This window comes from Chryseobacterium sp. 14P4.3.2 (genome assembly GCF_057799275.1).
The window spans coordinates 115,343-230,685 of sequence record NZ_JBYOKO010000001.1 but is presented as its reverse complement, the minus strand read 5'-3'; the positions used below and the strand labels follow the sequence as shown (position 1 = coordinate 230,685).

Genomic DNA, 115,343 nt, shown 5'->3' with positions numbered 1-115,343 from the left:
GTTACCCCTCTCTTTACAATTCCCTTTACCATTTTCGGGTCTTCCAGCTGATCACAGATAGCCACTCTCATTCCTGCTCTTACCAGTTTTGGAAGATAAGAATCTATTGAATGGTGCGGAAACCCTGCAAGTTCCACACTTCCTTCTCCATTATTTCTCTTGGTAAGAACAATACCCAGGATTTGGGATGTTTTCACTGCATCCTGCCCAAAAGTTTCATAAAAGTCCCCTACTCTGAAAAGTAAAAGTGCATCCGGGTATTTACCCTTGATGGTATTGTACTGCGTCATTAACGGGGTTTCCTTCTTCGATTTTGCCATAGTAAAAAATGAACCCCAAATTTAAAAAAATAAATTCAGGGTTTTGAGATTTGTTTCTTGGTTAATATTATCCTCTTTTTGGTATCATTAATTAGTTGTATTTTCACCATAAAATCAAATATTAATATGGAATTTCCTGTTTTAGAGACCGAAAGGCTTATTTTACGGCAACTTACCCATAACGACACTGAAGATCTTTTTGAATATTTTTCTCTGAATGAGGTTATGGAATATTATGATCTGGCTCCCTTTCAAAATTTGGAAGATGCCCAACACATCATTAGGCACTTTAATGGTGAATTTGAGAAAGGGAAAGGATTCAGATGGGCACTGGAATTAAAATCTGAAAAGCAAGTTATTGGAACCTGCGGCTACCACAACTGGTACAGGGAGCATTTCCGGGCAGAGATAGGTTATGAACTTAACCCAAAATTCTGGCAGCAGTCCTATATGAAAGAAGCCATTCTTCCTATTCTTACCTTTGGTTTTGAAACAATGAGGTTACACAGGGTAGACGCCTTTATCGATCCTTCCAATATATCTTCTGAAAGGCTGCTGTCGTCTCTCAATTTCAGCAAAGAAGGTACTTTAAAAGACTTCTTTTTTGAAAAAGGAAAATTCGTAGATGCAACCATCTTCGGGTTAATAAATAAATAATCTTAATTTAAGAGCAAAACATAAAGTCAGTTATTTTGTTTTTCAGATTTCAGATGCACCTCCAATGCTTCTGAGCTTTTCTTATATGCCCATTGCTGCTTGTAATTCACCCATTTAGCTTTAAACAGTTTACGCATCAGTTTATCTGTATACCTCATCACGAAAACATGATACAGCATATTGGCAAAAGTCTTCGGTTTATTGGGAAGAGCTCGTAACGAAAGGGAAAATCCGGGTTCCAGATATCTGTTGAAATGCCAGAATGCCCCTGGAATAAAAAGGGCATCCCCATGTTCCATGAAAATCTCATATCCTTTCGCATATTGTAAAGCCGGAAACTTTTCATAATCAGGATTTTCATAGTCCAGATCATAAATTGTATGGACCGATAACGGAACTTTATACAGAAAAGGCGACTGTTTCTGATCAAACAGTAGAATTCTCTTTTTTCCTTCAAAATGGATATGCATAAAATCGCCCAAATCAACATCATAATGCATTAAAACATGAGCCTCACTGCCACCGAAAAACAAAGTAGGCAGTCTTTTAAAAAACTTTATCCCCAGATCCGGATAGGTAAAGTTTTTCAAGAGTTCGGGCAGTTTATCCGTAATAATATAGAAAAAGATACGCAGATCTGAAGGCTTGATTTTTATAGTATCAATATAATCCTTCATTTTCATACAGGCCACCGGAGCATCAGAACTTTTAGCAGCATCAGCGGGTTTATTATTATACAGCGGGACTTCCTGATCACCCGCTTGTTCACGGATATAAGACAGATTCCATTTGTCAAAAGCAGACCAGCGGCTTGCAAAATTCTTGATTAAAAGAGGTTTTTGCTTTTTAAAATAATTTTTCTGAAAATCTTCTTTACTGATATCATTGACGACATCTACGTTTTCGAGGATCATGTATTTTGTATTTTGGGGAAATAAAAATAGTGTTTTTTTGATACTCGAAAAAATTTTAAAAGAAAGGCTGACAATAAAAAAACAGAAAAACCATACAATCAAAATTTCTTTTATCTCAATTTTAACCAAAAAGAAGAATCTCTCTCAAATAAATGTAACAGCTTTCCGTCAGCCAATACTAAATGAAAAAAAATTATATTTGTGGTATTAAGTGAATTTATGAGAGTCTACAATACCAAGCATTTCCTTAAAATCCTTTTCAGCTTACACAAAAGTGATACCCTAAAAATTCTTTTTCCAAGCATGATCCTTGTAGGATTATATTCCTGGGGAATTCAATATCTGGAGGTGGAATATTTTCATCTTACTTCAAAATCAGGGATCAGCAATGTAGGAATGATTCATTCTTTACTGGGCTTTGTACTTTCTCTTCTGTTGGTTTTCAGAACAAATACTGCTTATGACAGATGGTGGGAGGGAAGAAAGCTTTGGGGAAAACTGGTGAATGATACCCGAAATTTTTCTATAAAAATCAATACTATTCTTGCAGACAATCGTCAGGATGCAGAACAGATTGCAAGATATTTAAAATTCTTTCCACACTTTTTAGCCAAACATCTTTCCAAAGAATCTACGAGACTTGCTTTGGATGAAGATTATTCTGAGATTGAAAAGTCATTGAAAAATCATGGCCCAAGTGAAATAATTATCCTTTTAACCCATAAGCTGAATCAGCTGAAAAAAGAAGGAAAGATTTCAGAAATTGAAATGCTGTATCTGGACACCCAGCTTTCCGGGTTCCTGGATGTATGTGGGGGTTGTGAGAGAATCAAAAATACTCCGATTCCCTATTCTTATTCGTCTTTTATTAAAAAGTTTATTATCCTGTATGTTTTTGCTTTGCCCATAGCCTACGTGATTAATATTGGACTTTTTATGATCCCCCTTACCGTTTTTGTATATTATGTTCTGATGAGCCTTGAGCTTATTGCCGAAGAGATTGAAGATCCGTTCAACAATGATGAAAATGACATCCCTATGGAAGTGCTGGCCCAGAATATTGAAAAAAACGTACATCAGATTATGAACAGAAAATAAGAAATAAAGCTTTTAAAGCTTGATTTCTTTTAATTCGCCGTCCTGTTTTATTTCTACAAATTTACTTTCTCTGTTGGCCGCAGAGTACCCGTAGAAAAATGTATTATATATAGGTGCGGAATACATATATCCACCCATTCCGTTATAAGTATCTGTAGTTCCTATCTGTTTCTGATAGCTTGCCGATGCTGTGAAATTGATAATAGTCTCAAGATAATACTTTCCCGGTTTCAGTTTTTCGAATTTAAATCTTCCATGGTCATCTGTTAAGGCTTCCACTCTATATTTAAAAGCATCTTCAGACATATATACTGTAGTTTTTTTGTTTTCATATTTTCTTCTCATATCATAAAACTCCTCAAAATAAGGAGTCACCGGAAAAAGCATAACTACAGTTCCCTGTTTCGCGTAATGTTTTTCTCCGAGAAGAGGCTTAATTCCCAAAGATGTTTTTTGTTTGGTAGAAGCAACTCCTTCAATGGTTGAATTTCCAAAACCAAGCATGTCTCTGGCCAGTTTTTTATCAAAAAACGCTTGAGGATAATAGGTGTTTTGAGCTTTTGAGTGCATAAAAGCAATCATAAGAATAAATAAAATGAATAATTTTTTCATAGTATATTTTGGAATCAAATATAAGTATTTTACTATTTTTGAAATAAAAACAGCCATGAAGTATATTTTTATATTATTTTTTTCTGCCTCTACCCTTATTTTTGCACAGAAACCTTGTGGATATAAAGACGGGCTTCAGGAAGGAAACTGCAAGGAGTTCTATGAAAACGGACAGGTGAAAAATAGTGTTGAATGGAGAAAAGGAAAGCTTGATGGCAATGCTGTTTTTTACCATGATAATGGAAAAATACAGTCAAAAGGAGAATACAAAAAAGGATTTAAGGTTCAAAAATGGGCTTATTATGATAAAAACGGAGTACTGACCTCTGAAGAAGTTTTCAGAAATGGCGAAAAAAACATTTATGACAACAGCCTTACTGCCACTTTTTACTCTCCTTCCGGTAAGGTTACTGAAATTTCCAATTATAAATTCAATAAATTGCAGGGGGAAAGCAGAACCTTCCATGAAGACGGAAAATCTGTGAAAGAAATTGGCCAGTATGACAACGGCCTTGCCACCGGAAAATGGAAAGTGCTTTATCCATCAGGAAAGATACAGCGTGAAACAGAATTTGCCAATGACAAAAGGAATGGCAACAGAGTTCATTACCGTGAAGACGGAAGCATTGAAAAAACAGAGGTCTATAAAGACGGAAAATTAATCTCAACAAAATAATACAATTGGTACAGAAACTAAAACTGGAGGAACTGAACAGAATAGATGTAGAAGCATTTAAGAAAGTTGAAAAAATTCCATTAGTCATCATTTTAGATAATATTAGAAGTATGCACAATGTAGGTGCAGCTTTCAGGACGGCAGATGCTTTTCTGATTGAAAAAATAATTCTCTGCGGAATTACGCCACAGCCCCCGCACCGCGAGATCCATAAAGCGGCATTAGGAGCTACGGAAAGCGTAGACTGGATTCATGAGGATGAAACCAACACCGCTATTGCCGATCTGAAAAGCAAAGGATACGAAATTATAGGAATTGAACAGACTACGGACAGCAAGCTTATTACTGATTTTACCATTGATCAATCCCAAAAATATGCTTTGATTTTAGGAAATGAAGTAGAAGGAATCAGTGATGAAGTATTACCTAATATTGATGTGTTTCTGGAAATTCCACAACTTGGAACTAAGCACTCTCTTAATGTAAGTGTATGTGCCGGAATTGTGATGTGGGAATTCTCAAAAGCCCTAAAATAAAAAAACTGCATATGTCGTTAGTAGACAGTGCAGTTTGAAATAAATCTAATAAAAAGTAAAAATGAAAGGCGACAAAGGTACTTTAATTTTCTTTACAAACAAATTTTGACGGCATTTTTTTTGCTTCATCTTAAAAAAAGTCGTGTTTTCAGAAAAAGTTTCATTTAATTTTTTATAAATTAGCACAATGTTTATCAAGGACTATATCTCAAAAGACTTCCCGTGTTTTAGTATGTCTGATTCAATAGAATCAGCCAGAAATATGCTGGAGGATTTCGGATATTCCCATATTTTCATCAAAAAATCCCAGCATTTTTACGGGGCTCTTGCGAAGGACTTTCTTTACGAAAAAGAGGAAGGGACTCTAAAGGAATTTGAGCATCAGATTGAGCGGTTTGCTATTTTGGAAGACAATAATATTATGGACAGTATCCGTCTGTTTCATACGTTCAGTTCCAATGTGATCCCGGTCATCAACAAAAATGAGAAATACCTGGGATATATTACCTGTGAAGATATTTTTCAGGACCTCTCCCGTTATCCGCTATTTTCGGAATCAGGAGCTATTCTTACCATAGAAACTCCTGCAAGGAAATATTCAATGACAGAGATTGCCAATATTGTGGAGAGTAACAACTCGAAATTTTATGGTGGATTCATAAGTTTCATGTCTGATGAAGTGGTTCATGTCACCATCAAAATCAGCAATGAAAATCTGGCTTCGATAGACTCTACATTTGACCGGTATGATTACAGGGTTGTTGAAAAATACTATTCTGATGAGAAATCCGATCTTTTTAAAGACCGTTTTGGTTTTTTCCAAAAATTCATAGAAATATAACATGAAGGCAGCCATATATTCTCAGAAAAAAGATCTTGATACTTTTTTATATTTAAGCAAGTTTATCTCTGAACTTGAAAGCAGAGGGGTAAAATCTGTTCTGTATGATGAAATGGCTGAAGCACTTCAGTTTTCAAAAATATTCGATACCTTCAACTGTAAACAGGATCTTCTGGATAAAGAGGTCGATCTGTTTTTCACTTTCGGTGGAGATGGAACGATTGTAAATTCTTTGACCTTCATTGAAGATCTTGAAATTCCCGTTGTGGGAGTTAATACAGGAAGACTTGGTTTTTTGGCTTTTTTCACTAAAGAAGAAGCTTTCAGAGAACTTGACTCTATTTTAAAGGGAGATATAAAAACAAGCCGACGTTCGGTAATTGAAGTTGTTTCTCCTAAACTAGAAGGATCATTCCCCTATGCATTAAATGATGTTACTGTTTCCAGAAAAGAAACGACCTCAATGATTACAGTAGACTCTTATATTAATGATGAGTTTCTGAATGTATTCTGGGGAGACGGAGTGATTATTTCAACTCCCACAGGTTCTACTGCTTACTCACTGAGCTGCGGCGGGCCAATCATTTCTCCAAACAACGAAAATTTCGTCATTACTCCTATTGCCCCTCACAATCTGAATGTGAGACCATTAGTGGTAAATGACAAAGTAGAAATAAAATTCAGGGTGGAAAGCCGTGTACCTCAATATTCTCTTTCTTTAGATTCCCGATTGATTCACATAGAAACGGATAAAGAAATCATCATTAAAAAGGCAAAATTCCAGCTTCTTCTGGTACAGCCAAACAGTTTGAGCTTCTATGAAACCATCCGCCAGAAGCTTCTTTGGGGAAGAGACAAAAGAAATTAACAATTTCTTAAAAATGATTACCTTTACACGAAATTAAAACACCTAATAAAATTTATAATAAAAAGTAAAACATGAGCAGAATTTTTCCGGCAGGAGTTGCCACAGGTCAGTTAGTTACTGATATCTTTCAGCATGCTAAAGAAAACAAATTTGCATTACCCGCAGTAAACGTAATTGGATCAAGCAACGTAAACGCTGTGATGGAAACTGCAGCGAAATTGAACTCTCCTGTAATTATACAGTTTTCAAATGGTGGAGCAGCTTTCAATGCAGGGAAAGGACTAAGCAATGACGGACAGAAGTCTGCTATCTTAGGAGCTATCGCAGGAGCAAAACATATTCATACCCTAGCGGAAGCTTATGGAGCAACTGTAATTTTACACACAGACCACTGTGCAAAGAAATTGCTTCCTTGGATTGACGGATTAATGGATGCTAACGAAGAATTCTTCAAGCAGACAGGAAAATCTCTTTACTCTTCTCACATGTTAGACCTTTCTGAAGAGTCTTTAGAAGAAAACATTGAAGTTTCTTCCAGATATTTCGAAAGAATGGCTAAACTTCAGATGACTCTTGAGGTAGAAATCGGGGTAACCGGAGGTGAGGAAGATGGTGTTGACAACTCAGATGTTGATAACTCAAAATTATATACTCAGCCTGAAGATGTAGCTTATACTTATGAAAAATTAAGAGCGATCTCTGATAACTTTACAATCGCTGCCGCTTTTGGTAACGTACACGGAGTTTACAAACCAGGAAACGTAGTTCTTACTCCAAAAATTCTTGACAATTCTCAGAAATATGTTCAGGAAAAATTCGGAACAGCTGCTAAGCCTGTTAACTTTGTATTCCACGGAGGTTCAGGATCTACTTTAGAAGAGATCAGAGAGGCAATTGACTATGGAGTGATCAAAATGAACATCGATACAGACCTTCAGTTTGCATACACAGAAGGTGTTAGAGACTATATGGTAAACAATATTGATTATTTAAGAGCTCAAATCGGGAATCCTGAAGGAGAAGAAAAACCTAACAAAAAATTCTATGACCCAAGAGTATGGGTAAGAAAAGGTGAGGAAACATTCTCTACAAGGTTGGTGAAAGCATTTGAAGATTTAAATAACGTAAATACTTTAAAATAAAATTTGTATAAAGTAAAATGTATAAAGTACAAAGTATTTTCCAATCTCTTTTTTTATACATTTTACACTATACACAGTACATTAATACTTATTAAAAATGGCATTCGACTGGTTTAAAAGAAAAGCAAAAAACATAACCACCTCTACTGATGAAAAAAAGGACGTTCCTAAAGGCCTTTGGCATCAGACTCCATCCGGAAAAGTTGTGGAACATGATGAACTAAAGAGAAATAACTATGTTTCTCCTGAAGATGGATTTCATGTAAGAATAGGAAGTGCAGAATTTTTTGACATCCTTTTTGACGGCGGTAAATTCACCGAACTGGATGCCAATGTGGAAAGTATTGATATCTTAAATTTCAAAGATACAAAACCTTACAAAGACCGTTTAAAAGAAGTAAGAGCGAAAACAAAACTTACAGATTCTATCAGAAATGCTGTAGGAACTGTAAAGGGAACTGAAATGGTAGTTTCTTGTATGGATTTTGCTTTTATCGGTGGATCTTTAGGTTCTGTAATGGGCGAAAAGATCAGAAGAGCTATAGACTACTGTATTACACACAAACTTCCTTATATGATTATCTGTCAGTCTGGAGGGGCAAGAATGCAGGAAGCTACTTATTCTCTGATGCAGCTGGCTAAAGTGCAGGCTAAGCTTGCTCAGCTTTCAGAAGCTGGGCTTTTATATATCGCTTACCTTTGTGATCCTACTTTTGGAGGTATCACAGCCTCTTTTGCAATGACAGCTGATATCATTATGGCTGAGCCGGGAGCTCTTATCGGTTTCGCGGGACCAAGAGTAATCCGCGAAACAATTGGTAGAGACTTACCGGAAGGATTCCAGACATCGGAATTCTTACAGGAGAAAGGATTTGTAGATTTCATCGTAAAAAGAACTGAAATTCAGGATACTGTTGCCAAAACGGTTAATTTATTAGCTGTAAAAGCATAGTATCTGTAACAAAAACAATACAATCTCTCTCTAATTGGGGAGAGATTTTTTATTTATGAGGACTTTTAAGATATTTTTCAACACCATCAGGAGTATGAGCTTTAAAAAGATAATCCGTCTTTTGTCGCTTGTTCTTCCCCATCCTCTTTTTGCTATATTAAGCTTTCATGCTACTATAAAGGCCTTCACTATAGCACAGGCAAAATTCCCAAAGACAGCCTCTACCAATGGTATAGGAAACGCTTTCCGACATGCCCTTTGGTGCTGTTTTATCATCATGTATTGCTCTAAGATCTCTTCACCCAAGAAAGCCCTTGATTTCTGTAAGAGAATGACTGACATGCATGAGGAGCTGTTTCCCAACAAACCGCTGGAAACCAAAATGGACCTCCACAACAACAAATTCGGAATGGATTATTTCATGGAGCTTCTTCCGGGAATACACCGTCAGTTTTTTGAAAAAAGCTTCTTTATAGACGGATTGATCAAAAAAATGGATGATGCAAAAGTTCTGAAAAACCTGGATGATGACTTTGAAGGGTACCTAGTTTACCTGGAAGAGTAACTTTATCTTTCTAACGTTAAAAAATACACAGAGCGAAAATAAAACCTACTGTTTATTTTTCATTCACAAGGTCATACCATTCAGCAATGTGTTTAAGCATAACCCCTTCTAAGTACCAGTACCTTTTCGAATGCTGCATTATATAAACCTGAAAACCGGCAGACTTCAATTACTTCTCTCAATAAACTGTAGAATAACAAAAGACATTAGTTATTTTTGTGGTTTAAAGTATTTTTGATAAGTTTAAACAATTAATTAAATCAGATGGTGCTCAGCAGAATTTGGTCGGCTTTTATTATCATTGCCATTACCATTGCCAGTATAAAATATATTTCATCAGAGAACTACAAAACCATTTTTAACGATATGGTAGTGGGAAAAGGCGGTGATACGGTGAAGATTACATCACAACCTATAGCAGTACTTTCTCCTGTGGTGAAAGATAATCTGATGAAAAAAAACGATTTTGCAGACAGCAGAATTCATTATAAAACAGATTCTTTAAAAACAAAGGTACAGGTTTACCGTGTTCAGGAAACTGATGGGGTTATTGGAACCTCAGAAACGGCAGTAAAAATCTGCCTTGGACTTATTGGAATCATGACCTTGTTTATGGGCTTTATGAGTATTGCTGAAAAAGCAGGAGGTATTAATCTGTTAAGCCGCCTGATCCAGCCATTTTTCTCCAAATTATTTCCGGAAATCCCAAAAAACCATCCTGCATTCGGGCATATGCTGATGAATTTCAGTGCGAACCTCCTTGGTTTGGATAATGCAGCTACTCCTTTTGGCTTAAAAGCTATGGAAAGTCTCCAGACTTTAAACCCTAATAAAGATACTGCCAGCAATTCACAGATTATGTTCCTCTGCCTTCATGCCGGAGGACTGACCCTTATACCCGTTTCTATCATTGCTATCAGAGCTTCTGCAGGTTCAAAAAACCCTACCGATATATTCCTCTACTGCATGATCGCCACATTTGCCGCTACTTTAGCGGCGATGATCATTGTTTCTTTATATCAGAAAATTAATTTACTAAAGCCAGCCGTTCTTATTTACATAGGCGGAGTTTCAATAATTATCGGCCTTCTTGTATGGTATCTTACAGGACTTAGTAAAAGTGAGCTGGATATTTTCAGCCAGGTTTTAAGTAATGGGCTGATTCTTTTTATTTTCCTGGCGATCGTGCTTGGAGCTCTTTATAAAAAAATCAACGTTTTTGACGCTTTTATTGAAGGGGCAAAAGAAGGTTTCACCACCTGTGTAAAGATCATCCCTTATCTCGTGGGAATGCTTATTGCTATTTCATTATTAAGAACTTCCGGTGTTTTTGATGTGGTTATTGACGGAATGAAATGGGTTGCCAATATTGCAAACCTTGACCCTCGATTTGTTGACGGACTTCCAACAGCCTTAATCAAACCTTTATCCGGTTCAGGAGCCAGAGGAATGATGGTGGATACGATGTCTACATTTGGCCCGGACAGCTTCCAGGGTAAATTGGCAGCGGTTCTTCAGGGCAGCTCAGATACGACATTCTACGTGATTGCCGTTTACTTTGGGGCCGTTGCTGTGAAGAACACCAGATATACTGTAGTTGCTATGCTTCTGGCCGATCTAGTGGGGGTTATTACTTCAATAGCACTTGCTTATTTATTTTTTGCTTAACTAAGTCCTGGTTGAGCAAATGCTGTTAACTTTATACATTCAACTCAAAACCCTAAATCTATTATGATTACAGATAAAGAATTTACCCTAAGACTCATCCGTCAGCTGACTCAGGCATTGGAAAAACTGATTCTTGACAAACCTGAAGAAAGTTTAATGCAAAAGGAGTTAGATTTTGATACTCTGATGAGAGATATTTTCAAGATGAGCTTCACCGATATTTCTTCTAAAACCAAAGAAGAAATAATTGAAATTGTGAACGAAAGACAGGAAAGAGACCACAAAGATTATTATGAAATGCTTGGGAACCTTTTCTATTTTAAGAGCAGAGAAAGTCAGAATAAAGATTTTCAGGATAAAGCCAAGACATTTTATGAGCTTTATCTTCAGACCAGCGGAATCTTTGCCCTTCCGATTATTAACAGAATTAATGAATTGAAAAAAGCACTTGAATAAAGTGCTTTTATATTTTTAGAATGTAATCTTATAAGTTCCGGTGGATGATGTATTGGCTTTCTCAGCCTTTACATATTTCTTGACCCAGGCGACAGATGTGGATGATACACAAGGATCTGAAACTCCTCCTAACCTTCTGGCAGAAACCACATTTCCAGCTTTATCTACTGTGTAAGCAATGGTAATAGATCCACTTTCGGTGCAGCTGTGAGATGGCTGTGCACCTCCTCTGCCCATTGTCCCGGGGATATATCCTACCAGCTTCCTGTCGATTCCTACCTTGCTGTCTCCATTTCCATCACCGCCTAAAGGATCTCCTGCATTTCCTATCCCATCACCAGTTCCCTGGCTTCCGGCTTTTGTACCTCTTCCTTTTATCAGGTTACCAATAGCGGCATTTCCTTTTCCGTCACCAGTTCCTGTTTTTGAATTAGCAGTAGCAGCTCCGGATTTCTTAGTATTTTTTGAAGCATTGGTACTCGTTGCTTCCTTTTTCTCAGCTTTTTTTGATTCCTCTTTTTTAGGAACTGTATTTTTTGAACTATTTCCTGTAATGATTTTTTCCTTAGCTTCAGTTTTCTTTGGCTCAGGAGCAGGCTCCGGCTTTACTACAGTTTTAGTTTCAGGCACAGGTGTTTCCGCAGGTTCCGGAATAACTTCTTCTGTAGCTGCGGCTAAACTTCCCGGTTGCTCAGCAGGCTCTTCAACACCGTTTCCGTTTCTGTTGTCTCCAAAGTTTACAAGCATTGTTGTCACTACTTCAGAGTCTTTATCCAGCTCAGGTTTTAATTTATATAAAAAAACAAAAAGCAAAACGGAAGCCCAGATAAGAATAGTAAGCAAAGCGCTCTTTATCCTATCTTTATTCTCTTCGTTTTTATTTGCTGTATAGCTTCTCATCTTTAAAAGTAATTCTTTCCGAGATTCGGATTTGTTATTTGTCTTTAACCGTTGCGATAGCAATATTAAATTTATATTTTTCAGCGATTTCCATAACGAAGACAACATCTTTATGCAGTGTATTTTCGTCTGCTCTTATCGTGAAAGATTTATTGGTCTGATTGGCCATTTTATCGGCAATAACCTGTTCCAATTCTCCTTTGTTCACTGGGTTATCATCAACAAAAAATGAACCATCCGGTTTGATGCTTACCGTAAGAGGATTGGGAATATTATCTTCAGTAGCTCCCGCCTTTGGCAGATTTACGTCTATAGCACTCTGATTGGCTGCAGAAGATGTTATCATAAAGAAGATCAGCATCAACAGGATAACGTCTGTCATCGCTGCTAAACTGAATTCCGGATTCGCTTTATTTCTTCTCTGAATTTTCATCTGTTTATTCTAATATTTTTAATGGTCAGATGGAATCGCTCTATTGTTAATTTTCTTAAAAAATTTCTGATAGTACGATTTCATAAGAAAGATTTATAAAGGTTTGTTGATAAGATCTAAAAATTCTCCAGACATATTCTGTGCCTTCAATACAAACCGGTCAATTCTTGTTAAAAGAATATTATAACAGAAATTGGCAGGAATAGCTACCGCCAAACCTACAGCAGTTTGCCCTAAAGCAGTATAAATACCTTCAGAAAGCGTTTTTGGAGAGAAAGATCCTGTTGCATGAGATAAATTAAAGAATGCAATAATCATCCCGATTACTGTTCCCAAAAGTCCCAACATTGGAGCAATACTAGGTACTACAGCCAAAAGATTTAAGTTCTTTTCCATATTGGCCACTTCTACCTGAGCCTGAGATTCCATAGCACTTACAATATCAGAAACAGGGCGTCCCAATCTTGAAATCCCTTTTTCTAAAATTCTTCCTTCCGGAGAATTCTGTGTTTTGCAATAATCTGCTGCAGCTTCTATTTTTCCTGCTTTGATAAAATCTTCAATATTATTCATGAAATTGGAATCTGTCTTTGAAGACAGCCTCTTGATAAAGAAAAATCTTTCAAAAAACAGATATAGGGAGAATATGCCCAACAGCAATACAGTTCCCATTACTATTTTAGCGAAGGCTCCTCCGTGGAACATGATCTTCCAAAATGAAAATTCTAAATTGTCTGTGGCAACTACAGGTGTAGCAATTTGCGCAAATAAAATCTGAGAAAGTTCCGTTAACAGCATTAAATGTGAATTTTATTAAAGTTTCAACGACAAATGTAGTGGAATATTATGAATTGATATCTTAAAAATTGCTTAAAAACCACTTAAATTTTGTTATGATTTATACAAATAGCAAATTTCTTTCCAAAAAGAAATTTTGAAAAGAAATTCGATATTAAAAAAGAGGAAAGACTCTGTTAGTCTTCTTCTACGTCAATATCATCCTGCCTGAATTCACATTTTAACCTAAAAGGAATCGGTGTATCTGATCCGGTATAGAAATCATCAATACTCCCCTTCCAGATTAGCTGAAGTTCACCTTCCTCGTTTCTTTCAAAAAGAAGCTCATTGTCATAGACATAAGCGTCTTCATCATCGAAGAGGTCTACCTCGGTATAGGTATCTTCATCAGAATCATTGATTTTAATGGTTTTGCCTTCTATCTCCCCAGAATCTATGGGGAAATCAAAAATTTCTAGTGAAAGCTGCGGAAAGTTGTACTGTAATGAATCATCATCTACGTGATCCAAGCTGTCATCCGTTATAATTTCAACCTCTAAAAAATGTTGCTGGTTGCTGTAGACGGCTTTACAATAAGTATTTCTGATATTGTATTTTAGCGTTTCGTCCGGATGGTAAATTTTTAAAATCCCTTTCATTTTTCCTTAAAAAAGAACTGTAATAATATGATTGTTAAACGTTTTAGACAAAGATAAAAAATTGATTCAAAGTTAAAAGGATTTTGAAAATTATTTTTTAAAATCAATTCAGACAATGGGTATGAATCTCCCAATAATACTTACTTTTGTTTCATAAAGATTCTGAAAATGAAAAACATTTTATCAAAAAGTATCCTGGGAATAGGATTGATGATAGGCCTTGCTTCGTGCAAAAAGACGGACTCACCACTTACAAAGGTGACTCCCAGCAATCTGGATTCTATTGCTGCCAACTATTATGAGCAGTACCTTAAACTATATCCTTTAGATGCTACAGCACAAGGAGATACAAGGTATAATGACCAGCTACCTATCAATATTGATAAAGATTTTATCTCAGGAGAGGTAGCGTTTTACAATTCGGTACAAAAGCAGCTGGATCATGTAGATTACAAAACACTGTCTGACGATGATAAAGTAGTGTATGACGTGCTGGATTATACTTTAAAAGATAAAATTGAGGCTTATGCCTATCACCCCGAATATATTCCTTTCACTCAGTTTGGAGGGCTTCCGCTTACTTTTCCTTTATATGGAAGCGGAGAGGGAAATCAACCTTTTAAAACAGAGAAAGACTACAGTGACTGGCTAAAAAGAATGGAAAAGTTCCCGGAATGGATGGATGCGGCAGCAGACAATTTCCGTGAAGGGATCAATAATAAAATCGTACTCCCTAAAAAACTGGTTTTCAAAATGATTCCTCAAATGAAGGCAGAGGAAATCATTACACCAGACATGGAAAAAAATATTTTCTATGGGCCGATTAGAAATTTCCCAAAAAACTTCTCTCAGGCTCAGAAAGATAAATTTTCGGGGCTTTATAAAGATGCGATTACTAAAAAAATTATTCCTGCCTATACCAAGATGGGAGCCTTTTTAGAAAAAGACTATCTGCCGAAAGCCAGAGATACTGATGGTTACAACAGTCTTCCCAATGGGAATGAAATTTATGGCTATTATGTAAAAAGCTGGACAACTACTAAGAAATCTCCAGACGAGATCAATAAAATCGGCCTACAGCAGGTGGCTATGCTTCGTGCAGAAATGGAAAAAGTAAAACAGCAGGTAGGTTTCTCCGGAACTCTGGAAGAATTCATCACCTTCGTGAAAACTGATCCCAAAGCAATGCCTTATAAAACATCTAAGGATGTTTTGAATGGGTTCAACAGCATCTTAACCAAAATTACTCCGAAGCTGAAGACCATGTTTAATGTGACCCCAAAAACAAAGTTTGAGATCAGACAGACTGAGAAATTCAGAGAGGCAAGTGCGAGTGCGGAATATATTCCGGGAACTCCGGATGGCAAAAGAGCGGGAATTTTCTATGTTCCTCTTCCTGACCCCACCAAATTCAATGTTACCTCAGGAATGGAATCTCTTTTCCTTCATGAGGCAATCCCGGGACATCACTATCAGGTTTCTCTTCAGCAGGAAAATACAAAACTTCCGAAATTCATGAGATTCGGATGGTTTGGAGCATATGGTGAAGGATGGGCACATTATTGTGAAACACTGGGCCCTGAGTTTGGATTATATACAGATCCTTACCAGAAAATGGGATACCTGAGTGATCAGATGCTGAGAGCGGTAAGACTTGTGGTAGACACAGGGATTCATACGGGAAAAATGTCACGGGAAGAAGCCATCAAATATTTCTTAAGCAATATTTCTTATGATGAAGGATCGGCTGTTGCAGAAGTGGAAAGATATATGGCAATGCCCGGACAGGCGCTAGGATATAAAATAGGTTCTTTAAGAATCCGCGAACTTAGAGAGAAGTATCAGAAAGAGCTTGGAAATAAGTTTAATCTGGCCAGCTTCCATGATGAAGTACTAAGCCAGGGATGCCTTCCTTTGGACGTTCTGAACAGAAAGATGGAGCTTTGGGCTAAAAAACAGAAATAAAATCTTTATTAACAAGAAAATACAAAGGGTACTGAAGAACAAACAGTGCCCTTTTTCGTCTCTTTTTTTCCATTTCGAAAATTTAAATAAATTTAAATATAAAAAATCATGATCACAGAAAGCCTGAAATCCCTATACAACAGAGATCTGAATAAACTAAAAACAGAGATAGAAGCCTATCAAAATGAAGAAAACCTTTGGAAAACCGATAAAAACATTGCCAATTCTGCCGGAAACCTCTGCCTTCATTTAGTGGGAAACCTCAATCATTTCATAGGCACACATCTTGGAAATACAGGTTATGTGAGACATCGCGAACTTGAATTTTCTTTAAAGGCTGTCCCAAGAAAGGAACTTATTGAAAAGATTCGGGCAACCGCCGTGGTAATAGAGACAGCACTCAGCCAATTATCTGAAGATGATCTGAAAAAAGAATACCCTCTTGTGGTTTTTGAGGATATTATGACCACAGATTATTTTCTGATTCACCTTATTTCCCATTTAGACTATCATCTGGGACAGATCAACTATCATAGAAGGTTACTGGACTATTAATGACCTTTTTATTAGTAAAAATTCCCTCTGAAGAAGAGGGAATTGTGTTTTTATATGATTACTGATATTATTTTTCAAACATCATATTGGTGATAAAATCTTTATCTCCTTTCCCTCTTGCAGGGGAATATTCTCTTCCGTAAAAGATAATCTGAAGGTGAAGTTTGTTCCATACCTCTTCCGGGAATAATTTTTTGGCATCACGCTCTGTTTCAACCACATTTTTCCCTGAGGTAAGTTTCCAAAGTGTCATCAGACGATGAATATGGGTATCTACCGGAAAAGCAGGAAAACCAAAGCCCTGACTCATCACCACTGAAGCCGTTTTGTGTCCTACTCCCGGAAGCGCTTCCAGTTCTTCGTAGGTCTGGGGAACGATGCCCTCATGTCTTTCCAATAAAAGTTCGGCCATCCTTTTCAGGTTTTTGGCTTTGGTATTGGACAGCCCTATTTCTTTGATCAGTTCTTTGATCTCAAATTCTTCCAATTTCGCCATTCTCTGCGGAGTTCCTGCTACGGCAAAAAGATCAGGAGTCACCTGATTCACTTTTTTATCTGTTGTCTGGGCAGAAAGCGCTACGGCAACCATTAATGTATAAGGATCAGTATGATCCAGCGGAATAGGTGTTGTAGGATATAATTTCTCCAGTTCTATCTGAACGAGCTCAGCTCTTTGCTTTTTTGTCATGTAACCCTTAAATTTGAACAAAATTAAATCATTATGCTGAAAGTTGGAGACAAATTACCTGAATTTGAAGGAATAAATCAGGACGGGGAAACAGTAACCTCATCAAAGTTGATAGGTCAAAAACTAGTTGTTTTCTTTTATCCTCAGGCCAGTACACCAACATGTACTGTGGAGGCGTGCAATCTGAGCGACAATTATTCGAAGCTTAAAGAAGAAGGATTTCAGTTATTGGGAGTGAGCGGTGACTCTGTAAAGAAACAGAAAAATTTCCACAGTAAGTTTGCTTTTCCTTATGATCTTATTGCGGATGAAAACCGTGATATCATTGAAAAATTCGGAGTCTGGAAGGAGAAAAAAACGTTTGGGAAAACCTATATGGGAATTGTAAGAACAACCTTTATATTTAATGAAAATGGAGTCTGCACCAGAGTTATTGAAAAAGTAACTTCAAAAACGGCAGCAGAACAGATTCTGGAAGAATAATGTTTCTTATACTAAAGCACAAATATTTTCATCTGCGAGACCCTTCTAAGGGAGGCTTTGAAAATATTTGTACTTTTTTATGTTGATCTTTATTCTGTCTCGTAATAGTTTAGCTCTTCATCTTCACCAGGAAGAGTAACACATTTTTGAAACTTCAGTCCCAGTTTTTCGATCAGATTCTGAGATGAAAGATTGTCTTTTGAGATGATGGCCGATATTTTTGACAGTCCGAAATTATCCATACCAATGGATTTTACCTTTTTGGCGGCCTCAATTGCATATCCTTTTCCTTCAAACTCTTCCAACAGAGAATATCCGATATCTACGACATCAAGTCCTTCTCTTTCAAAGATTCCCACAGCTCCTATTTTTTCGTTCCCTTCCTTGGTTAGCAAAAGATAGTTTCCGAATCCAAGTCTTTCAATTTGCGGCGCAAATCTGCTCAGGATATAATTCTCAGCATCCTCAATGGTATTAACGTTGCGGTTGCCGATATATTGGATAAACTTAGGTCTGTTATAAAGTTCAAAAATGAAATCTCTGTCTTCACGGGACATTGGCCGAAGTATTAACCTCTCAGTCTCGTAAACGTTATCTGCGTTTGGGTGTTTTGTTAAGCTCATCTTTCTTTGGTTCTTCCTTTTTTTCGATTTTTAAAAGTCTCGGGTTGTTAGCACATTTTTTATTGTAAAGCTCAATGTAGGTTCCGTTATCTTTTACCTGAGTAACAGCTCCTGTAGCTTTATTTACTGTCAAGGTATAATGTGTTTTCTGATAAGGGCATTCTTTTGAGGTCAGTTTTCCAAGATCTAAATAATAATTAGACTTGTCTTCGTGATAATTTCCTGCAAGATCTTTAAATTCTTCATCTACGATATAGCCGTCAGCAGATAATACTATTGCGGCTTCCTGAGCATTATCAACTTTTCCCACGAACTTTTTAAGCCCCTCTACATCAAGAACATAATTTACCTTTCCTCCTTCGGAATAGGCAATATAATAAAAACTGTCCTCACTGGGAAACAAATTGAATCCCGAAAACTGAGGAGTATAGCTTAGTTTACTCGCAGTCTTTATCTCCTCTCCTTTTCCGTAGCTGTTGTATACCAGCACCCAGGAGTCCACTTTATTATCAGGATTAATCTGCTGCAAAATACCCGAAATACTTGCAAATTTCTTTTTCTCCTGAGAATATCCTAAAATTCCCAAAAGTAAAAAAGAAAAAACAGTAAAGCGTGTTGCAGTTGTAATCATAATTTTAAAATCAATAGAAAGTATACCAAATATTACATGAATTTCTCTCCTTTCTTGAAACTTTTTAAATCGAGAACATAATCTTTTATCAGCTGATCATTTTCACGGGGGCAGATAAGAAGTGCCTTATCGGTATCTACAACGATATAATTTTCAAGACCGTCAATAATCACCGCTTTATTGTTGTTTTTTAGACGTACAATATTTCCTTTTGAGTTGTAGGCCAGTAAGTGCTTTAGTTTAAAAGCATTTCCGTCTTCATCTTTTTCTGTATTTTCATAAACAGAAGTCCATGTTCCAAGGTCACTCCATCCTAAATCTGATGGAATTACATATACATTTTTAGCTTTTTCTAAAATTCCATTGTCTATAGAAATCTTTTGAACCTTCGGATAAATGGTTTCAATACAGCTGTTTTCTTTGTCTGAATTGTATTCACACGCCATAAAATGCTGCATCATCTCAGGAAGATAGTTCTCAAAAGCATGGTGAATGCTTTTTACATTCCAAATAAATATCCCTGCATTCCAAAGGAAATCTCCACTTTCTAAAAAGCTTTGAGCAATTTCAAGAATCGGTTTTTCTGTAAATGTTTTTACTTTGAAATATTCCGATCCCGTTTTTTCTACAAACTGAATATATCCGTATCCGGTGTCAGGCCTTGTAGGAGTAATCCCAAGTGTTACCAGATAATCATGTTTTGAAGCGACTTCAAATGCCAGCTCCACTTTTTCCAAAAAAACATCCTCTTTAAGGATCAGATGGTCTGCCGGTAATACAATCATGGTTGCATCCGGATTAATTTCAGCGATTTTGTTAGCCATATAAAGGTTACATGCTGCTGTGTTCTTCATAAGAGGTTCCCCCACAACATTTTCTTCAGGAATTTCCGGAAGCTGCTGATGAGAAAGTGATACATACTCCTTATTCGTAATCACGAATATATGCTCTTTAGGAATTATCTTGCTGATTCTGTCATAAGTCTGCTGAATCATGGTACGTCCTGTTCCTAAAATATCCTGAAACTGTTTTGGAAATTTCTGCGTACTCATCGGCCAGAACCGGCTCCCGATTCCACCCGCCATGATAACGCAATATCTATCTGATTTTAACATTCTTAGCTACATTTTTCTACCCTGGCCAAAGGTTTGAAAGAATACTTTCTTCCGGTAGCCAGGTTCTGACAAAGATAGTTTTTTTTAACCAGACCTTCGAATAAATACTTTTCGTTGCGATAGATAAAAAACTCACCCTTCTGAAGTTCTTCAATAAACTGGAGCCTATCGTCTTGTTTTTCAGTATGAAAATACCGTACAAGATCCGGGCTTGCCATGAAATTTGCCTTTGGTGATTTTGAAAACTTTACGATGACTGGTTTCAAATCTTCGTCATAGACTTCAAGGCTTTCAAGAAGCATATTTTTATACGTTTCTTTCCACTCACTGCCATGAGGTGAAATTCTGCGTCCATATTTTTCAAAGGCAATCAAATGCGCCAGTTCATGGGTGAGCACAAAGAAAAAAAGCTGAGGAGTTAATGTAGAATTGACTGTAATTTCATGAGAATTGTCTGGGAGCTTTCTGTAATCTCCCAGTTTAGAATTTCTATTTCGTGTAACTTTTATATGAATATAGTAATCTGAAAACCATATCCTTAAGTATTTAAGTGTATTTTGAGGTAAATATTTTTCTAGTGATTGGATAGACATTTTACAAACTTAACGGAATTCCTGCATAGAAATTCAATAGTTTAAGACTAAAAAGGTAATTATATTTCGCCTGTGCTACTGATCCCTGTGCATTTGCATAATTATTTCTTGCGACATTTACATCATAAATAGTTGTTCTTCCCGCTGCATAGCTTTTATCTGCAAACTCAAGAGCAAGTTTTGAGCTTTTTTCCGCTTCTACCGCTGCCAGATAGCTTTCATAGTTAGCATCTGCATCAAACTGGGCCTTCTGTACATTTTGTCTTACAGTCTGTTTCTGTTGTTCCCATGTATTTTTGGCAATACTTTCATTTATTCTGGATTGCTCTACCTGGAGTTTTGTTATTCCTTTATTGAAAATAGGAATATTCACAGAAACACTGGCCTGCTGTCCAAAGTTGTCTTTATACTGCTGAAAGAATCCTTTTTCCTTTACGTAGATAAACTCATTTCCTATATTATCAGTATTCAAAAGGTTGTTATAGAAAGTTCCTACTCCTACACTAGCCGTTATAGTAGGCCAAAAAGCGGTTTTCGAAACTTCGGTCTGAGCTTCTGCCGAATTGATCCTGCTTACAGCAGCTTTTATTTGAGGTTGAGATTCATAGGCTATGGCTAAAACTTCATCCACAGATTTAAGTTCAGGAGCTAACTGATCTGAAACAGCGACATCTTCCACATCAAAATTCTTATAATCAGATAATTGTAAAAGCTGAACCAAAGCAAACAAACTTCTTCCCACGTTCACCTCAGCCGTTTTTAAATTCTGCTTCTCTCTTGCTAAGGCAGCTTCCGCTTCAGCGAGAACAGTTTGAGAGGTTGTTCCTACGTTTGTTGTAATTTTTGCTCTGTCGTATTGTTTTTGTGCATTTCCCACAGCACTTTCGGAGATCTTCACAATTTCTTTATTTAGAAGTGTGGTTAGATACTGCTGTGCTATCTGTAGAGAGATATCATTTTTAATGGTTTCTACATCATAAAGACTTGCCTCTAAATCAAACTGACTTTTTCTTACCGTCTTTTCCATTCTGCCATTATTGTACACCAAAACATCAGCTCCAACACTGGCATTATTACTGAACCTGTCATTTCTTAAACTTCCTGTTCCGAACGACGTCTGTCCAAAGCTGACCGTATTTCCTAAACTCCCTGAAACAGATGGTAAATAGCCTTTTTTAGCAATTTTAAGGCTTGCATCCTGCGATTGCTTGTTATATTTATTTTGGATAACCTGAAGATTATGCTCCACTGCATAGCTTACGCATTCTTCTAAGGACCATTTCTTCTGAGCGTTTAAACCCAGATAACCCAATCCGAAAACGATAATCCAAACTTTTTTCATATGTATATGTTTATTTGTTTTTTAATGGTCCTATGAAATCGCGTCTTCTTCATCAATATTGGTATCTCCAAATGAGAGCGATTCCCTATTAAGATTTTTCAATATTAGACGAATTAAATATAAAAAAGTTACAGATTGAAAAATTATATTTTATTTTAAAAAAACTTTTGAGAATTTTGTACCATGACAAATGAACAATATCAGGAAGCTATCGATTGGCTTTTCGTGCAGATGCCCAACTATCAGGTAGATGGGCAGAAGGCTTACAAACCGGGACTTGATAATATTACCAAGCTTTGTGCTTTCTTTGGAAATCCTCAGGAAAAGATACAGTGTATCCATATCGGAGGAACCAACGGAAAGGGCTCTTCAAGCAATATGCTGGCTTCAGTTCTTCAGGAAGCAGGTTATAAAGTGGGGCTTTACAATTCACCGCATCTTATCGACTTTACAGAGCGAATCAAGGTTAATGGGAAAAACTGCAATAAAGAATTTGTCTTTGATTTTATTCAGAAACTTAAAAGTATTCCGGAAGATATCCGTCCTTCTTTTTTTGAGTTCACTACAATCATGGCGTTTGAATATTTTTATCAGCAACAGGTAGATTTTGCCATTATTGAAGTGGGACTGGGGGGAAGACTGGATTCAACCAATGTTATTCAACCCCTGATTTCAGCCATTACGAACGTTCAGCTTGATCATCAGAATATTTTGGGTGATACTATTGAAGAGATTGCCGGAGAGAAGGCGGGAATTATAAAAAGCCACATCCCTATCATCTCCGGCGATGACAATGATGTGGTCAAAAATATTCTCAGAAAGAAAGCTCTTGAAGAAAATGCACCTTTTACAGATGCCACATTCATCCAGAGTGAGCTTACTTCTGATCTGAAAGGAAACTATCAGAAGAAGAACATTAAAGTGGTACTGGCTATAGTAGAAGAATTAAAGAAGTTAGAAATAAACATTACGAACGAAGATCTTGAAAAAGGACTGCTAAACGTTCATCAGAATACAGGTTTTATAGGCCGTTGGTTTGAATTCTCAAAAGATCCGCTTATCATTTGCGATACGGGACATAATCAGGCAGGTTTGGAGCACGTTTTTTCGCAACTTAATTCAATTGACAGGCACAAGCATGTCATTTTGGGGTTTGTAAATGATAAAAAAATAGATGAAGTGATGGATTTACTTCCTGAAAATTCTGAGTTTTATTTTGCAAAACCATCTGTCAACAGGGGAAGACACCCGGAAGATTATGAAAATCTACTTCAGGAGGCGAAAATTTTTTATAAAATTTTTAATTCTGTACAAGAAGCGTATCTAGCTGCAAAAGAACGATGTACAAAAGAAGAAATGATTTTTATCGGCGGAAGCAACTTTGTTGTTGGAGATTTTTTAGAAAAAAATTTGGAGATTACTGAATAAGTTGTATATTTGCACCACTCTAAACAAGGAAACAAGTATAGGGGCTCTTAGCTCAGTTGGTTCAGAGCATCTGGTTTACACCCAGAGGGTCGGGGGTTCGAATCCCTCAGGGCCCACTAAAAAGGATACTGAAGCCTTTCAAAAAATTTCAGGGCTCTTAGCTCAGTTGGTTCAGAGCATCTGGTTTACACCCAGAGGGTCGGGGGTTCGAATCCCTCAGGGCCCACAAAATCTCTCAGGAAACTGGGAGATTTTTTTGTTATATATAAACTAAAAAATCTATGAAAAAACTTTTTATACTTTCCTTATTTATTATAACTTCTATAAAAAGTCAGACTCTTGGAACTCAGGATATGACCTTTGGAAATAGTGGATCAACAGAATTCACATTTAGCCCACCTGTCAAAGGATTTCAGGCTTATAATATGAATCTTCTCCCAAACAATGATTTTCTTGTGGGAGGCGTGTCCAATTGGGGATGTAGCTCAACAAGCAATTACACAGGAATTCTTTCTAAATTTAACCAGGAGGGAACGTTAGATACTTCTTACAACCAGAACGGTGTTTTAGACAATTCAGCTATTGTCAACAGGATGAAACCATCAAGGGACGGCAATTATTTTATACTAAATCAATATTCTACTTTATCGAAAGTTGACGTTAATGGTAATCTTATTACTTCTTGGGGGGTGAATGGCTATATTACATTACCCTATCCCTATAACATCCGTGATTGGAAAGAATCTCTTAATAACGAAATTATCATTAATGCTGTTAAAGTAAATTTTGACAACAAAGTATACTCTGCTATTTTCAAATATCATCAAAATGGTACTTCAGACGTTTCCTTTGGTACTAGTGGTAAAATTGAATTTGCCAATCAGCCCAATCTCATTATAGCTAAAACTGATATAGACAATGAGGGTAATTATCTGTTTACGGGAAAAATTAGCACTAGCTTAGTATATAATGATGCCAATATCATTGTTTTTAAAACCAATCCAAATGGAAATCCAATTTCCAATTTTGGAACAAACGGGCTTTTAACAATAACTAATTATGTATCTAATACTACCAATGATACTTTTACCTTTGTCACTCCTGACAACGGCATTATCATTATCACCGATAGACTTTTAATGTTTAAAGTTTTATCTAACGCAACTCTAGATCCTTCCTTCAGTAATGGCTATAAGTTTCCTCAAAATGTTGCCGGTATTACCGATGTTCATTTTGTCAATAATAATTTTTATGTTTTTGCGGATAGAAATGCAACCACGTTTCTTCTGGGAAAGATAAATATCAATGGAAATATTGATACAACTTATAATGGAAATGGCTATATATTAATCAATAAACTAGCTGGTCCTCATGGTTCAACAAAGACGCTTATTCAAGGGAATCGATTAATTATTGCTGAAAATATGGAAAACTATTACTGTTCCCAACTCAACTGGAAACTTATAATGAGAAGATTCTATATTGGTGAAGTTCTTTCAACAATAGAAAATAAATACCCTGATTATACAATAATTTATCCCAACCCTGCAGAAGACAAAGTTTTTGTGAAAGGCCTTACTAATATAGAGCTTTTATCCATTGATGGTAGGAAAATTGAAATAAAAACTCAATTTAAAGACAAAGAACAAATTCTTGATATTAGCCAACTAAATAAAGGAATTTATTTTATTAAAGGCAAAAGGCATGATGACAAAGTAGTTTCTAAAAAAATAATAAAGAAATAATTTTATTGGCCGTCAATAAAAACTCGGAATTGATTTACAATCAATTCCGAGTTTTTTTTCTAAAAGCAACTTCAAAGTACAAAAATCAATACCTTTTATTTCATTTTCCGAATGAGAAGTCCCAGCTTATAAAGATCAAGGTAACGAAGGCTGCAATTTCCTTTTAAAAGCTGTTTTTTAAGATAAGTATCTTTTGTCCCAAAAATAAGGCCAAGAAAAGGCTTAAATGGAGTGGAATCAATCTGGTGATACAACTTCACCAGCTTAACTTCAGAAAGCCTTGAACGGAGGTCTTTGTCTTTAAGCATTTCAGCCAGACTTTCTACAGACTCTTCTACTTTTCCAAGATAGACTCTGTTTTCTTCTAAATCATTATTGAGAATAGGATCATCAATATGGTCAATCTTTATCTTTTCAGATTTTAAATCCATTGCAAACAGAAGGTCTTCATATCCATATTTCTGAAATTGGGGATTAAAGGCAATTTTTTCAAGCACAGCTTTTTGAATCACAAAATTATTAGTCTGGAAGCTCAAATAAGGTTTCTCCAGACGCAATGCCAGTGAAAGGTTTTCTCTTTCAACAGCAAATTTCCATCTTAGCAAATGATTTTGATCCGGAAAAGAATCCAGAACCTTCCTACCTCCATAAATAACCTGAGTACCTGGGTTATCCTGTATAAACTGAATGTATTTTTTTAAGAAATTCTCATTGACAATCTTTCCGTCACAATCCAGAAACAGAAGATATTCTCCTGTAGAATATTTAAGAAAAAGATTACGGATTTGAGATCTTCCTATGTTTTTTTCAAGAAATATAAATTTTTGTACACTATCGTGAACTTCTCTGTTCAATTCTTTGAAACTGTTTTTCGAAGCATCATCAATCAGAATGATCTCAGCATCTACCCCACTCTCTTCAACTTCATTTTTCAAAGTAAAAACAAGCTCACGAACATCAAAATTATAAACAGGAATACAGATTGATATCTTCATGTCATCTGATTTTATCAATGACTTTTTGGATCCTAAACTCCTCAAGACATGCCCAATCTCCTCTGTAGCACTCTTTATCTCCGAACACAGAACACGGCCTGCAGGTAAGATCTTTTACCTGAACCACATCTTCCTCACTTTGCCCGAATCCTAAAAATCCGGCATAAGGATGCGTTGCCCCCCAGATAGAGATGCATCTTGTTCCCATAAGACTTGCAAGGTGCATATTGGCGGAATCCATAGAAATCATTATTTCCAGTTCTGCAATTTTGTTGAGTTCTTCTTCAAGAGTTAATTTTCCGGAAAGACTTTTTGTATTAGGAATCTGCTGTTCCCATTTTTCAAGAGTTTCAGTTTCTTTTTTCCCCCCTCCGAAGAAATATATAGTATGTTTTTCTGATAAAATTTTAGCCAGCTCAAATGACTTCTCTAAAGGCAGCATTTTTCCTTTATGCTGAGCAAAAGGAGCAAAACCAATGCCCGATTTATGATTGGAAAGTGGTCTGAGTTTTTGGGAAAGCTCCACCCTGAATCCCATTTTTCTAAAAACATCAGCATAGCGTTCTACTGTTTTCTTCAGCTGTACTTTATCCAGATTCCATACGTCTGTAAGATGCTCCTTCTCTTCTTTCCCTTTATCTATTTTGAAAACCTTAAGTCCTTTTCTTCTGTAGATTTTATCCAGAACCTTTGTTCTGATTACATCATGAAGATTGGCAATACAATCGGGGTTAAATTCCCGGATCAGCTCATTACTTAACCTTCTCAATCCAAAGAATCCTTTATAGTTATCTACATCGATTCCTTTGAATATTACATTGGGAATTCCCGCAAAAAGAGCTTCAAAGTTTTTTCTTGAAACCATAACAATTTCCACATCGGGATTCTGTTCCAGAAATTCTCTGAAAACAGGCACTGTCATTGCAACATCTCCGAATGCCGAGAAACGATATGCTAAAATTCTGGTCACGGTTATGATTTCAGTTGGTAGGCTACTGCGTAAAATTTGATTTGTTTTGTCATTGCCATCAATCCATTGGCTCTGGATGGTGAGAGAAATTCTTGTAATCCTATTTCTGCTATAAACTCGAAATCGGAATCCAGAATCTCCTGAGTGGAGTGTCCACTATAAATACTCACTAAAAGAGAAACGATACCTTTTGGCAAAATCCCATCTGAATCTGCATTAAAGAAAAGTTTCCCTTCTTTAAATTCAGCATCAATCCAAACCTTACTCTGGCAGCCTTTAATAAGGTTTTCATCTGTCTTCCTTTCTTCCGGCAAGCCCTTCAGTTCTTTTCCAAGATCAATGATGTACTCATACTTTTGCTCCCAATCTTCAAGAAACGCAAATTCGTCGATTATTTCCTGCTGTTTTTCCTTAATGGTCATTTTAATCAAATTTCTTTATGCAAAGATAACCAATTTTGTAAAAATTATTTGCAGGATGCTTTTTCAAAAAGTTGCAGGATATTCCTTTCCTCATTTTCCCAGCAGAAGACTTCTGCAGCCTTATTAAGTTCGTTTTGGTAAAACAATCTTCCGTTGTTTAGAACTTTACTGATCGCGTTTTCAATGGTACCAGGCTGATGGTCTGTAATCATTTCGCCTACATTAAACTGATTTTTTATGCGCTGCATCTCAGGGAAGTCAATCATCACAAGAGGCACCCTGGACTGGATATAGTCGCAGACTTTATTAGGAAGAGAATAATAATAGCTCACGCCGTTATTTTCTTCAAGACTGAATCCTGCATCGACAGTTTTTGTAATTTCCCGAAGGTTTTCCGGTTTTAGCTTGCCGAGAAAAAACACTTTATCCTGAAGGTTTTCCTGTGCTACAAGGTCTTCATATTCTTTTTTCTTTGGTCCATCCCCTGCTATTTTCAGAACAGCACCTTTAATATGGTGCATTGCAACAATCATTTTTTCAATTCCTCTAGACTGGTTGATCGCTCCCTGATATAGGATTATCTTAGGGCTATTATCCGGAATCTCGGGTACAGAAAGAATCTTCCTCGGAATATTTCGTACCACAACAGGGTTTACATTGTATTTCTCATGAAACCATTCTGCATAGCTTTGGCTTTCTGTCATCATGAATTCCAATTTAGGAATCAGATTTCTTTCAAGCATCCTCCAGAATTTCTGTGACATCCTGTTTTGTATAGCAGGCATTTCCGTAAAAATTTCATGGCTGTCAAAGACTAATGGGATATTAAGTTTTTTTGCAATGAGATAATTTGGCAGAAGTGCATCTATATCATTAGCAAGAAGTATGGTGTCTTTGTCAGCTTTTTTCTTCAGTTCTTTATAAAGCTTCCAGTTGAATTCAAAATAAGCAGTCTTTAGACTTTTAGACTTTACCTCTATTCTCGAAAAAGAATATGGGCGTTCCATTTTTTCATTTCCACCCCAGTCATTTCCTATAAGGTCTATGGAATATCCGTTATCAAAAAGGGTTTTGCATACTTTTTCTATTCTTTGATCAGTATACAGATTGCTAAAAGCAGAAACTATTATTTTTTTCTTCATGAATCTTTCTTGTCTATTATTAGATAGTATATCTGAATGAAACTAATCAGCCCATTGGGAATAATAACCGGCCAAAGCATTCCATTAAAGATACCGTAAATAACAAAACAAATACAGCCAATCATATTGACAACTCTGATTTTTCTTACATCTTTCAATATGAAACTCAATACGATAAAAACCGAAGCTGAGTAACCGATATAAGTGGTAATTTCAGGATTCATGAGAAAATTTTAAGAATAACAAACTTAATCATTTTCAATAAGATAATAAAATTTTTTCTGCCATAAAGTCATTAATTGATTTTTGGTAAAATATTTGTAATTTAGATAATGAATAAAAGGTAATGTTGCCTTTGTTCTAATGAGATATATTATGGATTATAAGTTTTCACAAGGTTTGAGCCAAGTGTTCAAACAAAGCAAAAGCGAAGCTAAGAGGCTGAAAAGTGAATTTCTTAATACAGAACATCTACTTTTAGGTATTATAAAAACGGAAAACTCTGCAAAAGAAATCCTTCAAAACCTTAATGCGGATTTAACACAAATCAGAAGAAAAATTGAAACTTTAAATACAGCAAGTCTTAATCCCATTTCTGAGGAGGTTACCAATATTTCTTTCACCAAGATGGCTGATCATGCCATTAAACGTGCGGAGTTAGAATGTCGTCAATATAAAAGCAATGAAATTAATACCGTTCACCTGCTTTTAGGCATTCTTTATAAATATGAGGACCCTACTTCAAATATTCTGGGAGCTTACGATATCGACTATGAAGGAGTTTCAAGAGAATACCAGACCATGCTCAAAAACTCCGGGCAGTCACCACAAATGAGTGCTTACGATGATGATGATGAGAGAGAGGAATTTGAGCAAATGAGAAAGCCTACCGGAAACTTAGGTTCTGCGAAAAGTAAAACACCTACTTTGGATAACTTTGGTAGAGACCTTACTTCTTTGGCTAGAGATGGAAAACTGGATCCTGTGATCGGACGTGAAAAAGAAATCGAGAGAGTTTCTCAGATCTTATCACGTAGAAAGAAAAACAATCCGCTTCTTATCGGGGAGCCCGGAGTTGGTAAATCTGCGATCGCTGAAGGGCTTGCATTAAGAATTCAACAGAAAAAGGTTTCAAGAGTTCTTTACGGAAAACGAGTGATCACACTGGATCTTGCCAGTTTAGTAGCAGGAACCAAATACCGTGGTCAGTTCGAAGAAAGAATGAAGGCCATTATGACTGAACTGGAGAAAAACAGAGATGTCATCTTATTTATAGATGAGCTTCACACTATTGTAGGAGCAGGAAGTTCTACGGGAAGTTTAGATGCTTCCAATATGTTCAAACCTGCTTTAGCAAGAGGAGAAATTCAATGCATCGGAGCTACCACTCTGGATGAATACCGTCAGTATATTGAAAAGGATGGCGCTCTGGAAAGAAGATTCCAGAAAGTAATGGTGGAACCTACTTCTATAGATGAAACCATTCAAATCCTTAATCAGATCAAGGATAAGTATGAAGAACATCACAATGTGGTTTATACTCCTGAGGCGATCTTAGCGTGTGTCAATTTGACATCGAGATATATTACTGACCGTTTTTTACCAGACAAAGCAATTGATGCGATGGATGAAGCGGGTTCAAGAGTTTATATTAAAAACATGAAGGTTCCTACTGAGATCATTGATTTTGAAAAGAAAATCGAAGAGATCAAAGAACTGAAACAAAAAGCTGTAAAAGCCCAGGATTATCTTGAAGCAAGAAAGCTTAAAGATGAAGAGGAGCGTCTTCAGATGGAGCTGAACTCTGCTCAGGACAAATGGGATAAGGATGCAAAAGAGAAAAAAGAAACCGTAACTGAAGAAAATGTAGCGGAAGTGGTTTCTATGATGAGTGGTGTTCCTGTAACCAAAGTTGGCAAAAATGAGCTTGATAAACTAGCTCAGATGGATGAGAAACTGAACGGGAAAGTGATCGGACAGGCTGATGCTGTGAAGAAAGTTGTTAAGGCAATTCAAAGAAACAGAGCTGGTCTAAAAGATCCTAACCGCCCTATCGGTACATTTATCTTCCTTGGAACAACTGGTGTTGGTAAGACTGAGCTGGCCAAAGTAATGGCAAGAGAACTGTTTGAATCTGATGAATCTCTGATCCGTATTGACATGAGTGAATACATGGAAAAATTTGCGGTTTCAAGATTAGTAGGTGCGCCTCCGGGATATGTAGGATATGAAGAAGGTGGTCAGCTTACCGAGGCTGTAAGAAGAAAACCTTATGCTGTGGTTCTTTTAGATGAGATTGAAAAAGCTCACCCGGATGTATTCAATATTCTGTTACAGATTCTTGATGAAGGCCACGTTACTGACAGTTTAGGAAGAAAGATTGATTTTAGAAATACAATTATCATTCTTACATCCAATATCGGAACAAGAGATCTTAAAGATTTCGGAGACGGTGTAGGATTTGGAACTTCAGCTAAAAAGACAACTTCAGATTCAAGAGCGAGAAGCACGATTGAAAATGCACTTAAAAAAGCATTTGCTCCGGAATTCTTAAACAGAATTGATGATATTGTGATCTTTAACTCTCTTGTACAGGATGATATCAAGAAAATTATTGATATTGAACTGAACAAACTTTATGGCAGACTTGAAAAATTAGGATATAAAGTTGAACTGACTGAAGAGGCAAAAGACTTTATTTCTGAAAAAGGATGGGATAAAGATTTTGGAGCAAGACCATTGAAACGAGCTATCCAGAAATACATTGAGGACTTATTGGCAGAAATGCTTGTAAATAAGCAACTGAATGAAGGAGAAACTGTAGTTCTCGAGGTGAATGAGGCAAAAGACGGATTAGTCGGAAAATCTCAAAAAACGAAAAAAACGACCGAAAAGTCCCAATCGTAGTACAAGAAATAATTTAATAATAACAGAAGCACCGCAGCTAAAACTTGCGGTGCTTTTATTTGTAATTTAAAAATCAATTTCAGGAAAAATTAAAGTCCCACCACAAAACCGATATTAGGGACCAATCCATTTGAAAACACACTTGAATTCTGCTTCCAAAGTACATTATACATCAGCCCCAGCTGCATAAAAGAATGATTGCCGATTCGCTGCATATATCCACCGCCAAGATACAATGCTGTTTCTTCTCTATTGTATTTATAATCGTAGTATTTATCTTTATAATCGATAAAATAATGCTGCATATTAGCTCCCAGATAGAAAGATCTTGCAAAATAATAGTTTAAAAACGGGCCAACTCCAAACATGGTGGACCTGTAAAAATCTGAAGTCTGCCATGACACACTTCCCACCACTCCCCCTTCAAGGTCATCGGTAAGTCTATAACCTACTCTTGGAGAAGCCTGCAGGTAAAATGAACTGTTGCTTCCAAATCCCAGACCTATTCCTCCCCCGAAAGTCCATCTGTTGTTATCCTGCGCTGCAGTGCCTACAGAAACCTGAGAAAATACTGATCCTGAAGCCATTAACATCAGGGAAATAATAATTTTTTTCATATATAGATATTTTATTTTCATAATATTCTATGCTTTCACCACGTGCTATTGGTGTAATGTGATGGTGATTATGATAATATCGTTTTTATCAATGTTTAAAATTATGGTTTTTTTACGAATTTATTTAGTTGTATTTTTGCTGCATCAAACTAAGAACTCCCGTTAAGAGTTTCGTAAAATTGAAATACAATGAAAATAGTAGTAGGCCTCTCAGGAGGTGTAGATTCCAGTGTTACAGCACATTTATTGCAACAGCAAGGTCATGAAGTTGTGGCATTGTTTATGAGAAACTGGAATGATGCTTCGGTAACATTAGAGGATGAATGTCCATGGATCGAAGATAGTAATGACGCTCTGATGGTAGCCCAAAAGCTGGGGATCCCGTTTCAGGTGATTGACATGAGCGAGCTTTACAAGGAAAGAATCGTTGATTATATGTTCGATGAATATCAGAAAGGAAGAACTCCGAATCCTGATGTTTTATGCAACAGAGAGGTAAAATTTGACGTTTTTATGAAAACGGCTATGTCTTTGGGGGCTGATAAAGTGGCAACAGGACATTATGCAAGGGTTGACTCAACCATTGATGAAAATGGAAAAGAAATTTTCCATCTTTTAGCAGGAAAGGACAACAATAAAGATCAGTCTTACTTCCTATGTCAATTGAGCCAGGATCAGCTGTCAAAATCTTTATTCCCTATCGGAGAGCTTACAAAGCCTCAGGTAAGAGAAATTGCAAAAGAAATCGGTCTGGTAACGGCTGATAAAAAGGATTCTCAGGGATTATGTTTTATCGGTAAAGTAAGCCTTCCACAATTCCTGCAGCAGCAGCTGAAACCTAATGAAGGAGAAATTGTAGAGATTTTCAAAGATTCACCATTATTTTCAGAAGAAAAGAAAGAGTTTTCATCTAAAGAAGAAGAACTTGAATTTTTATCAAGAAAGATCAATTATAAAAAAGCTGACGGTAAGGTGATTGGAAAACATCAGGGAGCTCAATTTTTCACCATCGGACAAAGCAGAGGTCTTGGAATAGGCGGTCATAAAGAAAGCTGTTTTATTGTCTCCAGAGATATGGAAAACAATATTCTCTTTGTAGGAGAAGGAAGCCATTTCCCGGGTCTTTACAAAAAAGCTTTAAAAATTGATAACTCTGAACTACACTGGGTACGTGAAGACCTGAGACTTCAAAATGGAGAATCTATGAAAGTAATGTCAAGATTCAGATACAGACAGTCTTTGCAGGAGGCAACGATCTATCAGTTTGAAAATGCTTTTTATATTGAATTTAATGAGCCTCAGTCTGCTATTGCTGAAGGACAGTTTGCTTCATGGTATATTGAAGACGAACTTATCGGCAGCGGAGTGATTTCGTAAATACTATATCAGGTTAGGATCTCAGAATAAGAGATCAGCATCTGAATTATTAAAAAATTAAATATTAACAATCGATATAAGCCCGGAACAGTTTTGTTTCGGGTTTGTTTTTTATGGGTTTATTACTTTATGTTTTCCTTTAAATAGTATTTAATAACCAACACTTCTGCAAAGCCTTCCGCTATCAATATCATGATCAAAAATCCTACAGGTTTTCCCAGCAGTACTCCTCTCACCAGTTTTATTAATCCCAAAAGGAAAATAAGAATCATAAAGGAAAGTGTGGTTTTTGAAACCGTTTCTTTAAATGATTTTAAAGCCAAAACAGAAGCATAAAATCCGAATACCAGAAGTAAATAAAACTTGAGAAACTCAGGGCCCCTTAAAATTACCGGATTGAATGTATGCGAAGTTGCAGCAAGTTCTAAAAAGCTTATCACAACCGGAACTGAATGAATAATTATCTTTTTCATAGTTTTATTTTTTTTAACCACCACAACCTCCGCATCCTCCACAGCCGCCTCCACATCCCCCGCCGCAACTACCCCCGCCGCTGCAGCTGCTTCCTCCACAGCTCGCTCCGTCGTCTTTCTTATTCTGTCCACTATTATTACTTATAGCAGAGACCAACAACCCGAAAGAGAAAATGCCTATAATGGATAAGAATATCGAAATAGAGGTGCTTATCATCTCACCCAAACACGAGGATAGCATTAGAAACACGGTGAACAGAGGAATCAATCGGAGCTTTTTCCACCAGTTGTTTGTTTTTTTATCTTTTTCATATCCGGACCAGATTTCCAGAGGAGCTTCGCAGTGGAAAATTTCACGATAGCTCTTTAATGTTCCTGAAAACCAATTCATATGTTTGCGTTCTTCATGGTCTCCCCCTTTTGAAGGATGATGATGTAAGGTGCGTTTTAAAATATTCGGACAGAATTCTTCCCAGTAATTCTGCGTGTAGATCAAATGCATATGCCATACTTTATCTACTACTTTGCTGGGGGAAGCGCCATGAGGAAGAATACAGCAGAGGTATACAAACTTCTTGTACTCTTCTATGGCTCTTTTAGCAAAATCAAGGCTCCAGTTTTCGTCTTTTGCCAGTTTTTTTGAAAAAGGAAAATCAGCATCAGAAGCGTCTAAGGAAAACCCCTGGATCCTTTCCCAGAGGAATTCATCTTGTAATATGAGTTTTGTTTCCATTGTATTAACTTTTATTTTCTACTCAAATATCTTTTGATTTTAAAATATAAAAGTCTTCTCTCCATCTTTTTTGGATGGATAAAAATCTTAAATTAGTCTTATAAAGTATAGTGATGAAAAAAGAAGATATTCTGCATCTTGAGAAGCTAATGAATTTTTTAGGACGCCATTTTTTAAAGAAAAACCATTGGGAGGATGTTACAAAGACTGAATGGTCCTACATCTGCGCGGAACTGAACGAGCTTATTGCAAATGATCATTCAGAAAAGGGTATCAATAAAGACCCGGATCTTCTGGGGACCAATTATCTGTATGAACATCTGATCATTAACAAGTTAAAAAAGTTCAGCCAGAATGAAAATGCAGTTCTAAGCAGGCCTAATCTCGCAAAATTAAGCCAGATTGTAAAAGTATTGGGGTATTCCAATTATATAGATTTTATCAATTCGAATACGGAGTCTTTCAATTTTAATGATCTTAGAATTGATATGAATAACACGGCCATGAATACGGCTCTTCTGGACCGTTTAACCGGCTTCTGGTATTCCTATAACAGAAATCTTCCCGAAAATCCTTTACAAGCTAAAGAAGACAGAATCTGGCGCTCGGCGATGGAGATCTACAAATCTGAAACTACCGGTGAATATTTTATAGAAAGAAGCGGTGGTGACCATCACAAATATTTCGGTAAGGTGACAGCCTATTCAGATTATGTATTTATCATTATGAACAGCAATACCTTTATCCGGCAGAGGCATTTTATTTCAAGAATAAAAGATAGTAAGGAAAAGCTTAAAAATCCGGATTACAAGCTTCATGAGCTTCACTTTATCAGCACTTGCATAAGTTTCAATCAGGAGCCGATTGCTTTATTTGAAATCTACCAGAAAGCAGACCGGAAAACCTTTGTTTCAGACTCCATCAGTTTTCCTGTTGACAGCGATGAAATACCACCGTCTATATTAAAACAGCTTGAAGATACTGAATCTAACAGAATTGATTACAAATAGTTAGATGAATAAATTATTTTTTTTAAATTTTCTGTAACGTATTTCAAATTGTTATACTTACTGAGTAAATAATAATAAAACCAGTAGTATGAAAACAACTTCTTCCAACAATCAATATGCAGCAGCAAACAATGTTTTGATCTGTATCGTATCAATGCTTTTAGGTTATAATATCTATCAGGCAGTGTATCATCCTGAAAAGTCAGAACTTTTACTTTGCATTGCTCTTGTCATATTTACTTCGGCTATGATAAGAAAATATGAGACAAAAAAAATGAAAAACGAATAGGTAAAGATATCTATTTACCATATCCATCCCGGAGCATAAACGTTTCGGGATTAATTTTTCTCTTATGCCTAGAATACATTTAAATATTTAAAATCAATGTATTACCGCAATAATTGTATAATTTAAATGTTCATAAAAGTGAACCCTCAATAGTCTCACTATGGAATATTATGAATTGTATGAAGTTTTGAAAGGTCATTTTGACTCCGGAAAAGGCGTTGTGGAAATCAAGGATCTGAATCTAACGATTCAATCTCTTCCTTTTGAATCCAAAGCTTGTAATCTGCTTTATGGATCTGAAAATATGAATTGTACACAGCATCAGCAGCCTCTGAACATCAATGAAAATGCTTATCTTTTTTATAGTCAGCCTTCTATAGACATCCGGGATTTTGATATTGAATGCAATAAAAAATTTGAGTATCATATTCTTAAGAGAGCAGATGTAGAAGTGGCCAGCGGATGTATTCTGTTCTTCCATGGCCTCAATGAAAAGAAATGGGATAAATATCTGCCGTGGGCTTATGAATTGGCTCAAAGAACCCACAAAGCAGTCATTCTGTTCCCTATCGCTTTTCATATGGACCGCGCTGCTCCTGTATGGGCAGACCGCCATCAAATGATGGAAGTGGTAAATTCCAGAAAATTAAAATATCCGGAAAACACCAATTACTCTTATATCAATGCTGCGATAAGCGCAAGGCTGGAGGCTCATCCTCAGAGAATATTCTGGTCCGGGCTGCAAACTTATTCGGATATCATTGAGGTGGTAAAAGACATTAAAAATAATCATATAAAAAGCATTTCTCCGGATGCGAGTCTGGATTTATTCGGGTATTCCATAGGATCATTCCTTTCAATGATTATCAAAATGGCTGACCCGTACCACTTTTTCACATCATCCAAGGTATTCTGTTTTTGTGGAGGAATGACCATTGACCGGATGTTTCCGATCTCAAAATATATCATGGACACTCAGTCTACGGTTAGAATGCAGTCTGTTTTTACCGAATTACTAAGTTCGGATTTTAAATCTGATCCCCGTTTAAGACATTATCAGAATGATGATCAGCATCCGCATGAAAGCTGGTTCAAAAAGATGCTGCGCTATAATTATTTTCAAAAGGAAAGAGAAGACAGAATCCGCGAGATTCAGTCTCAGATAAAGGTATATGTTCTGGAAAAAGACTCTGTAGCGCCTCCCATTGAAGCTTTAAATACGTTAACCGGAGGATACCGTGACATTGAGGTAGAGGTTGAGATCAAAGATTTCCCTTATGAATATTCACATATGGTTCCTTTTCCTTTAACTCATAAAAATAAAAAGGAGGTGACCAAAGCCTTCTATCAGTTTGTAAAATCAGCAGGTGATTTTTATAATCAGTAAACCATTCTCATTTCAGCGGTAAAAGAATGCAAGGAATAGTTTGAAAAACAATAAAATAAGATCCATGGCATTTGTTTTTGTAAGTTGGTATGAAAGGTATATACAGCAAAATAAAGGTATTTGAGCCTTAAAGCAATGACTTTCCTTAATACCTTTATTTTCAGTTTTTGATCAGCTTACCAGCCAATCTTTAAAATCCTTGACACGGTCTCTGCTTACCGTAATTTCTTCCTGGGGCTGAAACTCCATATCCACTTTATAATAAGGCGATGTATGAATGTTTTTAATGTAGTCTGAACTGATAATAACCTGTCTGTTGACACGGAAAAACTTTTTATTGTCCAGTACTTCTTCCAGTTCGTCCAATGTAAAATCTGATGGATAGCTGCGGTCTTCTGTCTGGAGATATACGATTTTATTTTCACTGAAGAAGCAGCTTATTTCCTGAGTCTGTATGATTTTCAGATTATATCCTATTTTCACCAAAACTCTGGAAAGGGTTGATTTTTCTTTTTTTATAAGCTGTTTTATATCCTGAGAATTTACGGTGTCATTTGCAGGAATGAATGATTTAAACTTTTCAACAGCACCGGAAAGATCTTCTTCCAGAATAGGTTTTAATAGATAATCAATACTGTTTAGTTTAAAAGCCTTAAGGGTATACTGATCAAAAGCCGTAGTATAGATGATAAAGCCTTTGGTAGGTACTTTTTCAAAGATATCGAAAGACAGTCCGTCTCCTAAAACAATATCAGAAAAGATCAGCTGCGGGTGTTCGTTTTCAGAAAACCAGGCTACCCCTTCTTCCACTGATTCTATTTTTGTAACGACTTCAATTTCAGGAAAATTACTCAGCATTCTTTCTAATTTCCTTGAAGCTGGTTTTTCGTCTTCTATAATGACAGTTTTGATCATTGAGTTTTAATTTTGGTTGTTAGATTTTGGGAATTAAAGTTAAATAAAAACAGACCTATTTTAATAGTCTATAGGCTGTTTATCTTTTTTAAGCTCTCTTTCAATCATATCTCTTTCCCATTCGGAATCAAAAACAAACAGTTTTATGGCTTTTATAAAGAGAATAAGTCCCCATATTGCCAATATTGTGTATCTATCGAACAGTCTAATTCTAATGATTTCTTCGTCAAAAACAGTATCCGGAAGGATCAGAAGAGCAATGATAGCAAATAAAAAAATATTTCTATAGAATTTTTTAATGTTGCGGGTTCTTGTGTATGCCGTGTGATAATCCATGATTGTATAAATTTTTTAATTTATTATTATAATGTTTTTGTTTTTCCTCTTTCCTGTTCCATCAACTCTTTTATTTTTTTCTCTTCCCAGCTTCTTCCGATTCCAAATATGTTTACGGCATGAAAAATAACGCCTATTCCCCAACCCAGCATAGGCCATAAGAACCACAGATATCCTGGAGAGGTCAGCAAATTTAATGCTGCTAAAAATGGAATTACAATACAGTAAGAAGTAAGATTTCCATAAAATTCTTTTAATTCTTTTACTCTTCTTGAAGCTTTTTTGTAAGCTATCGTTTCTCTATCAGATGATAAAATTTCCATACTATTTTGTTTTAAAAGGTTAGTTTGTCTTTTTGTTGAATCAAAGGTAGGTCAGAGAACAGCCTTAAATCAATTTTATATTACCGAACGGTAGAATATGCTATCTGAATGGTAAAAACCCGAAAGTAATGAATATATGGATGCTGAGTAGACGCAAAGCAGATCTGCCAGTCTGATGTTTTCCTGTAAAAAACAGAACTTGCTTACTGAAATAAGGTAATTATCGCAGGCATGTAAAAGAGAGGATCAATAAATAAAAGGAATTATTTTTTTGGTGTTCTTTCTGTATTCGATGTATTCATCTCCAAACTGTTCTACCAAAGCCAGTTCTTCCACTTTAATTCTGTAGGCAAATGCTAAAAACGGAGGTATAAAAGCAAAGAGTAAAGACCACCAGTTATTGAGGTATAAACCAAGACCAAGAGAGGTCAAAAGAGAAAGGGCATACGAAGGATGTCTTACATATTTATAAAATCCTTCTCTTTTGATTTTATGGTTTTCTCTTATGGTGACATCCACTGTAAAATATTTACCTAAAGATCTGATAATAATGAATCTTAAAACAATTCCCAATATAATAAAAAGCTCTCCTACATACATGATCCAGTCAGCCTTTATAATGGGAAGTTTTGTATTATAAGAAAGAATAATAGAGGCCCCTATAGAAAAAGGAATGGCAAGCCACAGAATATTCAGGGTAGATTTATCTTTGTCTTTCTTGTCACTTTTCGTGGATTTCAGCATATTTTTATACAAAAACTCACTGAGAAACCAAGCGGCCATAGAAACGGTAAAGAGTATTTGTAAGGTATTCATATTTTATCTTTTGTGTTAATAAGTTTATTTCATTTATTGCCTGTTCTGCCTTTTAAGACCGTATTAAAGTTCTTTTTGTTTTTCAATCAATTCCCGGATTTTTCTCTCTTCCCATTCCTTTACAAACCGCACTTTAGGCAAAAAAACGATCAACGCATGAGAAAAAAGTCCAATTCCCCAGAATATGGCCGTAAAAAAGTTTTCAAACCGGAAATAACTTTCTCCGGGTTTCAGCTGCGAATAGTTGTAAAAGACGATTACAATATTTACCACCAAATAGGCAAATAAATGCCCGTAAAAACCTCTTAACTGGTCTACCTGTCTTTTAGCCTGCTGATATTGAATATCATCTTCGTCAAATGTTTTCATTATTTTTATTTTTTTGTTGATCCATAATTTCTCTGATCTTTTTTTCCTGCCAGGATTCTCCAATCCCGAAAACCCGGAAAGCACGGAAGGCCAAAGCAACTCCCCACCCAAATAACGGGTACCAGAACCAGTAGGTTCCCCTTCCGGTAAAAAGATTGATAAAGATTAAGAAAGGAATAATAATACAGTAAGAAATCAGGTTAGAATAAAATCCTTTAATTTCTTTAACTCTCTTTTGTGCTCTTTTATATGCCGCAGATTCATCCTCCGTCTGTACACTGGAAATATTGGGTTTAGCAGAAAGCATCGGAAGCTTTACTTTAAAATAGTCTTCAGATTTTTCTATAAAAACATTTTTCTTTGTAAGAAGAGAATAGCGCTGAACAATATTGGTAAGTCCTATCCCGGAACTTTCCTTGATCTGTTCCCTTACCTGCAGGTTGTTTTCAATACAAAGGGTATCACCGTCTGAAAAAATCCTGATCGCTAAAGGTTTTGATGAAGTAGCAAAATTATGTTTGATACAGTTTTCCAGCAATAGCTGCAGAGCCAGGGGAACCACATATCTCCGATAATCTTCTTTTGGAACATCAAAAGTGAAATCTACACTGTCTTCAAATCTGGTTTTTAAAAGATCACAATACGTTTTGGCAAATTCGATCTCATCTTCAACGGTTACCAGCTCTTTATCTTTTTGTTCAAGTACATACCGGTAAATCTTTGACATAGAGGCGGTAAATTTCTGAGCCTGCTGGGGATTTTCATCGATCAGCGAGCTTAAAACATTCAAAGAGTTGAAAAGAAAATGAGGATCCAGCTGGTTTTTCAAACTTTCAAACTGGGCATTGGCAGACTTAGCAATAAGCTTCTGTTCCACTACTTCTTTCCGGGAAGTCTTCTTCAGCTCTTCCATGAATCCTTTTGCATGAAGAAAAGCTGTAATCAGAAGAGCTATATTGATCATAAACCAATTGGTAACCCCATATTTTGAAGAGAAAAACTCTTCCACAGTAGCTGTTCTCTGGATCACAACATAATTCATATAATTACAGAAGTACACCAAAACAAAGTTCCCGATAATGATTGAAATAATGCTTAAAACAGCTCTAAGCCTGGTAGCCTCAGACCACGGAAATCTTTTATTAAGAAACTCATTAATAATTCCGTTTCCTACCCCCAATACGAAAGTATACATGGTAGAAAGCAGCATTGTCATCATAAAGGTGCGAAACGTTTTTTCATCATTAAAAAATAAGAAGAAAAACAATGTCGTTCCCATTGAGACCCAAAGTAGTATAATAAAATTTTTACGTTTCATGATCCTTTTCTTAACTCAAAATTAGTTTTTATTAAAGGTATCAAAAAGTATTTCTTACCGAAAGGTTAAATTTCTTTACCGAATGGTATAAAAAAACCTTCACAGAATGAAGGTTTTGTAAGTTTAAAACAGTAAAAAGTAAGTCGGAAAAAAGCTTTATTTACAATAAACCATAATATTATATTTCAACAACTTACATCCCTATTATTTTGTTTTTTCTTCCGGAAGGCTGATGAAATATTCAGCTTCTCCTTTTCCCCAGTTTGGATCCAGCGCTGTTCTGGGTTTATAAGCGTTGAATTTTGCCAGTGCGTCTTTAAACATCTCTACTCCTTTGGTTTTGCTTCCGCCAAACTGTTCTGGGGTAAAATAGATGTCCTCAGCCTTAATAAGAGCTATTCTTGGATTGGCTGCATCAAGCTTTTGTGCAATATTAAGCTCTTCAGTGGCTCTGGCTCCATCAGTCATATATCGCTGTTGAGGATTCACCATCATTCTCAGAGAATACGCCATTTTCCTCAATAGATGAACTTCTGCATTATCAGCACCTGCAAGATTCTGGGCCATTCCCAAATATTTTTCTGCCTGTGCCGCTACTCCATCAAGATCCTGGGTATTTCCGGTTCTCATCATAAGCCTTCCTTTCTGAATCTGGGAAAAAGCAGCATAGTACTGAGGAAGCCACTGAGTGCTTTCTTTACTTCCTATTCTCTGGAAATCGTTGGCCAATGTCTGAAACTCTTCCGGAGTTTTACAGGTTTCTATTTTCGCAATTTTCTCAGTCATTATTTTTTCGTAATCAGTCTGTGCAAAAGCAGTTAAGCTCGTAAAGGCTAAAGCAAAACTTAAAAGGTATTTTTTCATGATATCAAATTTTAAAAGTTAGTTGTATTGTATATTCGAAGTTATGTTTTTATAAATTATTATTGATTGCATCATCTGTTTTATCTACTCCAAAGCTGATAAATGCTCCTATAAACACAAATGTATTCACGGGTGGCACAACTGCAGAGCTTCTTGATCCGTCTACGGAAAAGTTATATCCGTACACGTTTTTTGATCCTAAAACATTGGTAATACTCAGAACAAGTACAGGGAAAACCTTTGAATCCTTTTTGCCTAGGTTCGGTAAATAATTAATACTGAAATTTAAAGCATTATAATCTTTTAGTTTACCCTCATTTCTGGTATAATTAATTGCTTTCCCATCTTCAAATTTAGAAGCAATATCGTAATAAGGTCTTCCTTTGGCATAGGTATAGGATAAATTAGCTCCAAGTTTCCATTCCGGAATAAATCTCTTTACCACTGCTGAAAGAGTGTGATCTGCTGCAAAAGACGGTTTCATACTGACAGGATAGTTCAGAAAGTCTCTCTTTGAATCAAGAAATGAATAGCTGATCCAATAATCTATATTTTTAAATGTTTTCTTATTGTCTCTCCAAAACAGTTCCAGTCCTTTTGCATAACCGTATCCATCATTATTTAGAGCGGTCTGCACCTGTTGGTTCTGTTCCTTGTCCGGAGTCACATTAAATGTCTTGATCAGCTGGTCATATTTTTTATAAAAAGCTTCAAAACGCAACGTTCGCCCTTCCGAAGCTCTCTGAACCTGGAAAATATAATGCTGTGACTGTTGAAACCCCAAATCCGCAGGTCTATTGATATATTTGTTCTCCGGATTTTGATAGAAAAGACCATAAGCCAAAGAAGTTGTCCAGTCTTTGGCAAGACGGTAAGCCAATGCCAAACGCGGGGCAATATTATTTTTATTCAGAAAAGATGAATGCTCTGCCCTGATTCCTATTTTTGCAGATAAAGCATTGCTGAATCCAAGATCTGTTTCTACAAAAGCAGAAGAAATCAGATCTTTATAATGTTTCTGAACCTCTTCAAAGTTTAAATTTTCATCTGTGTTATTCAATTCAAAACCTCCTCTCACAGCACTTATTTTATTTATTTTCCTTTCAAGAACTGCTTTGAAATTCACATAATTTCCATCTGTGAGCAATCTTGTTTTATTGGATTCTATATCACTTGTTTCTGTAGAAAAATTAAGATCCGATCTGTTGTACGAATAAGAGCCTCCTATATTCAGAAGATATTTCCCAAATTTTTGCCTGAAAGAGAGATTGTGATACGTATTTTTTCCGTCTAATCTTATCAAACTGAAATCATATCCAGGCTCAAGGCTTTCAGATTTCACTCCCATCTTATTAGAATTGTACATTCCGTAATATTTAAAAAATCCTCCTGATTTTGTTTTAAATCTAAAATTCATGTCTCCGTTAAGACCCTGTGGAGCGTCAATAAAATTGGTATTGAAATTAAAGACTTTCTGCATCAGGCTTAACATTGAATATCCTGCTGAAGCGCCAAAAGAATAGTTTTTACTGTCTGCCAGCTTTTGAAATCCTGCATTCAGAAAGATAGGAGAAACTCCAAGATTATAAGAACTCTCATCCGGAAGGTCAACACTTTCAAGCATCAATGCTCCTGAAAGCGCCTGCCCGTAGAGAGCAGAATATCCGCCACTTGAAAATATATTACCTTTAAAAAGAGAAGTATTAAACTGATCTCTTCCTGCAATTCCCGGAATAGAATTAGAAAAATAATTGTTGATAAGACTCCCGTCCATAAAGATCCTGGATTCGGTTCCCGTACCTCCTCTGATGAATAAACCTTCTGTTCCTCCAACCTTTTGAACCCCGGGAAGAAAGGTCAATGCTGAAGAAATCTGTCCGTCTGCTCCTGCAGTAGTATAAATATCAATAGGCGTCAGTAATGTAGTTGCTCTTTTCCGGTCGCTGGCTTCAATAGATCCTGCAGATACTACTACGGCATCTATTTCGCTGATCTGTTCTTTAAGATCCGTATTGAGAATGATTGCCTGATCATCAAGGCTGATACTTTTTTCAACGGTCTCATATTTGGGATGGGTGAAGGTTATTTTGCGATCCCCCTTTTCGGATGTTTCAAAAGAAAAATTACCCTGGGCATCCGTAGTTGACCCGTCATAGGTATCTTTTAGTGTGACATTTACTTCACTTACTCCTTTACTTTTAAAAGTTACCCTTCCTGATACTTTTATCTGAGAATATCCCGTCATAAAAGTGATCAGAGCAATCAGAAGCAGTATTTTTTGTCCTTGTGGTTTCATGGTTATTATTATCTGGGTCAAAAATAGGATGAGAAATGCCTTTCTATAAAAAAATTATTACCGAAAGGCATTCTTTTGCTACCGAATGGTAAATTACAAAACAGGAATACAAAAATCCACCATCATTTTACCTTCCGGATGCTCTTTAAAATTGGAATGGTAGATCTCAAAAGGAAATTCTTTTCTCATTGAATAATGATGCTCATTCATCCATAAAAACAATGATACCCAGCATTGCTCAAAATCATTAAGGGTTACTTCTCCACTTCCTACAATGTATTTTCCTGCATCAATGGTTTCAGAAAACACTTCTCCTTCAGTACTTTCAAGCTTTTCATCCAGAAGCATACACGCGTGTATTCTTACCTTATCGGGAGGAGTCACTTTGAAACTGTCATGGTATACAGAAATCATTTTCACATTTTCCCGTGGAAACAGATGTTTCTTTCCCGCCCAATCTATCAGAATATTATAGGAGGGTTCCACATCAGCAATTCCCAGGCTCATTACTGCTGCAAGTTGCATTTCCGGCAGTTCTTTAATTTCAATTTTCAAATTCATTTTCGTCCAGTTTAACAGGTTTTCTATAGTGCAAATATATTGGCCAAAAATCGTATCAACTTGTCCGTTCTTGCTTTGTGTTTGTAAAATCTTGTGAAATCTGGGGGGCGCTGATCTCCGGAATTCAGAAGGAGGTATTCCGTAATACTTTTTAAATGTTTTGCTAAAGACTGAATGATTTGAAAATCCGAGATCAAAATAGATATCCTTAATTCCTTTTTCTTTGTGTACAGCCAGATAAAAAGCGCTTTTTTCTATTTTCTTTCTGGTAATATAGCTCTGAAGTGTTTCTCCGGTAATCAGCTTAAATATCCTGTGAAAATGAAACGGGGAATAAGCACTGATCTCTGCAATTTTTTCCAGAGAGAGATCCGTATCAAGGTTTGCATCGATATACTGGATTGTTTTTACAATCCGTTTTTTATATTCTTCCAATTATAAAATATTGATTAACAAAAATATTGATATGAATAGGATATCTGTTGTTTATTATTGCTGTTTAAAGAAATTTCTACTTTATAATCTTATACTTCCACAAATTTTAAAAGAGGAATAGTCTTTTTAATATGTATATCGGGCGACGCAATATAGCTGTGGTAAGATTCACGAATAAAAATCTCTCTTGTAAAAAACTTTTCACCGTCAATCACACATTCATCATTCACTATTTCAAAGGATTCCAGAGGAAGCATCATACCGCTGCCATGCGCTTTTATAACCGCTTCTTTTCTCGTCCAGTAAGTAAAAAATCCTTTTACTTTATCTTCAGTTTCATAGATTTCCTGAAATTCAGCTTCTGTCATTTGAAATTTAAAGTCCATATAGTTGATTTCCGGATTGGTAAATTCTATATCTATTCCTATAGGAAATTCAGCGATAATACAGGTTACAATATCTTTAGAATGAGAAATATTGAAATGAAGATCAGAATTTTTCAGATAAGGCTTTTTATTGGGAAGAATACCTGTTTCAACTTGAGAGATATTGTAATACGTCTGTAAGCCATATTGCAATAAAACTCTTCCCAGCAGAGAAAGCTGTGCATCCTGCCATCTTCTGTATTTCATGATATCTTTTCTAAAGTCTTCAGAAAACAGGTGTAAATACCGGTCCAGAACAGACTGATGCTTTTCCTCACTGATAAAGGCAGATAAAATGACCATTTTTAGTTCTTTACGGTTGCTGATTATGATGACTGCTTATATTATATCACGCTAAAATTAAGCATTTTCCATCCATTTTTCAAAGCAATTATCCATAAGGTTCATATTATAAAATCTAAAGAAAAAATAAAATACAATAAGCTTCTACTTTTCACTAACTTTAGAAAAAAGACCTGAATCATAAAGCGCTTTGGAAAATCTTTTTTAATTTTATCCTATAATCACTATAAATCATTTAAAAATGAACGTAAAAACATTAACATTACTGGCAGGGTTTGCATTTTTAGCCGTTTCATGCGGAACTACAAAAATGTACTCTGTAAATGCCAAAAGCGGAACCCAGACAGGAGGAACAGCCAAGTTTACCCAAAAAGGAAATGAAGTAATCATGAAACTGGATATCACGAACCTTACTCCAGGAATTCATGCTGTACACATTCATGAAAAAGGAGATTGCTCGGCAGCAGACGGAACCTCTACAGGAGGTCACTGGAACCCATCCAAGAACGATCACGGTAAATGGGGAGCTGAACATTTCCATATGGGAGATATAGGAAATCTGGTTGCTGATCAGAGCGGTACGGCAACACTGACGTTCAAGACAGATAAATGGTGTCTTGGCTGTACAGACGAGTCTAAAAACATTATCGGAAAAGGACTTATTGTACACGCAGCTGCGGATGACTTCCATACCCAGCCTACAGGAAATGCAGGAGGGAGAGTAGGATGTGTAGAAATTAAGTAATCATTTTTACGCAATAAAAAATCCGCTAATTTTCATTAGCGGATTTTTTATGTTTAGGATTTTGCTCCCATATCTGATACAATATTCATTGCTTCCTGCAGGTAAAGATCTTTTTTCAGATTCTTGATCCACATTTCAGATTTTTTCTTGAAAGCTTCATCTTTTTTCTCTCTTTCAATTTCACTTGGATACATCGTGAACTGAAGACCATTTTCAAATTTTGTTAAAGCTTTGAACTTCTCGATCTGAGATTTTCTGTGCTTCATCAGGTCATTGAATTTATTAATATTCAGTGTAATATTTTCTTCTTTATCCAATTTCTCTCTCCATTGAGCTGATTCTAACAGGAGCTGATAATTGCTGTTTTTAGCCATTCTTCCAGCACTTGCCTTTTCAAGAGCCTGAATATTGAAATAATTCAGTTTTTCGAATTTTGTTGGTGGAATTTTATCCCATGCTAAAGCAAAATCATCATATCTCTCTCCTACTTCTGCATAGGTAAAGAAATCCTTCATCTGAATATCAGAAACAATTCCTTTTCTCTGTGTAGATTCTCCTGTAATTCTGTAGAACTTCTGAATCGTCAGTTTTAAAGATCCGAAATCATCTTCAGTATTCAGGAATCTATTCAGGTCAACAAACGTCTGAACGGTACCTTTTCCGAAAGACTGAGGCGATCCCACGATCATTGCTCTTCCGTAATCCTGCATTACTCCTGCTAAAATTTCAGAAGCAGAAGCTGAAAGTTCATTTTGCATGATTACAAGAGGACCAGTCCAGATAGGAGCTTCATATTTATTCTTTAGAGTCTGTATTTTTCCGTTTCCATCTTTCACCTGAACGTAAGGTCCGGCATCCATGAAAAGCCCCATAATATCTCCTACTTCAGTTAATGAACCCCCTCCGTTGTTTCTAAGATCAAGAATAATTCCTTCAATATTCTGAGCTTTAAGTTTAATGATTTCATTTTTAATATCATCAGAAGCATTTCTTCCTTTGGCATTTTCAAAATCAGCATTAAAGCTTGGAAGGTTGATAAACCCATATTTCTTTCCGTTCGGTGTATTTACGACAATACTTCTTGCAAAAGTATCTTCAATTGCTACCTCCTCACGAATCATGGTTACATCCTTGATGCTTCCGTCTTTTTTCTGAACCGTTAGAGTAACCGGAGTTCCTTTCTCTCCTCTGATAAGTCTTACGGCTTCATCAGAAAGCATTCCAACAACATTTACAGCATCTTCTTTTGGTTTAGATTTTACCTTCAGAATCTTATCTCCTTCCGAAAGCTGCTTGGACTTCCATGCAGGTGCCCCAATCGTCAGAGCTCCCAGGTAAAGATTTCCCTTTTTCTCCTGGATCAAAGCTCCGATACCAATTACTTTACCGGTAAACTGAGTATCAAAATCTTCTTTATCTTTTGGTGAATAATAGTTAGTATGCGGATCAAATACTTCTGTATATGCATTCATATACACAGTAAACCAATCCATTTTTTTTCTCTTCTTGAATCGGGTAAAGGTATCTTTCACAAGATCTTTTACTTCATCTGTCGCCTTTTTGATCTTCTCATCCTGAGTAAGAGACTTAAACTTGATGGTATCTTTCAGCTTGTACTTCTGAACAGAATCTTTCTTCTCTTTCTGAGCTTCTTCTTTGCTGTTCATTGATTCAACCTCCTGCAGGATATTATATTTAATGAATTTTTTCCATTCATTATACTGTTCCTGCTTATTAGCCGGTACTTTTTTAAGCTTTGGCTCAAGCGTCAGGGTTTCATCTTCCTGAAGGTTGATAGGCTTGCTGAAAATATCCTGTGTGATTTTATCAATCTCATCTACCCTTTGGTAAAGTCTGTCGATGGTAAGCTTATAGAACGTAAGATCTCCCTGACTGATATAATCGTCAAGCTTTGTTTCATGCTTGCCAAATTCATCCATATCAGATTGCAGGAAATATCTTTTTGCAGGATCTACCAATTCGAAATAATGCTTATAAACATCCTTCGAATAGGCATCATTGATAGTTTTTGGACTATAATGCAGATAAGAAAGTGTATTTTTTACGCTCACCATTATCGTCTGCATCTTTTCATCATCGTTCTTTGGCGAGTTGAAACAAAACATTAGACTGGTTAATGGAATAAGGAGTAAAAATTTATTCAGTTTGAAATTTTTCCACATAAACTGTCTTTATTTATTAATTTTTTAAAAAATAGGTATTGTAATGAGTAGCCATAATTAGCAGACTGTTACAAATGATCAAATTTAATACCTTATTTACAAATATCGAACAGTTTTACCTATTTTTATTAGAAGAGATTTATAAATACTAAAGTCTTCTCTCCACATCCTGTGCTATCAGGAGTTTTCAGAGAAAAACAAAGCCAATAATCTTATCTTTTTTTACTCTTTTTTATCCTGAAAAACTTTATAAACAGACCGCCTAAAAATCAATCCTTCCTCACAAGGGCATGAAATATGCTAGTATTTAATCAAATAACTTTAAAATGTAATGTCATGAGAAGTTTACTATGGTTAGTTGCAGTTATCTGTATAGTCGTTTGGCTTTTAGGAATGTTAGGAATTGTACCCGGTATTAGTACGGGTTACCTAATACATGTCTTGCTGGTTATTGCCATTGTTGTTATCCTTTACAATATTATTACAGGCAGAAAACCACTGGACTAAGCCATATTAAGTGTTTAACCCATTAAAATCATTATCAGACTCAGCAGATGCTCTCTTTCAGAGGGGAGTTGAATAAGATTCGCCTTGAAAGAATGCATCTGTGAGGTACTGAGAAGATGAGAAGCTGGAATGGTCTTCGCCCGATAGACGCCAGTGTTGTAAATTTTGGAAGTTTTAATGAATTTATATTCCACTTGTTTTTTTAAACACAAGATTTCCTTCTTCATGCTCCCTGCTTTATTTTCTGATCAAAATAGCTCATTTTGTTTCACTACTGCCTCATTAATAATACATCTGGTATTTTTTAACATCTTATTTTTAACTACATTTGATGTGTTAAAAATTCATTTTGTTCATTTCAAAATATGAGCAAACTGTACTGTATTTGTATTAAATAATTAAAGATAATTTATGGAAAGACCACTTATTCTGGTGACTAATGATGACGGAATTACAGCTCCCGGTATTAGAAATCTTATCAACTTTATGAATGAAATCGGGGAAGTAATAGTTGTAGCCCCGAATTCTCCCCAAAGTGGAAAAGGCCACGCAATCACCATCAATTCTACCCTAAGCTATGAAGAAGTCACTCTGGAAGGGCCACAAACCGACTATTCTTGTAGCGGAACTCCTGTAGACTGTGTGAAAATGGCTCTTGACAAAATTCTGACAAGAAGACCTGACATTGTCGTTTCAGGAATCAACCATGGAGCAAATTCTTCTATCAATGTAATCTACTCCGGGACTATGTCTGCTGCAGTAGAAGCAGGTGTAGAAGGAATTCCTGCGATTGGATTCTCATTATTAGACTTCAGCTGGGAGGCAGACTTTAGCCAGGCTAAAGAATTTATTCAGAATATCGTAAGAAGAACGCTGGAAAATCCTATGCCTAAAGGAATTGTTTTAAACGTAAATATTCCAAAACTTCCCGCCGGAGAAATAAAGGGAATAAAAGTATGCAAACAGGCTAATGCAAAATGGGAAGAAAGCTTCGACGAAAGAATAAACCCACACGGAAAAAAATATTACTGGTTAACGGGTTACTTCAACAATATGGATGAATCTGAAGATGCCGATGAAACCGCTTTGGCCAACGGATATATTTCTATCGTACCTGTAAAGTTTGACCTTACAGCCTATGAGTATATGAAGACTCTGGAGGAAGTAATGAATTTTGACAATGCATAATAAGTGAGATAGCTCAGCTTATCATTCACTAGATGAATATCATTAAAATTGAGCTTTCATGGATATAAAAAGCTCAGTATTTTATGAATTACAAGAACCAATAAAGGCATGAAATAATATTTCATGCCTTTATTCATTTTAAATAATAAGCCAGACAAAGGGATAAAAACTTCATTCACTTTCTGCTTAATTTCCGGTTTTAAAGCTGTGCCTCATTTTTATTTTTACGTTGAAATTATTATAATCTTCTTACCGAAATTCCGTGGGATTAAGACAATCCTTCCCATATTATTTAGTACCTTTATTCTGAAAAATAATTACAAGATGCGTATAGAATATGAAATAAAACTGGGATTCAAGGATGTAATGTTCCGCCCAAAACGTTCCACCCTGAAGTCCCGTTCGGAAGTAGATCTTGAAAGGGAATTTACGTTCAGACATACTCAAAAAAAATGGAGAGGAGTTCCTGTAATTGCCGCGAATATGGATACTGTAGGTACTTTTGAAATGGCTGTGGAACTGGCAAAAGAAAAGATAATTACAGCTATTCACAAGCATTACAGTCTGGATGAATGGGATGAGTTCCTGGAAAGCCAGCCGGACAGTATCTATCAGTATATTGCTCTAAGTACCGGTACCGGAAAAGCTGACGAAGAGAAGATAAAACATATTGTAGAAAAACATCCAAAAATAGAATTTCTCTGCATTGATGTAGCCAATGGATATTCTGAGCATTTCGTTGATTTTGTGAAGAGAGCAAGAGCTAATTTCCCGGATAAAATTATTATTGCCGGCAATGTGGTTACGGGAGAAATGGTGGAAGAACTTCTTTTGGTAGGAGCAGATATCATCAAAGTAGGTATCGGACCTGGTTCAGTGTGTACTACCCGGGTAAAAACAGGAGTTGGCTATCCTCAGCTTTCAGCAATTATAGAATGTTCTGATGCGGCTCATGGTTTAGGAGGCCATATTATCGCTGACGGAGGGTGTAAAGTTCCCGGAGATGTAGCCAAAGCTTTCGGTGGTGGTGCAGATTTCGTTATGCTGGGCGGAATGTTTGCAGGTCATGATGAAAGCGGAGGAGAAATGATTGAAGAAAATGGCAAGAAATTCCGTTCATTTTATGGAATGAGTTCTAAAACAGCTATGGATAAACATTCCGGAGGAGTTGCAGAATATCGTGCTTCTGAAGGTAAAACCGTAAAAGTAGCTTATAAAGGACCCGTTGCGGAAACGGTAAAGGACATTTTAGGCGGAGTAAGATCAACCTGTACTTATGTAGGAGCTTCCAAACTTAAAGAACTTTCTAAAAGAACAACTTTTATAAGAGTTCAGGAGCAGGAAAATCAGGTTTTTAATTAATCCTGAATTTTAGAAAGAATTAAAAAAGTGAGGCTATACAAAATGTATAGCCTCATTATATTTTTAAGTTAACATCCCTCCGTCAACGTTTAGCGTCTGCCCGGTAACGTATGATGACATATCACTTCCGAAGAATACACATGCATTAGCGATGTCTTCCGGCTGCCCTCCTCTTTTCATAGGAACCCCGTCTCTCCATCCCTGAACTGTTTTCTCATCCAGAACAGCGGTCATTTCTGTTTCAATGAATCCAGGTGCGATAGCATTACATCTGATATTTCTGGATCCTAATTCTAATGCAACAGATTTTGTAAATCCGATAACGCCTGCCTTAGAAGCTGCATAATTGGCCTGTCCGGCATTTCCTTTCACTCCAACTACTGAGGTCATATTGATAATAGATCCTGATCTCGCTTTCATCATTGGCTTGATTACCGCTTTTGTAAGATTGAAAACTGAATCTAAGTTTACTTTGATCACTTTATCCCAATCATCTTTTGACATTCTCAGAAGCAGGTTATCTTTTGTAATTCCTGCATTGTTTACCAGAATATCAATTTGTCCGAATTCTGCCATTACTTCTTCCACCAACTGCTGTGCAGCATCATAATCTGATGCGTCAGACTGATATCCTTTGATTTGGGTTACAGAACTTAAAGCTGCTTCTAATTCTTTAGCTTTGTCTACAGAGCCGGCATAGGTAAATGCTACTTTTGCTCCCTGCTGAGCAAACATTTCAGCGATACCTTTCCCGATTCCTCTTGTAGCTCCAGTAATTAGTGCTACTTTTCCTTCTAATATTCTCATATCTATTGACAATTATTTTCTTTATAACTCATTCAGCTAGCGATTGCTGACTCACTTAGTATATATTATTCCTTTCCGGAATTAAACGGTTTGCAAAGATATTATAAATTGTTATTCAACGCATTGAAATCAGCAAAATACTGCAATTTTTTGATCATTTCTTACTAAAATCCTAAAGGTGAGGAGGGTTATTTCTAAATCTGGTGAAATAAATGAGCTCTGTCTTTTTATTCTTATCCAGTTTCAGTACTTCCTTCTGCCAGGAATATTTATCATAATCAATTTCTTTCAGCAGTTCATTCTGAAAATTCAAAACTCCATATTTTCCCTCTTTTTTTACTACAATTTCATTTTCAGAGTTCCCAAATATTATGATATCATCGTAAATAAAGGGTACAATTTCCGTTCCTTTTCCATCCAGAATACCATAAAAATTGTCTTTATTTTTACATACAAGAGGTTTTGAATAAGGATTTAGAAAGTTAAAATATTCATTATTCTCATTCCTGATCCAGCTTATGTTTTTCAGCTCATCCCTAGATTTGTCTTTAAATGAAAATCTATAATATTTATCCGATTCCTTCACAATAAGTCCTTCAGGATAAAATCCGAGAATATCTACATCTTCATTAATCACATTTTTAAGATCTTTATCAAGAAGTTTCTCCTCCCCTTCTTTTTTAAGATAAACAACATCTCTTCCTGAAATGGTAAAACTCTGTATGAAATTATATTCCTGTGGAACGATTATATTTCCCTCCAGATCGGCAATTCCGGATTTCTTAGTCTTGTCGTTATAAATGCTGAAAAGATTGTTAAATAAAGGAGTTAAAGATTTAAAAACACTGGAATACAACTTCTTATCTTTTTTATAAAAGACCGTTGTTTTATTATTTTTGCTGAGATAAATATATTCTTTCTTTCCAAAATATTCCGGAATGATCTCTTTAAAAGTTTCATCCGCAATTGTATTTTCTTCTGTATCGATAAGTCCGTATTTCCCTGTAGCTTTATTCTGGGTAATCAAATAAGGATAAGAACTGATACTGGTTACCAACTTCGAAAATGTGTGCAGTGTCTGTCCGTTTTCATCAATGATTTCACTTTGATTATTGTCATTAGTTATAAGAGCCCTCCCTTCTTCAAAGTAATAATCATCTTTAAATCCTCTGGCACTTACCTGTTTTCCATTGAAGTCATAGAGAAACCATCCTTTATCTTTTAAAACAAAGAATCTGTTCTTTCCTGAAAATCTGATTTTGTCTGAATGGGAAATAATCTCTTTTCCATTATAATCATAAACGGCCTCTTTTCCTTCTCTGGAAGAAATGATGAACTCTTCACTCCACCACGGTGTATTAAATTCCTGATTATTTAAAGGGATAAATTCTTTTCCTTTTTCATTAATAACAGCTGATTTTCTGGTGTAATTGGTTTCTTCAGAATAAAGAATGAATCTGTTTTTAAAAACATGCAAAATACTACCTTTATAAGGAGACTCAAAGGTAACTGTACCTAAAGAATCCACAATACCATGCTTTCCGGAAACAGGATCATACAAAGTACCATACCCATCTGAGTAAGAATTAACCTCCTTTCCTGTTTTTTTTGAAAGGATAACCTTCATATATTGGTTAGTCTGCGCCGTACAGACTACAGAGCACAATACAAAAATTATTTTTTTCAAAGGAAATTAAATAGAATTATTAACGATAAGAACGATCTCTCCTTTTAAAGTTTTTGATTTGGAAAACTCAATCAATTCATTGATTGTTCCCCGTTTGGTTTCTTCAAATTTCTTAGAAATTTCACGGCTTAAACTTACTTTGGTTTCTTCTCCAAAAAACTCTTTGATCTGCTCCAAAGTAGTATTGATTTTATGCGGGCTTTCATAGAGAACAATGGTTTTTTTCTCTTCTGCAAGCTGTTTCAGTTTCGTCTGTCTTCCTTTTTTCTGAGGTAAAAACCCTGCAAATAAAAATTCATTGTTGGGAAGTCCTGAAACCACCAAAGCTGGAATAAGAGCCGTTGCTCCCGGCAGGCAGATCATTTCGATATTGTTATCTGCTCCCGCCTTTGCCAAAAGATATCCGGGGTCCGAAATCCCAGGGGTTCCTGCATCGGTAATAATAGCAATATTCTGACCGTTTTTAAGGTCTGTAATGACTTTCTCTGTCGCCTGATGCTCATTGTGCAAATGATAAGATTTCAAAGGCTTGGAGATTTCAAAATGTTTTAAAAGAACTCCAGAAGTTCTGGTATCTTCACATAAAATATACTCTACTTCTTTCAGGACGTTTACCGCCCTAAAAGTCATATCTTCCAGGTTCCCAACAGGTGTGGGAACAAAATATAAGATTCCGCTCAAAATTATAAGAATTTATTTTCCACCAATATCCAAAGTCTCTGCGCATATTCATCCACATTATCCCATTTTCTATCGTAATAAAGATCACTAAGATATTCTTTCGCTTCTTCCAGTGTTTTAAAATGATTCAGCTGGGCTACTGTATCGTTAAGATCAATCTGACTTCCTGCAAACAGCATTTTTGAGAAGGCAATTCTATCATTCAGATCCAGCTTAAACTCTGGTTTTTGCTTGTCGGCTTCCATAAAATGGGTAGGAATATTAGATTTCAGAATACTTTCTGTATCTACTTTCCCAGCCGGACTCTGGGTTTCTTCTTTAGGAATTTCTCTTTCCAGAGGATCATCGTCAAAAAGTGACTGAACCGCTTTCATTCCTTTGATATTGGCTAATTTTATTTTTTTCTCCTGATGATATTCTTCTAAGTTTTCAAAACTTTCATCAGAAGGATGTCTTTCTGTTTCTTCAGGAACAGGTTTATCTATTTCAACAATTTTTCGTCTGTCGTAGACTTCTGCAAGAATATTTTCTTCCTTTTGATTTTGTTCAGAATGGTCATTTTTGATCTCATTCAGAATATGATCTACATTGGAAGTTTCTGTGGTCATTTCTCCCTGTTCAATCGAAGAAGTTAAAACGAATTGTTCTTCATTTTCTTCAATCAGCATTTCGTCATCCAGCATTTCTGTATCAAAAATACTTGGAATTATTTCTTTGGCTCTGTTTTCTTTATCCTCATTCACCATTGGTTCTATTACCTCCGGTTCAGCTGTTTCATCTTCATTACTTCCTATTTCACTTAATTGACTGTTGAATGCCTCTTCTTCTTCTGTCAATGTATCACTAAACATATCTTCGTTGATATCTTCATCAAAATCAGGTTTTGAATCTGACAGAATTTTCTCTTCATCTACAAAACTCAGTACCGCTCCGGAAGCCAATACATTTTCATTTTCATCAATTTCATTCAGCTGATTATTAAAAATAGCTTCTTCTTCTGTAATTTCATGGAAAGAAACGGGCTCTTTACTGTTCTCAACTGGCTTTACCCCGGAGTTTTCTTCTACAAAGCTTATCATGTTTTCATGAAATTCATTCTCAACAATCTCATTCAGCTGATTGTTGAAAACGGCTTCTTCTTCATCGGGTTTGTCAACAAAAAATTCATTTTCATCAATTTCGTTCAATTCATTATTAAAAATCGCTTCCTCTTCTGTGACTTCATTTCCGGAATCGTGGTGTTCTCCTTCTCCGGACGCAAAAGAGAGATGTTGATTTTCCTGATGCCGGCCTGCATGGTCAGTAACGAAATATTCAATATTCTTTTCCAGTAATTTCAAAAAAGAAATCCTGTTAGCAAGCTCATCTACAAGATCTTGCTTGGAAAGTAATTCGTCTACGTTATTTATTTTATCCAGATTATCAATGATATTCTTGGACTCAAAAAAAATTTTTTCCTTTAAATCTTGGATATTCTGCATAATAAGATTCTTATTAAAATTGCTTACTTTTGATGTTAAAAATATACGGCTAATTTAACAAATGTTTTTAGAAAATACAATTAATCATTCCAAACAAAGCGGTTGGATGGAAGTGATTTGTGGCTCTATGTTTTCGGGTAAAACCGAGGAGTTAATCCGCAGATTGCGAAGAGCAGAAATGGCAGGACAGAATGTAGAAATTTTTAAACCGAAGCTGGATATCCGGTATTCTGAAGAGGATGTGGTTTCTCATAATCAGAATAAAATACGGAGTACAGCAGTAGAAAATCCGAATGAAATTCTTCTGTTGGCTTCCAATTGTGATGTAGTAGCTATAGATGAAGCTCAGTTTTTTGATGAAAGTATTGTGGATGTGGCCAACCAGCTTGCCAACAGCGGTGTAAGAGTAGTGATTGCAGGATTGGATATGGATTTTTTGGGCCGTCCCTTCGGGCCGATGCCCAACCTGATGGCTACGGCTGAATATGTAACAAAAGTGCATGCTATTTGTAAGAGAACAGGTAATCTTGCCAACTACTCTATGCGAACTTCCCAGGGGGATAATCTGGTTGAGCTGGGAGAAACAGAAAGCTATGAGGCAGTAAGCCGCAGGGTTTTTATTGACGAAGTACTTTTAAAAAGAAAATAATAATAAAAACGGATCAGCAAATTCGCAGTTAAACAGATTTGCGTTCCTATAAATTAAATAAAGCAGAACGGGTACCAATGGATTATACAGTACAACGCATTTCAGAGATCACCAATGCAAAGGTTATTGGAGACAGAGATTTAATGATTAAAAATATAGCTTACGACAGCAGAATTATTTATTCTACAAAGAATACTGCTTTTATTGCTATTAATACTCCTAAGAACTCTGGTGAAAAGTTTATTGAATCTGCTATTAACCGTGGTATTACCATTATTATTTCTGAACATCATTATCCGGAGTATAAAAATGTAACCTGGATCATCGTTGAAAATTCCGTAGATTTTATTCAAAAATTAGCAAAGTATCATTTCGAGAATTCTCATTTACAGTCTATCGGAATCACGGGAAGCAACGGTAAAACGATTTTAAAAGAATGGCTTTATCAATGTCTATGGAATGAATTTTCTACTGTAAAAAGTCCCAAAAGTTTCAATTCTCAGATTGGCCTTCCTCTTTCCCTTCTTCAAATCAACAGCACACATGAGCTTGGAATTTTTGAGGTGGGTATCTCGAAACCGAACGAAATGGAAAAACTGGAAAATATTTTCCATCCACAGATCGGGCTTCTTACTCATATCGGAACTGCTCATGCTGCCAACTTTTCTTCTGATGAAGAATTGATTGATGAAAAGATTAAGCTTTTTAAAGATTCCGAAGTGATTATCTACAATGGTGACAATTCTTTGGTGGATGAAAAAATAAAAAAATCCTATTCAGATAAAAAGTTAATTTCTTACGGGTTTAAAAAAGAAAACCACGTCTTCATTAAAAACAATATTTCTAAAGATGAAAACATCATCGTTGAATATTTTGGTGAAGAAATCAGTTTTCCTGCCCATCAAAGAGACGAAGCGACATTAACCAATGCTATGGCGCTTATCACAGTCCTTAAGGAGTTACATATCGAAAATAAAAAGATCGTTGAAAAAATCAACCTTTTAAAAGCCGTTGAAATGAGGCTTGAATCCATTGAAGGAATTAAAGGCAATATTATTATCAACGATTCTTTCAACCTGGATCTTGATTCTCTGAAAACTGCTCTTCAGTTTCTGAATGAATACAACAAATCCAAAAAATCGTTAGTTCTGACTGATATCGTAGGAGTAAATGCCAACTCAAAAGAATTATATGAAGAAGTTTCTGAGCTCGTGAATGAACAGCATTTCGATTCTGTATTCTTAATTGGGAATGAAATTTCAAAATTTAGTGATTTATTTAAATCTAAAACCTATACTTTCGTAGACACTAAAGAGCTTATTGAAAGCAAACATCTTAATGAAATCGAAAATCAGATCATTTTACTGAAAGGAGCAAGGAAATTTGAGATAGAAAAGCTTAAAGATATTCTTGAACTGAGAAAACATGATACTGTCCTTGAAATTAATCTGAATGCTATTCTTCATAATATCAATTACCACAAATCTCTACTAAAGCCGGGCACAAAAATGATGGCTATGGTAAAAGCCAATGCTTATGGTTTGGGAAGTTATGAGATTTCAGAATTTTTACAGCACCATCATATCGATTATCTTGGGGTAGCCTTCGCAGATGAAGGAGCAGAGCTTCGCAAAAAAGGAATCACTACTCCTATTGTAGTGATGAATCCTGAACAACACAGCTATCAAACGATCATAGAATATAACCTGGAGCCTGAAATATACAGTTTCAGAATATTGGAACTATTTTATGAGGCTGTTCAAAAATCAGGGGATGATAAGAAGTACCCTATCCATATTAAACTGGAAACCGGGATGCACCGTCTTGGGTTTAAAGATTTTGAACTGGACGCACTCATCGAAACTTTAAGCACTAAAAATCTTAAAGTTCAAAGTGTGTTAAGCCATTTATCATCTTCTGATATTCCAGAAGAAAAAGAATTTACTTTGAATCAGCTAAAGACTTTTAAAATAAATTCAAGCTATCTTACAGAAAAACTTGGCTACACTCCTATCCGACATATTTTAAATTCTTCAGGAATAACAAGCTATACCGAAGATCAGCATGATATGGTAAGAATTGGTATAGGGATGCTTGGAGAATCACCAAGCAGTGAAATACAAAAACAATTGCGCTCTGTTGTAAGCTTTAAAACCGTAATTTCACAGATATCAACAGTTGAAAACGGAGAATCTGTAGGATACAGCAGAAAATATAAAGCAGATCATCCTACAAAAATAGCAACAATTCCAGTGGGTTATGCTGACGGAATTCCAAGGCTGATCGGAAATCAGATCGGAAACGTTGGGGTACAAAAAGCATTGGCGCCTATTGTTGGAAATATTTGTATGGATATGATGATGATCAATGTAGATCATATTCCTAATGTAAAAGAAGGCGATACAGTGACTGTTTTTAATGCCAAACCAAGTTTGAAAGAATTCGCAGGCTACTGCAAAACTATAACCTATGAAGTATTAACGTCCATTTCACCTCGGGTGAAACGGATTTATATAAAAGATTAACTATGAGAAAACTCCTGATTGTTCTTTTCGTATTCCAATTACTATTGATCCATTCTCAGGTAAAAAAAGACTTAGTAATTCCGAAAAATCCTAAAATAGGACTCTCGCTTGCCGGGGGTGGAGCTAAAGGTTTTTCACATGTCGGAGTACTCAAAGTATTAGATTCATTAGGAGTAAAAGTGGATTATATTGCAGGAACCAGCATGGGTGCCATCGTAGGTGGACTATATGCTTCCGGCTATTCGGGAAAAGAAATAGAAAAAATTGTAATGGATACAGATTTCTATTCTCTAATTATGGATCCAAAATCCAGACAGGAAGCCAGCTTTTTCAATAAATCCGTAGATAAATATCTTTTATCAATTCCGCTGAAAAACGGAAAAATCACACTTCCCTCTTCCATCAGTACTGGTCAGAGAAATGTTTATCTTCTTAAAGAACTGTTTAAAAATGTTTCTAATATTGAAGATTTCTCAAAAATGCCTATCCCTTTTTTATGTGTTGCCACCAACCTTGAAAGCGGAAATATGCAGATATTTGAGAAAGGCGATCTCGTACAGTCCATCATGGCCAGCTCGGCATTCCCGTCTTTAATGGATCCTGTTAAAATTGGTGACAGTATTTATATAGATGGCGCAATGACGGTAAACTACCCTTCAAAACCATTAAAGGACAGAGGAATTGATATTGTTATTGGAGTTGACCTAAATCAGGATCTGTCTAAAAGAGAAGATTTAAATAACATTATATCAATTCTGAATCAGGTGATCGATTTTGGCATAAAAAAAGATACCCGAAAACAGTATCAATATACAGATATAAACATTAAACCGAACCTGAAAGGGATGTCTGCAACCAGCTATGATGACAAGAAAAAGATCCTTGACAGCGGCTATGTGGAGGGTTTAAAATATACTCAGATACTGGATCAGCTGCCAAAGCGTCCGTTTGACCGTCTCAGACAGCGTGTAAATCCGATATATTCCAATGTATATAAGATTGACAGTATTTCTATTGAGGGAAGCAAAATCTTCGGTAAAAACTATACTTTAGGTAAAATGGGACTACGTCTTCCCTCTTTGCAAACCTATGGCAGCATCAATAAAATGATTGATAAACTTGTTGCCACCAATAATTACCGCTTTATCAATTACGATATTGTTCAGGAAAATGATGCCAATTACTTAAAGCTTTACGTAACTGAAGATGATACAAGACATTTTCTAAAATTCGGATTGCACTATGATGAAGCCTTCAAAACAGGGCTTCTTCTGAATTATTCTGCAAAGAGACTCTTATTCAAGAATTCAAATCTCTCCTTTGACTTTGTTGTAGGAGACAGACTTAGATATTATCTCAACTATTTTATTGATAACGGGTATATTCCTGGATTTGGTATTTATTCATCCGGAATGACTTTTGATATTAAAAATGGAGATAATTATGCAGTTGATAAATGGGAATGGGTAAGAAATGAAGCCTATATACAGTCCACATGGAAGGATAAGTTCGCAATTGGAGGCGGTATAAGCCATGACTACTTCAGATTGGGGAATAACGGCGAAAACAGGCGATATGGACGCTTTTTAAATCCGTATGTATTTTTGAAAACCGACACTCAGGATGATAAAGAATTCCCTACTAAAGGGGTCTATTTCTCAGCAGAAGGAAAGGTGATTGACCTTTTGAAATCTGAAATAGACAAAAGAATAATTCAGGTAAAAGCGGATCTGAGAATCAATGTTCCGCTGGGCAAACAATTCACTTACCGCCTTAATCTATATGGAGGAATAACAATTGGGGAGAATCTTCCAGACTATTATCAATACAGACTAGGAGGAATATTTGAACAGAATATTCTTAATTTTAAAACTTTCGGAGGCTTTTATTTCGCCCAGCTGTACACTAATAATGTCATATTAGCATCCAACGATATTCAGTTTAAGTTTAACAAAAACTATTTTATCAGTGGAAATTTTAGCTTTGCAAACTTATCTAATGACATTAAGTTTGAAGATGCAGTTAAAGTAAATTATAGTTCACTGGGAATAACGGCTGGTTACAAATCTCCTTTTGGGCAGATAAAAGTTAACTTCAGCCACTCCCTTAAAAACAATCAAAAAGGTATATTCAGTGTTATTTTAGGGCACTGGTTTTAAAAAAAATGATACAGTTCTTTTACGAAAATTTACCAGAATCGGTAAATACAGATTACAAAAAATGGCTGGAAGATCTTATTCTTTCAGAAGGAAAAAAACTAGGAGAAATCAATTACATTTTCTGCGATGACGAATATCTGCTTAAGATCAATCAGGATTATTTACAGCATGATTATTATACCGATATCATCACTTTTGATTATGTAAAAGGTAAGACAATAAGCGCTGAGATTTTCGTATCTTTGCAGCGCATTTCTGATAACGCCTCTACCCTTTCCCGAGATTACGAAGAAGAATTAAGAAGGGTTTTAGCCCATGGTATTTTACACCTTGCAGGCTATAAAGACAAGACGGAAGAGGAAGAAAAAGAGATGCGGAGAATGGAAGATTTGTACTTAGCGAAGTATAGGGATTTGAAATTTTGAAATTGAACAATCACTTAAAGTCCGGTATGTAAAGTACTCAATCATAGCAACAATATAAGTCTACCTAGAGTACATTCTCCAAAAATGTTTCACGTGAAACATTGATTATAAAGATAAGGTTTAAAGCTTAAAACAAGCGAGATAAAAATGATTTCAGAAATATATGATGTGATAGTAGTAGGTGCCGGACACGCCGGTTGTGAAGCAGCAGCAGCAGCAGCCAACCTCGGTTCAAAAACACTACTTGTTACAATGAATATGCAGACCATCGGACAGATGAGTTGCAACCCCGCAATGGGTGGAATCGCAAAAGGACAGATCGTAAGAGAGATTGATGCAATGGGTGGATATTCCGGAATTATAGCAGACAAATCTGCCATCCAATTCAAGATGCTGAATCTTTCAAAAGGTCCCGCCATGTGGTCCCCAAGAACCCAAAATGACAGAATGCTTTTTGCCGAAGAATGGCGACTTGCATTAGAGAATACTCCCAATCTTGATTTCTTTCAGGATATGGTAAAACAACTGATCGTAGAGAATAATAAAGTAACCGGAGTTGTTACCTCTTTAGGAATTGAGATCAAAGCAAAATCTGTAGTCCTTACCAACGGAACATTTCTTAACGGATTAATTCACGTTGGCGATAAACAATTAGGCGGAGGAAGAATGGGCGAACCAAGAGCGTTTGGAATTACCGAACAATTGGTGAGCTTAGGTTTCGAAGCCGGAAGAATGAAAACCGGTACTCCACCAAGAGTTGACGGAAGAAGTTTGGACTATTCCAAAATGGAAGAACAGAAAGGAGATGAAAATCCACAAAAATTCAGTTATCTGGATACTCCGAAATTAACAAAACAATTAAGTTGTCATATTGTGTATACTAACGAAACAGTACATGATATTTTAAGAGAAGGTTTTGACAGGAGTCCAATGTTCAATGGTACCATTCAAAGTTTAGGTCCAAGATACTGCCCAAGTATTGAAGATAAAATAAACCGTTTTGCAGAAAGAAACAGACATCAGCTTTTCGTAGAACCGGAAGGATGGAAAACTGTAGAGATCTATGTAAACGGATTCAGCTCTTCTTTACCGGAAGATGTACAGATCAAAGCTATGAAACATATTCCGGGATTTGAAAATGTAAAAGTATTCCGTCCAGGCTATGCTATAGAATACGACTACTTCCCTCCTACCCAGTTGAAACATACCCTGGAAACAAAATTGATTGACAATTTATATTTTGCAGGACAGATTAACGGAACCACAGGATATGAAGAAGCTGCAGGACAAGGATTAATAGCAGGTATTAATGCTCATAACAAAGTTCATGAAAAAGATGAATTCATTCTGAACAGAGATGAAGCATACATTGGAGTATTAATTGACGACCTTATTACTAAAGGAACAGAAGAGCCATACAGAATGTTTACCTCCCGTGCAGAATACAGACTTCTTTTAAGACAAGATAATGCAGATATCCGATTAACTGAAAAAGCATATCATTTAGGATTGGCAAAAGAAGAAAGATTAAGAAAGGTAGAAGCTAAAATATCTGAAAGTCAGTCACTTGAAGAGTTCCTTCGAGAAACTTCTTTAAAACCAGGTATTATTAATCCTATTTTGGAATCAGCAGAAAGCAGACCAGTAGATCAGGCATATAGAGCTGCTCAGATTCTTACAAGACCTAATATTACATTAGAGAAGCTGGATGAGATTGATTTTATTAAAGAAGTTTCTTCTCAATATAATAATGAGGTAAGAGAGCAGGCAGAAATCAATATCAAATACAAAGGGTATATTGAAAAGGAAAAAGAGAATGTAGCCAAACTTAACCGTTTAGAAAACATTAAAATCCCTGAAGACTTTGATTATACCAACCTTTCAAGCCTTTCCGCAGAAGCAAAACAGAAGATGTCTAATGTACGTCCGAAGACAATAGCACAAGCAGGAAGGATAAGCGGGGTTTCTCCAGCCGATATAAACGTTTTACTAGTCTATTTAGGGCGTTAAAAAAGATATGTTTCACGTGAAACATTAAAAATAATAAAGCGAAAATTAAGGTATTTAAGAGTGTATAACAAAACTCTGAATATCTTAATTTTTTTGAATATAAAAGACAACCACTTCAATGAAAATAAAAGATCATTTTCTTTCACAGGAAATATTTGAAATTAAAGAAACCGAGACAAAAGGAGTATTCAAAACCTCACCTATCCCATCCAATATTTCCAAATACTACGAAAGCGAAGATTATATTTCTCATCATCAGGATTCCGGAAGTCTGAAAGAAAAGCTTTATAAATTTCTTCAGTCTTTTAACCTGCAGTACAAAAAAAATATTCTTATAGACAGGATTAAAAAAGGATCCAAAGTACTAGACTACGGATGCGGTGCCGGAGAATTTGTAAAGTTTATAGAAAATGATTTTGAAACATTCGGTTTTGAACCCGATGCTGATGCTAGAAAAGCAGCTCAGGGAAAAATAACAAGAGCCATCATACTGGATGATATCAATAAAATTGCAGACAACAGTTTAGACGCAATTACATTGTGGCACGTTTTTGAGCATATAGAAAATCAGGATGAGATGCTCAATATTTTCCACGGGAAATTAAAAGAAAAAGGACTTCTTGTAATTGCAGTTCCTAACCCTACTTCCTATGATGCCAAACATTATAAAGAATACTGGGCCGCCTATGATGTACCAAGACACGTCTATCATTTCTCTAAAAACGGAATGGAAAATTTAATTTCAAAAAAGACAGATTGGAAAATGAGAAAAATCAAACCTTTGATACTGGATTCTTATTATATCTCTATGTTGAGCGAAAAATACAAAAAATCACCCCTATTTTGGGCAAAAGCAACAATTTATGGAACGATTTCTAATGTAAAAGCCCTTTTTTCGAACGAATTTTCAAGTTTGATATATATTATCGAAAAAAGATAGAAACTCGAATTTTGAGCTATTTCTGAAGGCCAATTTTCAGTATTTGAACCAAAAAAATAAAAAACTCACGGAAAATATCCCTGAGTTTTTTTATGACTACTACTACAAAATTTTGAAATCTATAATATTGTCATTCGAAAACTTCAAATTTCAGATTTCCATAAAACTACTCCCCTATTCCATTTCTTATAAAAATATACAAAAGCTTTTTCAATTCTTTTTATTCTGTCTTAAAGATCTACTTTAACTTCCAAAAAACAGAGTTTTGCAAAATAAATAATAATTATGCACAAAAAAATAAAAAATAAGTTTTAAAAATGCCAATTCGCGCAAAAACGGCTAATTTAAGGCCTCATTTTTAAAATACACCTTTACATATGGAAAATTTAAGTTATTTAATTTTAAAAGCACTTTAAAAGGTCAATTTTAAGCATAAAAACCAAAAAAAATCGGAATTTAGTAGACTCTTCAAAATTATGTATGATTGAAAAAAATTAAATTAAGACCACTCCCCCACTCTCTTCCAAAAAATAAGAAAATTAAAAATCAGCTAAAATAAAACACAAAACTCTTTTAAGAAATAAACTTCATTACCATTATGAATTTTAAGGTTAAAAAAAAAATAAATCACAAAATTCTTACTGAACAAAATATTTCAATTTACCAGAATAACAAGAAAATCTTTTAAGAAAAAAATTTTAGAAAAAATCGGATAGAAAAAAAAATCAAATAAAATAACAATGCTTAAGAAAGTATCCAGAATATTTAAATAAAATTAATTAACCCACACACTAAAAATCTAAAAATGTAGTCCTCTACTGATAAAGTACATATAAAATACTGGTAATCATCATTTAAACGTTTTGTAAAATATTAAATTGAAGTAAAAATAGTTTGCAACACCCATTTATTAAAATAGTAAAACATAAAAACAACAAATAAAAATTAGCTTAATAATTATTTATCAGTCAATTACAACGTCTTCACTAACATATGAATTAAATATGTACATAATTTATATAAAGTCGAAAAAAAAAAACATCCTATACAAATATTTTCTATAAATAGAATTTTAGAAATTAGTACAAAATAGTGTTAATTAATAAAATTGTACTGGAAATAAAAACCTGGTAATATTCCAGGTATCATTATTACAAGTGATCATACTTATTTTTATATTCAAGCTTACCTATATCATCCAACCAAGTACCTTGTTCATCCCTCAGGAAAATATAAGTTTAGGATACATAAAAGAAATTTACAGCACAAATTCAATCCAATTACCATTAATAAATTACAAGAATTTTAACAGTCATAATGATAGAAAATACCTTTCTAAAAAGGAAAAAGATGCGAGATTAGCCAGGCAAATTTAATTGGATCCCATCTGAAATTACGGGAATCTATCAAGATAAATTCATAGATAACTGACAGAAAAATACCTTTTAACCAATACAATTTTAAGAGCAGAATTTATGGATTTCTTGTAGAAGATAATATAACTAAAAGTAAATGAGACCAGTGATTAAAGTATAACCTGAGGTTATATCTAAAATTAAACGAAAAGCCGATCATTACAAGGTTTTACAAGAGAATTTCAAACAAAAAAAAGTCTGCTAATATAATTAGCAGACTTTAAAATATCTGGATTTTCTAAGATTAGTTATTGATAGCTGCTATCCCTGGCAGCTCAAGTCCTTCAAGACTTTCAAGCATTGCTCCACCACCGGTAGAAACATAGCTCACCTGATCTGCATACCCGAATTGTTTAACGAATGCAACACTGTCTCCTCCTCCTACTAAAGAGAAAGCTCCCAATCTTGTAGCTTCTGCAATGCTTTCACCCAAAGCAACTGTTCCGCCGGAGAAATTTGACATTTCAAAAACACCAATCGGACCATTCCAAAGGATTGTTCTAGAGTTTAATAGTACGTCATTGAACTGATCTCTGGATTTGTGACCAGCATCAAGCCCCATCCATCCTTCAGGTATCGCATAAATATCAGCTTCTTTTCTTTCTACATCATTGTTGAAACTCTCTGCAATGATCACATCAGACGGAAGATATACTTTTACCTTATGCTCTTTTGCTTTACCTAAGATCTCAAGTGCTAAAGGAAGTTTATCTTCTTCTACCAATGAATCCCCGATTTTACCTCCAAGAGCCTTAATAAATGTAAATGCCATTCCACCTCCAATGATCAGATTATCTACAGCAGGAAGAATATTTTCTATAATGGTAATTTTAGTTGAAACCTTAGATCCACCAAGAATTGCTGTAACTGGTTTTTCACCACTTTTCAAAACCTTATCGATTGCCTGAAGCTCTTTAGCCATTAGTAAACCGAAATATTTAGTTGATTGAAAAAACTTGGCAATGACAGCCGTTGAAGCATGAGCTCTATGAGCAGTACCAAATGCATCGTTTACATAAGCATCTCCTAATTTCGAAAGCTTCTCAGCAAAACCTTCGTCTCCTTTTTCTTCCTCATTATGAAAACGAACATTTTCCAACAGTAAGATCTCTCCCGGCTTCAGCTCAGAAGCAGCCTTTTCAGCCTTCTCTCCAATACAGTCATCTACAAACTTTACTTCCTGCCCCATAACGTTGGAAACTTCCCCCAGGATATGTTTAAGTGAAAATTCATCTTTAACCTCCCCTTTCGGTCTTCCCAGGTGTGTCATTAGGATAACAGAACCTCCATCATTAAGAATTTTTTCAACAGTGGGCTTCACTGCAGCAATTCTTGTATTGTCCGTCACATTAAGCTGATCATCTTGTGGAACATTGAAGTCCACTCTTACCAGAGCCTTCTTGTCTTTAAAATTGAAATCATTGATTGTTTTCATATGTCGATTTATTTGTTTTTCCGAGCTCATATGCAATAGGCCAACTCAAGATTCTGTTTGACTTTCAGTAAATTTCGCCAAGGCCAATTCCATAGATTTCGTTGAATTTTCGTTTCACAAATGTAAGGTTTTAAACTTTTTCAACAGATTGATTAAAATAAAAGTTTTCAAAAACTTTCCCAGAACCCAATCACCCATTAATCAACAATTTTTTCTCTTTTAAAGAAAAGAATAATGTAGTTGTTGTTGTGTACTGTTAGTAACGGGGATAAGTTTTAAGCTAAAAGTTGATAACACTCAACTTATATTAAATTCATATTTAACTCACAATATAAAGCTCTGTAAATCTGCTATTTCACACGGTTATTAACATTTGTTAATAACTTTACTGGAAATCGTTTATTAGTTATTTTATTATGGAAAAAGTTTGGATTACGTGAAGAAAACATCTGGAAAGTAGTAGTAGAATCTTCGGGAAAGATTTTCTATTACGAAATAAAATCTTCTTTAAAAATAGAAAGTTGAGAAAAGTTTTCCACACTTATTAACATACCTTTTAACAATTAACCCACGGTTTACTAACATGAATTGTTATTATTCTTAACTTTGTAAGGAAATAAAATCTAAAAAAGCTTAATAGAAGTATTATGAAAAGAAAAATTGCTATCGCAGCGGACCATGCAGGGTATGAATATAAGGAGATTGTTAAGAACTACCTTTCAGAACGATTTGAAGTTCAGGATTTTGGAACGTTCTCCACAAACAGTGTGGATTATCCGGACTTTGTACACCCTGCTGCAACCTCTGTGGAAAACGGAGAAAACGAGCTGGGAATTTTGATCTGCGGGAGCGGAAATGGAGTCCAGATCACGGCAAACAAACATCAGAAGATAAGATGCGCTCTTTGCTGGATGCCGGAGATTGCGACACTGGCCAGACTGCATAATGATGCTAATATGATTTCTATGCCGGCAAGATTCATATCCAAAGAATTGGCGATTGAAATTGTAGACAAATTTCTTTCAACAGACTTCGAAGGGGGAAGACATCAGAACCGAGTTGACAAAATCGCAGTTTGCTAAATATACTAAGGCTTGTAAATCATATTACAGGCCTTATTTATTTTTTATTCGTACATTTGCAACATCCAATAGAAATAAGATTCTATTCTTCTCCCGAACCTTTGCAATATTATTAATATATTTAATAGAAGGTTTTTCTCTATTCTTCTCCAGAATTGTATTAAATTTATACAAAACTAAAGCTTCCGTTATTAAGTAGATTTAGAAAAATAAGGTTAAATTAAACATTAAGGTTTGATGAAAATAAGAATATCTTCAGTATTGATTTTTGTCACTTTTTTTTCCAGGCTCAGGAAGTAATAGTGAAAGATTCATAAAAAAATGCATAAAAGAATTCAGTAAAAAGATAGGTCTCTGGTGAGAATAAAAAATTGTTTAATTTCAAAAAACTGCCAAAAATAACAATTAACCAAAGAATTTTTTTTAACGCAAAAGGAAATATTGTAAGTGGAACAGATTCTGATAGAATATTATTGCCGGCCAATGTTGCAATTTATTTGACATTGGATATAAAGTAAAATAAAAATGGAGCTTCTTTAAAGAATGAAGGATTTTTCCTATACATGGAAAGATCAAAAATTAAAGAGATTTCAGAATCAGATTATTATAAATAATAAAAAAATTAAAATGCCAAAAAAAAGAAAATATATAAGTCATAAAAATGATTTGAAAATGATGGAAATCGGGAGACTGATTCTTCGTTTTATGAATACTAACGCATCAAAAGTTTATAATTATAAGCAGATTTCTGATGGAATAGATTATAAAAATCCCAGACAAAGGGAACTTGTGATTCAGGCGCTGCATAAACTTCAGGGATCTGAAAAGATCAAAGAAGTGGAAAAAGGAAAATATATTGTAAATCTGAAAATAGCCGGAACGCTTACCGGAATTATAGACTTCAACCAAAGCGGAAATGCGTATGTAGATGTTGAAGGATTGGAGGACGATGTATTTGTTCATTCCAAAAATGTGAAGGATGCTTTGCAGGGAGATAAGGTTCTTATTATAACTTATCATTATAAAGGAAAGAAGCTGGAAGGCTCCGTTTTGGAAGTTTTGGAACGAAACAGAACCGAGTTTGTAGGAACTTTTCAGAAGGTTGCCCACAAGGATTTTGGTTTTGTAGTATGTGATAAAAAGTCAATCAATACAGATATTTTTATTCCTAAGAATAAATTCAATAATGCAGAAGATGGTGACAAGGTTGTTGTAAAAATGACAGAATGGAGACCCGGTGATAAAAATCCAGAAGGAGAAATTACGCAGGTACTGGGAGCGCCGGGAGAGCATGAAACAGAAATTCACTCTATCCTTGCAGAATATGGTCTTCCATACGAGTTCCCACAGGAGGTAGAAGTGGACGCAGATAAGATAGACAGAACTATTACTGATGAAGAAGTAGCAAAACGTAGAGATATGCGTGATGTCTGCACCTTTACTATTGACCCTAAAGATGCCAAGGACTTTGATGATGCCTTATCGATGAGAAAATTGGAGAACGGAAACTGGGAGATCGGGGTACATATTGCCGACGTATCTCATTATGTAGTGCCGGGAACAATACTGGATGATGAAGCCTATCAGAGAGCAACCTCTGTTTACCTGGTAGACAGAGTGGTTCCGATGCTGCCGGAAGTTTTGAGTAATGACGTATGCTCTCTTCGTCCACATGAAGATAAATATACTTTTTCAGCAGTTTTTGAGCTGAATGATCAGGCTGAAATTCAAAAACAGTGGTTTGGAAGAACAGTGATTCATTCAGACAGAAGATTTACCTATGAAGAAGCTCAGGAACGTATAGAAAGCGGTGAAGGAGATTTAGCTGATGAAATTAATGTTCTTGACAGGCTGGCGAAGATTATGCGTAATGAACGTATCAGACAGGGGGCAATTACTTTTGACAGAAGTGAAGTAAGATTCAATCTGGATGAAAATAACCAGCCAGTTGGAGTTTATTTTAAGATCAGTAAAGATTCTAATCACCTGATTGAGGAATTTATGCTTTTAGCCAACAAAAAAGTATCTGAATTTATATCTCTGACAAACAAAGGCGGGGTTACGAACAATACATTTATTTACAGAGTTCATGCTGATCCGGATCCTGCAAAATTAGAAGCATTGAGAGATTTTGTATCAACTTTCGGATATAAAATGGATCTTGCCAATACCAAAAAGGTTGCAGAATCTTTGAACAAACTTCTTCATGATGTGAAAGGAAAGGGCGAAGAAAATATGATCGAAACTCTTGCCATGAGAAGTATGAGTAAAGCCGTATATTCTACAGAACCTATCGGGCACTACGGTTTAGGTTTTGACTATTACAGCCACTTTACCTCTCCTATCCGTCGTTATCCGGATTTACTCGCACACCGTCTTCTTCAGCACTATCTGGACGGAGGGAAATCGCCAAGCAGACCAGAGCTTGAGGAAAAAGCAAAACACTGCAGTGCTATGGAAAGACTGGCCGCTGATGCAGAGAGAGATTCTATCAAGTACATGCAGGTGAAATTCATGGAAAAACATCTTGGGGAAACTTTCACAGGTGTGATTTCAGGAGTTGCAGAATTTGGATTCTGGGTAGAAATCCCCGAAAATGGAGCTGAAGGTCTGATCAAGCTAAGAGATCTTGTGGATGACTCTTATATGTATGATGCAAAAACTCATGCAGTATACGGAGCTAGACACGGAAACAAATACCAGCTTGGAGATCAGGTGCAGATCAAAGTGGTAAAAGCCAATCTGATTCAGAAACAACTGGACTTTAAGATCGTTTAGAAGAATGAAAACTGGTCTTTAAGACTAGACAATAATAATTATAAAGAGGCTGTTATGTTGTAAAAACAAACAGCCTCTTTTTTTATCTCAAAAATGCTTCCTCTTCCCGCTTCCATTCTCTTTTTTGGAAAATACTTTATCTTAAACTATGATTAAAATACAGTTGATATCTGACAACTTTATTGAATAATTAAATCATAAAGTCTAACTTTGTATTAAACGGAATGAAATTTATTTCATTTTAAAATTGATTAAATGCTTGAACTTGTACTATCTGCCATCATATTAGGATTCATGCTGAGTCTGGTTTTTATAGGGCCTATATTTTTCCTGTTAATTGAAACCAGCTTTTCCAGAGGCCCAAAGCATGCCTTGTCCCTGGATCTTGGTGTGATCACAGCAGATTTATTATGTATTGTAGCTGCTTACTATGCCAGCACAGATATTGTAGCTCTAATAGACAAGCATCCGGGGTTTTACAGGATCACCTCCATTCTTATTTTTATTTATGGAATAGTGATGCTCGTTACAAAGACCAAAATGCATATGCCTGGTGAAGAAAAGATCATTGGACAAAACTATATTAAAACTTTTTTTAATGGTTTTTTCTTTAATATTTTAAATGTCGGGGTCATCCTTTTCTGGCTGGTAACCGTAATATCTGTAAGAAATCAATATCCGGATACAAGCAGCTTTGTTTTGTATATCAGCATTGTACTTGCTACCTATCTTTCTATTGATCTTGCAAAAATATTCCTGGCCAAGCAATTTCACGATAAGCTTACCCAGAAACTGGCCAATAGGATCAGAAGAGTGGTTGGTGTTATTCTTATTATTTTCAGTTTCTTTATCTTCCTCCAGAGTTTTAAAAAATTCAACCAGTTTGAAAGACAGCTGGAAGAAGCAGAAAAGAAAGAAGTAAAATTTCAACAGAAAAAATGAAAAAAAATATCTTTCCAAAAGCTCTTAAAAAAGGAGCTAAAATAGCTGTTATATCCCCTGCCGGAGCTGTTGACGATTCTCAGCTGCAGACAGGAATAAAAATGATTAAAAGCAAAGGATTTCAACCTGTATTGGGTGAACATCTCTATGCCAGATATTCAAACGGATACAATTATGCCGGAACAGAAAAGGAAAGAATAAAAGATATCAACTGGGCTTTAAATGATAAAGACATAAGTGCCATATGGGCTTCCAGAGGAGGCTATGGATGCCAGCACCTGATTCAGCATCTGAAACTGAATAACTTTACAAATGATCCGAAATGGTATATCGGCTATTCTGATAATACCGTGATACAAAGTTATCTTTTGAAAAAAGGTTTTGTTTCCATTCATGGGCAGACCATTAAAACATCAAGTTTCGGAGTAACAAACGAAAGTTATGATCTGATCTTTGACATTTTAAAAGGAAATGCTCCTAAATACAGCTTAAAATCTCATCAATTTAATAAACACGGACATATCGAAGGCGAACTGGTTGGAGGGAATTTAGCCCTTATTTATGCCCTTCTGGGGACCAAATATTCCTTTGATTTTAAAGATAAAATTCTGTTCATAGAGGATATTGGCGAGAACTTTTATGCATTGGACCGTATGATCATGTGCCTGGAGCTTGCAGGAGTTTTCAGAAAGATCAAAGGACTTATTGTAGGAGGAATGACTAATATGGGAGATGAAAAAGAAAACAAAAGCTATGAAGAAAGCTTTGACGAATTTGCCTATAAGCTGATCTCAGATAGAATTTCTAAGTATAAATTTCCTGTAGTTTTTGCTTTTCCGAACGGACATATCAAAGATAACAGACCCCTTATTATTGGAGGAAGAGCTAAGATGAAGGTTGATTCCAAGGTAAAGATTGAGTTTTAAACCCCTACTACTCTCCTACTTCCAAACTCTCAAATATATACTATGGCGCACCATAATGATTTTGGAAAAACAGCAGAAGACCTGGCCGCTGATTATCTTCAGAAAAACGGCTATAAAATCCTTGTCAGAAATTTCAGGTTTCAGAAAGCAGAGATCGATATTATAGCAGAAAAAGATGACGTGATTATCATCGCTGAAGTGAAGGCAAGATCTACAGATGCGTTCATTCTTCCCCACGAAGCTGTTACCAAAACCAAAATAAAATCTATAGTTTCTGCAGCCAATCATTATCTTGAAAAATTCCAGAAGGATAATGAGGTCAGATTTGACATTATCTCTGTGCTTCCTGACGTCCAAAAGAACTTAACTATAGACCATATAACCGATGCTTTTCAGGCATTTGATGCAAATTAACTATGCAAAATATAGATTGGGAAACGATATACTCAGTGGTCCTTTATGTTGTTAAACATTATCCGCTGACTATTATTTTATACGTACTGTTGTGCTTTGTAATAGGGATTGCAGTAAGTATAATTCTGACCTTAGCATTCAGGAAATATAAAGTAACCTCAAGAGAACACAAATACTACAATTGGATAGTCAAACTGTACTTCCCTACCCTATTTGTCATCAATATCATATTCTCTTTAAAAATCGGATTATTCTGGGGCGTATATGAAGCCCTTAAAAAAGAAAGTCATAACATTTCCTCTCAGGTTTATCATGCAGGATCTTCCTACATTTTTAAAGATGAACAGTCGAAAAAAGAATTCATTGGAGACCTGCGGACTATTGTAACAGGGCTGAGCCAGAATAATCAGAACTTAAAAGTTCAGGTAAAAGATATTGTTAAAGCCTATGATACAAAAAACAAAGTGATAGATCAGCCGAAAAACTGGATTGCCTCTTTGTTTGCCGAAAAATATATTGACAGAATTCATACACTAGTTCTGTACGGGATGATGAGCGCTGTTCCTCATGTTTCTATTTCAGAAAGCCTTTCCTATAAAGAGTTTGATAAGCTTGCCGATAAGCTGGTTATGCTTGATTCTAAAAATATAGAAAAGTCACTTATAGAAAAAATTCAGAACCTGTTTCTGGTGGTTTTAAAATCACAGTTTAAACCAATTATCAAAGGAGTTTTACTCATCTGGGGACTTCTGATGCTTATCCCATGGATAGAGCTTGGAATCTACAGATTTATAATGAAAAGAAAACAAAGTAATACTATAAAAATATAACAATGTATCAGTGTACTACCACCCTGCTATTAGCCAATAGTTATACCGCTATACAGATGCATAGCCAGATTAAATAAGTAATTTTATGAAGACAATATTAATTACCGGAGCCACTTCCGGAATAGGTAAAGCTACCGCAGAACTTCTCGCTAAACAAGGTAACAGAATTATTATCTGTGGCAGAAGAATTGATGTTTTAGAATCTGTAAAATCAGATCTATCTCTATATACCGAAATATTTAGTTTAAAATTTGATGTGAGAAATCTGGAAGAAGTGGAATCTGCTATTAATTCCCTGCCTGAGAATTGGAAAGATATTGACGTTCTCATCAATAATGCCGGGAATGCTCATGGACTAGATCCATTGTCTGAAGGAAAGACTGATGATTGGGATTCCATGATTGACGGGAACGTAAAAGGACTTCTCTATGTTTCAAAAATGATCATTCCGATTATGAAAACTAAAAATTTAGGTCATATTGTAAATCTTAGTTCAATAGCAGCAAGACAGACTTATGCAAATGGAGTAGTGTATTGTGCAACTAAGAAAGCAGTAGACGTGATTTCCGAAGGAATGAGACTTGAACTAACGGAATTTGGAATCAAAGTAACCAACATTCAGCCGGGGGCAGTGGAAACCGATTTTTCTATGGTAAGATTCAAAGGTGACAGTGAAAAAGCAGCCACAGTATATGCAGGATATGAACCCTTAAAAGCAGAAGATATTGCAGATGCAATCGAGTATTGCATTAATGCTCCAAAGCATGTTACCGTCTCAGATATGACCATTTATCCAAGTGCCCAATCTGAGCCGAGAACTATCTATAGAAAATAGTCTCAGAATAATGGATTAAATTTGCATAAAAATAAGAATACATTCTAGCTTTTTGATAGATTGTAAATTGTTAAATTTTTACATCATCCTATGAAAATTTTATATCTGGAAACCTCTTCTAAAAACTGCTCAGTAGCAGTGTCTGATGACGAAAAACTGCTTTGCCTGTGTGAAGAAGTTTCCGAAAACTATAAGCAGTCTGAGAGTCTTCATACCTATGTAGAATGGGCATTGGAGGGCGCAGGAATTTCACTCAGAGATATTGAGGCAGTCTCTTTGGGTAAAGGTCCCGGCTCATATACAGGATTAAGGATAGGAGCATCCTCTGCAAAAGGATTCTGCTATGGCTTAAAAGTGCCCCTAATCGCAGTAAATTCTCTTGAAAGCATGATAGGGCCTTTTTTAGGCGCTAACTATGATTTTGTGGTGCCGTTGATCGATGCGAGGAGAATGGAGGTGTATACGGCCGTTTATGATGGAAATACAGGCAAAGAACTTTCCGCGACCGAAGCTAAAATTTTAGATGAAACTTCTTTTGAAGAATTCAAAGATAAAAAAGTAGTTTTTGTGGGAGATGGAGCCAAGAAGGCAAAAGATATCTTGAACCTTCCTGATGCAGTTTTTAAAGAGGATATTTATCCTTCTGCACAACATCTCATCAAAAAGACACTGGAAAAAATACAGGATGGAGAATTTGAAGATATGGCTTATTTCGAGCCTTTTTATCTTAAAGATTTTCACGGAGTAAAGAAAAAGAAAAGCGAAGAATAATCTTCGCTTTTTTATTTTACTGAGGTCTTGCCGGTACTTTGGATCCGGGCTGATTCTCGTTTGCTTTTTTTACTTTTTGCAGTGGCTGCACTTTTTGATTCATATTGGATGAAGGTACATTCATATTGTTTTGCTGCTGCAATGAATTATTCATCATTTGAGATGAAGTATTATTCTGGGAACTTTGAGGAGTGCTGGCCTGGGCTGGATTTCCAGGCTGTTGAGGTATCGAATTCCCTTTATTGTCGGTAGGCTGGAAGCTGAGGTCGGTTTTCAGATAATTCAGCATTTCTTTAGCTCTTACTCCCTCAGGAGTTTTAGAGTAGTTCAGAGCAATTTGCTCAAGCTGTAATATCATAACCTCTTTGCCACTTGATTTCCCGGAATTGAATGCATTCAGCAAGTACAATTTTGGTACCAGTGCATCTTTCGGGAACTTCTGAAGAGTCTCGTCAATTACCTGTTTACTTTCTCCGAATTTCTCCGATTCGAATAGGGCATATGCCTTTTTGTATTCATTCTCAACTTCTTCTGTAGATTTTACAAAAGATTTATTTTTAGGATTTCTGGCAAATTCAGCATAAGAGGTATATGGATAATCTGCTAAGAGTATTTGTTTAGCCCTATCCGAAGCCTGAGGATTCTTCTCATAATTCATCGCAAAAATTTCATACAATGCCTGCAGCATTACCTTTTCTTCCGGCTTTACATCCACCAGATCATAAAGTGTTTTTGTGGCCAGTGGAGTATTGGTAAAATAGTTCTGATACATAATTCCAAGTCCTAAAGAAGCAGTATCTCTGTCCTTTTTCAGCTGGCTTAGCTTCCCTTGATCCGTAGGAATCTGCTCGATATAGTACGAAGGCTCAAAACGTCTCGGATTAGGTGCAGAAGTTACTCCCATGGCATCATTCTTCATATCTTCAAGCGTTGCCATTTTTTTGGAAGAACGCCAGTTATCCGCTAAAGCCCGGTCTCCCCATACTTGTTTAAACGAAGACGTTCCCTTGCTTACAGTTCCGGTATTATTGAAATAAAACCCTTTCGTGGTGATTCCAAAATCCTCAAAAGAATTAGCATTGTTCGCAAATACTGAATTGGCACTATAATCACCGGTATCAAATCCTTTGATTCTTTCTAAACGTCTTCTTTCCAGTTCGTCTTTCTCCTCCTTAATCTTTAGTTTTGCGATGTATTTCGTGAAAAAGTCTGTTTTCTGAGCATCATTCATCTTGGCCAAAGAAAGAACACTGTCATTTTTTTTGATCAGATAATAGTTTTTAGAAATCTTCTTAATATAGGCTGATTGATCTTTTAATAAGATTTTTGAAGGCTCATAAGTCATTACAGCAAGTGCCGAATCATAATAACTTCCAGCTCCGATGTAGTCGTTTCTGTCAAGATAGCTTTTCCCTATTTCATAATAAGCCAGACCACGGATCTGAGGATCAGAAGCCTTTTCAAAAAGAGATTTTCTGAAGAACTGTTGAGCTTCCTCCTTTTTTCCTGCTTTATTGGCCATTAACCCCAGAGCATAGTAAAATTCATTCTTTCTGGATCCATAAACACCTTTATTGCTGATGCTTTCCAGGTAGTTTTTCGCCCCGTTATAATCTCCTTTACCGTTGAAAGTTTTTGCAATAGCGATTTGAGACTTTACTTCAAATTCAAAATCGTTGGCATATTTGTATGCCGAAGCATAGCTTTCTCTAGCCTTATCGTTTTGTCCCAGATTTTCCAGAACCTGTCCTCTTAGGTAAGCGATTCTGCTCTTTAGCTTGCGGTTGCTGTTCAGTTCAAAAGCTACGTCAAGTTCCTTGGCTGCATCCTCTTTTTTTCCTGCTTCCAGTAGTGACTCAGCGTAATAAATACTTAGAAGTTTGCCATAAGTTTTATTAATATCTTCTCCTTTCAGTTTGGCAAAAGTTTCATGAGCTCTGTGATAGTCTTTGATCTTATCATAAGCCAGCCCCTGATAAATCCTTGCTAACGGAAGCCTTTTATCATCCTTCATGTGAGTGAAAACATAATTCAGGGCATCCAGCGCTTCCAGAGATTTATTTCTGTAAATTCTGGATTGGGCAAGGATCATATAAGCATCAAAAATCTGTTTGTTTTTTTCTTCCCCGTTTCTGGTCACAGAATATTTATTAATGGCTTTTAATGCCTTTGCTTCAGCAATTTCAAGGGTAGTGGCACCTTTAGACTGTGATCCGTCCTGATTAGCTGAATTATTTCCCGGGCCTCCTGGCATACCTGGCGGCCCCGAGTTGCCTCTTCCGGAAGGTCTGTTGGCAACCTCTGCCATTTTCATAGAATTTTCAGCAAAAGCCTCAGTCTGGCCAAGATCACTTCCCAGGGGTTGTTCGTCATAGGTAAGAATAGGGATATAAGGAGCATAAAAATTGTCCTTATGTCCTTTATCTCTCGTTGTAAACTCACTGTTTAATGCGTCTTTAGCATTAAAAAGAGTGTTGTAATATGTGGAAAATCCTTTCAATAGTTTTGATCGCTGCTCCGGCTTTTTTGTTTTGGTAGCACAAGAGGCAACAAGGCATATCACTAAAAGGAATAATATATTCTTTTTCATTATTCAATATAACTCGCTAATCTGCTTTTTATTATCAGCAGTTTGCTGATTTTGTAAAAATAATAAAATTTTATAATGAATAATATTTATATTCTTCAGGAAAGATTTTATTTCTTCGTCAGCCTGTCAGAAAGCGTTGTAATTTTTAAATTTTGGAATTTTCTTTCAATATTTTATAAACAAGATGGGTAGGGAGCCCCATAATTGTATAAAAGCTTCCTTTCATATTTTTAATTTTGGCCATTCCCAGCCATTCCTGTATACCATAGCTGCCGGCTTTATCGAAAGGTTTGTAGTTCTGAACATAATATTTTGCTTCTTCTTCTGTGATGATGTCGAACGTTACATCTGCAACATCAGTTTCCGTAAAAATTTTATCAGCGGTCTTAATGGTAATTCCTGTGTAAACCTGGTGGGTTTTTCCCGAAAGATTATGAAGCATATTGTAGGCATCGTCTTCGTCTTTGGGCTTCCCAAGAATAAGATTATCGACAGCTACTACAGTATCTGCTGTCAGTAAAACTTCATCTGCCTGAAGACTTCTGAATGCCTCTGCTTTTAATTCAGACAAATAGGCCGCTGCTTCCTCTATTTTAATCTCTGCCGGAAGAATCTCCTCACAGTCTATTTTTACGACTTCAAATTCAAAACCAAGACGGGACAAAAGCTCCTTTCTCCTTGGCGATTGTGATGCTAAAAGTAATTTCATAGTAACAATTATACAGATTGGGTGTTATCATCATGCCAGTTTCCCTGCACCTTCATCACCTGTTCTATCACATCTCGTACCGCTCCGGTACCTCCTTTTTTCGGTGAGATATAATCAGAAATTCCCTTTACCTCAGGAACTGCATTTTCCGGGCAGGCTGCAATAGCCGAACTTTCCATAATATGAATATCCGGAAGATCATCGCCCATCGTCAGAATTTCCTCATTTTTAAGATTGTATTTTTTCTTAAAATCTTCAAAATCTGTAATTTTGTTATGCGACTTTGGATAATAATCCTGAATTCCCAGATAATTGATTCTATGTTTCACCATCTCATCATTTCCCCCTGTAATGACCCCTATCAAATAGTTGTTTTTTAATGCTTTTACTACTGCATAGCCATCCAGAACATTCATTACCCTGCACATATTTCCTCCCGGAAGCAGATAAACACTTCCATCTGTGAAAACACCGTCTACATCAAACACGAATGCCCTAATATCTTTTAATTTCTCTTTATAACTCATACATTTCTTGGATAGAGTGATTCATTGTTTTATAAATTTCTAGACTTTCGTCTTTTAATAAATGCTCATGCAACTGCAGAACCCTTACATCATTTCTTACTGCAGGTCCCGTTTGTGCCATTTTAGGTTCTATTTCATGAATTTTCTGAACCGTTTCTTCAATCAACGGTAAAAAATAATCAAATGGAATTTCCTGAGAATCCGAAATTTCTTTTGCCCTTGAAAAAAGGTGATTCACAAAGTTGCAGGCAAAAACTGCCGTCAGGTGAATATATTTTCTTTTCTCATGATTACTTTCCATTACATTTTTTGAAATGGAAGAAGCAAGTTCGAACAGAATTTTTTTGTCCTCTTCATTTTCAGTTTCAATGAAAAAAGGAATTTTTTCATATTCAAGTTCTTTTGATTTTGAAAAAGTCTGCAAAGGATAGAAGCTTGCCTTTCTGTATTCCCCGGCAAGAGCTTCTTTTGGAAGCGAGCCAGAGGTATGGGCAACCAGAACATCTTTTTTAATAATACTTCTGGAAACTTCCTCCACAGAATTATCGCTTACACAGATGATATATAAATCGGCATCTTTCAGCTGTCCGGTAGAGTAGGGAACCTTTAGCTCTTCCGAAATTTTACTCAATTCTTTTTCGTTCCTGCCAAAAATCTGGGCTATGGAAATTCCTTTCCCTGTGAAAGCTTTTGCCATATGATAGGCAACATTTCCGGAACCGATAATTACAATTTGCATCTAACAAATATAAGATTTTAAGCCGAGTCGGGAAAGCACCAAAAGAGTAGAATCCCTAAACTTCGATATAGGCACGCTTATTGCGTAACTGTCTCATATTATTTTTAATATTTAAACTGAAAATTGAAGAATTAATTTAACTTTCAGTTATTTTTGTAATCCAAAACAGTGAAAGGCATCTTATGAAGATTAAGGACGCGGAGATTATTTCGTTGATGCAGAATCCACGGACCCAGGATAAAGGAGTCCGGGCCTTGATGGATGCCTATCAAAGTAGATTGTACTGGCACATAAGAAGAATTATTGTGGACGGAGATCTTGCTCAGGATACTTTGCAGGAAACTTTTATAAAAGCTTATCAGAATTTTCATCAGTTCAAAAATGATAGTCAGCTGTATACCTGGCTGTACAGAATTGCTACCAACGAAGCATTGCAGCAGGTAAACAAAATGAAGAAAATGCAGAAGACCGATGAAGATCCCGAGTATCATATGCAGAATCTTGTGGCCGACAATGTAGCTGGAGATGCTGAAGAAATACAGATCTTATTACAGAACGCTATACAAAGCCTGCCCGAAAAGCAGAAGCTGGTATTTATGATGCGGTATTATGATGATTTGCCTTACGAAGAGATATCAAGAATTGTAGATATGTCGGTAGGGACATTGAAAACAAATTATCATTATGCCAAGCAGAAAATAGAAGAGTATATTAAAGAAAATTACGAAAGATAATTTTTGATAAAACAAAGATGAAAGAGTTCGACATAGAAAAACTAGAGCGTAAAAACATTTACACAGTGCCTGATAATTTTTTTGAAAATATTCAGGAGAGCGTTATGAATGATATAAAGGCAAGTAAAAAAGCACCTGTCTTTAAGATAAACTGGATGTATGCAGCGGCTGCATCACTGGCTTTGGTCTTTGGAGGAACCTATATTTTTAATTCCGGAAATGATTCCGTTGAAAAATCACTCAATTCAAAACAGGCATATACTGTCAATAAAACAGAACCAAAGACAGAAAGTGAACTTGCCTATGAAACCCTGAAAGCAGATTTAACTTCTGTTGAAAATAATAATCAAACAGTTGAAAATCAGAAAAATAATACTGCATACGCTTTTAAAAATGAAAATGGAAGTGAAAAAGCAGCAGAGTCACCAAAACAGGTGAAAACTGTGACTAAAAAAGAAGATGCCCGGATGAATGAATATCTGGATTCGTTTTCTAATTCTGAAATTGCAGAATTAGCAAGTAACTCGACTCAAGACGTTTATTTGGATTTATACAATTAAGTAAGAAGATGAAAAAGATATTATTAGCATTTTTAATTATTTATGGTTTTGGCTTAAATGCCCAGAGATCCGACTACGACTGGAAGAAGATGGATCCTAAGCAAAGGAAAGAAGTCATTAATAACCTTTCTTCGGAAGAAAGAAAAGATCTGCTGAAGAAATTCAGGAATAATATGATTATGGATAACCTGAATGTGGATCCGGGAGATAAGGCAGAATTTACACAGCTTTATAACGAATACCTGGAAAGCCAGAAACAGATAAAAAGTCAGTTTGACCCCAAATTTGATCCTGAAACTTTATCCGAGGATGAAGCCAAAGTAAAACTACAGCAAAGCTTTGAAGTAGGGCAGAAGCTGTTGGATAACAGAAAAAAATATGCAGATAAAATGCAGCAGGTAATTCCCTGTCAAAAAGTTCTCAAGCTGTTTCAGTCTGAAGGAATGATGAGAGATAAAATGAACGAAAGAAAACCTCACGGAAACAATAACGCTTCGGGAACTAAACAGAACCCATAATAGTTTATTTTTTTAATGTTGGACGGCTCTCACAGATCTTTTTGTGAGAGCCGTTTGATTTTCCACTAAATTCATATTTTTGCCAAAAAATAATACATGAAAAAATTATTTTTCTTCTTTTTGCTGTCAGTTTTATTTTCAGCTCAAAAGACAGAAATAATCCAGCTTCGGGATAATATCAAAGACAAAAAAGGACTTACAAAATCACTTACTTTTATTGATAACAGAGCCGATAAAATCATAGGAGTTATTCCTGATAAAGATAATTCAGTAGAGCTTAAATTTGCTGGTGAAGATCTTAAGCAGCTTATTGAAAATTGGTTTGAAGGAGATAATAAGACAGCAGGGAATAATGATATCGTTCTGATGCTGGAAGATCTGAAGGTCTATGAAGAACAGGATGAGAACCGCCCATTTCCTTATATAAAAGCCAAAATTAAACTTTCCAGTTTTATTAAGCGAAATGAGAGATATTATTTTATCGGGAGATATGATAATGTCATTGTCTCTAATCCTAAAACAACCACACATCCTTCTCTATTTCTTGCAACACAGATTTCAAATATAATTACTCATTTTATTAAGGGCTCTTATTACCCTTATATTGTTCCCGGTTATTTTATTCCTGAAAATGAAATGAACAGATATAATGAGTATTTAAATAAGGACTACAATGCGTTTAATAATACAGTTCTTAAAGACGGAGTATATACCAATTTTCAAAATTTTCGTAATCAGGAACCCAATCTGAATTATTTTGTTAAAAAGAACAAAAAAGGAAAAGTTGTGAAGCTGATGGAGAAGGATTTGGAAGCATCATTATCTGATATGTACTGTTATGTAGAAAATGGGAAAGCTTATAAACTTACGCCTGTTGGCTTTGATGAAATCCAGAAAAATAATAAGGGATTCTTTATTTTTTCTTCCCGAACCAACCTTTTTGCAGAAGCCAAAACCGGTGGAGTTTTTGTTGGGGCAATAGCAGGAGGTTTTGTAGGAGCATTAATAGGTGCGGCAATTGATTCCTCATCAAATGCAAATGCCGGAGCAATGAATGGGATAGGATTTAAGTCTACCTTACAAACCAATGTTTATCTGGATTCTTTAACGGGGGCTTATGTTTTTGAACAATAAACTTAAAGACGTATTTTTTTTGAAAATGATTTCTAAAGAAATGATTTTGTGGAATGCTGGACTGTCTTACAAGAATTTCTTTTACTGAGTATAGACAAGGGGTGTAAGAGTAAAAAAGCATATTTCCAAGAGTATAAAATAGGACTTTTAAATAAATTCATACAATAAGATAATGAAATACAATAATCTCTCTCTTTTTTTTATCTTTGCAAATTACAAGATTCTTAAATGAAAAACATACGAAATTTTTGCATAATCGCTCATATCGACCACGGTAAAAGTACCTTGGCAGACCGTCTTTTGGAGTATACGAATACCGTTACCCAAAGAGAATTACAGTCTCAGACGCTGGATGATATGGATTTGGAGAAAGAACGTGGGATTACCATTAAATCCCATGCCATCCAGATGGATTATGAATATAAAGGAGAAAAATATATTTTAAACCTTATTGATACACCGGGACACGTTGACTTCTCTTATGAAGTATCCCGTTCTATTGCTGCCTGTGAAGGAGCGCTTCTTATCGTAGATGCTGCTCAGAGTATTCAGGCACAAACTATCAGTAACCTTTATTTGGCACTGGAAAATGATTTGGAAATCATTCCGATTCTTAATAAAATAGACCTTCCTTCAGCCAATCCTGAAGAAGTAACAGATGAGATTGTAGGTCTTTTAGGATGTAAGCCTGAAGACGTGCTTAGAGTTTCAGGAAAGACTGGTGAAGGTGTTCACGATCTGTTGGAGCATATTGTCAATAGAATTCCTGCGCCTGTTGGAGATCCCGATGCTCCATTGCAGGCTTTGATTTTTGACTCTGTTTATAATCCTTTCAGAGGGATTGAAGCTTATTTTAAGGTGGTAAATGGCAGCATTTCTAAAAACGAAAAGATCAAATTTTTCGCAACAGGAAAAGAATATGGTGCTGATGAAGTAGGTACTTTGAAGCTAAAACAGGTTCCTAAGAAAACAATTCAATGTGGTGATGTTGGGTATATTATTTCTGGAATAAAAGATGCAAGAGAAGTAAAAGTGGGTGATACGATTACCTCTTTTGTAAATCCTGCAGATGGACCAATTGATGGATTTGAGGAAGTAAAACCAATGGTTTTTGCCGGAATTTATCCTATTGAATCTGAAGATTTTGAAGAATTAAGATTCTCCCTTGAAAAATTAAGGCTGAATGATGCTTCTTTGGTTTTTGAACCGGAAAGTTCAGCGGCACTTGGTTTTGGATTCCGTTGCGGATTCCTGGGAATGCTGCATATGGAAATTGTTCAGGAGCGTTTAGACAGAGAATTTAACATGGATGTTATTACAACTGTTCCCAACGTTTCTTACCACGGATATTCTAAAAAAGATCCTGAGACACCAATTTTAATTAACAACCCATCTGAAATGATTGATCCCAATCTTTTAGACAGAGTTGAAGAACCATATATTAAAGCTTCCATTATCACCAAATCTGATTTTGTGGGTTCTGTAATGACGCTTTGTATCGAGAAAAGAGGAGAAATTGTCAACCAAAGTTACCTTACGGCAGACAGAGTAGAGTTAACATTTAATATGCCTTTGGCAGAGGTTGTTTTCGACTTTTATGATCGTTTGAAATCAATTTCGAAAGGATATGCATCATTTGATTATTCACCAATCGGAATGCGTGCTTCTAAATTGGTAAAAATGGATATTCTGATCAATGGAGATATGGTAGATGCTTTATCATCATTGATTCACGATAGTAATGCATTTTATATTGGTAAAAGAATGTGTGAAAAACTTCGTGAACTTATTCCAAGACAGCAGTTTGATATTGCTGTTCAGGCAGCATTAGGAGCGAAAGTTATTGCAAGAGAAACTATTAAAGCATTAAGGAAAGACGTTACTGCAAAATGTTACGGAGGAGATATTTCCAGAAAGCGTAAGCTATTGGAAAAGCAGAAGGAAGGTAAGAAGAAAATGAAGCAGATCGGAAGGGTAGAAGTACCACAATCAGCATTTATGGCTGTACTAAAACTTAATGATTAAAAGTAAATAATACTTATATAATAAAAGACCGGTAATTATACTAGTCATGGTCGGAAGATTTTTCTTCCGACCATGACTACTTCAAACGAAGCGGTTTTTTTTTATTTACCTTTATGGGTGAATTTTATTTCCATTGTTTTATATTCCTTTCCTGTCTTGGAATCCGGTCCGTACATTTCCAGCTTTTGGGTATGGTCATCAACAAAAGTAAAGACTTCTCGGAAATCACAATCTTTTCCAGGTCTTGATGGGTCAGTCATTTTTCCCTTAAATTCCACAGACTTTGTTGATGCGTTCCAGTCACCTTCTCCGTGCATCATTCCGGTTCCCATATTATCAATCCAGGTACTTATAAACTTCTTCTTTGAGTTGTCATATCCTACAATACTCATCCCTTCAAAAGGCATTCCCATCATGTTTCCTTTGTGATTACTGATTTGGTAGCGCCCGCCATATATCATTTTATTGGTCGCTTCAGATTGACTCATCATGGGTTTTCCTCCGTTTTCCATCCAGATGGTGGTTTCTCCTGTCCAGGTTCCATCAGATTTTGCCAGCATTTTTTGCATCTCACCTGGAGTTGCATATTCCATCCATGCTTTGGTAGCAGCTGCAGAATCCACCGGCTTCCATTCACTTTCTGCAACTCCGGAATCAGCTTTACCTGAAGTTGATGTCTTTCCTTTCTCACAGGCTGTAAATAAAATAGCGAGAGAAATGCTTACTATTAGATTTTTCATAAATATTTAGTTTTAAGTTGGTTACGATGATCATATAAAGGTATGAACTTTTATTATATATTAAATATTTTTTATTGTTATGATAAATTGTAATTTTGTGTATTCGTAACGCAAATCAATTTATGGAGTCTACAAAAAAATTACAAGATATAAAAGTGGCTGTGGATGCTGTTATTTTCGGATATTTCGATAAAAAAGATCTTCAGATTCTTTTGATCAAAAGAAATATAGAACCTTTCAAAGGTGGCTGGGCACTTCCGGGTGGTTTGGTTCTGGATGATGAAAATCTGGATGATGCCGTAAAAAGAGAGCTGAATGAAGAAGCAGGCATTAAGCCCGATTTTTTAGAACAACTTTATACATTTGGTAACGTAGGGCGGGACCCCAGAAATAGAGTGGTTTCTGTGGCTTATCTGGGCCTTGTGAACCCTTCTTATCATGAACTGTTTGCCGATTCTGATGCCGATGACGCACAGTGGTTCAGTGTCAATAAACTTCCTGTAGTGGCTTTCGATCATAAAAATATTATTGATATTGCACTAAAAAGACTCCGTACAAAAATTCAATATCAGCCGATCGGCTTCAATCTTCTAAATGAAGAATTTCCTTTTTCAGACCTTGAAAATCTTTATAAAACGATTGTAGGACAGGAAATTGACAGAAGAAATTTCCGAAAAAAAATGATGAGCTATGGATTGCTTAATGAAACCAATAACGTTAAAAAAGAAGGCAGCGGGAGACCCGGAAAACTTTTTACATTCAATCAGGAGAAATATAAAGAACTGGAAGAGCAGGGATTTTATTTTGAAATTAAATAGTTTTACTAAGCCCCACTATTTTCCAGGTATACAATCCTTAAATTACAATCATTCAGTTTATAAAATTCAATAGAAACGGACTTTAGTCCGTTTTTTTATAAAATATTCCATGGGCTTTAGCCAAAATCAATTTGAAAAGTGTCATTTATGATAAATATTGGTAGCGGGCATCAATTTTATAATTAAATTTTTGTTATTGATAATCAGTTATTTAAATTTATTAGTGTAAAATAGACGCAAATAAATTTGGCAGATAAAATGATATTCATTTAAATTTGTGTAAAAATAACGCAATAATGAAATACACCATTCAAAATATTAAAGAGCGATTCCAAAAGAAAGAAAGAATCAAGTTTCTCTTTTTCTGGGGGCATACTGTAAAAGATGAGATCACCAAATCATGTTTTAGTCAATGGTTTCCGGTGAGGTTTGAAGAGGATAATATCATTTATAAGACTGCAGAACATTACATGATGGCTGGAAAAGCGAAATTGTTTAATGATCATGAAACACTGGAGAAAATCTTACAGTCAGCGACTCCCAATCAGGCAAAAACTCTAGGGCGAAAAGTAAAAAATTTTGATCCAAAGCTTTGGGACGAGCATAAATACCAGATTGTAAAAAATGGAAATCTTTTAAAATTTTCGCAAAATAAAAAGTTTAAAGAATTTCTATTGTCTACCGGAGATAAAGTACTAGTAGAAACCAGTCCTTATGATAGAATATGGGGAATCGGAATGCTGGAAACAGACCAAAGAGCAGAAAAACCTTTGCTGTGGAATGGTCAGAATCTTTTAGGATTTGCGCTGATGGAAGCAAGGGATGAATTGAGAAGGTAAAAACACACACCAAACACAAAAAATGATGATAAAAAAGATTTATGTTTTCGGAAATGGAAACTTATCATGGGGAAACTTTCATCAGTTATATCTTAAACCTTTGCAGGAGCTGGACTTCTCAGGTACTGAATTTATAATAGGAGATTTTACAGGCGCAGATACTCTGATGATGGAATTTTTAAAAGATAAAACACCCAATGTAACAATACTTCACATGGGGAAAAGACCAAGATATTTTGCCAATACATTCAATACCGAAGCCAGGCATTGGAAAACGGCAGGAAGCTTTCAATTCGATCAAGAAAGAGATCAGTATGCCATTTCAATCTATACACACTTTTTAGTTGCTGATTTTAATTCTGATGAAAAAAGGATTAGTGGAACGCGGAAGAACGTAGAAAAATGTTTTGCCTTACAGAAGATAAGGCTGTAAAACTATGCTATTTTATTTTTGCGTATATGTAACACAAAATATAAAATCTATGGAAAATGAATTAAAACCAAGATTTATTGAATCATTACAAAGGAATAATGACCAGATAAGAGAAGACCGAGCCAGGATCATCGGCGGAGATTCCGAATTGATTTACAGGCGAAGGGTTGAAGATCTTGAATTAAAAATAAAAAGATTGGAGCGCGAACAGGAGGGACTTATTGATATCAGTCCTTTAGACAGAAACAGTCTGACTTTTGCGGATTTCAATCCCGAAGAATTTGTTCAGAAAGACATGGAATTATCATTAATAATCAGAAATCTGAATATTCAGCTTGAAGTAACCAGAAAAAGATTTGAATATTTATTTGGAAAAAATTTTTAGCTATGGGAAGTACAAGATATGATATGGACGCTCGCTACGACAGAGCAAGTAAAGAAGGATACGGAACAAAATCCGCAGGTGAAATTTTCACACAGAATGCCAAAAGAAAAGCTCACGAATCCATGAATCCTTACGGTATTTCCTTCAGGGAATCCAGAGATTCAGAAATTCATCCCAATTCTGTTCCGATTATTTTAGGATTAGATGTTACAGGAAGTATGGGGCATATTCCGCATGAACTCATCAGAGAAGGTCTGCCAAAACTAATGGGAGGAATTATCCAGGGAGGGGTCCCGGATCCGGCCTTACTATTCTTAGGAATTGGAGATCATGAATGTGACGGCTATCCTTTACAAGTCGGGCAGTTTGAATCCGGAGATGAAGAACTGGATATGTGGCTTACCCGCACTTACATTGAATCCGGAGGCGGAGGAAATGCCGGAGAGAGCTATCTTTTAGCCTGGTATTTTGCCGCTTTTCATACCAGAACAGATGCCTTTGAAAAAAGACAGCAGAAAGGATTGCTGTTCACAGTAGGTGATGAGCCCTGCTTAAAAACACTTCCTGCTTCAGCTATCAGAGAAATTATGGGTAAAGGACAGCAGACTTACACCCACAAGGAACTACTGGAAGAAGCGAAGAAAAGATACGAAGTGTTTCATATCAGTGTTTTACATTCAGATCAGGCACTCAGAGCAGACCAGGGATGGAAAGATTTATTAGGGCGAAACTGTATATCAATAGAAGACCACAGAGAGATTCCGAATGTGATTAAAGATATTATCTGTGATAAATTTAAAAATCAGACCTTCGGAACATCAGAGAGAGATGGATTGGATAACTTTCAAATGCTTTAAAAATGAAAAAGGCGCAAATAGTGATAGGACTTGGCTTTGGAGATGAAGGGAAAGGGATTACCACAGATTTTCTCGCTTCTCAAACCCCTCAGGCTGTTGTTATCCGATTTTCCGGAGGCCAGCAGGCTGCACATACCGTGATGATTGATAACAGAAAACATGTTCATTCAAGCTTTGCAAGTGGTGCACTTCGCGGCCTGCCTTCTTACTTCACCGAACACTGTACAATTCATCCGATGTTTTTGCTTAACGAACAGGAAGAATTAGAGGCTAAAAGAGGAAATATTGAATTGCATATTCATCCGCTTGCAAAAGTGACAACCCCTTTTGACGTCTGGCAAAACAGAACCAATGCCAGAAATCTCGAACACGGTACCTGCGGAAAAGGAGTCGGAGCTACAATGAAAAGACAGGAAAGTCCCTATAAGCTGTTTGCGATAGATCTGATTGCCCCAAGAGAAATGTTGATAGAAAAGCTGAAAGGAATTGCTTATTACTATGGTTTTACAGAAGAAAGCCAAATCAATGAGTATTTGCATGACTTTTTGGAAGCAATTGATAAAATAGACTTAAAAATAGATGATTATAGCTATTTAAGTTCATTTGATCATCTTATATTTGAAGGAAGTCAGGGTATTTTACTGGATATGGATCACGGAGTTTTCCCGAATGTTACTTACGCCAATACCACTTCAAGAAATGCATTTGAGATCTGCAGATTTTTAAAAATTGAAGATATCGAAATGTATTATGTGACAAGAAGCTATGCCACCCGCCATGGAAACGGATGGATGAGTAATGAAAAAGAGATCATTCTGAAAAATAATGAAGAGGAAACCTGTACATTTAATGAATATCAGAAAGAGCTCAGGGTGGGTGAATTAGATTATAAACTTTTGAATTATGCATTAAAATTGGATGGTGCTTACGGGGAGCCGGCAAAAAAAAACCTTGTCATCACCTGTATGGACCAGATTGATGAAAAATGTAAAATTGAAAATCTGAATATAAAATTGGATGCAGTCTATGGATCTTATTCCCCATACTCAAGTGATTTTAAGCAGATTTACTAATTCTTAATGAGAGAATAGCCGAAGGATAAAAGCATTCATTTTATATTTAATGACAGAAAAAATAACCATGAAAACAATACAATATATAAAAGGAGATGCAACCCTTCCTCATGCTGAAGGAAATAAAATAATTGCTCATATCTGTAACGATATAGGAGGTTGGGGAAAAGGTTTTGTAACGGCCATTTCAAAAAGATGGAAGCAGCCGGAACAGAAATACCGCGAATGGTTTAAAAACAGAGAGAATTTTAGCCTTGGAGAAATCCAGATTGTTCACACAGAAGAAGATATCTGGGTCTGCAATATGATTGCTCAGCATAAAATTATAACCCATTCAAGTGTTCCGCCTATCCGATATGAGGCCGTTGAAGAATGTCTATTGAAACTCAGTTATGAAGCTTCACAACAGAACGCTTCAGTGCATATGCCGAGAATCGGATGTGGTCTGGCGGGAGGAAAATGGGAAGAAATAGAACCTATTATTGAAAGAACATTACTTGCAAATGATGTGGAAGTATATGTGTATGATTTTGGGTAAAACTGAAGTTATGAAAACAAAAACATTATATAGACCGGTAGGAGAAAAAGAAATGATCTTGATTATAGAAAGTGGATTTAAAAGATTTCCTCCAAGATTGGAATGGCAGCCCATTTTTTATCCCGTTTTAGATGAAGATTATGCCTCAGAAATTGCAGAAAAGTGGAATACAAGAGATGAAGCAGGAAATTACCTTGGTTTTGTAACCAGATTTAAAGTGTTGGAAAGTGAAATCAATAAATATCCTGCACAGAACGTAGGAGCGAAAAATCACAATGAACTGTGGGTTCCCTCAGAAGAGCTGGAAACATTTAATAAAGCTATTCTAGGAAATATTGAAGTTATAAAAGTATTTATAGGAAAAGACTTCAAAAAACCCGCAAATGATGAGGTAGAAAAACTATTATTAAACATAAAAAAACTAACGATGACCAATAAAGGAATGGCAAAAGATACCTTAGAGATCCTTGCCAGAAAATATTATATAAACGAGCAAAACGAGCAAATAAATATAGAAAACGAACTGGAAACCAGCAAGAAAGGAACTGTTTTGTTTTCGCCAGAAGAACTTTCTGAACTTGCAGATAAACCTCTTGGAAACAACGATTTTGAAACCCAATTTGAAGTGTGGATATGCAGTTCTTTAAAAGCCATATTAAAACTGTCTGGAGAAGAAAACCAGGAAAAGATCATGTGCCTGAATTTTGCCTCTGCAAAAAATCCGGGAGGAGGTTTTATCAATGGCGCAGAAGCTCAGGAAGAAAGCCTTGCAAGAACCTCGGGGTTGCACGAAAGCCTACTTCAGGGTTGGGAGTACTACACCATCCACAGAGCCATGGAATCCTGTTTTTATACCGATACCATGATCTACAGCCCGAAAGTTCCTGTGTTCAGAAAAGATAAAGGAGAATTGCTGCCAAAACCTGTTTTTTGTAATTTCATCACCTCTCCGGCAGTGAATGCAGGGGTCGTAAAACGTCAGGAACCGGAAAGAGCTCATGAAATTTTTGGAGCCATGGATATCAGAACCGATAAAATGCTGGCATTAGCCCTGGATCAGGGAAATGAAACTTTGATTTTGGGAGCCTGGGGCTGTGGAGTTTTTAAAAATGACCCAAAAGAAATTGCTGAATTATTCAGAAAATATCTCAAAGGGAAGTATAAAAATAAATTTAAAAGAGTGGTCTTCGCAATTCTTACCAAAAAAGAAGAAATGCTGATGCCGTTTGAAGAAATACAATGAAACCGGATAAACTCTTTTTTGCAGAAAAATCATTGCTTGGTCTCTCCATTGGAGATGCATTTGGAGAAAGCTTTTTTGGAGAAGAAAGTTTGATGAAGACTCATATTCATCAAAGAATTCTTCCTGAAAGTTCTTTGGATTTTACCGATGATACCATTATGTCAATTGCTATTTTCAGGTCTTTGGAAAAATGTGGGGAAATCAAGCAGGATTGTCTGGCAGAGGAGTTTACAAAAAACTATTACCGGGATATCAGAAGAGGATATGGACCTTCTATGCATCAATATTTCAGAGCATTGAATACTGGCGAAAGCTGGAAAGAGGTTTCTTATGCGAAGTTTGAAGGACAGGGATCCATGGGAAATGGCGGAGCAATGAGAGCTTCAGTCATCGGTGCTTATTTCTATGATGATCTTGAAAAAATTAAAAATAATTCAGAACTTTCCTGTGAGGTGACCCATGCTAATAAAGAAGCGATAGAAGGCACAAAAGCTATTGCCCTTGCAGCAGCCTTTGCTGTTCAGGAAACGTTAGGAATGATAAAGCTTGACCAGCAAGATTTCATCCACAAAATTCAAAATGAATTGAATGATTCTGATATGAAAAGTAAGCTGAATAAAGCTCTTTATTTGCAAGGAAACCCAAGTATTGAGTTCTTGACAAAAACACTTGGAAACGGCATAAAAATGACAGCACAGGATACCGTACCGCTTGTCATATGGATGCTGTCAAGATATAGAACAGACTTTGAAGAATGCCTTTGGAATACGGTTTCGGCATTAGGAGACAGAGACACAACCTGCGCCATGGCAGGAGCAGTAAGCATTTTATACGGTGATGAAAATACAATTCCTATTTGGACAAAAAAGGTAGAAAACTGGAAAAAAAGCCCATTTTATGAACATTGAATTAATAAAAGCAGATATTACAAAAATTCATGCTGACGCTATTGTCAATGCAGCCAATTCATCCTTGCTTGGGGGCGGAGGCGTAGATGGTGCCATTCATAGAGCCGGAGGACCAAAAATATTGGAAGAGTGCAGGGCAATCAGAAACCGCCAGGGTAAATGCCCTACAGGAGAAGCGGTCATCACTACTGCCGGAAATCTTCCTGCGAAATATGTTATTCATACGGTTGGCCCGGTTTGGAATAATGATGAAGAAAGATGCTCGAGGCTTTTGGCAAACTGTTATGTTAATTCTTTAAAACTGGCAGAAAGCCATGGCATAAAAACTATTGTCTTTCCAAATATCAGTACAGGCGTTTATAAGTTTCCAAAAGAACTGGCAGGAAAAATTGCTGTTGATGTGGTCAGAAAATTTAAATCAGAAGTTATAGAAAAGGCTATTTTTGTATGTTTTGACGATGAAAACGAAGATATTTATAAAAAGCTTTTAGAGTAGGTTTTGGCAATCTTACGAACAAAAATATTGGGATAGTCATGACAAAACAAATGGCCGCTGCCCGAAAAAAAAAATTAAAAACCAATGAAAAAATTAACCATATTAAGCGGTGCTGGGATAAGCGCAGAAAGCGGAATACAAACATTCAGAGACGGAGACGGTCTTTGGGAAAATCATAACGTAACAGATGTGGCAAGTCCGGAAGGATGGAGAAAAGACAGAGCGTTGGTTCTGGAATTTTATAACCAGCGAAGACGACAGCTGCATGAAGTACAGCCTAACGAAGCCCACCATTTATTGGCAGAGTTGGAAAAACATTTCGAAGTACAGATTATTACCCAGAATATCGATGATCTTCATGAAAGAGCAGGTTCCACTAATATCATTCATATCCATGGTGAGCTGTTCAAATCCTGCTCTTGTAATAATAAAGGATTGATCTATGAGCAAAAAGGCGATATTAATATAGGAGATAAGGCTGAAGATGGAGCCCAATTGAGACCTTTTATCGTTTGGTTCGGAGAAGATGTTCCTTTATATCAGACGTCAAAAGATATCGTAAAAAATTCGGATATTTTACTGGTAGTCGGAACTTCTCTACAAGTATATCCTGCAGCAGGATTGATTCATGAGATCAAAGATGACTGTCTCTTAATCGTTATCAATCCTAACGAAACAGGCTTCGGATACGGGCAGAGAGCCGTTGTGATGAAAGAACCCGCAACAAAGGGAATGAAACTTTTATTTGACAAACTGGTAAACCTTGCATAATGGAAAATAAAGTCAAAGCCGGTATTATGGGAGTCTGCATTGGCGATGCACTAGGCGTTCCGGTAGAATTTAAAAAAAGAGAAGATCTGAAAAGAAATCCGGTTACCACAATGCTGGATTATATGTCCTGGAATCAGCCTAAGGGCACATGGAGTGATGACAGCTCTATGACCCTTTGCCTTACAGAAGAGCTCACAAAAGGGTATGATCTGGAAAAGATAGGAGCAAGCTTTGTAAAATGGGTGAAATACGGACACTGGACCGCTCACGGAAGGCTTTTCGATATTGGCGGTACTACAAGGCATTCCGTTGCAAGACTGATTAAAGGAGAAAGTGCCAGATTTTCAGGAAATATTTTTGAAGAAGATAACGGGAATGGTTCTCTCATGAGGACTCTTCCTCTTGCTTTTTACCTTGAAAATGAAGAAGATATTCAAAAGTTATATCTTACCGTAAAAGAGGTTTCCAGCATCACCCATGGGCATTTCCGTTCCGTTTTTGCCTGTTTCATGTATGTGATTTTTGCTATTCAGCTGATTAAAGGAAAAGATAAAAAAGAAGCCTATTCTCATATGCAAAATATAGCTTTGGAATATTCAGAATATCAAGGTTTTAACCCAAAATAGATCGAGCTTTTTCATAGAATTTTAAAGAACGATATTTCAGGTTATTCTGAAGATGAGATTAAAAGCCGGGGCTATGTCCTCTATAGTTTAGAAGCTTCTTTATGGTGCTTTTTAAACTCAGGAAGTTATTCAGAAGCCGTTTTGAAGGCCGTTAATCTGGGTGAGGATACTGATACTAATGGAGCGATTACCGGAGGAATTGCCGGAATTTATTATGGATTTGAAAATATTCCTCAGCGATGGGTTGATGAGCTGGTAAGAAAGGAGGATATTGAAAACCTTTGTACACGATTAGAAAATAAATATTTTATATAATAGTGAAAACCTTGATAAGAATGCTCTCAAATTTATTTTGCAGACCAAAAAAAGAAGGATCTATTGCTGAAGAGCCCTTGAAGGAATATAAAGGGAAAATCAAAATAGATAAATATGTAGACATGGGAAACAAGAAGATTTACAACGCTACAAAGTACTTATTTAAAACGCCACCTGAAGTATTGGCCTTTTTAAATAATAATACTTTATTTTGGGTGGATGAGAAAAACGGCATGTTAGGTTTTTCAACTTATAATAGAACTTTATTAGTTCCTTTACATGAGGTAAAAGGAATAGAAATTCAAAATATGCTTCCCGGAAAGGGACCGGGTGATGCTAGTTTTTTTATTTGCCTACCGAACAATAAAATTTTGATGCTTTCAATTTCTCCAGTTATTCGTGATTTTGATAAGTACGCAGATAGAATAACGGAAATGATGGGGTTTGAAGTAACTTTTTCTCCAGAATTTTATAATTGCTAATTAAAACATAACCATGAACGAAATAGAAAAGAAAAAAATAAGTAAATTTTTAAGCCTGATCTTACGCCATCAGCCGGAAACAATCGGTCTGAAATTAGATGAAAATGGCTGGGCAGATGTAGAAGAGCTGAGAGCAAAATCAGCCCAAAAGAGAATATATTTTACTCCCGAAGAATTAGATGAGGTAGTAGAAACTAATAATAAAAAACGTTTTGCTTTTAGCGAAGATAAAACCCAAATCCGTGCAAGCCAGGGACATTCTATTAATATAGATCTTTCGCTGGAAGGTGTGCAGCCTCCTGATTTTTTGTATCACGGAACGGCTGAAGCTAATATACCCTCTATTTTAGAAAAAGGAATTGAAAAAAGGACCCGTCAGCACGTACACTTAAGTGCTGATAAAGAGACTGCTACAAAGGTGGGAATGAGACACGGTAAACCTGTTATTCTGACAATCAGAACAGGGAAGATGTATGAAGAAGGGGTCGTGTTTTATCTTTCAGCAAACGGAGTCTGGCTGACAGATTTTGTAGATGCACAGTATATTTCAAAATAATGCTGAAGAGCCTGATAAAAAAGTAGTAGACGTTAATAAAGAGAAATTTAATGAGCAGAACATTAGTAATAGGAGATATTCACGGTGGATTTAGGGCATTGCAGCAGATTTTTGAACGCGCTGAGGTTACTCCTAATGATACATTGATTTTCCTTGGAGACTATGTAGACGGCTGGAGTGAATCCTCCCGGATTATTCAGTTTCTAATAGAGCTTTCTCAAAATCAGGAATGTATTTTCATCAAGGGAAATCATGATGCATGGTGTGAAGATTGGCTTGCTTTCGGGAACGCTCCGGAAGTATGGCTTTTCAATGGCGGAAAAAGTACAATACAAAGCTATAAAGATTATTCCCCGAAAGATTTGGAAAACCATCTTGAATTCTTTCAAATAATGAAAAACTACTACGTTGATGATCAGAACCGCTTGTTTATTCACGCAGGATACTCCTCCATGCATGGACCCGAAAAAGAAGTCTACTCCAGTAATTACCATTGGGACAGAACCCTTTGGGAAACTGCTGTTGCAATGGATAAAAATCTGAAAAGAAATTCAGAATTATATCCTAAAAGACTGCTTTTATATAAAGAAATATTCATTGGGCATACCCCAACATTATATCTTGGGATCAAAACACCGGTCAATAAGGCCAATATCTGGAATATAGATACCGGAGCCGCCTTTACTGGAGCTTTATCCATCATGGATATTGAAACCAAAGAATTCTGGCAAAGCGATCCGCTGCCACTCTTGTATCCTCATGAAAAAGGAAGAAACAGATAGTATAAGAAAGAGAAATAGATGAATTTCGGGATATATAAATTGTTTACCCGTCAAACATCACAGGTTTTCAAAACCTGTGATGTTTCTGATTTAACATAATAAATTCAGTCTTTTTAGCATTTTGTTTTTTTGGAAGCTTCATATTGACTAATTTTAAATCGTGAAATATGTCCACAATGAAACTGAAATACCTCCTGCTTTTTATAAGCTCCACATTTATTTTCGCCCAAAATTCACTTCAGACCCCTTTTGAAAAAGGAAACGGAAATCAGACCGTTACCTATGATGAAATGAATACCTATTATCAGAATCTGTCTAAAAAATTTCCTGAAATTCAATATCTTAAAAGAGGTGAAGATGACAACGGAAAACCTATTTATGTAGTTGTTTATAACCCTTTCCCTGAAAAAGATCTTGAAAAATTAAGAAAAGATAAAGCCATTCTTTTTGTTAATAACGGAATTCACCCGGGAGAACCGGATGGAATTGATGCAACGATGATGCTGATGCGGGATCTGGCTGTTAAGAAAATCAAAACTCCTCAAAACTTCATTATTGCCGCTATTTCTGCATATAATATAAGCGGAATGCTGAACAGAGGTTCTTATTCGCGGGCCAACCAAAATGGACCTGAAGAATATGGCTTCAGAGGAAATACAAGGAACTATGACCTGAACAGAGACTTTATAAAAGCTGATTCTAAAAATGCCCGAAGCTTCCAGGAAATTTATCAGTGGCTGAAGCCTGATGTATTTATTGATAACCATGTCAGCAACGGAGCAGACTATCAATATACATTTACCTATATCTCTACCTTCAAAGAACGGCTGGGAAATATTTTAGGTTCTTATTTCTATAATGACTATCAGGCTAAAAATCTTGATGATATGAAGAAACTGGGTTACGAAAGTACGCCCTACGTAAACATTCATGGTGATGTACCCGAAGTTGGTTTTGCAGCCTTCGAAGATTCTCCGAGATACTCTACAGGATATACGACACTCTTCAATTCTTTAGGAACCGTTCCCGAGACCCATATGCTGAAACCTTATGACAAAAGAGTAGACGCTACTTATAAGTATATGTTAGTAAATCTTCAGAATTTAGACAAGGATTATCATAAAATAAAGCAGCTTCGCCTTGAAAATTTAAAACAGTATCAAGCCGGAAAGCAATACGGAATCCGGTGGAAAATAGATTCTACTAAATTTTCTTCCATGGATTTTAAAGGGTACGAAGGAAAATATAAACCCAGTGAAGTTTCAGGAAAGCTGAGGCTGTATTATGACAGAAACAAACCTTTTACTAAAAAAATAAAGCTTTTTACAACAGCTGTTCCTACAGGATATATTACCATTCCTAAATACTATGTAATTCCGCAGTCTCAATGCCGTGTTATTGAAGAGTTTAAGAGAAACGGAATTCAAATGAAACCTATTCAGAAGGACAGCACCTTTGCAGTCGAATCCTATAAAATTAAAGATTTTAAAACTGTTAAAAATCCATATGAAGGGCATTACCTTCATTCTGATACTTCAGTAGAGTCAATGAAAAAGAACCATACGTTCTCAGCAGGAGACTATTTGATTTCTACCAGCCAGGCAGGGGTAAAATATATCATAGAAACACTTGAACCTGAAGCATTAGACTCTTTTTTCAACTGGAATTTCTTTGACGGAATCTTAGCTCAGAAAGAATACTACTCTGCATACATTTTTGAAGATACCGCAGCAGAGCTTTTGAAAAATGATAAAAAACTGAGACAAGATTTCGAGGCTGCTAAAACTTCAGATAAAAAACTTTCAGAAGACGGGGAAGCACAATTGGATTGGGTGTATAAACATTCTCCTTATTTTGAAGAGAAAACATTCAGACAGTATCCTGTCTATAGAGTCTTGTAAATAGTTGACAAATAGATTGTAAACAAAAAGACGTTTCACTCGAAACGTCTTTTTGTTATTTTGGTAAACCTCTTTTCAAGGCGATTTCGGCTCTTCTAAAAGCAAGTTTTTCTTTCCAGTCCATATATTTCTTTTTGAAATTCGACTTCATAATGTCATCGAACTTTCGCTGTACAGTAAGGTTCCACAGAGAATGTGCCTTTACTGCCCATGATTTGTCCCACGCTCTTAGAGAAATAGAAAAACTTCCGTCCAGATACTTCATCCAGTGCCACCATCCTGTAGGCATAAACAAAGTATCCCCATGTTCAAGGAAACACTCAATACCTTCTACGCCATCGAGGGCTGGGAATTTTGTAAAGTCGGGATTTTCGATATCATAATCTTCCAATGCATAAGTCGCATAAGGAATCTGGTACAGTCTTTCTTTCCATTTATAATCAAATAGAAGGATATGTTTCCTTCCATTGAAATGCGTGTGAAAAATATGGGCCATATCGATATCAAAGTGAAGGAAAGTTACAGATCCCTTTCCGCCAAAGAACATATTGGGGTATTTATCAAGGAAACCTCCCATCAGTTTTTTAGGAGAAATATAATCTTCCAAAAGTTTTGGAGCGTATTTTATGGGATCAAAAAGGAATATTCTTAGATCGGTAGGCTCGCGCTGTATAAGGTCTATATAGTCTGCGAACTTCATTTTTGCAGCAGAAGAATTGATGGGGGCAGAAGGGTCTGCTTTTGAGCTGTCATATAAAGGGACTTCCACTTCTCCTACAACCTCCTTCATATATTCCATCGTCCATTTTTGATATGCAGGCCAGTTTTTTGCCATATTTTTGATGACAACGGGCCTTCTTGGCTTTAGATATTTTTCGTAGAATTCTTCTTTAGAAATGTCATCTACAACATCTATAGGCTTTAAAATTATTCCCATTTTAATAAATTTATATTACAAAATTATTAAATTAATATTTACAAATGAAGGTTAATGATTTTTTTAACTCATGATTCTAACTCAATTTTATTATTTAGTCTAAATAAAAACATAGGTGTTTGTATTGGTTAATTAGTTTTTTACTATTCTTTGAATAAATGAGAATGAAACACTTTAAAATATACCTGTAGGACAGTTAATAGTTATTGCAGCTGGAATAATTGAAATAACCATAAATATTATATTTCTATTAAATAGATAAAATCACTTGGAAGTTGATAAAATTTGAAAATGAGAATCAATGAGCTGTTTTAGTTCTTCATGTAGGGATATATGTTTATATGTAAATTTTAATATTAAGACTTGAGAATTTTGATTCGTTTTGCTACTATAATATTAATTTTTGTAAATAGAACAAAAATGATAAAAATGAGCTTATTGATCAATTTTATTTTTATGTGGTAATTCAAAATTTATTTTAATAATTCTTACTTATGAATTGCTAATAAGCGATTCATTCTAATAAATTGAGTAAAATTTTCGACATATGAAAAATATAACTATTTTCGTAGTGATATAGATTTAACTTTTTGTAATAAAAGAGATCTTTAAAAGAAGTGTAACGAATTATCATAAAGACTAACTAATTGAGCAAATAATAAGTATGAAAAAAAATATTTCTTTATTTCTGATGCTTTTTTTTACTGTGCTTACTTTCGCACAGAAGACGGTTTCAGGAAAGATCACTGACGACGACGGGGTAGCAGTACCAAGTGCCAGTGTTACAATTGAAGAGCCCGGTAAAGATGCCATACTTGCCTATGCAATTACCAATTCTAAAGGAGAGTACAAAGTAACTTTTACTTCCGGAGAGAGTAATGTAGACCTTAAGGTAAAAGCATTCAATCAGAAACCCCTTACCAAACAAATCAGCAATATTGACCAGACTCTGAATTTTAAAATGCAGTCTGAAGCTACAGAAATTAAAGAAGTACAGTTAAAAACAAAGATGATCACCGCAAGAGGAGATACCATCTCTTATGATCTTAAGGCATTCAACAGTAAAAACGACAGGACACTGGCAGATGTGATGAAAAAGATTCCGGGTATTGAAGTGAACAATGACGGAACAATTCTTTATCAGGGAAATGCAATTAATAAATTCTACGTCAACGGAAAAGACCTTATGGAAGGAGGATATGGTACCATAAATAATTCTCTTCCCAAAGATGCCGTCCAAAAAGTAGAGGTTCTTGAAAACCACCAGCCCGTAAAAATACTTCAGGACAAGGTTCCTTCTGATCAGGCAGCTATTAATATCAAGCTTAAAAACTCTGTTACCATGACAGGTAGGGGAGAAGTAGGAACCGGTTTCGGAGATCCATGGCTTTGGAATGTTAAGCTTACCCCTATGTTTTTTGGACAGAAAAGTCAGTGGGTGGTCAACTACAAAACCAATAATATGGGCGAGCAGGTAGAAAATGAAGGAAATATTCTTGCCTTTGGAAGTTCATGGGAAGGAAGAAGAATCAATGCCGGTCAAAATAACTGGCTGAGTGTAGAAAATGCAAGTACTCCTGATCTTCCTGTCAAGAGATATTTAATGAATAATGTTCATTATTTATCAGCCAATTATTTAGTTAATATCGATAAGAAGAAGGAGTGGGAATTAAAAGCGAGTGCCAACTATACCAATAATGCAGTAAGCAGGGAAAGTTATAAACAAACGGATTATTTTGCAACACCTGATACGCCTGCTTCTACTGTCATTCAGAATGTTTTGAATAACTTTTATACAGATAAAGCAAAAGGAGAATTGATCTTTACAAAGAATGCTAAAAAAGGGTTCTTTAAAAATACCACCAGTTTCTCTCAATTCTGGAATGCAGACAGAGCGTTGGCAGACAGAACGAGTACATCGTCAAATACATCTAGCAGACATGGTGAGGAGGCTGTAGAATCTCCTACTTCGTCGTTCCAGAACTCGTTGAGTACAATAATTCCGTGGAAAGAAAAAATGGTGAATGTTAAATCATTTATCAATTATCAGAATGATAAACAGACTTTAGATGTTACGCCTGCTTCTTATCTGGAAATTCCGGGTTTTATGCCAGGATTTAAAGCAGAAACTGTAAGACAGAAGTTCGGACTTAAAACTTTCGAAGCTAATCATTCTGCCAATATTGGCTTTTCTGCTAAAGGATGGACATTTACCCCGGAAGTAGGTTTTAATTATAAGACAACCACTCTTAATTCTGCGTTGATTAATCTGCAGGCCGGAAAGTATTTTGGATATGGGGATGCTTATTACAATGATCTCACCTATTCTATAGCTTCACCTTATGGAAGTGTAGGAGTGAACTATAAAAGCGAATCGTGGATGTTATTTGCTAATCTTCCTGTAAATTCCAATAATATTAAGGCAGATGATCCTTTGAGAAACGTTGACAAATCGGTGAATAAAGTTACTTTTGAACCTAATGCTTTTGTACAGTACTCATTTGCTTCATTTTGGAAAGCTTCCGCGAATGGGAACATAAGCAATAATTTTGGTGATGTGAATACAGCATATGCAGGTTACCTTATGCAGTCTCCAAATGGAATCAATGTGATGAGCCCAGATAATCCGATTCCACAGAGTAACACAAAATCTACGGGAGTCAGGCTTGAATATAGAAATCCACTTAATAATTTGTTTTTTAACGTTAATTATCGCTTCAGTGACATCAAAAGAAACCTAATGTCCAACCCTACAAGGAATTCTTCCGGGTTTATGATCGGAAGCTATATAGAACAGGACAACCATGCTGTAAGCAATGTATACAGTGCAGAAGTAGGAAAATATTTCCCAAAATTTAAAACAAATGCTTCAGTAAGCTATAGTAATAATACTTCAAGATCAGATGCTTATCAGAATGATGGAGCCTATGAAGGAGAAAATAATGCCCAGTCTTACGGGTTTAAGCTGAATAATACTTATTTCAGCTGGATGAGTATTGATTATAATGCAAGTATTTCACTTACCAAACAAACCAATACCAGTTTGCTTCCTGAGCTTAATGGTAAAAGCAAAAGAAACGGATATACCCACAACCTTGCAGCCTATTTCTATCCGATAGAGAACCACACAATAGGTTTTAACTGGGATCAGGTGAACAGCAGTAATATAAACCAAAGTTATAATAATGCATTCTACGATATTTCATATCAGTTTTCATGGGCAAAGAAAAAAGTCGATTTTGAAATAAAATGGATGAATATTGCGAACAGAAAAGTTTTTGAAACGTATGATGTGAGCGCTACAGCCAATACATACACCAAAATCCAGCTCCGCCCAAGCCAGGTAATGTTTACCGTAAAATTCAACTTTAAATAAAATAAAAACCAATCCCTCGGGATTGGTTTTTTGTTGAGATATAATGATGTATTAAAAGCTTTGCTGGTCAGCAGAAGGACCGTAACTTCCCGGTAAAGGAATATTGTTCAGTCTGTAATATACTCCAAGCTGAGCTCTGTGGTGGGTAATTTGATTTAAAGCATGTCTGATCGCTCCGTATTTACTCCAGCTGGCCAGTGCGTGCCCATCATTTTTAATCGTCCAGCTTGGGTTCAGCTCATCTTCTGTAGCCTTTTCTAAAGCAGCTTTACCGGCCTGATAACTGTCATCCAGTTTTTTAATCAGATCCTCCCTTGTTGAAAGAACTGTAGGTTTGTAGCCTCCTATGGCAAAATCCAGTTCCGAGGTATTCAAAATGGTATTGGGCCATTCAAAAACTTCTACAAGATGGGTGGCAAGCGGCATCATTTTCATGCTCTTTTCATGAGGGGCGTAATCATTTTTTCCTTCAGGGTAAAGATCAATAAATTTTTTTGTGGTTTGGAATTCTCCCTCCAGTTCGGATTTTAATTGAGATAAAGTATCCATAATATTTTGTTTTTAAAAAGCTAAAGGTAAGCGTTTTAGATTCGAAAATGGCTTAACGAAATCATAATTTTTTGAAGGATACATTATTATTTAAATACTGATGAAAAAAAATCTACAAAAAATAAAAATTATTGTAACAAAATAACAAATATGATTACTTATTATGTAAACTTTGATACAATGAAAAAGCTATTCTCAGTATTTCTTATCGCTCTTTTTGCATTTGCAGGAGCTCAGGAATCCAAAGAAACCGCAAACCGTTTCTTTTATGAATTGACTTTCAAGCCGAAGAAAGATTCTGCAAAGCTGGATAAGATTATCACTATTTTGGACATAACTCCAAAAAAATCAATTTATCAGGACTATACAATGCCTGCTCAGGATTCTATCATTAAAATTCAGATAGATGAAATGGAGAAGACAAAGACTTTTAAAGATATGAGCAAGCTGATTAGATGGCCGAAGTTTTCATATAAAATTATCAAAACTTATCCGGACATGAAAGTTCAATATGTAGATAGAATCAGCAGAAACCTATTCTCTTATGAAGATGATCCGAAACTGCAGTGGAGCATTTTGCCGGAAAAGCAAAAAATTGGAGAATACAACGCTCAGAAAGCAACTACCGAATTTGGAGGAAGAAAATGGACAGCATGGTTCAGTTCAGACATTCCATTTCAGGATGGTCCTTATAAATTCAAAGGGCTTCCAGGGCTAATCGTAAAAATTGAAGATGCTGATAAAAATTACTCATGGCAGTTAAGTGGGAATAAGAAAATCGAAAATTATGACGAATTATCTTATGCTGATAAAATCAATGCCAAAATGGGAATGATGAGTACAACAATAACACCAACAACAAAGGAAAAGTTTTTAAAGTCTTATGAGGGATACAAAGCAGATCCTTTTGCAGAATCCAGACCTTATATGACAGCAGAAAACATGAGCAGACCTATGCCTGGAACAGACGGAACAGTGGGGGACTTTATGAAAAGACTGGAAAAACAGGTAAAAGACTTCTTTGGTTCTAACGATAATCCGATTGAGAAAGATCAGAATACGGACAAAAAGAAAAAATAAACATTCATATCAACTAAATTATATTTTGAATCAACCCAGATACAGTAATGTGTTTGGGTTGATTTCTTTTTGTTAAAAATGTTCTTTTAATAACTAGAAAGTGTTGAAAATAAACTCTAATTTGAAATGATATTTTAGATTAAGCACTTGTTTTTTAAATTTAAATAACAAAAATTTGATTCTGTTACTTTTCATTATATGTTTGTTTTATAACAAATTAAAATATTATTATAATGAAAAAAATCATTTTCACGTTGTTATTAACAACATCTGCAATGTCATTTGCAAAAGCTGAAGAGCCAAAAGTTAAAACAATTTTTCCCAAACAAGAACGAAAAGTTTTAATTGCAAAAAAAACAATTCAGCAAGAAGAAAAAGTGGTAATAAAAATTGCAAAAGCAAAGATAATGAATCCTTTTCAGGAATGTGTTTTCAACAATTCAATGTCTATTTCCTTAATGTATCTATCCATGGGGATTCCTACTGCTGAAGGCTTTGCTGAGGCAGTGGCAACAGGTAGCTGTATGGCTAGTTTTGGAGTTTTTTAATTAACTAAATATTTAAAAATTATAAGGTTCAGGAAGTTTTCTTTCTGAACCTTGTTATTTAGATTAAATTTAAATAGCGTATATTTGCATCACTAAAAATTAGGCTTTGGAAGTGAAAGGATTACATAAATTAAGTGGATTCCCTAAGAATAAAATGGGGAAGATATTGGGGTATGATAATGACCATCTGAAAATGCCCAATAAAATTATTGAAATGGGGCTTCTTCCGGAGACCATTTTCAGGATTTTGTACCAGGCTCCTTTCAATGGACCGATGTATGTAGAATTTGGAGCAGAGAAAAGCCGGATTGCTCTTCGTGAGGAAGAAGGAGATTATATCATTGTTGAAGAATTGAATTAATGCAGAAAAACAAGAAAAAACAGATACTTTTAGTCGGAAATCCCAATGTAGGAAAATCTACCGTTTTCAATACGCTTTGCAACAAAAAGCAGAAAACAGGAAACTATGCAGGTGTTACCGTAGCAAGCCATTCAGGGAAATACGTGTATGAAAATGAGGAAGTTGAAGTAGTTGATCTTCCTGGTTCTTACAGTGTGTATCCAAGTTCTGAAGATGAAGCTATTTTTTCAAAATATCTGATTGATGAGCAGAAAAACTATGCAGGAGTTGTTTATATTCTTGAAGCATTAAGCTTAAAAAGAGGACTTTTACTTTTTCAGCAGATTCAGGATCTAGGTATTCCGATGATACTGATTGTCAATCAGATTGACCAGGCAGAAAGAAGAGGGGTAACCATAGATGTCAAGAAATTTTCTGAAGCCCTGGGCATTAAAATTATTCAGACCAACGCCAAAGAGCAGATTGGTATTGATGAGGTAAGAGAAGCCGTTTATAACAATGAGTTTTTAAAAGCAGATAAAATCTCTTTCGAAACGCCAAGCGAACATAAAGATTTCATTCAGAAACTGGCATCACACAAAGGTTTTGATAATGAATATAAAGCCTGGATGAGCCTTTCACTGGGCACAGATCTCGGAAGAATAGGATCCGTAGCAGAACAGATCAATGCTTCTGAGACTAAAAGCCTGGTTCCTAAAAGACTGCAGGTTCAGGAAACTGTTAGAAGATATCAATATGTAGATAAAATCTTAGAAGATGTAATCTCTAAAAAAGCACAGTTTAAAGAATTACTGACAGAAAAACTGGATAAAGTTTTAGTTCATAAATTCTGGGGTTATGTAGTTTTCCTTCTAATTCTATTGGTTATTTTCCAGAGTGTATTCTTTCTGGCAGAATATCCGATGAACTGGATTGAAAGCTTCTTTTCATGGTTGGCTGCTTTTACAGGAGAGCACCTTCCGGCAGGGCCTGTTAATTCCCTGATCTCGAACGGTATCGTTCCGGGAATCGGAGGAATTGTGGTATTTGCACCACAGATCGGAATTCTTTTATATTTCCTTTATCTGTTAGAAGATTCAGGATATATGGCAAGAGTAGTATTCCTCATGGATAGATTACTCCGTCCCTTTGGGCTTAACGGTAAAAGTATTGTTCCCCTTGTGTCGGGAACTGCATGCGCTATTCCCGCGGTAATTTCCACTAGAAATATTGAAAACGTTAAAGAAAGATTGCTGACTATTCTCGTAACACCATTTATGACGTGTTCAGCAAGACTTCCGGTATACAGTATCGTTATCGGTCTGATAATTTCTGAAGGATCATTTTTGGGAATAAAGTACAAAGCTCTGGTCCTGATGGCAATGTACCTTCTCGGCTTTTTAGTCGCATTATTATCAGCTGCAATTCTTAAAGGATTTATTAAAAATCAAGGGAAAACCTATCTGGTAATGGACCTTCCTGCCTATAAAAAACCACTTTTCGGATATGACTTTAAAATGGTTTTGGGTAAAGTATGGGACTTCATCACCGGTGCTGGTAAGATCATTTTCATTGTAAGTATCATTATCTGGTTCCTTAGCTATTTTGGGCCCAAGCAAAAAGCAGATGAGCTAGTAGCGGCAGACGTTCACCTTGATCACTCTTATCTGGCAAAAATGGGTAAAGGAATAGAGCCTGTTATCGCTCCTTTGGGTTACGACTGGAAAATGGGGGTAGGAATCCTTACCAGCTTCGTAGCAAGAGAGGTTTTTGTGGGAACAATGTCTACTTTATACAGTCTGGAAGATGACGCTCCGGAGGTAAAGGTAATTGATAAAATGAGAAGAGATGTAAAACCGAATGGAGAAAAAGTATTCAGCTTTGCTACAGGAATTTCCGTTCTTCTGTTTTACGCATTTGCAATGCAGTGTGTTTCTACACTTGCAGTAGTCTACAGAGAGACCAAAAGTTGGAAATGGACCGGCTTTCAGGTAGTCATGATGACAGGTTTGGCATATTTTGTGTCGATGATAGCATATCAGATTTTAAAGTAATGGACTCATCATTAATTTTTCAGTATGTACTTATTTTCATAATTGTAGCATTTGCCTGCTACTCTTTATTTAAAGTACTTAGAAAGAATTTTGCACCGAAAAAATTCAGCTCCAAAAGAACAAACTGCGATAAAGACTGCGGCTGCTCTTAAATAGGGATATCAATGGATAATTGAAAAAAATGTAGTATTTTCATTTTTTAATTTAAAATATCCGGGTTGAGTATTCCAAAAGCGATATTCGTTTTATTATTTTTATCATTTGCCTTCCGTACGAAAGCACAAAGCGATACTGCCAATATTAAATCTTATGCGGAGCAGGTTATGATCCGTGTCAATCTCGATACCAATATTGAAAGCTATACCTTTTCAGAAGGAGAATATAAAGATGCAGAGAAAACAGTCTTCTCAATCAATAACAAGGTTAAAACATCCCTTTCAGTCGATTATAAAATCATAAGTGCTACGCTATCATTTGCCCCTAAGTTTTTACAGGGAAATGACAGCGAGGCTTTGAAAGGCAGCAGTTCTTATACAGACTTCAGCTTCAGGCTTTTTCCAAAAAGATTTATCCAGACTTTTTATTACAAAAATGTACGTGGATTTTATCTTGAAAATATGAAAGACCTTTTCCCTCAATGGCAGGAAGGAAGAGACCCTTACCTTCAGTTTCCTGATCTGCGGGTGCAGAGTTTCGGAGGATCTACATCCTATATTCTTAATAAAAATTTTTCCGCAAAAAGCATTTATACCCAGGGAGAATGGCAGAAAAACAGCAGTGGAAGCTGGGTCCCGTTTCTGGATTATGATCTTACGATTTTCAGAAATAAAACCGAAGGAATAAAAAGTAAAGAATTTCAATATAAAATTGGGGGTAACATCGGATACTTCTACAATTGGGTACTTGGTAAAAATATTAATATTTCACCTTTTCTGGCATTGGGACTCGGAGGGAAATTCTCCAGCTACCGTAATATTGAGAATGGAGGTGTAAAGGAAAACGCCCAATATCTAACCATAAGAATGGAAGGAGGGCTCCACATCGGCTACAATACCGATCGTTTTTTATTCGGAGGAAAAATGAATTTTAGCGCTTATGCTTACGATCAGAAAAAGAACCAAACAGTAGAAAACAGTAACCTCTACGGACTCTTATACATAGGCTATCGTTTTGCTCCTCCGAAAGTTGTAAAAAACACCTACGATAAAATCCAAAAAAAAATCCCGGTTCTATAAGTTGAAAGGTCTTTTAAGTATCTTTGCGTTGGAAAAGTTAGACAGAAAATAATAAAATAATAAAAACATAATGTCGTTAATAAAATCTATTTCAGGGATTCGCGGAACCATAGGCGGAAAAGTAAATGATAACCTTACCCCACTTGATGTGGTGAAATTCGCTTCCGCATTCGGGACCTGGCTTCAGAATAATAAAAATAAAAAAGATCTGACTCTTATTATCGGTAGAGATGCGAGAATATCAGGTCAGATGGTCTCTTCTCTGGTTACAGCAACATTACAGGGGTTGGGTATAAATGTGATTGATTTAGGTCTTTCTACAACACCCACAGTGGAGATAATGGTTCCTGAGCTTAATGCAGACGGAGGAATTATCCTTACGGCTTCTCACAATCCAAAACAATGGAATGCCCTTAAATTATTAAATGAAAAAGGAGAATTCATCACCGGTGAAAACGGAGCCGATGTATTGGCGCTGGCAGAAAGTGAAGACTTCAACTATGCAGAAGTAGATAATCTAGGGAAATATGAAACCAGAGATGATGCATTTGATATTCACATCCAGCAGATTCTTGACCTTCCAATGGTAGATGTGGAAGCTATTAAAGCAAAAAAATTCAAAGTAGTACTGGATGCAGTAAACTCTACAGGAGGGATTGCAATTCCAATGCTTTTAGATAAACTGGGATGTGAAACCATCAAGCTGTATTGTGATCCAACAGGTCACTTTCCACATAACCCGGAACCTTTGAAAGAACATTTGGGGGACATCTGTGAATTGGTAAAAAAAGAAAAAGCAGATTTAGGAGTTGTAGTAGATCCGGATGTAGACAGACTTGCTTTAATCGATGAAAAAGGCGAAATGTTTGGTGAAGAATATACATTAGTAGCCGTTGCTGATTACCTGTTGAAACATAAAAACGGTGCGGCAATCTCCAACCTTTCTTCCAGCCGTGCTCTGAGAGATGTAGCACATACCCATAATTCAGAATACTTTGCCAGTGCAGTAGGAGAAGTGAATGTAGTGACTCTGATGAAGGAGAAAAATGCTGTGATTGGTGGAGAAGGAAACGGAGGAATCATTTATCCGGAGCTGCATTATGGAAGAGACTCTTTAGTAGGAGTAGCCTTATTTTTAACGCATCTGGCAAAAGAAAATAAGACCGTTTCAGAATTAAGAGCAGGATATCCAAGCTATTTCATGGGTAAAAAGAAAATAGAACTTACCCCGGAAATAGATGTAGATGCTATTTTAGGAAAAATGGAGAAGGAATATCAGAATGAAGAAGTTTCTACGGTAGACGGAGTGAAAATAGATTTTGAAAACAATTGGGTTCACCTAAGAAAATCCAATACGGAACCTATCATCAGAATTTATACAGAAGCTAAATCTCAGGAAGAAGCAGATAAATTAGGAGATGATATCATTGCCAAAATTAAAAGTTTAATCTAAATAAATAAAAAGAACGGAACTCCTTTTGTTCCGTTCTTTTTTATACTGAAATGTTTGAGCATATTAAAAACAGATTCCCTTTTCCGAAAGAAAAATGGAGGAAGTTCCTAGGCTGCTTTGAGCGGATGGAGATTCCTGCCAAAACCCTGCTTTTAAAAGAAGGAGAAGTTTCATATCATGCTTACTACATTAAAAAAGGAATTGTAAGAGCCTGGTATAACAACGACGGAAAGGATGTAACCTTTCAGTTTTTTCTTGAAAACACAATGTTCTCATCGCTGGAAAGCTTTAAAAAAGGATTGCCAAGCATGGTTTCTTTCGAAACAATAGAGCCTTGTATCTTGTATAAAATAAATAAACCTGATGTAGAAGCATTTCTGGAAGATGTTTATGAAAATAAAGACCTTCGAACGCTGTTTATGGATGCCCTTTTTGAAAGGATATTCGATTACATGAAACACTTCTTTTCATTCATAAAAGATACTCCTCAGCAGCGCTATATTAATCTGGCTCAGCAAAAACCTGAGATCATTAAAAGGGTTCCCCAGCATTATATTGCATCATATCTGGGCGTTACAACCGTCCATCTCAGCAGGATAAAAAGCAAAATCCTGAAAGAAACATCCCTCTGAAAATTCAATTCTCGATACATTTTATCAATTATTTTAAACTGATAACAAATGTTATTGCTCCGGAAAATGCCCTGCAATAATTTTGTGTAAAATTTAAAACAATGAAAGCAGCAGTCGTATTTGAAAAAGGTGCTATCCCTCAATATGCAGATTTTCCGGAGCCGGAACTAACAAAAGAAAACGAAGTCCTGGTTCATGTAAAAGCAGCTTCTATTAAAAATCTTGACAGAGCAAGGGCGGGAGGAAACCATTATTCTACAGGCCACGAAGAACATAAGCCCACTGTTATTGGCTCGGATGGGGTAGGCCACCTCGACAACGGTGACAGTGTTTATTTCTTCAGTAAGAAAGGAACAGTAGCCGAAAAAGCAGTAGCAGATAAAAAAATGATGGTTGAGATCCCTCAGGGACTTGATTTTTCTATCGCAGCAGCATTACCCAACGCAGTAATGGGATCTGCAATGGCATTAAAATTCAGAGCAGGGATACAGCCCGGAAATACAGTACTTATTAACGGAGCAACAGGAATTACAGGCAAGATAGCAGTTCAGATAGCCAGAATTTATGGCGCTCAAAAAATAATTGTTACCGGAAGAAATGAAGAATCCCTGAAGTCTCTCCTTGCATTGGGAGCAGATGAAATAATTTCCCTCCAGCTGAATGATGATGACTTTAAAAAAGCAATTAAAAAAAGTCATTCTGAAATACCTGTTGATATCATTCTGGACTATCTATGGGGGCATTCTGTGGAGATGATCCTGGCTGCCTTCAAAGGAGACGGAACATTTTCCCATAAAACAAAGCTGATTACAATAGGAGGAATGAGCGGTGATACCATTCAGCTTTCTTCCCAAATTCTTAGAGGTACCGATATTCAGATTTCAGGATCTGGCCTGGGAAGCTGGACAAGAGAGGAGTCTGCTCTTTTATTTTCGGAAATTATTCCGGAAATGTTTCAGGCAGCTGCGGATGGGAAAATTAAAATAGAAACAAAAGAGGTTGATATCAAAGAGATCGAATCAGCATGGAACGCTGAGATACCAGGCGGAAAAAGGCTGGTGGTAAGAATTTAACCACAATTTTCATTTTTTTATCCACAATCCTTTTACTGGTTTTCTTTTTTTACTATTTTTATAATAGAAATTTATGAAATGGTAAATTCAAAAAAAAGTTGCAACTTTGCATAAATATTTGAATATCAGTTTCAGATGTATTATTAATTAAAAGTTTGCCGAGGTTTGTAAGCTAATTCAGACATCGGGCCGACAAAGACGACACTATTGGAAGAGTATTTTGGAAATGAACTTGTAAAAAAGTTCGAGGAAATGATGGAAAACAATGACGAATTCTACTTCGATACCGAAGAACTGGAAGATATCATTGTTTATTATTTGGAGCTTGGAGATTTTAATTACGCCGATAGGGCTGTTAATTATGGATTGAAGCTTCATCCCAATTCATTGGATATCAAGATCAAAAAACTTGAAATTCTTTTGGAGTGGGAAGAATATAATACTGCGAAAAGCCTTATCAATGAGCTGAAAGGTTCCTCTATGGAAAATACAGACTTTTTGGTTTGCTACGCCAAGTATTATTCGAGTTTAGGAAATCCTAGAAAATCCATTGAGATCTGCAAAAAAGCTTTAACATTAGAGGAGGAAGAAAACTTCCTTCACAACTTTATTGCAGATGAATATGTGAATCTCGGGGATCCTTTTAACGCTCTTAAACATTACAGAAAAGCACTGAAGGAAGATCCAACGGATGAATACTCGCTGGAAAACTGTATGGTGTGTTTCAGTGACCTGAATAAGAGTGAGGAGGCTATTGCCTTTCTAAATGAATATTTAGATGAATTCTCGTATTCTGAAACCGCATGGTTTGAGTATGGACAATTCTATTTCAACAGGAAAAATTATGATGAAGCAATAAAAGGCTATGATTATCTGTTGGCAATCAACTCCAGCTCTGTTGGAGTATATGCTAATAAAGCGGCCTGTTATGAAGCTTTAGGACAATATCAGAAAGCCATTGAGACTTATGAGGAAATGCTTGAGCTGGAATATACGAAGGCATTTACTTTCTATAAGATCGGCTTATGTAATAAAGCCTTAAAACAGCCAATTTTAGCTTTAAACTCATTCCAGAAATCACTGAGAGAAGATCCTCAGTTTTATCTTGCAATGATGGAGCAGTCTTATCTGTACGAAGAAATGGGCGGAATGTCTGAAGCATTGCATTATGCTAAAGAAGCTACCCAGCTGAATGAAAGTAATCTTGACTATCAGAAAAGATTGGCTTTCCTATTCATTGATTCAGGAAAATTTGAAGAAAGTCTTTCCTGTCTTAAAATATTGGTTGATGCAGAACCTACAAGATTCTACAACTGGTATGCTTATTCAGAAGTGTTGATGCTGGTAGGTGAATATGAAGATGCAGTAACAGTATTGAATAGCGCAATAAAAAATCATTATAGAGCAGAACTGTTTTATCAGCTGAGTAATTGCTATTTTAACCTGAAAGAACAGGATAAAGGAA

113 protein-coding genes, 2 tRNA genes and 1 pseudogene (2 of these 116 running past the window's edge) are annotated in these 115,343 nt (G+C 35.9%); 72 read left to right on the top strand and 44 right to left on the bottom strand.

The genetic code is table 11. The features are described 5' to 3' along the window. A protein-coding gene (mutS, locus tag AC27VX_RS01100) for a DNA mismatch repair protein MutS (RefSeq protein WP_488693428.1) crosses the window boundary here: on the bottom strand, positions 1–320 show its 5' end (the start). It extends 2,272 nt beyond the left edge of the window; only the first 320 of its 2,592 coding nucleotides appear in the window; the start codon lies at positions 318–320; its stop codon lies off the left edge, out of view. Positions 321–446: 126 nt separating this feature from the next. Here mutS and AC27VX_RS01095 point away from each other — a divergent pair, with 126 nt between their 5' ends. Next, positions 447–977, top strand: coding sequence for a GNAT family N-acetyltransferase (locus AC27VX_RS01095; protein WP_236856761.1), 531 nt, complete (start codon positions 447–449; stop codon positions 975–977). A gap of 26 nt (positions 978–1,003) precedes the next feature. Here AC27VX_RS01095 and AC27VX_RS01090 read toward each other — a convergent pair whose 3' ends face one another. Then, positions 1,004–1,891 (bottom strand): cupin-like domain-containing protein, encoded by an 888-nt coding sequence (locus AC27VX_RS01090; RefSeq protein WP_488693426.1) that lies wholly within the window; start codon positions 1,889–1,891, stop codon positions 1,004–1,006. Between the two features lie 201 nt (positions 1,892–2,092). Between AC27VX_RS01090 and AC27VX_RS01085 the strand changes: the two genes are divergently transcribed. Further along, positions 2,093–2,989, top strand: a complete 897-nt coding sequence (locus tag AC27VX_RS01085; protein ID WP_236856759.1) for a bestrophin family protein — start codon at positions 2,093–2,095, stop codon at positions 2,987–2,989. A 12-nt stretch (positions 2,990–3,001) separates the two neighbouring features. Here AC27VX_RS01085 and AC27VX_RS01080 read toward each other — a convergent pair whose 3' ends face one another. Then, complete coding sequence (locus AC27VX_RS01080; RefSeq protein WP_300688509.1) at positions 3,002–3,601, bottom strand: hypothetical protein; 600 nt, start codon at positions 3,599–3,601, stop codon at positions 3,002–3,004. Between the two features lie 55 nt (positions 3,602–3,656). Between AC27VX_RS01080 and AC27VX_RS01075 the strand changes: the two genes are divergently transcribed. From AC27VX_RS01075 to AC27VX_RS01035, 9 genes are all read left to right on the top strand, one after another. After that, on the top strand, positions 3,657–4,277 hold the full coding sequence (locus AC27VX_RS01075; RefSeq protein WP_236856757.1) for a toxin-antitoxin system YwqK family antitoxin: 621 nt from the start codon (positions 3,657–3,659) through the stop codon (positions 4,275–4,277). A 5-nt stretch (positions 4,278–4,282) separates the two neighbouring features. Continuing rightward, positions 4,283–4,813 (top strand): RNA methyltransferase, encoded by a 531-nt coding sequence (locus tag AC27VX_RS01070; RefSeq protein WP_236856756.1) that lies wholly within the window; start codon positions 4,283–4,285, stop codon positions 4,811–4,813. A gap of 187 nt (positions 4,814–5,000) precedes the next feature. Next, complete coding sequence (locus tag AC27VX_RS01065; RefSeq protein ID WP_236856755.1) at positions 5,001–5,654, top strand: CBS domain-containing protein; 654 nt, start codon at positions 5,001–5,003, stop codon at positions 5,652–5,654. A 1-nt stretch (position 5,655) separates the two neighbouring features. Continuing rightward, positions 5,656–6,522: an NAD kinase gene (locus tag AC27VX_RS01060; protein ID WP_236856754.1), complete on the top strand. Its 867-nt coding sequence runs from the start codon at positions 5,656–5,658 to the stop codon at positions 6,520–6,522. Positions 6,523–6,593: 71 nt separating this feature from the next. Then, positions 6,594–7,664, top strand: coding sequence for a class II fructose-bisphosphate aldolase (gene fbaA, locus AC27VX_RS01055; RefSeq protein WP_488693422.1), 1,071 nt, complete (start codon positions 6,594–6,596; stop codon positions 7,662–7,664). Between the two features lie 97 nt (positions 7,665–7,761). Further along, on the top strand, positions 7,762–8,616 hold the full coding sequence (accD, locus tag AC27VX_RS01050) for an acetyl-CoA carboxylase, carboxyltransferase subunit beta (RefSeq protein ID WP_236856752.1): 855 nt from the start codon (positions 7,762–7,764) through the stop codon (positions 8,614–8,616). 55 nt (positions 8,617–8,671) lie between these two features. Then, the gene (locus AC27VX_RS01045) at positions 8,672–9,181 is read left to right on the top strand and encodes a DUF6973 domain-containing protein (RefSeq protein WP_236856751.1); all 510 of its coding nucleotides are present in this window, start codon (positions 8,672–8,674) and stop codon (positions 9,179–9,181) included. Positions 9,182–9,445: 264 nt separating this feature from the next. Next, entirely contained in the window at positions 9,446–10,849 is a 1,404-nt protein-coding gene (locus AC27VX_RS01040; protein WP_488693420.1) for a nucleoside recognition domain-containing protein, read from the top strand. Between the two features lie 63 nt (positions 10,850–10,912). Next, positions 10,913–11,305, top strand: a complete 393-nt coding sequence (locus AC27VX_RS01035; protein ID WP_300688524.1) for a hypothetical protein — start codon at positions 10,913–10,915, stop codon at positions 11,303–11,305. Between the two features lie 15 nt (positions 11,306–11,320). Here the strand turns inward: AC27VX_RS01035 and AC27VX_RS01030 are convergent, their stop codons facing one another. From AC27VX_RS01030 to AC27VX_RS01015, 4 genes are all read right to left on the bottom strand, one after another. Further along, on the bottom strand, positions 11,321–12,205 hold the full coding sequence (locus AC27VX_RS01030) for a ferric siderophore ABC transporter substrate-binding protein (protein ID WP_300688526.1): 885 nt from the start codon (positions 12,203–12,205) through the stop codon (positions 11,321–11,323). 34 nt (positions 12,206–12,239) lie between these two features. Then, on the bottom strand, positions 12,240–12,638 hold the full coding sequence (locus AC27VX_RS01025) for an ExbD/TolR family protein (protein ID WP_236856747.1): 399 nt from the start codon (positions 12,636–12,638) through the stop codon (positions 12,240–12,242). Between the two features lie 93 nt (positions 12,639–12,731). Then, the gene (locus AC27VX_RS01020; protein WP_236856746.1) at positions 12,732–13,436 is read right to left on the bottom strand and encodes a MotA/TolQ/ExbB proton channel family protein; all 705 of its coding nucleotides are present in this window, start codon (positions 13,434–13,436) and stop codon (positions 12,732–12,734) included. 176 nt (positions 13,437–13,612) lie between these two features. Further along, positions 13,613–14,074, bottom strand: a complete 462-nt coding sequence (locus AC27VX_RS01015) for a hypothetical protein (protein WP_236856745.1) — start codon at positions 14,072–14,074, stop codon at positions 13,613–13,615. 168 nt (positions 14,075–14,242) lie between these two features. Here AC27VX_RS01015 and AC27VX_RS01010 point away from each other — a divergent pair, with 168 nt between their 5' ends. Then, positions 14,243–16,039, top strand: a complete 1,797-nt coding sequence (locus AC27VX_RS01010; RefSeq protein ID WP_236856744.1) for a DUF885 domain-containing protein — start codon at positions 14,243–14,245, stop codon at positions 16,037–16,039. A 108-nt stretch (positions 16,040–16,147) separates the two neighbouring features. Further along, positions 16,148–16,594 carry a DinB family protein gene (locus AC27VX_RS01005; protein ID WP_488693416.1) on the top strand — a complete coding sequence of 149 codons (447 nt, stop codon included), beginning with the start codon at positions 16,148–16,150 and terminating at the stop codon, positions 16,592–16,594. Positions 16,595–16,661: 67 nt separating this feature from the next. Here AC27VX_RS01005 and AC27VX_RS01000 read toward each other — a convergent pair whose 3' ends face one another. Beyond that, positions 16,662–17,282 (bottom strand): endonuclease III domain-containing protein, encoded by a 621-nt coding sequence (locus AC27VX_RS01000; protein WP_236856742.1) that lies wholly within the window; start codon positions 17,280–17,282, stop codon positions 16,662–16,664. Positions 17,283–17,315: 33 nt separating this feature from the next. Between AC27VX_RS01000 and bcp the strand changes: the two genes are divergently transcribed. Then, the gene (gene bcp / locus AC27VX_RS00995) at positions 17,316–17,765 is read left to right on the top strand and encodes a thioredoxin-dependent thiol peroxidase (protein ID WP_236856741.1); all 450 of its coding nucleotides are present in this window, start codon (positions 17,316–17,318) and stop codon (positions 17,763–17,765) included. Between the two features lie 89 nt (positions 17,766–17,854). Here the strand turns inward: bcp and AC27VX_RS00990 are convergent, their stop codons facing one another. From AC27VX_RS00990 to AC27VX_RS00970, 5 genes are read right to left on the bottom strand one after another with little or no spacing between them, the layout of a single operon-like run. Then, positions 17,855–18,388: a GNAT family N-acetyltransferase gene (locus AC27VX_RS00990; protein WP_300688541.1), complete on the bottom strand. Its 534-nt coding sequence runs from the start codon at positions 18,386–18,388 to the stop codon at positions 17,855–17,857. After that, a complete protein-coding gene (locus tag AC27VX_RS00985) occupies positions 18,357–19,019 on the bottom strand; it encodes a hypothetical protein (protein WP_236856739.1) in 663 nt (220 codons plus the stop codon). The genes AC27VX_RS00990 and AC27VX_RS00985 overlap by 32 nt, the downstream gene beginning before the upstream one ends. A 32-nt stretch (positions 19,020–19,051) precedes the next feature. Then, positions 19,052–20,134 (bottom strand): mannose-1-phosphate guanylyltransferase, encoded by a 1,083-nt coding sequence (locus AC27VX_RS00980; protein ID WP_236856738.1) that lies wholly within the window; start codon positions 20,132–20,134, stop codon positions 19,052–19,054. 2 nt (positions 20,135–20,136) lie between these two features. Continuing rightward, positions 20,137–20,727: a SprT-like domain-containing protein gene (locus AC27VX_RS00975; RefSeq protein WP_236856737.1), complete on the bottom strand. Its 591-nt coding sequence runs from the start codon at positions 20,725–20,727 to the stop codon at positions 20,137–20,139. Position 20,728: 1 nt separating this feature from the next. Next, the gene (locus tag AC27VX_RS00970; RefSeq protein ID WP_300688546.1) at positions 20,729–22,069 is read right to left on the bottom strand and encodes a TolC family protein; all 1,341 of its coding nucleotides are present in this window, start codon (positions 22,067–22,069) and stop codon (positions 20,729–20,731) included. 183 nt (positions 22,070–22,252) lie between these two features. Between AC27VX_RS00970 and AC27VX_RS00965 the strand changes: the two genes are divergently transcribed. From AC27VX_RS00965 to AC27VX_RS00950, 4 genes are all read left to right on the top strand, one after another. Beyond that, entirely contained in the window at positions 22,253–23,497 is a 1,245-nt protein-coding gene (locus AC27VX_RS00965; RefSeq protein ID WP_488693411.1) for a bifunctional folylpolyglutamate synthase/dihydrofolate synthase, read from the top strand. Between the two features lie 41 nt (positions 23,498–23,538). Next, a tRNA-Val gene (locus AC27VX_RS00960) sits at positions 23,539–23,613 on the top strand. Between the two features lie 35 nt (positions 23,614–23,648). Next, positions 23,649–23,723, top strand: a tRNA-Val gene (locus AC27VX_RS00955). 55 nt (positions 23,724–23,778) lie between these two features. Next, on the top strand, positions 23,779–25,242 hold the full coding sequence (locus AC27VX_RS00950; RefSeq protein ID WP_300688548.1) for a T9SS type A sorting domain-containing protein: 1,464 nt from the start codon (positions 23,779–23,781) through the stop codon (positions 25,240–25,242). Between the two features lie 95 nt (positions 25,243–25,337). On the opposite strand, the gene AC27VX_RS00945 is transcribed toward AC27VX_RS00950, so the two are convergent. Genes AC27VX_RS00945 through AC27VX_RS00925 form a run of 5 tightly spaced genes read right to left on the bottom strand, consistent with a single transcriptional unit; the run spans position 25,338 to position 28,995 of the window. After that, positions 25,338–26,237, bottom strand: coding sequence for a glycosyltransferase family 2 protein (locus AC27VX_RS00945; protein WP_488693409.1), 900 nt, complete (start codon positions 26,235–26,237; stop codon positions 25,338–25,340). 1 nt (position 26,238) lies between these two features. Beyond that, positions 26,239–27,207, bottom strand: coding sequence for a glycosyltransferase family 9 protein (locus AC27VX_RS00940; protein ID WP_488693407.1), 969 nt, complete (start codon positions 27,205–27,207; stop codon positions 26,239–26,241). 2 nt (positions 27,208–27,209) lie between these two features. After that, the gene (locus AC27VX_RS00935) at positions 27,210–27,629 is read right to left on the bottom strand and encodes a SufE family protein (RefSeq protein WP_236856731.1); all 420 of its coding nucleotides are present in this window, start codon (positions 27,627–27,629) and stop codon (positions 27,210–27,212) included. A 44-nt stretch (positions 27,630–27,673) separates the two neighbouring features. Continuing rightward, the gene (locus tag AC27VX_RS00930) at positions 27,674–28,771 is read right to left on the bottom strand and encodes a glycosyltransferase (protein WP_488693405.1); all 1,098 of its coding nucleotides are present in this window, start codon (positions 28,769–28,771) and stop codon (positions 27,674–27,676) included. Beyond that, positions 28,768–28,995 carry a uroporphyrinogen decarboxylase gene (locus tag AC27VX_RS00925; protein WP_236856729.1) on the bottom strand — a complete coding sequence of 76 codons (228 nt, stop codon included), beginning with the start codon at positions 28,993–28,995 and terminating at the stop codon, positions 28,768–28,770. Before AC27VX_RS00925 ends, AC27VX_RS00930 begins: the two co-directional genes overlap by 4 nt. 151 nt (positions 28,996–29,146) lie before the next feature. Here AC27VX_RS00925 and AC27VX_RS00920 point away from each other — a divergent pair, with 151 nt between their 5' ends. Continuing rightward, positions 29,147–31,678, top strand: a complete 2,532-nt coding sequence (locus tag AC27VX_RS00920; RefSeq protein WP_236856728.1) for an ATP-dependent Clp protease ATP-binding subunit — start codon at positions 29,147–29,149, stop codon at positions 31,676–31,678. 89 nt (positions 31,679–31,767) lie between these two features. Here AC27VX_RS00920 and AC27VX_RS00915 read toward each other — a convergent pair whose 3' ends face one another. Next, positions 31,768–32,295 (bottom strand): hypothetical protein, encoded by a 528-nt coding sequence (locus tag AC27VX_RS00915; protein ID WP_236856727.1) that lies wholly within the window; start codon positions 32,293–32,295, stop codon positions 31,768–31,770. 189 nt (positions 32,296–32,484) lie between these two features. Between AC27VX_RS00915 and mnmA the strand changes: the two genes are divergently transcribed. After that, positions 32,485–33,672, top strand: coding sequence for a tRNA 2-thiouridine(34) synthase MnmA (mnmA, locus tag AC27VX_RS00910; RefSeq protein ID WP_236856726.1), 1,188 nt, complete (start codon positions 32,485–32,487; stop codon positions 33,670–33,672). A 122-nt stretch (positions 33,673–33,794) separates the two neighbouring features. On the opposite strand, the gene AC27VX_RS00905 is transcribed toward mnmA, so the two are convergent. Together AC27VX_RS00905 and AC27VX_RS00900 are read right to left on the bottom strand one after the other, a co-directional pair. Continuing rightward, positions 33,795–34,244, bottom strand: coding sequence for a hypothetical protein (locus AC27VX_RS00905; protein ID WP_300691654.1), 450 nt, complete (start codon positions 34,242–34,244; stop codon positions 33,795–33,797). Continuing rightward, entirely contained in the window at positions 34,159–34,878 is a 720-nt protein-coding gene (locus AC27VX_RS00900) for a glycine-rich domain-containing protein (RefSeq protein WP_300691657.1), read from the bottom strand. Before AC27VX_RS00900 ends, AC27VX_RS00905 begins: the two co-directional genes overlap by 86 nt. 113 nt (positions 34,879–34,991) lie before the next feature. Here AC27VX_RS00900 and AC27VX_RS00895 point away from each other — a divergent pair, with 113 nt between their 5' ends. The 3 genes from AC27VX_RS00895 to AC27VX_RS00885 all read left to right on the top strand — a co-directional run bounded on the left by AC27VX_RS00895 (position 34,992) and on the right by AC27VX_RS00885 (position 37,564). Further along, positions 34,992–35,888: a hypothetical protein gene (locus AC27VX_RS00895; protein WP_236856723.1), complete on the top strand. Its 897-nt coding sequence runs from the start codon at positions 34,992–34,994 to the stop codon at positions 35,886–35,888. An 88-nt stretch (positions 35,889–35,976) separates the two neighbouring features. Then, on the top strand, positions 35,977–36,177 hold the full coding sequence (locus AC27VX_RS00890) for a hypothetical protein (protein ID WP_488693401.1): 201 nt from the start codon (positions 35,977–35,979) through the stop codon (positions 36,175–36,177). Positions 36,178–36,337: 160 nt separating this feature from the next. Further along, the gene (locus AC27VX_RS00885) at positions 36,338–37,564 is read left to right on the top strand and encodes a DUF6051 family protein (RefSeq protein WP_488693399.1); all 1,227 of its coding nucleotides are present in this window, start codon (positions 36,338–36,340) and stop codon (positions 37,562–37,564) included. 171 nt (positions 37,565–37,735) lie between these two features. Here the strand turns inward: AC27VX_RS00885 and AC27VX_RS00880 are convergent, their stop codons facing one another. The 10 genes from AC27VX_RS00880 to AC27VX_RS00835 form a co-directional block, all read right to left on the bottom strand. After that, positions 37,736–38,479 carry a LytR/AlgR family response regulator transcription factor gene (locus AC27VX_RS00880; RefSeq protein ID WP_236856720.1) on the bottom strand — a complete coding sequence of 248 codons (744 nt, stop codon included), beginning with the start codon at positions 38,477–38,479 and terminating at the stop codon, positions 37,736–37,738. A 60-nt stretch (positions 38,480–38,539) separates the two neighbouring features. Then, the gene (locus AC27VX_RS00875; RefSeq protein ID WP_300691663.1) at positions 38,540–38,815 is read right to left on the bottom strand and encodes a 2TM domain-containing protein; all 276 of its coding nucleotides are present in this window, start codon (positions 38,813–38,815) and stop codon (positions 38,540–38,542) included. Positions 38,816–38,841: 26 nt separating this feature from the next. Further along, the gene (locus AC27VX_RS00870; protein ID WP_236856718.1) at positions 38,842–39,138 is read right to left on the bottom strand and encodes a 2TM domain-containing protein; all 297 of its coding nucleotides are present in this window, start codon (positions 39,136–39,138) and stop codon (positions 38,842–38,844) included. Between the two features lie 246 nt (positions 39,139–39,384). Then, positions 39,385–39,954: a methyltransferase family protein gene (locus tag AC27VX_RS00865; protein WP_488693396.1), complete on the bottom strand. Its 570-nt coding sequence runs from the start codon at positions 39,952–39,954 to the stop codon at positions 39,385–39,387. Positions 39,955–40,017: 63 nt separating this feature from the next. Continuing rightward, positions 40,018–40,323, bottom strand: a complete 306-nt coding sequence (locus AC27VX_RS00860; RefSeq protein ID WP_488693395.1) for a 2TM domain-containing protein — start codon at positions 40,321–40,323, stop codon at positions 40,018–40,020. Then, positions 40,310–41,641 carry a 2TM domain-containing protein gene (locus AC27VX_RS00855; RefSeq protein WP_236856715.1) on the bottom strand — a complete coding sequence of 444 codons (1,332 nt, stop codon included), beginning with the start codon at positions 41,639–41,641 and terminating at the stop codon, positions 40,310–40,312. Before AC27VX_RS00855 ends, AC27VX_RS00860 begins: the two co-directional genes overlap by 14 nt. 204 nt (positions 41,642–41,845) lie before the next feature. Then, positions 41,846–42,505 carry a hypothetical protein gene (locus tag AC27VX_RS00850; RefSeq protein WP_488693394.1) on the bottom strand — a complete coding sequence of 220 codons (660 nt, stop codon included), beginning with the start codon at positions 42,503–42,505 and terminating at the stop codon, positions 41,846–41,848. A gap of 49 nt (positions 42,506–42,554) precedes the next feature. After that, the gene (locus AC27VX_RS00845; RefSeq protein WP_488693393.1) at positions 42,555–44,801 is read right to left on the bottom strand and encodes a TonB-dependent receptor; all 2,247 of its coding nucleotides are present in this window, start codon (positions 44,799–44,801) and stop codon (positions 42,555–42,557) included. Positions 44,802–44,894: 93 nt separating this feature from the next. Continuing rightward, positions 44,895–45,797: an AraC family transcriptional regulator gene (locus tag AC27VX_RS00840; protein ID WP_488693392.1), complete on the bottom strand. Its 903-nt coding sequence runs from the start codon at positions 45,795–45,797 to the stop codon at positions 44,895–44,897. Between the two features lie 89 nt (positions 45,798–45,886). Beyond that, positions 45,887–46,525, bottom strand: a complete 639-nt coding sequence (locus AC27VX_RS00835; protein WP_488693391.1) for a 4'-phosphopantetheinyl transferase family protein — start codon at positions 46,523–46,525, stop codon at positions 45,887–45,889. Positions 46,526–46,766: 241 nt separating this feature from the next. On the opposite strand from AC27VX_RS00835, the gene AC27VX_RS00830 reads away from it, so the two are divergent. After that, a complete protein-coding gene (locus AC27VX_RS00830; protein WP_236856710.1) occupies positions 46,767–47,270 on the top strand; it encodes a superoxide dismutase family protein in 504 nt (167 codons plus the stop codon). A 53-nt stretch (positions 47,271–47,323) separates the two neighbouring features. On the opposite strand, the gene AC27VX_RS00825 is transcribed toward AC27VX_RS00830, so the two are convergent. After that, a complete protein-coding gene (locus AC27VX_RS00825) occupies positions 47,324–49,453 on the bottom strand; it encodes a carboxy terminal-processing peptidase (RefSeq protein ID WP_236856709.1) in 2,130 nt (709 codons plus the stop codon). A gap of 336 nt (positions 49,454–49,789) precedes the next feature. Between AC27VX_RS00825 and AC27VX_RS00820 the strand changes: the two genes are divergently transcribed. The 3 genes from AC27VX_RS00820 to AC27VX_RS00810 all read left to right on the top strand — a co-directional run bounded on the left by AC27VX_RS00820 (position 49,790) and on the right by AC27VX_RS00810 (position 52,510). Continuing rightward, positions 49,790–49,960: a lmo0937 family membrane protein gene (locus AC27VX_RS00820; RefSeq protein ID WP_236856708.1), complete on the top strand. Its 171-nt coding sequence runs from the start codon at positions 49,790–49,792 to the stop codon at positions 49,958–49,960. Positions 49,961–50,371: 411 nt separating this feature from the next. Continuing rightward, the gene (gene surE, locus AC27VX_RS00815) at positions 50,372–51,148 is read left to right on the top strand and encodes a 5'/3'-nucleotidase SurE (protein WP_236856707.1); all 777 of its coding nucleotides are present in this window, start codon (positions 50,372–50,374) and stop codon (positions 51,146–51,148) included. 324 nt (positions 51,149–51,472) lie between these two features. Continuing rightward, positions 51,473–52,510, top strand: coding sequence for a GMP reductase (locus tag AC27VX_RS00810; protein ID WP_236856706.1), 1,038 nt, complete (start codon positions 51,473–51,475; stop codon positions 52,508–52,510). A 63-nt stretch (positions 52,511–52,573) separates the two neighbouring features. On the opposite strand, the gene fabG is transcribed toward AC27VX_RS00810, so the two are convergent. The 4 genes from fabG to AC27VX_RS00790 form a co-directional block, all read right to left on the bottom strand. Beyond that, positions 52,574–53,317: a 3-oxoacyl-[acyl-carrier-protein] reductase gene (gene fabG, locus AC27VX_RS00805; RefSeq protein ID WP_236856705.1), complete on the bottom strand. Its 744-nt coding sequence runs from the start codon at positions 53,315–53,317 to the stop codon at positions 52,574–52,576. A 172-nt stretch (positions 53,318–53,489) separates the two neighbouring features. Beyond that, positions 53,490–55,004 carry a WG repeat-containing protein gene (locus tag AC27VX_RS00800; RefSeq protein WP_488693390.1) on the bottom strand — a complete coding sequence of 505 codons (1,515 nt, stop codon included), beginning with the start codon at positions 55,002–55,004 and terminating at the stop codon, positions 53,490–53,492. Positions 55,005–55,010: 6 nt separating this feature from the next. Next, complete coding sequence (gene rsmI, locus AC27VX_RS00795; RefSeq protein ID WP_236856703.1) at positions 55,011–55,685, bottom strand: 16S rRNA (cytidine(1402)-2'-O)-methyltransferase; 675 nt, start codon at positions 55,683–55,685, stop codon at positions 55,011–55,013. Between the two features lie 2 nt (positions 55,686–55,687). Next, positions 55,688–57,166 carry a DUF8457 domain-containing protein gene (locus AC27VX_RS00790; protein ID WP_488693389.1) on the bottom strand — a complete coding sequence of 493 codons (1,479 nt, stop codon included), beginning with the start codon at positions 57,164–57,166 and terminating at the stop codon, positions 55,688–55,690. Between the two features lie 61 nt (positions 57,167–57,227). Here AC27VX_RS00790 and AC27VX_RS00785 point away from each other — a divergent pair, with 61 nt between their 5' ends. The 6 genes from AC27VX_RS00785 to AC27VX_RS00760 all read left to right on the top strand — a co-directional run bounded on the left by AC27VX_RS00785 (position 57,228) and on the right by AC27VX_RS00760 (position 65,874). Then, positions 57,228–57,815, top strand: a complete 588-nt coding sequence (locus AC27VX_RS00785) for a thymidine kinase (RefSeq protein ID WP_236856701.1) — start codon at positions 57,228–57,230, stop codon at positions 57,813–57,815. A 77-nt stretch (positions 57,816–57,892) separates the two neighbouring features. Beyond that, positions 57,893–60,340, top strand: a complete 2,448-nt coding sequence (locus AC27VX_RS00780) for a bifunctional UDP-N-acetylmuramoyl-tripeptide:D-alanyl-D-alanine ligase/alanine racemase (RefSeq protein ID WP_488693388.1) — start codon at positions 57,893–57,895, stop codon at positions 60,338–60,340. Between the two features lie 2 nt (positions 60,341–60,342). Then, the gene (locus tag AC27VX_RS00775; protein ID WP_488693387.1) at positions 60,343–62,499 is read left to right on the top strand and encodes a patatin-like phospholipase family protein; all 2,157 of its coding nucleotides are present in this window, start codon (positions 60,343–60,345) and stop codon (positions 62,497–62,499) included. A gap of 5 nt (positions 62,500–62,504) precedes the next feature. Next, positions 62,505–62,924, top strand: coding sequence for an rRNA maturation RNase YbeY (gene ybeY / locus AC27VX_RS00770; protein WP_236856698.1), 420 nt, complete (start codon positions 62,505–62,507; stop codon positions 62,922–62,924). Between the two features lie 147 nt (positions 62,925–63,071). Further along, positions 63,072–64,934, top strand: a complete 1,863-nt coding sequence (gene mnmG / locus AC27VX_RS00765) for a tRNA uridine-5-carboxymethylaminomethyl(34) synthesis enzyme MnmG (protein ID WP_300691700.1) — start codon at positions 63,072–63,074, stop codon at positions 64,932–64,934. Between the two features lie 118 nt (positions 64,935–65,052). Then, a complete protein-coding gene (locus AC27VX_RS00760; protein WP_488693385.1) occupies positions 65,053–65,874 on the top strand; it encodes a class I SAM-dependent methyltransferase in 822 nt (273 codons plus the stop codon). A gap of 1,659 nt (positions 65,875–67,533) precedes the next feature. Here the strand turns inward: AC27VX_RS00760 and AC27VX_RS00755 are convergent. Then, complete coding sequence (locus AC27VX_RS00755; RefSeq protein WP_488693384.1) at positions 67,534–68,724, bottom strand: phosphoglycerate kinase; 1,191 nt, start codon at positions 68,722–68,724, stop codon at positions 67,534–67,536. A gap of 647 nt (positions 68,725–69,371) precedes the next feature. Between AC27VX_RS00755 and rpiB the strand changes: the two genes are divergently transcribed. The 8 genes from rpiB (at position 69,372) to tsaB (ending at position 77,302) form a co-directional block, all read left to right on the top strand. After that, on the top strand, positions 69,372–69,806 hold the full coding sequence (gene rpiB / locus AC27VX_RS00750) for a ribose 5-phosphate isomerase B (protein WP_105682920.1): 435 nt from the start codon (positions 69,372–69,374) through the stop codon (positions 69,804–69,806). 627 nt (positions 69,807–70,433) lie between these two features. Next, on the top strand, positions 70,434–72,584 hold the full coding sequence (gene rnr / locus AC27VX_RS00745; protein WP_236856694.1) for a ribonuclease R: 2,151 nt from the start codon (positions 70,434–70,436) through the stop codon (positions 72,582–72,584). A 255-nt stretch (positions 72,585–72,839) separates the two neighbouring features. After that, on the top strand, positions 72,840–73,526 hold the full coding sequence (locus AC27VX_RS00740) for a LysE family translocator (protein WP_236856693.1): 687 nt from the start codon (positions 72,840–72,842) through the stop codon (positions 73,524–73,526). Next, positions 73,523–74,452 carry a S66 peptidase family protein gene (locus AC27VX_RS00735; RefSeq protein ID WP_488693383.1) on the top strand — a complete coding sequence of 310 codons (930 nt, stop codon included), beginning with the start codon at positions 73,523–73,525 and terminating at the stop codon, positions 74,450–74,452. Before AC27VX_RS00740 ends, AC27VX_RS00735 begins: the two co-directional genes overlap by 4 nt. A gap of 42 nt (positions 74,453–74,494) precedes the next feature. Continuing rightward, the gene (locus tag AC27VX_RS00730) at positions 74,495–74,866 is read left to right on the top strand and encodes a YraN family protein (protein WP_300691714.1); all 372 of its coding nucleotides are present in this window, start codon (positions 74,495–74,497) and stop codon (positions 74,864–74,866) included. Positions 74,867–74,868: 2 nt separating this feature from the next. Then, positions 74,869–75,696, top strand: a complete 828-nt coding sequence (locus tag AC27VX_RS00725) for a hypothetical protein (RefSeq protein ID WP_300691717.1) — start codon at positions 74,869–74,871, stop codon at positions 75,694–75,696. Between the two features lie 85 nt (positions 75,697–75,781). Next, complete coding sequence (locus AC27VX_RS00720) at positions 75,782–76,531, top strand: SDR family NAD(P)-dependent oxidoreductase (protein ID WP_488693382.1); 750 nt, start codon at positions 75,782–75,784, stop codon at positions 76,529–76,531. 90 nt (positions 76,532–76,621) lie between these two features. After that, on the top strand, positions 76,622–77,302 hold the full coding sequence (tsaB, locus tag AC27VX_RS00715; RefSeq protein ID WP_236856688.1) for a tRNA (adenosine(37)-N6)-threonylcarbamoyltransferase complex dimerization subunit type 1 TsaB: 681 nt from the start codon (positions 76,622–76,624) through the stop codon (positions 77,300–77,302). A 16-nt stretch (positions 77,303–77,318) separates the two neighbouring features. On the opposite strand, the gene porW is transcribed toward tsaB, so the two are convergent. The 4 genes from porW to AC27VX_RS00695 all read right to left on the bottom strand — a co-directional run bounded on the left by porW (position 77,319) and on the right by AC27VX_RS00695 (position 81,867). Beyond that, positions 77,319–79,892, bottom strand: a complete 2,574-nt coding sequence (porW, locus tag AC27VX_RS00710) for a type IX secretion system periplasmic lipoprotein PorW/SprE (RefSeq protein WP_236856687.1) — start codon at positions 79,890–79,892, stop codon at positions 77,319–77,321. A 145-nt stretch (positions 79,893–80,037) separates the two neighbouring features. Beyond that, on the bottom strand, positions 80,038–80,601 hold the full coding sequence (locus AC27VX_RS00705) for a Maf family protein (protein ID WP_488693381.1): 564 nt from the start codon (positions 80,599–80,601) through the stop codon (positions 80,038–80,040). An 8-nt stretch (positions 80,602–80,609) separates the two neighbouring features. Beyond that, positions 80,610–81,128, bottom strand: a complete 519-nt coding sequence (locus AC27VX_RS00700; RefSeq protein ID WP_300691725.1) for a KdsC family phosphatase — start codon at positions 81,126–81,128, stop codon at positions 80,610–80,612. Next, positions 81,118–81,867, bottom strand: coding sequence for a Rossmann-like and DUF2520 domain-containing protein (locus AC27VX_RS00695; RefSeq protein ID WP_488693380.1), 750 nt, complete (start codon positions 81,865–81,867; stop codon positions 81,118–81,120). The genes AC27VX_RS00700 and AC27VX_RS00695 overlap by 11 nt, the downstream gene beginning before the upstream one ends. A 182-nt stretch (positions 81,868–82,049) precedes the next feature. On the opposite strand from AC27VX_RS00695, the gene AC27VX_RS00690 reads away from it, so the two are divergent. The 5 genes from AC27VX_RS00690 (at position 82,050) to lepA (ending at position 86,838) form a co-directional block, all read left to right on the top strand. After that, complete coding sequence (locus tag AC27VX_RS00690) at positions 82,050–82,601, top strand: RNA polymerase sigma factor (RefSeq protein WP_236856683.1); 552 nt, start codon at positions 82,050–82,052, stop codon at positions 82,599–82,601. Between the two features lie 17 nt (positions 82,602–82,618). Continuing rightward, a complete protein-coding gene (locus AC27VX_RS00685) occupies positions 82,619–83,161 on the top strand; it encodes a hypothetical protein (protein ID WP_236856682.1) in 543 nt (180 codons plus the stop codon). Positions 83,162–83,169: 8 nt separating this feature from the next. Beyond that, positions 83,170–83,679, top strand: coding sequence for a hypothetical protein (locus tag AC27VX_RS00680; protein WP_300691730.1), 510 nt, complete (start codon positions 83,170–83,172; stop codon positions 83,677–83,679). 96 nt (positions 83,680–83,775) lie between these two features. Beyond that, positions 83,776–84,813, top strand: a complete 1,038-nt coding sequence (locus tag AC27VX_RS00675) for a hypothetical protein (RefSeq protein WP_488693377.1) — start codon at positions 83,776–83,778, stop codon at positions 84,811–84,813. A 228-nt stretch (positions 84,814–85,041) separates the two neighbouring features. Next, the gene (gene lepA / locus AC27VX_RS00670; RefSeq protein ID WP_236856679.1) at positions 85,042–86,838 is read left to right on the top strand and encodes a translation elongation factor 4; all 1,797 of its coding nucleotides are present in this window, start codon (positions 85,042–85,044) and stop codon (positions 86,836–86,838) included. A gap of 101 nt (positions 86,839–86,939) precedes the next feature. Here lepA and AC27VX_RS00665 read toward each other — a convergent pair whose 3' ends face one another. Next, the gene (locus AC27VX_RS00665) at positions 86,940–87,578 is read right to left on the bottom strand and encodes a DUF1579 domain-containing protein (protein ID WP_488693375.1); all 639 of its coding nucleotides are present in this window, start codon (positions 87,576–87,578) and stop codon (positions 86,940–86,942) included. Between the two features lie 122 nt (positions 87,579–87,700). Here AC27VX_RS00665 and AC27VX_RS00660 point away from each other — a divergent pair, with 122 nt between their 5' ends. The 16 genes and pseudogenes from AC27VX_RS00660 (at position 87,701) to AC27VX_RS00585 (ending at position 100,601) form a co-directional block, all read left to right on the top strand. Continuing rightward, positions 87,701–88,396: an NUDIX hydrolase gene (locus AC27VX_RS00660; protein WP_488693373.1), complete on the top strand. Its 696-nt coding sequence runs from the start codon at positions 87,701–87,703 to the stop codon at positions 88,394–88,396. A gap of 296 nt (positions 88,397–88,692) precedes the next feature. Next, entirely contained in the window at positions 88,693–89,235 is a 543-nt protein-coding gene (gene ybiA, locus AC27VX_RS00655; RefSeq protein WP_488693371.1) for a riboflavin biosynthesis intermediates N-glycosidase, read from the top strand. Positions 89,236–89,257: 22 nt separating this feature from the next. After that, on the top strand, positions 89,258–89,668 hold the full coding sequence (locus AC27VX_RS00650; RefSeq protein WP_488693369.1) for a hypothetical protein: 411 nt from the start codon (positions 89,258–89,260) through the stop codon (positions 89,666–89,668). Between the two features lie 49 nt (positions 89,669–89,717). After that, entirely contained in the window at positions 89,718–90,053 is a 336-nt protein-coding gene (locus AC27VX_RS00645) for a hypothetical protein (RefSeq protein WP_488693367.1), read from the top strand. A 2-nt stretch (positions 90,054–90,055) separates the two neighbouring features. Next, entirely contained in the window at positions 90,056–90,910 is an 855-nt protein-coding gene (locus AC27VX_RS00640; RefSeq protein WP_488693365.1) for a hypothetical protein, read from the top strand. A 2-nt stretch (positions 90,911–90,912) separates the two neighbouring features. Then, positions 90,913–91,983, top strand: coding sequence for an adenylosuccinate synthetase (locus AC27VX_RS00635; RefSeq protein ID WP_488693363.1), 1,071 nt, complete (start codon positions 90,913–90,915; stop codon positions 91,981–91,983). Between the two features lie 67 nt (positions 91,984–92,050). Then, the gene (locus AC27VX_RS00630; RefSeq protein WP_236856672.1) at positions 92,051–92,521 is read left to right on the top strand and encodes a macro domain-containing protein; all 471 of its coding nucleotides are present in this window, start codon (positions 92,051–92,053) and stop codon (positions 92,519–92,521) included. A 10-nt stretch (positions 92,522–92,531) separates the two neighbouring features. Continuing rightward, the gene (locus AC27VX_RS00625) at positions 92,532–93,764 is read left to right on the top strand and encodes a TIGR02452 family protein (RefSeq protein ID WP_488693361.1); all 1,233 of its coding nucleotides are present in this window, start codon (positions 92,532–92,534) and stop codon (positions 93,762–93,764) included. After that, positions 93,761–94,672: an ADP-ribosylglycohydrolase family protein gene (locus AC27VX_RS00620; protein ID WP_488693359.1), complete on the top strand. Its 912-nt coding sequence runs from the start codon at positions 93,761–93,763 to the stop codon at positions 94,670–94,672. The genes AC27VX_RS00625 and AC27VX_RS00620 overlap by 4 nt, the downstream gene beginning before the upstream one ends. Further along, entirely contained in the window at positions 94,662–95,168 is a 507-nt protein-coding gene (locus AC27VX_RS00615) for an O-acetyl-ADP-ribose deacetylase (RefSeq protein WP_488693357.1), read from the top strand. The genes AC27VX_RS00620 and AC27VX_RS00615 overlap by 11 nt, the downstream gene beginning before the upstream one ends. A gap of 84 nt (positions 95,169–95,252) precedes the next feature. After that, positions 95,253–95,939: an SIR2 family NAD-dependent protein deacylase gene (locus AC27VX_RS00610; RefSeq protein WP_488693355.1), complete on the top strand. Its 687-nt coding sequence runs from the start codon at positions 95,253–95,255 to the stop codon at positions 95,937–95,939. Next, positions 95,939–96,880: pseudogene (locus AC27VX_RS00605) on the top strand (ADP-ribosylglycohydrolase family protein). The gene AC27VX_RS00610 and the pseudogene AC27VX_RS00605 overlap by 1 nt, the downstream one beginning before the upstream one ends. Before the next feature lie 2 nt (positions 96,881–96,882). Further along, positions 96,883–97,362 carry a hypothetical protein gene (locus tag AC27VX_RS00600; RefSeq protein ID WP_488693353.1) on the top strand — a complete coding sequence of 160 codons (480 nt, stop codon included), beginning with the start codon at positions 96,883–96,885 and terminating at the stop codon, positions 97,360–97,362. 13 nt (positions 97,363–97,375) lie between these two features. Beyond that, the gene (locus AC27VX_RS00595; RefSeq protein WP_300691768.1) at positions 97,376–97,918 is read left to right on the top strand and encodes an RNA 2'-phosphotransferase; all 543 of its coding nucleotides are present in this window, start codon (positions 97,376–97,378) and stop codon (positions 97,916–97,918) included. 50 nt (positions 97,919–97,968) lie between these two features. Next, entirely contained in the window at positions 97,969–98,700 is a 732-nt protein-coding gene (locus tag AC27VX_RS00590; RefSeq protein ID WP_488693351.1) for a metallophosphoesterase family protein, read from the top strand. Positions 98,701–98,876: 176 nt separating this feature from the next. Then, the gene (locus AC27VX_RS00585) at positions 98,877–100,601 is read left to right on the top strand and encodes a M14 family metallopeptidase (RefSeq protein WP_488693349.1); all 1,725 of its coding nucleotides are present in this window, start codon (positions 98,877–98,879) and stop codon (positions 100,599–100,601) included. A gap of 55 nt (positions 100,602–100,656) precedes the next feature. Here the strand turns inward: AC27VX_RS00585 and AC27VX_RS00580 are convergent, their stop codons facing one another. Further along, complete coding sequence (locus AC27VX_RS00580; protein WP_236856662.1) at positions 100,657–101,538, bottom strand: cupin-like domain-containing protein; 882 nt, start codon at positions 101,536–101,538, stop codon at positions 100,657–100,659. A 664-nt stretch (positions 101,539–102,202) separates the two neighbouring features. Between AC27VX_RS00580 and AC27VX_RS00575 the strand changes: the two genes are divergently transcribed. Then, positions 102,203–104,914 carry a hypothetical protein gene (locus AC27VX_RS00575; protein WP_488693347.1) on the top strand — a complete coding sequence of 904 codons (2,712 nt, stop codon included), beginning with the start codon at positions 102,203–102,205 and terminating at the stop codon, positions 104,912–104,914. A gap of 51 nt (positions 104,915–104,965) precedes the next feature. On the opposite strand, the gene AC27VX_RS00570 is transcribed toward AC27VX_RS00575, so the two are convergent. Beyond that, positions 104,966–105,463, bottom strand: a complete 498-nt coding sequence (locus AC27VX_RS00570) for a DinB family protein (RefSeq protein WP_300691777.1) — start codon at positions 105,461–105,463, stop codon at positions 104,966–104,968. Positions 105,464–105,643: 180 nt separating this feature from the next. On the opposite strand from AC27VX_RS00570, the gene AC27VX_RS00565 reads away from it, so the two are divergent. The 9 genes from AC27VX_RS00565 to AC27VX_RS00525 form a co-directional block, all read left to right on the top strand. Further along, the gene (locus AC27VX_RS00565; protein ID WP_300691779.1) at positions 105,644–106,543 is read left to right on the top strand and encodes a GLPGLI family protein; all 900 of its coding nucleotides are present in this window, start codon (positions 105,644–105,646) and stop codon (positions 106,541–106,543) included. A 233-nt stretch (positions 106,544–106,776) separates the two neighbouring features. Then, entirely contained in the window at positions 106,777–107,091 is a 315-nt protein-coding gene (locus AC27VX_RS00560; RefSeq protein ID WP_300691782.1) for a hypothetical protein, read from the top strand. Positions 107,092–107,197: 106 nt separating this feature from the next. Further along, positions 107,198–107,452, top strand: a complete 255-nt coding sequence (locus tag AC27VX_RS00555; RefSeq protein ID WP_262912498.1) for a FeoA family protein — start codon at positions 107,198–107,200, stop codon at positions 107,450–107,452. Beyond that, positions 107,452–109,485 carry a ferrous iron transport protein B gene (feoB, locus tag AC27VX_RS00550; protein ID WP_488693344.1) on the top strand — a complete coding sequence of 678 codons (2,034 nt, stop codon included), beginning with the start codon at positions 107,452–107,454 and terminating at the stop codon, positions 109,483–109,485. The genes AC27VX_RS00555 and feoB overlap by 1 nt, the downstream gene beginning before the upstream one ends. A 218-nt stretch (positions 109,486–109,703) precedes the next feature. Then, complete coding sequence (locus AC27VX_RS00545) at positions 109,704–110,720, top strand: DUF4421 family protein (RefSeq protein ID WP_488693342.1); 1,017 nt, start codon at positions 109,704–109,706, stop codon at positions 110,718–110,720. 70 nt (positions 110,721–110,790) lie between these two features. Then, entirely contained in the window at positions 110,791–112,173 is a 1,383-nt protein-coding gene (gene glmM, locus AC27VX_RS00540) for a phosphoglucosamine mutase (protein WP_236856656.1), read from the top strand. A gap of 50 nt (positions 112,174–112,223) precedes the next feature. Beyond that, positions 112,224–112,805, top strand: a complete 582-nt coding sequence (locus AC27VX_RS00535; protein WP_488693340.1) for a Crp/Fnr family transcriptional regulator — start codon at positions 112,224–112,226, stop codon at positions 112,803–112,805. A 101-nt stretch (positions 112,806–112,906) separates the two neighbouring features. Then, a complete protein-coding gene (locus AC27VX_RS00530) occupies positions 112,907–113,878 on the top strand; it encodes a quinone oxidoreductase family protein (protein ID WP_300691798.1) in 972 nt (323 codons plus the stop codon). 207 nt (positions 113,879–114,085) lie between these two features. Continuing rightward, positions 114,086–115,343, top strand: partial view of a tetratricopeptide repeat protein gene (locus AC27VX_RS00525; RefSeq protein WP_236856653.1) — the 5' portion only. The gene runs 125 nt beyond the window's last position; the window shows 1,258 of its 1,383 coding nt (coding positions 1–1,258); the start codon lies at positions 114,086–114,088; its stop codon lies beyond the right edge, outside the window.

What these genes read in the sequence shown, in the direction of transcription:
- AC27VX_RS01030 (WP_300688526.1), bottom strand. Translation starts at nt 12,205, where the DNA reads ATGAGAAGCTATACAGCAAATAAAAACGAAGAGAATAAAGATAGGATA.
- AC27VX_RS00865 (WP_488693396.1), bottom strand. Translation starts at nt 39,954, where the DNA reads ATGAATACCTTACAAATACTCTTTACCGTTTCTATGGCCGCTTGGTTT.
- fbaA (WP_488693422.1), top strand. Translation starts at nt 6,594, where the DNA reads ATGAGCAGAATTTTTCCGGCAGGAGTTGCCACAGGTCAGTTAGTTACT.
- AC27VX_RS00810 (WP_236856706.1), top strand. Translation starts at nt 51,473, where the DNA reads ATGCGTATAGAATATGAAATAAAACTGGGATTCAAGGATGTAATGTTC.
- AC27VX_RS01065 (WP_236856755.1), top strand. Translation starts at nt 5,001, where the DNA reads ATGTTTATCAAGGACTATATCTCAAAAGACTTCCCGTGTTTTAGTATG.
- bcp (WP_236856741.1), top strand. Translation starts at nt 17,316, where the DNA reads ATGCTGAAAGTTGGAGACAAATTACCTGAATTTGAAGGAATAAATCAG.
- AC27VX_RS00695 (WP_488693380.1), bottom strand. Translation starts at nt 81,867, where the DNA reads ATGCAAATTGTAATTATCGGTTCCGGAAATGTTGCCTATCATATGGCA.
- AC27VX_RS00630 (WP_236856672.1), top strand. Translation starts at nt 92,051, where the DNA reads ATGAAAACAATACAATATATAAAAGGAGATGCAACCCTTCCTCATGCT.
- AC27VX_RS00915 (WP_236856727.1), bottom strand. Translation starts at nt 32,295, where the DNA reads ATGAAAAAAATTATTATTTCCCTGATGTTAATGGCTTCAGGATCAGTA.
- AC27VX_RS00625 (WP_488693361.1), top strand. Translation starts at nt 92,532, where the DNA reads ATGAAAACAAAAACATTATATAGACCGGTAGGAGAAAAAGAAATGATC.
- AC27VX_RS00990 (WP_300688541.1), bottom strand. Translation starts at nt 18,388, where the DNA reads ATGAGCTTAACAAAACACCCAAACGCAGATAACGTTTACGAGACTGAG.
- AC27VX_RS01035 (WP_300688524.1), top strand. Translation starts at nt 10,913, where the DNA reads ATGATTACAGATAAAGAATTTACCCTAAGACTCATCCGTCAGCTGACT.
- AC27VX_RS00845 (WP_488693393.1), bottom strand. Translation starts at nt 44,801, where the DNA reads ATGAAACCACAAGGACAAAAAATACTGCTTCTGATTGCTCTGATCACT.
- AC27VX_RS00640 (WP_488693365.1), top strand. Translation starts at nt 90,056, where the DNA reads ATGGGAAGTACAAGATATGATATGGACGCTCGCTACGACAGAGCAAGT.
- AC27VX_RS01060 (WP_236856754.1), top strand. Translation starts at nt 5,656, where the DNA reads ATGAAGGCAGCCATATATTCTCAGAAAAAAGATCTTGATACTTTTTTA.
- AC27VX_RS00730 (WP_300691714.1), top strand. Translation starts at nt 74,495, where the DNA reads ATGGCGCACCATAATGATTTTGGAAAAACAGCAGAAGACCTGGCCGCT.
- ybeY (WP_236856698.1), top strand. Translation starts at nt 62,505, where the DNA reads ATGATACAGTTCTTTTACGAAAATTTACCAGAATCGGTAAATACAGAT.
- AC27VX_RS00585 (WP_488693349.1), top strand. Translation starts at nt 98,877, where the DNA reads ATGAAACTGAAATACCTCCTGCTTTTTATAAGCTCCACATTTATTTTC.
- AC27VX_RS00760 (WP_488693385.1), top strand. Translation starts at nt 65,053, where the DNA reads ATGAAAATAAAAGATCATTTTCTTTCACAGGAAATATTTGAAATTAAA.
- AC27VX_RS01075 (WP_236856757.1), top strand. Translation starts at nt 3,657, where the DNA reads ATGAAGTATATTTTTATATTATTTTTTTCTGCCTCTACCCTTATTTTT.
- AC27VX_RS00900 (WP_300691657.1), bottom strand. Translation starts at nt 34,878, where the DNA reads ATGGAAACAAAACTCATATTACAAGATGAATTCCTCTGGGAAAGGATC.
- AC27VX_RS00650 (WP_488693369.1), top strand. Translation starts at nt 89,258, where the DNA reads ATGATGATAAAAAAGATTTATGTTTTCGGAAATGGAAACTTATCATGG.
- AC27VX_RS00930 (WP_488693405.1), bottom strand. Translation starts at nt 28,771, where the DNA reads ATGAAGAAAAAAATAATAGTTTCTGCTTTTAGCAATCTGTATACTGAT.
- AC27VX_RS00835 (WP_488693391.1), bottom strand. Translation starts at nt 46,525, where the DNA reads ATGGTCATTTTATCTGCCTTTATCAGTGAGGAAAAGCATCAGTCTGTT.
- AC27VX_RS00590 (WP_488693351.1), top strand. Translation starts at nt 97,969, where the DNA reads ATGAGCAGAACATTAGTAATAGGAGATATTCACGGTGGATTTAGGGCA.
- AC27VX_RS00860 (WP_488693395.1), bottom strand. Translation starts at nt 40,323, where the DNA reads ATGAAAACATTTGACGAAGATGATATTCAATATCAGCAGGCTAAAAGA.
- AC27VX_RS00735 (WP_488693383.1), top strand. Translation starts at nt 73,523, where the DNA reads ATGAAAAAAAATATCTTTCCAAAAGCTCTTAAAAAAGGAGCTAAAATA.
- feoB (WP_488693344.1), top strand. Translation starts at nt 107,452, where the DNA reads ATGCAGAAAAACAAGAAAAAACAGATACTTTTAGTCGGAAATCCCAAT.
- AC27VX_RS00645 (WP_488693367.1), top strand. Translation starts at nt 89,718, where the DNA reads ATGGAAAATGAATTAAAACCAAGATTTATTGAATCATTACAAAGGAAT.
- AC27VX_RS00970 (WP_300688546.1), bottom strand. Translation starts at nt 22,069, where the DNA reads ATGAAAAAAGTTTGGATTATCGTTTTCGGATTGGGTTATCTGGGTTTA.
- AC27VX_RS00740 (WP_236856693.1), top strand. Translation starts at nt 72,840, where the DNA reads ATGCTTGAACTTGTACTATCTGCCATCATATTAGGATTCATGCTGAGT.
- AC27VX_RS00830 (WP_236856710.1), top strand. Translation starts at nt 46,767, where the DNA reads ATGAACGTAAAAACATTAACATTACTGGCAGGGTTTGCATTTTTAGCC.
- AC27VX_RS00870 (WP_236856718.1), bottom strand. Translation starts at nt 39,138, where the DNA reads ATGGAAATTTTATCATCTGATAGAGAAACGATAGCTTACAAAAAAGCT.
- AC27VX_RS01015 (WP_236856745.1), bottom strand. Translation starts at nt 14,074, where the DNA reads ATGAAAGGGATTTTAAAAATTTACCATCCGGACGAAACGCTAAAATAC.
- AC27VX_RS01010 (WP_236856744.1), top strand. Translation starts at nt 14,243, where the DNA reads ATGAAAAACATTTTATCAAAAAGTATCCTGGGAATAGGATTGATGATA.
- AC27VX_RS00705 (WP_488693381.1), bottom strand. Translation starts at nt 80,601, where the DNA reads ATGAAATTACTTTTAGCATCACAATCGCCAAGGAGAAAGGAGCTTTTG.
- AC27VX_RS00685 (WP_236856682.1), top strand. Translation starts at nt 82,619, where the DNA reads ATGAAAGAGTTCGACATAGAAAAACTAGAGCGTAAAAACATTTACACA.
- AC27VX_RS00790 (WP_488693389.1), bottom strand. Translation starts at nt 57,166, where the DNA reads ATGCAGAATATCCAAGATTTAAAGGAAAAAATTTTTTTTGAGTCCAAG.
- lepA (WP_236856679.1), top strand. Translation starts at nt 85,042, where the DNA reads ATGAAAAACATACGAAATTTTTGCATAATCGCTCATATCGACCACGGT.
- porW (WP_236856687.1), bottom strand. Translation starts at nt 79,892, where the DNA reads ATGAAAAAGAATATATTATTCCTTTTAGTGATATGCCTTGTTGCCTCT.
- AC27VX_RS00615 (WP_488693357.1), top strand. Translation starts at nt 94,662, where the DNA reads ATGAACATTGAATTAATAAAAGCAGATATTACAAAAATTCATGCTGAC.
- AC27VX_RS00825 (WP_236856709.1), bottom strand. Translation starts at nt 49,453, where the DNA reads ATGTGGAAAAATTTCAAACTGAATAAATTTTTACTCCTTATTCCATTA.
- AC27VX_RS00665 (WP_488693375.1), bottom strand. Translation starts at nt 87,578, where the DNA reads ATGAAAAATCTAATAGTAAGCATTTCTCTCGCTATTTTATTTACAGCC.
- glmM (WP_236856656.1), top strand. Translation starts at nt 110,791, where the DNA reads ATGTCGTTAATAAAATCTATTTCAGGGATTCGCGGAACCATAGGCGGA.
- AC27VX_RS00660 (WP_488693373.1), top strand. Translation starts at nt 87,701, where the DNA reads ATGGAGTCTACAAAAAAATTACAAGATATAAAAGTGGCTGTGGATGCT.
- AC27VX_RS00820 (WP_236856708.1), top strand. Translation starts at nt 49,790, where the DNA reads ATGAGAAGTTTACTATGGTTAGTTGCAGTTATCTGTATAGTCGTTTGG.
- AC27VX_RS01090 (WP_488693426.1), bottom strand. Translation starts at nt 1,891, where the DNA reads ATGATCCTCGAAAACGTAGATGTCGTCAATGATATCAGTAAAGAAGAT.
- AC27VX_RS01040 (WP_488693420.1), top strand. Translation starts at nt 9,446, where the DNA reads ATGGTGCTCAGCAGAATTTGGTCGGCTTTTATTATCATTGCCATTACC.
- AC27VX_RS00565 (WP_300691779.1), top strand. Translation starts at nt 105,644, where the DNA reads ATGAAAAAGCTATTCTCAGTATTTCTTATCGCTCTTTTTGCATTTGCA.
- AC27VX_RS00890 (WP_488693401.1), top strand. Translation starts at nt 35,977, where the DNA reads ATGAAAACAACTTCTTCCAACAATCAATATGCAGCAGCAAACAATGTT.
- AC27VX_RS00850 (WP_488693394.1), bottom strand. Translation starts at nt 42,505, where the DNA reads ATGAAAAAATACCTTTTAAGTTTTGCTTTAGCCTTTACGAGCTTAACT.
- AC27VX_RS00885 (WP_488693399.1), top strand. Translation starts at nt 36,338, where the DNA reads ATGGAATATTATGAATTGTATGAAGTTTTGAAAGGTCATTTTGACTCC.
- AC27VX_RS00570 (WP_300691777.1), bottom strand. Translation starts at nt 105,463, where the DNA reads ATGGATACTTTATCTCAATTAAAATCCGAACTGGAGGGAGAATTCCAA.
- AC27VX_RS00620 (WP_488693359.1), top strand. Translation starts at nt 93,761, where the DNA reads ATGAAACCGGATAAACTCTTTTTTGCAGAAAAATCATTGCTTGGTCTC.
- AC27VX_RS00755 (WP_488693384.1), bottom strand. Translation starts at nt 68,724, where the DNA reads ATGAAAACAATCAATGATTTCAATTTTAAAGACAAGAAGGCTCTGGTA.
- AC27VX_RS00690 (WP_236856683.1), top strand. Translation starts at nt 82,050, where the DNA reads ATGAAGATTAAGGACGCGGAGATTATTTCGTTGATGCAGAATCCACGG.
- AC27VX_RS00530 (WP_300691798.1), top strand. Translation starts at nt 112,907, where the DNA reads ATGAAAGCAGCAGTCGTATTTGAAAAAGGTGCTATCCCTCAATATGCA.
- AC27VX_RS00775 (WP_488693387.1), top strand. Translation starts at nt 60,343, where the DNA reads ATGAGAAAACTCCTGATTGTTCTTTTCGTATTCCAATTACTATTGATC.
- AC27VX_RS00635 (WP_488693363.1), top strand. Translation starts at nt 90,913, where the DNA reads ATGAAAAAGGCGCAAATAGTGATAGGACTTGGCTTTGGAGATGAAGGG.
- AC27VX_RS00700 (WP_300691725.1), bottom strand. Translation starts at nt 81,128, where the DNA reads ATGAGTTATAAAGAGAAATTAAAAGATATTAGGGCATTCGTGTTTGAT.
- AC27VX_RS00595 (WP_300691768.1), top strand. Translation starts at nt 97,376, where the DNA reads ATGAACGAAATAGAAAAGAAAAAAATAAGTAAATTTTTAAGCCTGATC.
- mnmG (WP_300691700.1), top strand. Translation starts at nt 63,072, where the DNA reads ATGATTTCAGAAATATATGATGTGATAGTAGTAGGTGCCGGACACGCC.
- AC27VX_RS00950 (WP_300688548.1), top strand. Translation starts at nt 23,779, where the DNA reads ATGAAAAAACTTTTTATACTTTCCTTATTTATTATAACTTCTATAAAA.
- AC27VX_RS00560 (WP_300691782.1), top strand. Translation starts at nt 106,777, where the DNA reads ATGAAAAAAATCATTTTCACGTTGTTATTAACAACATCTGCAATGTCA.
- AC27VX_RS00535 (WP_488693340.1), top strand. Translation starts at nt 112,224, where the DNA reads ATGTTTGAGCATATTAAAAACAGATTCCCTTTTCCGAAAGAAAAATGG.
- surE (WP_236856707.1), top strand. Translation starts at nt 50,372, where the DNA reads ATGGAAAGACCACTTATTCTGGTGACTAATGATGACGGAATTACAGCT.
- rnr (WP_236856694.1), top strand. Translation starts at nt 70,434, where the DNA reads ATGCCAAAAAAAAGAAAATATATAAGTCATAAAAATGATTTGAAAATG.
- accD (WP_236856752.1), top strand. Translation starts at nt 7,762, where the DNA reads ATGGCATTCGACTGGTTTAAAAGAAAAGCAAAAAACATAACCACCTCT.
- AC27VX_RS00945 (WP_488693409.1), bottom strand. Translation starts at nt 26,237, where the DNA reads ATGAAGATATCAATCTGTATTCCTGTTTATAATTTTGATGTTCGTGAG.
- AC27VX_RS00780 (WP_488693388.1), top strand. Translation starts at nt 57,893, where the DNA reads ATGGATTATACAGTACAACGCATTTCAGAGATCACCAATGCAAAGGTT.
- AC27VX_RS00785 (WP_236856701.1), top strand. Translation starts at nt 57,228, where the DNA reads ATGTTTTTAGAAAATACAATTAATCATTCCAAACAAAGCGGTTGGATG.
- AC27VX_RS00610 (WP_488693355.1), top strand. Translation starts at nt 95,253, where the DNA reads ATGAAAAAATTAACCATATTAAGCGGTGCTGGGATAAGCGCAGAAAGC.
- AC27VX_RS00975 (WP_236856737.1), bottom strand. Translation starts at nt 20,727, where the DNA reads ATGTCTATCCAATCACTAGAAAAATATTTACCTCAAAATACACTTAAA.
- AC27VX_RS00965 (WP_488693411.1), top strand. Translation starts at nt 22,253, where the DNA reads ATGACAAATGAACAATATCAGGAAGCTATCGATTGGCTTTTCGTGCAG.
- AC27VX_RS00895 (WP_236856723.1), top strand. Translation starts at nt 34,992, where the DNA reads ATGAAAAAAGAAGATATTCTGCATCTTGAGAAGCTAATGAATTTTTTA.
- AC27VX_RS01045 (WP_236856751.1), top strand. Translation starts at nt 8,672, where the DNA reads ATGAGGACTTTTAAGATATTTTTCAACACCATCAGGAGTATGAGCTTT.
- AC27VX_RS00720 (WP_488693382.1), top strand. Translation starts at nt 75,782, where the DNA reads ATGAAGACAATATTAATTACCGGAGCCACTTCCGGAATAGGTAAAGCT.
- AC27VX_RS00675 (WP_488693377.1), top strand. Translation starts at nt 83,776, where the DNA reads ATGAAAAAATTATTTTTCTTCTTTTTGCTGTCAGTTTTATTTTCAGCT.
- AC27VX_RS00985 (WP_236856739.1), bottom strand. Translation starts at nt 19,019, where the DNA reads ATGATTACAACTGCAACACGCTTTACTGTTTTTTCTTTTTTACTTTTG.
- AC27VX_RS01080 (WP_300688509.1), bottom strand. Translation starts at nt 3,601, where the DNA reads ATGAAAAAATTATTCATTTTATTTATTCTTATGATTGCTTTTATGCAC.
- AC27VX_RS00855 (WP_236856715.1), bottom strand. Translation starts at nt 41,641, where the DNA reads ATGAAACGTAAAAATTTTATTATACTACTTTGGGTCTCAATGGGAACG.
- AC27VX_RS00580 (WP_236856662.1), bottom strand. Translation starts at nt 101,538, where the DNA reads ATGGGAATAATTTTAAAGCCTATAGATGTTGTAGATGACATTTCTAAA.
- AC27VX_RS00980 (WP_236856738.1), bottom strand. Translation starts at nt 20,134, where the DNA reads ATGTTAAAATCAGATAGATATTGCGTTATCATGGCGGGTGGAATCGGG.
- AC27VX_RS00880 (WP_236856720.1), bottom strand. Translation starts at nt 38,479, where the DNA reads ATGATCAAAACTGTCATTATAGAAGACGAAAAACCAGCTTCAAGGAAA.
- AC27VX_RS01000 (WP_236856742.1), bottom strand. Translation starts at nt 17,282, where the DNA reads ATGACAAAAAAGCAAAGAGCTGAGCTCGTTCAGATAGAACTGGAGAAA.
- AC27VX_RS00680 (WP_300691730.1), top strand. Translation starts at nt 83,170, where the DNA reads ATGAAAAAGATATTATTAGCATTTTTAATTATTTATGGTTTTGGCTTA.
- ybiA (WP_488693371.1), top strand. Translation starts at nt 88,693, where the DNA reads ATGAAATACACCATTCAAAATATTAAAGAGCGATTCCAAAAGAAAGAA.
- AC27VX_RS01020 (WP_236856746.1), bottom strand. Translation starts at nt 13,436, where the DNA reads ATGCTGTTAACGGAACTTTCTCAGATTTTATTTGCGCAAATTGCTACA.
- AC27VX_RS00925 (WP_236856729.1), bottom strand. Translation starts at nt 28,995, where the DNA reads ATGAATCCTGAAATTACCACTTATATCGGTTACTCAGCTTCGGTTTTT.
- AC27VX_RS00575 (WP_488693347.1), top strand. Translation starts at nt 102,203, where the DNA reads ATGAAAAAAAATATTTCTTTATTTCTGATGCTTTTTTTTACTGTGCTT.
- fabG (WP_236856705.1), bottom strand. Translation starts at nt 53,317, where the DNA reads ATGAGAATATTAGAAGGAAAAGTAGCACTAATTACTGGAGCTACAAGA.
- tsaB (WP_236856688.1), top strand. Translation starts at nt 76,622, where the DNA reads ATGAAAATTTTATATCTGGAAACCTCTTCTAAAAACTGCTCAGTAGCA.
- AC27VX_RS00935 (WP_236856731.1), bottom strand. Translation starts at nt 27,629, where the DNA reads ATGACCATTAAGGAAAAACAGCAGGAAATAATCGACGAATTTGCGTTT.
- AC27VX_RS00920 (WP_236856728.1), top strand. Translation starts at nt 29,147, where the DNA reads ATGGATTATAAGTTTTCACAAGGTTTGAGCCAAGTGTTCAAACAAAGC.
- AC27VX_RS01095 (WP_236856761.1), top strand. Translation starts at nt 447, where the DNA reads ATGGAATTTCCTGTTTTAGAGACCGAAAGGCTTATTTTACGGCAACTT.
- mnmA (WP_236856726.1), top strand. Translation starts at nt 32,485, where the DNA reads ATGAAAATAGTAGTAGGCCTCTCAGGAGGTGTAGATTCCAGTGTTACA.
- AC27VX_RS01005 (WP_488693416.1), top strand. Translation starts at nt 16,148, where the DNA reads ATGATCACAGAAAGCCTGAAATCCCTATACAACAGAGATCTGAATAAA.
- AC27VX_RS00875 (WP_300691663.1), bottom strand. Translation starts at nt 38,815, where the DNA reads ATGGATTATCACACGGCATACACAAGAACCCGCAACATTAAAAAATTC.
- rpiB (WP_105682920.1), top strand. Translation starts at nt 69,372, where the DNA reads ATGAAAAGAAAAATTGCTATCGCAGCGGACCATGCAGGGTATGAATAT.
- AC27VX_RS01025 (WP_236856747.1), bottom strand. Translation starts at nt 12,638, where the DNA reads ATGAAAATTCAGAGAAGAAATAAAGCGAATCCGGAATTCAGTTTAGCA.
- AC27VX_RS00725 (WP_300691717.1), top strand. Translation starts at nt 74,869, where the DNA reads ATGCAAAATATAGATTGGGAAACGATATACTCAGTGGTCCTTTATGTT.